Source organism: Ruegeria sp. CDSA246 (genome assembly GCF_059611225.1).
In genome coordinates this window covers 1-113640 of the sequence record NZ_JBXWPD010000001.1, presented here as the reverse complement: position 1 = coordinate 113640, position 113640 = coordinate 1, and the positions used below count along the sequence as shown (strand labels likewise).

Here is a 113640-nt window from a genome sequence, read left to right as displayed (position 1 = left end):
TTGAGATCAAATTGATCAAACAACGTCTTGATCTGGCGTTTGCCCGCGCTGACCGGGCCGTCGGGGCCTCGTGTTTTTGCGCGCAGGCAGCAATGAAGGCCGCAGAATGACCCGTGCACTGCTATTGTCTTTGTTGATTTGCGGCCCAGCCCTGGCTGACCGCCAGTCTTTTCCGCCGGTCGATGAAGCAGACCGCGATCCTACCCTCGTGGCCTTTCGGGAGAGTTTGTTGGCGAGCGTGGCCGCACGTGATACCGACACCGTTATCGCAGCTGCTTGCCCGGACATCTACCTCAGCCATGGCGGAAGCGGTGGGCCCGGGGAATTCCTTGAATACCTCGGCCCGGAAAACAGCTCTCTAGAAGACCAGATCCGCCAAGCCTATTGGAGCGATCTGGAAACCACCCTGTCCCAACCGGGCTATTTCGACGACGAGGGCGAGTTTTGGATGCCGCATCAATGGCAGATCACTTTGCCTGCCTCATTGGACCCTTACGTGGCCTACTTTGTGACCGGAGAGGACGTGACCCTTCGGCAAGCTGCCGAACCAGGATCCCCAGCGCTGAGCCTTATCAGCTACGAGATCGTCATCGTCCCGAACTATCGCGACGGTGCCGACTATCAACCGGTGATGCTGACTGACGGCACGCGGGGATTCATGCACGGCGACTTTCTATGGCCCATGACAGGTCACCGCGCCGCGCTTGTGAAATCGGACGCGGGCGAATGGCAATTGTGCACTTTCGTCAGCGGAGACTAGGCTTTCGCCTTTTTCTTCTTCGCTGCCATGACCTTTTCCGCCAGATCGCGGGCGATGGCAAATGCGCCTTTGATCTTGTCGCTGTCCTTCTTCCAATCGCGTCTGACGACGATCTTGTTGTCCTTGACCTTGGCCAAACCGCGCTGGTTCTGAATGAACTCTACCAAACCCTCCGGCGAGGCGAACTTGTCGTTGTGAAACTGGATTGTCGCGCCCTTCGGCCCGCCATCCAGTTTTGCAATCCCTGCGCGTTTGCACATCGCCTTGATGCGCACGACCAGCATCAGGGTGTTTACCTCTTTCGGCAGCGTGCCGAACCGGTCGATCAGTTCTGCGGCAAAACCTTCCAGCTCGACCTTGGTCGAAAGCGACGACAAGCGACGATAAAGCCCAAGGCGCACATCCAGATCGGGCACGTAATCTTCGGGGATCAGAACCGGCACGCCCAGATTGATCTGTGGCGCCCATTGATCGTCGGCTTCAGACAGCCCTTCCATCTCACCGGCTTTGATCTTGGCAATCGCCTCTTCCAGCATCGACTGGTAAAGTTCATAGCCGACGTCGCGCATCTGGCCGGACTGTTCCTCGCCCAGCAAGTTGCCCGCACCACGAATGTCCAGATCCTGCGATGCCAGCGTGAACCCGGCCCCCAGAGTATCCAGCGAGCCCAAAACCCGCAGGCGCTTTTCGGCTGTCGCCGTCAATTTCTGACGCGGCTTGGTGGTCAGGTACGCATAGGCACGGGTTTTGGAGCGACCCACCCGGCCTCGGATCTGATACAGCTGCGCCAGCCCGAACATATCTGCCCGGTGCACGACCATCGTGTTGGCGGTTGGAATATCCAGCCCGCTTTCCACAATCGTGGTCGCCAGAAGCACGTCGTACTTGCCGTCATAAAAGGCGTTCATCCGGTCGTCGAGTTCACCCGCCGCCATTTGCCCATGCGCCACCATATAAGTCAGCTCGGGCAGTTGTTCCTTTAGGAATTCTTCGATCTCTGGCAGGTCCGAGATGCGGGGAACAACGTAGAAGCTCTGCCCGCCTCGATAGTGTTCGCGCAGCAGGGCTTCGCGTATGGTCACGGCGTCGAATTCGCTGACATACGTGCGAATGGCAAGACGATCGATAGGCGGCGTGCCGATAATCGACAGGTCGCGCACGCCGGTCAGCGACAGCTGCAGCGTCCGTGGGATCGGCGTGGCGGTCAAGGTCAGCACGTGAATGTCTGAACGCAGCTGTTTCAGGCGTTCCTTGTGGCCGACGCCAAAATGCTGTTCTTCGTCGATGATCAACAGGCCCAGATTGTTGAACCGGATACCCTTGGCCAGCAACGCATGGGTGCCGATCACGATGTCGACGGTCCCGCGCGCCATACCATCACGGGTCTGCTGTGCATCTTTCGCGGACACAAACCGCGACAGCTGCCGCACTTCCAGCGGAAAGCCCCGGAACCGTTCCTTGAAACTGGCCGCGTGCTGACGCGCCAGCAATGTGGTCGGCGCAATCACGGCCACCTGAACACCGGACATCGCGGCGACAAAGGCCGCGCGCATGGCAACCTCGGTTTTGCCAAAGCCCACGTCACCACAGATCAACCGATCCATCGGTGCGCCGGAATGGATGTCCTCCATCACCTCGGAAATCGCGCGCAGCTGGTCGTCGGTTTCCTGATATGGAAAGCGGGCGCTGAACTCCTCCCACGCGTGGGGCGGTGGATCCATGACCGGAGCTTTGCGCAAAGCGCGTTCAGCGGCGATACGGATCAGCTTGTCCGCCATCTCGCGGATGCGTTCTTTCAGCTTGGCTTTCTTAGCCTGCCAAGCACCTCCACCCAAGCGGTCCAGCAGACCTTCGTCATGGCCGTATTTCGACAGCAGCTCGATGTTCTCAACCGGCAGATACAGCTTGGACTGTTCTGCATATTCCAACAGCAGGCATTCATGCGCGGCACCGGCGGCCGTGACCACCTCCATCCCCATGTACCGCCCGATCCCGTGGTCGACGTGAACCACCAGATCGCCTGGGCTGAGCGACTGGGCTTCGGTCAGGAAATTCTCGGCCTTGCGGCGCTTCTTGGGCTGGCGGATGAGGCGGTCACCCAGCACGTCCTGTTCAGCGATCACGGTCAGACCGGGGGTTTCAAACCCGTGCTCAAGCGCCCAGACAGCCAGATGCAATCCGCGTTTGCCGATCCGGGTGCCATTGGTGACAGGGACGGCTTCGGCCAGGCCCTCATCCTCGATCAACCCTGTTAGGCGCTCTCGTGCCCCTTCAGAATATGACGCAATCAAGACGGGCCCCTTGGCCATCTTGTCGGTGATATGGCTTGCCAAAGCACCAAACAGGCTGATGTTTTCCTGCTGCCGCTCTGGCGCGAAATTGCGTCCGATCCGCCCACCTGCATCGATCACACCGGGACCGCTGGCCTGAGGCAGCGGGCTGAACTGCATCACCCGCCTGTCCGCGACCGCCTGCTCCCATGCGGCATCGTCCAGATAGAGCAATCCAGGTGGTGTTGGCTTATACACCGTATCCATGCGCGAACGGTTTTCCAGTGCCAGACGCCGCGTTTCATACTGATCGGCAATTGTATCCCAGCGTGCCAGCCGCGTGGGTGTCACCTGATCATCCACGGTGATCGTCGCATCCGGCAGATAATCGAACAGGGTTTCCAGCTTTTCGTGGAAGAACGGTAGCCAGTGTTCGATGCCCTGATGCTTGCGGCCCGCGCTGATCGCCTCGTACAGCGGATCATCGGTGCCCGCGGCACCAAATTCGATGCGATAGTTTTGGCGGAACCGCGTTATGGCGGCGTCATCCAGAATGACCTCGGACACCGGGGCCAATTCGACAACATCCAGCTTTTCGGTCGTGCGTTGCGAGACCGGATCGAACCGGCGCGCGCCGTCCAGCACGTCTCCGAACAGATCCAAACGTACGGGACCGGATTCGCCCGGAGGGAAAATGTCGATGATTCCGCCACGAACCGCATAGTCGCCCGGCTCCATCACCGTCGGACTTTGCGTGAACCCCATGCGTACAAGGAAGTTCCGCAGCGCCGTTTCGTCGACGCGGTGATTCACGCGAGCGGTAAAGGCCGCCTCGCGCAGCACATCCCGCGCAGGCACCCGCTGGGTCGCGGCATTGAGTGTGGTCAGCAGGACAAACCGATCCGGCATCTGATGTACTAATGCCGCCAATGTCGCCACACGCGCCGCCGCAATGTCGGCGTTGGGTGACACCCGGTCATATGGCAGGCAGTCCCACCCCGGGAACACAAAGACCGGCATATCGGGGGCAAAGAAGGCCAGTGCGGCCCGCATTGCCTCCATCCGTTTGTCATCACGCGCGACGTGGCAGACCGGCCCGCCAACGCGCGCGATCTCATTCAGAACAAGCTGTGCGTCAAACCCTTCGGGAGCGCCGCCAACCGTCACATGGTTCGGAGCTGTCATCGCTTTGCCTTTCTGGTTTTCATCCCCCGAGAACGCCGATCGAGACGTTCTGGTACATACCCCAAAGTGACGTGATGACAATTGAGATCATGCCAATGATCTGGGTGTAAATCCTGCAGCGTACAAGGATCTTTGACACGCTTCCGAGCACCGGCTCGATGCCTTGCAACTTGCGCGCGGCGCGAATGTTGATCAGCATCACCAAACTCACGGGGAACAGCAACAAAAACACGGCCTGTGCAAATTCAACGCCATAGTAGAAACCCAACATCGCAAGCCCGGTAAAAAAGAAACAGCATAAAGCAAGAATAACCAGGCCTGACATATCAACGATGTAAAGCAGCCTGTTCCCATTGATCCGAACGATATCCAGCAGGTCCTGCTCGGACTGTCCGCCAACACGACGGGCACGTACAAGCAGATCGTAGGGAACCCCCATCGCCCAGTGGCTGGCCGACGACCAGAGCACCGCCAGCACGATCCAGTACCACAGATTCGAAAAGCTGCGCATGTCGATGAGTTCGAAAATCGAAGAGTGCAAATCCACGCATCAGCCCTTTGTTCATTGTCCTTGAGGCGTTCTTCGCGCAGGCGCGTCCAATGTTACCCTTGAGACCATCGGGAATTCATGCCACCCAATGCACGATTATTCAAGGAGAGCGCGACATGAAACCGACCATCGCCCCCTACCCCCTTACGCGATTTCGCCGGGCGCGCCAATCCGGCGCCATTCGTGGGTTGGTGCGAGAAAACGCGCTGACGACAGATGATCTGATCTGGCCGGTTTTTGTGCGCGATGGTGAAGGCATTGAAGAACCCGTACCTTCGATGCCCGGCGTTGTGCGGCGCTCGGTCGATCTGATCGCAAAGGCCGCAGTCGAGGCGCAGGCTATGGGCATCCCGGCGATCTGCATCTTTCCCTACACCGATCCCAATCTAAAAACCGAAGATTGCGCCGAGGCGTGGAACCCCGACAACCTGTCAAACCGGGCCATTCGGGCAATCAAATCTGCAGCCCCTGATATTGCCGTGATGACCGACGTGGCGTTGGATCCCTATAACATCAATGGCCATGACGGCTATGTCGTGGATGGCGAGATCGTGAACGATCAGACCGTCGAGGCGCTGGTCAAAATGACACTGGCGCAGGCTGAGGCCGGGGCCGACATCATTGGACCCTCAGACATGATGGATGGCCGCATCGGCGCAATGCGCCGCGCGCTTGAGGGTGCCGGGCACCACAACGTGATGATCCTCAGCTATGCCGCTAAATATGCCAGCGCATTCTACGGCCCCTTCCGCGATGCAGTGGGCGCGTCCGGTGCGCTGACCGGAGACAAGAAGACCTACCAGATGGACCCGGCCAATTCGAACGAGGCCCTGCGCCTGACCGAACGTGACCTGACAGAAGGCGCAGACATGGTGATGATCAAACCAGGCATGCCCTATCTGGATATCTGTCGCCGCGTGAAAGACACGTTTGGCGCGCCAACCTATGCCTATCAGGTGTCCGGTGAATACGCCATGATACAGGCAGCTGCGCAGAACAGCTGGATTGATGGTGAGAAGGTCATGCTGGAAAGCCTGCTGGCCTTCAAACGTGCAGGCTGCGATGGAATCCTGACCTACTTTGCACCGCAGGTCGCACGCATCCTTCAGGGCTAAAACCCCGGACGGTCGCGACTTTTCGCCGATTGTGAACGCTGTTGGACCAGCTTTCCCGTGACACACGGACGCAATCGGCGTATTCTTGCACACAAGATCGGGAACACCCGACACTTCAGGCAGTTTATACAGAGAAAAAAACATGAGCAGTTCCAACTCTCCCCGACTAAACCGTCGTGGCTTTGCGCTTGGCATGGCCGGGCTCACACTGACCGCAGCATGCGGAAACGGTGTAGGCAATTCCAATGCGGCCCAGATCGACGCCCGTGTGAACGTGACGTTGAACGAAATGTTCAGCAAGTACCCCAACACCGTCGAGATCGCCAACAAAGCCGACGGCATGCTGGTGATGCCCCTGATCACCGAGGCCGGGTTCATCTTTGGCGGTGCCTATGGCCAGGGCGCGCTGCGCATTAACGGTGCAACGGTCGACTACTACTCGGCCATATCCGGCAGTGCTGGTCTGCAGATCGGCGCGCAACAATATGCGCATGTCCTGTTCTTCATGACGCAGGACGCGCTGGATGACTTCCGCCGTTCCAGCGGTTGGACCGCAGGGGCGGATATCGGCTATGTCGTCGATGCCACCGGTGACTCGCTCTCGACCGACACAACCCAATTGCGTAAGCCAGTGTTGGCCGCCGTTTTCGGACAGGCTGGTCTGAAATTCGGCGCGACCGTCGAAGGCACCAAGTACACGCGCATCATCCCCTGATACAGAATACCACCCCCCCCTTTGCCACGAACCCCGCCACATGTTCAAAACCATATGGCGGGGTTATTCATCTCAACATGTTAACTCAACGTTCGCGCGGCGTTCCTCTTTCGGTTGCCCGGTCCTTCCAGTAGGGTTCAGCCAATAATTTCTTATGGGGATATGGGGCGTTCATGGGTCTTGTCTTTCGCTGGCTGGTACGGATTGCTACGGGCCTGATCCTGTTGGCCGTTGCGGCTGTGGGCCTTGTCTACTTTCTGGCCAGCCAGTCCCTGCCGGATTATGATCAGACCGTCGAAGTCAACGGGCTGCGCGCCCCGGTCGAGATCGTGCGCGACACCGCCAATGTTCCGCATATTCTGGCCGAAAGCGACCCGGACGTGTTCTTTGGCCTAGGCTATGCCCATGCGCAGGATCGCCTGTGGCAGATGACCGTGATGCGTCGCACGGCGCAGGGCCGTTTATCCGAAGTGTTTGGCAAGCGCACTGTCCCCATCGACAAGCTCTTGCGCCGTTTTGACTTGTACAGCCTGGCCCACCGCTCGGTCGAAGTGCAGGACGATTACACCAAAGCTGCACTGCGCGCTTATTCTGCCGGCGTCAATGCCCGGCTGGATGAGATCAATGAGAACGCATTGGGTCGCGGCGCGCCCGAGATGTTTCTGTTCAACGCATCTGTTTCGCCGTGGCAGCCCGGCGACAGCATTGCGATTATCAAACTGATGAGCCTGCAACTGTCTGGCCATTTGAAAGATGAGGTCCTGCGCGCTCGCACTTCCCTGATGCTGAACGATCCTCAGCGGCTTGCCGATATCCTGCCAGACGTACCGGGCGCGGGCATCGCAGCGCTGCCGGAATATGCGTCTTTGTTCCCAGAACTACCGCGCTATGCCGAAGGCACGCCGATGCCAGACTCGCCGCTGTCACCATTCCCTAAACGCGGCTTGGCCGGGGCGTCGAACGCGTGGTCCGCCGCGCCTTCGCGTTCGGCGATCGGGGGGACCCTGCTGGCCAACGACCCCCATCTGGGCCTGACCGCACCCGGCATTTGGTACCTGGCACGGCTTGAGCTTGCCAAAGGCGGTGTCATCGGTGCGACCATTCCGGGCGTTCCCGCGATCATGACGGGCCGCAGTGACCGGCTGGGCTGGGGTCTGACGTCGTCTTACCTGGACGATCAGGATGTTCACATCGAACAACTGAACCCGGAAAACTCAGAAGAATACCTGTCGCCCGAAGGTTATAAACAGTTCCGCTCGCGCCCCTCAATCATCGAGATTAAAGATGAAGCCCCAATCACACTGACCCTGCGCTGGACCGAGAACGGACCCGTCTTGCCCGGCAGCCACTACGATCTGGAAACGATCACCCCGCCCGGGCACGTTGCCTCATTGGCCTGGACCGCGCTCAGCCCGCGCGACACGTCGATGACGGCTTCGATGGCTTTAATGAATTCAGACAATGTCCGCGAAGCCATCGATGTGGCCGAGCTGTTCATTGCGCCGTCGCAAAATCTGTCGCTGGTCGACAAGGAAACGATTGGCATGAAGCTGATCGGCGCAATGCCTGGCCGGGATCTTCGCAACCAAAGCCGCGGCCGTATCCCAACGCCCGGTTGGTTGGCCGAGAACCTGTGGCAAGGCCGCTTGCCTTATGCAAACAACCCCGAATTCGTGACACCAGCAGGCGGGATTCTGGGCAATACAAACAACAAGATCATCGACCGCCCTTTCCCCAACCATGTTTCGTATGAATGGGGCGATACGCAGCGCGTGCACCGTTGGGAACGCCTGATGCAATCGCGCGAGGTTCACACCCGCGACAGCTTTATCGAAGCGCAACTTGATACCGTCAGCTTTACCGCCCGTTCGCTTCTGCCGCTAATCGGCGCCGATCTTTGGTTTACCGGAGCATCCGCCCCCGAGGGCACACCGGAACGCCAGCGTCAGGTTGCGCTGGCCCTGCTGGCCGAGTGGAACGGTGAGATGAACGAGCACCTGCCTGAACCGCTGATCTATGCCGCATGGTTGCGTGCGCTGCAAATCCGACTGATCTCGGACGAGCTGGGGCCGCTGGCGGCCGAATACAAACATGTTGAACCGCTGTTTATCGAACGGGTCTACCGCGATATCGACGGCGCCTCGGTCTGGTGCGACGTGCGCCAGAGCGCGCCGGTAGAAACATGCACTGACATGGCGCGGTTGGCGCTGGATGATGCGCTGATCTGGATCAGCGAGAAATACGGTGGTTCGCTGGAATCGCTGCGCTGGGGAGATGCCCATCAGGCCACGCATGACCACCCGGTTCTGGGCACGGTTCCCGTTCTGCGGTTCTTCGTCAACATCCGCCAATCCACCAGCGGCGGCGACAACACCCTGCTGCGCGGGCGGACATCGGGCGAAGGGCCCAACCCTTTCCAAAACGTCCACGGCGCGGGATATCGCGGTGTCTATGATTTTGCCGATCCCAACAGCTCGGTATTTATCACGGCAACGGGTCAGTCGGGGCATTTCCTGTCGCGCTACTACGACGATCAGGCCCAGCTTTGGCGGCGAGGTGAGTATATCCCCATGTCACTGGACATGGATCTGGCCCGCGCGGCAGCGGTCGGCGTAACCAACCTGACCCCGCGCTGATTTCACTGCTTCGGCAGGACCTTGCCCCTTTTGCAAGCTGCCGTGGACGCGCGCAGGTGTTTTCGCCTACGATCTGCAAGCCGACAATTCGGGACCTTGGGGGTACAGATGGCCAGTTTTCGGGATATGTTGAACAATCTCGCACGCGATTACGCAATCGCGTGGAGCTCAGGCGACCCAAATGCGGTTGCCAGCTTTTTTGCCCCCGACGGGCAGATCACGATCAACCGGGGTGAACCAATTGTCGGCCGTGCCGCCGTCGCAGACATGGCGCGCGGATTCTACGCCGACTTCCCGGATCTGGAAGTGCGCTGCGACATGCTGCGATGGGCCGGATCACACGCGATTTTTGTCTGGACACTGGAAGGTCATCATTCCGAGACCGGCAACCACGTGGTCACACGTGGTTGGGAAGAATGGGAGCTGACCGAAGACAACGAAGTCCAATCTTCGCTTTTCTGGTTCGATGCAGACGACTATCAGCGCCAGATAGACGGGCAGTAGCGGACGCCCCGCCTAAACGCGCGTGATCTGATAGTCGCGCGGAATGCCTTCTGTCACCTTGAACCAGGTCGAGGCTTTGGTTCGCGCCTGATGGGCGTCAAAGGCCGCTTGGTTTTCAAAAATTTCGTGTACGTTGAACCGACCGGGAATATCCGCGTCTTCTGTGACGTCGAATGTGATGCAACCCGGTTCGGCCCGAGTCAGGGCGATGTGGTCCGGCAACGCCTCCCGCACCTGTGTGACACGGTCGGCAGGCACCGAAATATGACCACGCAGAACCACCTTAACTTTTGCCATCGTGACCTCGCTTATCGATCAAAGCGCGGCGAACTGCGCCGCCTGCTTGTCGGTCCACAATACGGTGATCTGAAATCCGTCATCCGTCTGCTCTTCGGATTGAACGACATCCTGACGGAACAGCCACGCACGCTTGTTGCCTTCGGCAAATGCCAGCGTCAGAACCATCTCGTGCCGAACCCCCTGCAAATTAACCGCGATCTCGGCCAACAAAGGTTCGATGCCTTCGCCCGTCACAGCAGAAATGGCAAAGATCGACGGGTCGCGGTCGGCCCGGGCAAACGTGGCCTCGCGCTCATCTTCGTTCAACAGGTCGATCTTGTTCCAGACCTCAAGCCGGGGCCGTTCGTCATCAACGCCCAACGAGGTCAAAATGGTCTCGACATCCCGGGCTTGCGCCTCGGTGTCTTCATGGCTGATGTCGCGCACATGCACGACGATATCTGCGCCCAGAACCTCTTCGAGTGTGGCGCGGAAGGCCGCGACCAGTTCGGTCGGCAAGTTCGAAATGAACCCCACCGTGTCCGACAGAATCACCTCGGGACCATCGGGCAGCTCAACCCGCCTCATCGTGGGGTCCAGAGTTGCGAACAGCATGTCCTTGGCCATCACCTCGGCACCGGTCAGGCGATTGAACAAAGTTGATTTGCCGGCGTTCGTATAGCCCACCAACGCAACAATCGGATACGGCACCTTGGCTCGCGCAGCACGGTGCAATGTCCGGGTCTTGATCACCTTCTGTAATTGACGGCGCAGTCGCACAAGCTGATCGTCAATCGCCCTTCGGTCAGCCTCGATCTGGGTTTCACCGGGACCACCGACAAACCCCAACCCGCCCCGCTGACGTTCAAGGTGGGTCCAGGCGCGCACCAGACGCGTACGCTGATAGCTGAGCGCGGCCATCTCGACCTGCAGCACACCTTCACGAGTACGGGCGCGGTCGCTGAAAATCTCCAAAATCAACCCGGTCCGGTCGAGAATTTTGACCTTCCACGCTTTTTCCAGATTGCGTTGCTGAACGGGGGTAACCGGCCCGTCGATCAGAACCAGCTCGACCTCGGCGTCATGAAATCGTTCGCCCAATTCTTCGATCTTGCCGGTCCCGAACAAAAGCCCCGGCTGGGCACGCGGCAGGCGCACAATATCGGACCCGATCACATCCAGATCGGGCAAAGCGGCAGCCAGCGCCACCGCCTCTTCCAGCGCCGGTCCAGGAACACGGCGCTGTTCATCTGATTTGATTTCCGGATGCAGCACCCAAGCCCGGGTGCGCGTCCTGTCATGTTCCATCAAGAGGCGTCTTCGCCCTCATACAGGTTGATCGGCTGCGACGGCATGATCGTAGAAATTGCGTGTTTATAGACCAGCTGCGACTGTCCGTCGCGGCGCAACAATACGCAGAAATTGTCGAACCAGGTGATGACACCCTGCAATTTCACACCGTTGATCAGGAAAATTGTGACCGGGACCTTTGCTTTCCGTACATTATTCAGGAACGCGTCCTGCAGATTCTGTCTGTCCGAAGCCATATTATTATAATCTCGCCATTGTTCTTGCTACGCGCTGCGGACCAACGCGCTCCCTCTGGCAGAGTATGGAGTGTCGTTAACCGATATTCCAGATGAAAAATAAGGTGTCGGCAAAGGTGAGGATTCTTAGTCTCGCCAGAGGGTTGGCGTAATCAGCGCAATGATCGCCAATGTTTCCAGTCGCCCGATCACCATAGCCGCACACATGGTCAGCTTTGCGCCCCAGGGCAAATCGACCAGACGGATGGGAACATCGGTGGCCAGTTCGATCAGCGGCCCGGTGGTGCTGAGTGCCGCGACGCTGAGGACCATCGCCTGTTCAAACCCCGACCCCATCGCGGCCAGCAGCAGATTGAACAGTGCTGCGGTCAGGGCGAACATCATCAGGAATATCCAGGCGATAAAGGCTCCGTCGCTTTGAATGCGACGGTTACCGCCGCCAATGCCACTAACGGATGAGGGATAGATCAACCGATCAATCTCGCGCGCGCCATTGAGGTACAGGGCAAAGACCCGCAACAGTTTGACCCCACCCGCCGTTGTGGCCACCCCACCTCCGATCAGGGCGAGACCCATCAGGATCAGTCCGGGGGTGCCAAGGCCGGACAATTGCTGGGCATCATTCCAGTTTGCGCTTTCGAAACCGGCTGTGGTCAGGAAAGACAACGCCGTAAAGATCATGCCCCAAATCACGCTGAGTGCCTGAAGCGGTTCCAGCTGATTGCCGATTTCCAGAACGCCGGCCCAGACGCGCGCGAACAACAGTGCCGCGACGACAACCACAATCATCAAGCCAATCCGGAATTCGGGGTCTTGGTCCAGCCGGGAATAACCTGTGGTCGCCGTATCGGTCGAAAACGTCAGCCGCGACAAAGCGAAGAACAGGAACAGAAACAGGATCGCCTCGCCCGTTATGCCTGCCTGCGCCCCCTCCAGCCCGCCGACCGGAGATATCCCCGACGTGGCCATGGTTGACATGGCGTGACACACGGCAGTCAAACCGTTTTCGCCAGCGATCAGTAGCAATATCCAAATGGTTGAGGTCAGACCGGTATAGACTGGTGTCAAGGTCCGGGTCACACGGATCAGACGGCCGCGGGGGTCGACCTCTTCGCTTTGTGCGACGCCCGACACCGGGCGACCGGGCTGGCCGCGCGCCGTAATCTCGAACCCGCCCAGCGACAAGGGCGCCAGAATTGCAGCGGCAGCAATCCACATCAGCAAGCCGCCCATCCAGCCGACCAAAGCACGCCACAGGTGTAGAGGTGCGGTCAGGCGATCCGGGTCCGGAAACAGATCTGCACCGGTGGTGGTCACAGCACTGACCATATCAAAATACGCATTCAAAAAGGTGGTGTTGCCCAAGGCATCATGCAGCGGAATCGCCAGAAACAGCGGCAGAACGGTAAAACACCCCAGCAACACGGCCAGTTGCCCAAGCGTCCCACGTCGCGGCACCCGATTTGATGCTGCCACAGCGATCGTGGATACCACGAACAGTCCCAGAAGGCCGGAATAGAAAAAGGATCGCGACGTGTCGTGATCATCCAAGGCCAGCGCGTAAATCGCTGGAATCCACATCGACAACGCAGCGATTCCCGAGATCAACAGAAACAGCGGCAATCGCTGTATCAAAGTGATCTGTTGTCTCAGAGCGCGCGCCATCAGAAGAAATCAATTGAAACCTGCATCAGGCGCTCGACCTCGGGCACGTCCTTGGCCATCGCAAAGATTGCCACCACGTCCTTTTCGTCGATCCGCAGGCTGCCTGTCGGGCGCAAAAGCTCATCGCCTTTTCGTACAGCACCCACCAGAACGCCTTCGGGAAAATCGATATCCCGCAGCTTCTGTCCTGCCATGGGCGAGGTCGACAGCACCTCGGCCTCGATCACTTCCGCCTCGGCATCCCCGATAGAATACACCTGCCGCACCCGCCCGTGGCGAATATGGCGCAGGATCGAGCTGACAGTGGTTGCACGCGGGTTGATATAGGCGTCGATCCCCAGTGGGCCCATCAGGGCAACCATGCTGGGATCATTGATCAAGGCAATTGCCAAGGCACAACCTTCGGCCTTGGCCCGCACCGCAGCCAGCATGTTGGCACGGTCGTCATCGGTGACCGCCAACATCGCGTCGGCGCGCTCGATCCCGGCCTCGCGCAACAAAGCGGCATCCAGCCCGTCGCCATTCAGGACAATCGTCCGTTCCAGTGTTTCGGCGGCTATTTCAGCGCTTTGGCGATCACGCTCGATCACCTTGGCGCGCACGCGGCTTTCACGCTCTTCCAACGTCCGGGCCACTTCCAACCCGACATTGCCGCCACCAACGATCACGACGCGGTCCTGCTTTTTGTGGGTCTTGCCGAAAACCTCCATTGTGCGGTCCACGTCTTTGACATTGGTAAAGACATAGCATTCGTCGCCGACAAATAGCTGATCTTCGGATTCAGGCGCAAACAGCGTTCCATCCCGCCGAACACCGACAACGATTGAGCTGAGCGTCGAAAACAGGTCCGTGAGCTGCCGCAATGGCGTGTTCACGATGGGGCAATCTTCGTCAATACGGATGCCCAACAGCTGCGCCTGCCCATCCATGAACATCTCAGTATCAAAGGCGGACGGGGCCGAAAGGCGGCGCATGGCAGCAGCTGCGACTTCGCGTTCAGGGCTGATCACGACGTCGATGGGCAAGTGGTCACGACGGAACAGATCCGAATGGATCGCCTGCAAATACGATTTAGCCCGCAACCGCGCGATCTTGCGCTGGATGGAAAAGATCGAATGCGCCATCTGGCAGGTGACCATATTCACCTCGTCCGAATGGGTCGCCGCGATGATCATATCGGCATCCCGCGCGCCTGCGCGTTCCAGCACGTCAGGATAGCTGGCAAATCCGGCAATCCCCTGAACATCCAGCGTTTCCGTCGCCCGGCGCACCAGATCGGGATTGTTGTCCACCACCGTTACATCATTCAGTTCGCCCGACAAGTGCCGTGCGATCTGCCAGCCGACCTGACCGGCACCGCATATGATGACCTTCATGTTTCTGGCCCTTCTGCCTGAAATCCTTGAATGACAGATGCCCCCAAAGCGGTCAATTGAATTGTCATTCGGGCGAAGCTGGGGCAAGATAACCCTATGAAATCAGTGCTTCACTTACTAATTCCTCTGACCGTCCTGTCCGCATGCAGCGGCCCACTTTCGCTGTACTACCGCGAAGGTGAAAGCGTGTCGCGCGCGCAGTCCGAGACCACGCAATGTCAGGTTAAGGCGGTAAATGACGTTCCCGTGGCTAATCAGGTGCGGCAAAGCCCGCCCACATACTGGCCGGGACGCACTTATTGCGACAACCGGGGGCACTGCTATCGCTCGCCTGGTTGGTGGGAACCCGGGCGCGTGTATACGGTCGACGTGAATGCCGGTCTGCGCAATCAGGTCGAGGCCCAATGCATGGCCAAAAAAGGCTTTCGTCCGATCAGCCTGCCACCCTGCAAACAGAGCGTAAAGTCTCAGGTTCCACCTGCGCGCACAACGAAACTGCCGCCGCTGGGAACCCAATCCTGCTATGTGAAATTCGACGACGGCTCGTTTCAGATCATCACCCCGGGTCAGGCAGGGTAAAGCCCCGGCGGATTACTCCGCCGGTTCTGGTTCGTCGATCTGCGCCACCCGCGCCCCGGATTTGTTCGAGGTCACAACACCAAGCGATTTCAGCTTGCGGTGCAGCGCGCTGCGTTCCATGCCCACAAAGCTGGCAGTTCGGCTGATATTGCCACCGAAACGGTTGATCTGGGTCAGCAGGTACTCACGTTCGAACGCCTCGCGCGCTTCCCGCAGCGGCAGCGTTGCCAGCGCACCGGACAAAACCACGCGGCCCGAGTCGTCGGTTTTCTCTTCTTCGGTTGGCAATTCGCGGGCTTCGATCGGGCCTGTTCCATCGCCCAGGATCAGGACACGCTCGATCAGGTTCTTCAGCTGACGCACATTGCCGGGCCAGGTCATGGTCTGCAACAATGCCACCGCCTCTTCCGAGATTTCGCGAATCGGTAAGCCTTGGGTTTCGTTACACATTTCGATGAAATGCTGCGCCAGAACCGGAATATCCTCGCGACGGTCCTCCATCGAAGGCACGGCGATCGGCACAACGTTCAGGCGGTGATACAGCTCTTCGCGGAACCGGTCAGCTTCGATTTCGGCATCAAGATCGCGATTTGTCGACGAGATGACCCTCAGATCCACTCGCACCTTGTCAGACCCGCCTACCCGCTGGAATTGCTGGTCGACCAGAACCCGCAGAATCTTGGATTGCGTCCCTAAGGGCATGTCGGCCACTTCGTCAAAGTAGATCACGCCTCCGTGGGCCTCTTCCAGCAAGCCGGATTCGATCCCGCGTTCCGTTGACTCGCGCCCGAATAGCACCTCTTCGACGCGCTCAGGTTCGACCCCTGCGCAGTTAACGATGACGAAAGGGGCGTTGGCGCGGTTGGAATGGGCATGGATATAACGCGCGGCAATCTCTTTGCCTGACCCGGCTGGCCCGCTCAACATCACGCGGCCGTTCGACTTGGTAACCTTGTCCAGCTGGCTCTGCATCGCCCGGAACGAGGCCGATTTGCCGATCATGTCCGAGTTTGTGACCTCGCGGCGCTTGAGCGAGGCATTCTCGCGGCGCAAGCGCGAGGTCTCCATGGCGCGGCGGATCACGACCATCAACTGGTCTATGTTGAACGGCTTTTCGATAAAGTCGTAAGCGCCCTGCTTGATCGCCGCCACAGCAATTTCGATATTTCCGTGACCGGAAATGATCACCACCGGCACGTCAGGGTTGTCGCGTTTCACCGACTTCAGGATATCGATCCCGTCCATGCGGCTGTCTTTCAGCCAGATATCAAGGATCAACAGACCCGGCGGCTCAGAATTGATCGACGACATACACTCGTCCGAGTTTGCCGCCAGCCGGGTGGAATAGCCTTCGTCCTCCAGAATGTCGGACACCAGTTCGCGAATATCGCGTTCGTCATCTACGATCAGAATGTCGCTCATCTTTGGCCTGCTTTCAGTTTGTTAGTATGAATTGCCTGCTTTTGTGGCGCTGCGGTCTGGGAAATATTGCCCCCTGGCAAACGGATCACGGCCATCGCACCGAAATGGTCCTGTCCGTCGAAAACGGGCGCGTCTTCCAAAGTCAGCGCTCCGCCATGTTCTTCTATGATTTTCTTGACGATGGGCAGGCCCAGCCCCGTGCCTTCGTCGCGCGTGGTGACATAGGGTTCAAATAACCGCGCCCGATCTTCGGGCAACCCAATGCCATTGTCCGCTATTGTAATGATCGTACCCGTATCATCGTTGGAGATGTCCACTTTGATCTGTGGCTTCAAATTTTCTGGCGGGCCTTTTTTCTTAAGTGTTTCAATGGCCTCACCCGCGTTCTTTATCAAGTTCGTCAACGCCTGGTTCAACATCGTCGCATCGACATCTGCCAGGATGGGGTTGTCTGGCAACGTCGCGTCGATCTGAACGTCCGGCTGTCCGGCTTGCTGCAACAACACGGCTTCGCGCACCAAGTTAACAACGTCTTCCTCACGCCGAACCGGTTCGGGCATCCGCGCGAATTTCGAAAACTCGTCCACGATCCGCCGCAGATCGTTGGTCTGCCGCACGATCACATCGGTCATGGATTCAAGGCTGTCACAATCCTCTTCGTTCAGTTTGCGCGAGAATTTGCGCTTGATCCGTTCCGCGCTGAGCTGGATCGGCGTTAGCGGGTTCTTGATCTCATGGGCAATACGGCGGGCCACATCGCCCCAGGCCGCCATGCGCTGTGCACTGACCAGATCGGTCACGTCATCAAAGGCCACCACGTAGCCTTCCAAACCGCCATCCTCACCGCGCCGGATCGCCATGCGCACGAGCAAGTTTTCCAACCGCCCCTTGCGCGTGACCTTAACCTCACCCTGTACGGCCTCTTGACCGCTGGCTTTCAGATTTTCGAACAAGGGAAGGAATTCGGGAACTGCGATGCCGATAGCCAATTGTTCTTCACCGCGCGACCAGTCCAGAAGACGCTCGGCCGAGCGGTTTACGAATGTGACACATCCATCCGAATCGACGCCGACTACACCGGACGTCACCGAGCTCAGTACAGAATCGAACAGGCGGCGGCGGCGTTCAATTTGACGCGTGTTTTCCAACAACGTTTCGCGTTGGCCTTTTAGTTGCCGCGTCATCTGATTGAAATAACGACCTAACATGGCGATTTCGTCATCGCTGGCTTCTTCGATGACCTGAACGCTCAGATCCCCGGCACCGACCCTTTGTGCGGCGGTTGTCAGACGGCCAACCGGGCGCGACAGGCGTTCGGCGAACCACATCCCCAAAGACATCGCGGCAAGGATCAGGATAACCGCAAAGCCCAGGTACAGGAGCCCGAACTCAAAAAGAACCCGGCCCCTTTCACTTTCAAGCTGTTGGTAGAATTGAACCGTTTCCTTGGTGTCATCCAGCAATTTCAGCAGTTCGCCATCCACCTCGCGGCTAACATAGAGATACCGGTCCAGATAAGCCTGCAACGGCACCAGCGCGCGGAATTCGTTGTTTTGCCAATCGGCAATGATCAGAAGGCCACTGTCGGTTGCTTCAACCATCTGCTCCGGTGTCGGCGGTTCATAATTGAACAGGTAGGACCTGTCGCCACGAGATTTGATTTCGCCACCGCCATCAATGACATAGGCCTCGCGCAAGCCCCGTTGAATCTGCGATTGTCCCTGTGCCAGAACCTCGCGCAATTCGGCATCCGAGATGTAAAAGTCCAGCGTTCGCGCATTGTCGAGGAACCGAGAAAGAACGATGGCGTCCTGTGTCAGGCCGCTGCGGTGCTCAAGCTCATAGGCCTCTGCGGCGGACAGGGATGATCCGACAACCTGACGGACCCGATCCGAAAACCATCCCTCAAGCCCGATATTTACCGTCAGGCCGGCAAAGATCGCGACGGTCACTGTCGGCACCAGGGCCAGCAAGGTGAACGCACCGATCAGCCGCAGGTGCAGACGAGATCCGGCAGATTTTGCACGGCGTGCAGCAATCAGACTGAACACCTGCCCCAGAACAAGTGCTGCAACGACCAGCACATAGACCAGATCGGCCAGCAGAATCAGCCGCAGCGTAGGCGCTGCCGAACCCAAATCAAACGGACCGATGACCAGATACGTGGCCAACGCCAGAATTGGCCCCAGAAGGACCAGCCCCAAGGTGCTAAAATTGCGCAGCTTTCGGGATTTCCGCCACCGATCAATCGATAGGATCAGCCCGCTCTGTGCTCGGGTTGCCACCGTCTGCCCTCATCCTGATGTGCCGCTTGCGCGACGTACCGCCATATCTCGTGGTCGTTGCCGGGCTTGTACCCGGATGCCACGCTTTGTGTGGCGATATTACATCAGTTTGCGTCGGCGTGTCACCTGAATATCGAGATCGGTGATTTTTTTGCGCAGCGTATTCCTGTTGATCCCCAGCAAATCCGCACATTTCGCCTGATTTCCGCCGGTTGCGTCCAGTGCCTGCTCGATCAAGGGGCCCTCAACCTCGCGCAGGATGCGCTGATACAGGCCCGGAGGTGGCAACAAATTGCCGTGCAGATCGAAATAGCGACGCAAATGACGGGCCACAGAGGCCGAGAGTTTCTCCCTTTCGCCGTCACCAAGAATCGGTTCCGCTTCGGGCTGACTGCCCAAAACCATCTCAACCTCGGCTTTCGATATTTCTTCGGCCCGGCTGGTCAGGCTTAAACGTCGGATCGCGTTTTCCAACTGTCGTACATTACCGGGCCAGGAATACCTTCGGATCAGTTCTACGGCCTCGGAGCTGAGCCAGCGCTTTGTGCCATGCTCCCGTTCTTCGCGGGCAAGGAAGTGGTCAACCAGCAGGGTGATATCGTCCACCCGCTCGCGCAGCGCTGGCACGTGGATCGTCGCACCGCACAGTCGATAATACAGATCCTGACGCACCCGCCCGCTTTCCATCGCTTCGGTCAGGTCCGATTGGCTGGTCGCCATAAAACGCGGAAGATGATCGCCGGGCGTGTCCATCATCCGGACAATACGTGCCTGGACCTCATCTTCGATATCAGCGATCTCGTCGATCAACAGGGTGCCGCCCCGTACCCTGGCCATAATGCGCGCAGGTCCCTCGAGGTCACGCAGATCACCAGCGGTCGCAGTGACGAAGGGCAGCGTGCGCCGGTCCGAAAAATCATGAATAGCTCGCGCTATCAAGGACTTGCCGGTGCCACTTTCACCGGAAATCATGACAGAAAGATCGGTATTCATCACACGTGCCACAAGGCGATACAGCGCCTGCATCCCCGGAGTGCGCCCGACCAGCGGCAGCTCCTCAGGACGGTCTTCGGCAGGTACGACCGCATCCGCCTGCACGCGTTGCTTTTGCTCCAAGGCCCGTGCGGTCCGCTTCATCAGGTCTGGCAGATCAAAGGGTTTGGGCAGATAGTCATATGCATCCGCCTCGGCCGCTTGAATGGCGGTCATAATCGTGTTCTGCGCCGAGATCACGATGACCGGCAGCCCCGGACGATCCTGCGCGATTTTTGGCAACATCTCCAGCCCGTTGCCATCCGGCATAACCACGTCCGAGATTACAACGTCTCCTTTGCCCTCGCCGACCCAGCGCATCAGGGTGGTCAGCGAGGATGTCGCATGAACCTTGCACCCGGCCCGCGTCAGGGCCTGAGTCAGTACGGTTCGGATTGTGCGATCGTCATCTGCGACCAGTACTGTGCCATCCATCAGGTGCTCTCCTTACTATCTCTGCCCGGTTGTCCATCTCAGGTCGCGTCGCGCGGTGCGCGCCTGAGCGACAGTCGGAATACGGTGTGTCCCGGAACCGACTCAGCCAAGATCCAGCCGTCGTGGTCCGAGATGATTTTGCTGACCAGCGCCAGCCCAAGACCGGTGCCGTTTTCCCTGCCCGACACAAACGGATCGAATATGTCGCTGCGGATCTTGTCCGGTAGCCCCGGGCCGTCATCGATGATTTCAATCTGCAGGGGCAAAGAATGCCCCGAACCGTCGCTGCGGCGCAGGCGGAAGGAATGTTCGAAATACGTCCGCAGGCGGATTGTCCCGCCTTTGGGGGACGCCTCGGATGCATTTTTGAGCAGGTTCAGCACCACCTGCAAAAGTTGATCCGGGTCACCATAGGCCAGCGGCAACGAGGGGTCGTAATCCTCGATAATCGTCATATGCGCGCCAAAGCCCAACAGCGCTGAGCGCCGCGCACGGTCCAGAACGTCGTGGATATTGACTGGTTTGAAATCTGGCTGGGTCAGGTTCCCAAATTGCTCGACTTGCTCTAACAGCTTCACTATTCGGCGGCTTTCAGCAACGATAAGATCTGTAAGTTCAAGGTCTTGCTGACTGATATTCATGCTCAGAAGCTGCGCAGCCCCGGTGATCCCCGCCAATGGGTTCTTGATTTCATGTGCCAGCATTTCCGCCATGCCAATCGCCGATTGCGCCGCAGATTTTACCGTGTTGCCCCGTGTCATCCGCCCCGCCAGTTCGCGTGGGGACATGGTCATGATCATCGACCCCGGATGCCCAAGCAGCGGCGCAATTTGCAAAGCGCATTGCAGCGGCGCCCGATTGCCTGACCCCACATCCACATCGTTCACGAAAAGCGGTGTGCCCTGTTGGCGTGCGCGCAAAAACGCTTCTTCCAGTGGGGCATCCACGGCGATCTGGTCCCAGACCGGGTGACCGATGACTGCATTGCGGGACGCATTCAGGAACCCCTCCCCGGCGGAATTCACATCTGTGATCCGGTCATCGGCATCAATGATGAAAGCCGGAACCGGCAGCGAGGTCCAGATGTTTTGGTCCGAGGTCATGCTGCGGCCTCTGCGTCGCTGTGCAGGGCATCGCCCAACAGACGCAGCACCTCGGTGGTATCCCGCGAGGTCAAAACCGCACGTCGCAAGGTTGCCGGGGTCGCGGCCTCATCCATGTACCAGCCGAGATGTTTTCGTGCCACGCGCAGCCCCAGATCGGTGCCGTAAAAGTCCAGCATCGCCTCATAATGACCGCGCACCATGTCGATCAGGTCGCCATTGGCGGGGATGACCGGCGCCGGCGCGCCATACAAGTCGTGGCACATCTGGGCCAGCAGCCATGGCTTACCCTGCGCCCCTCGCCCGACCATCACACCGTCGGCGCCTGACTGATCCAAAGCAGTGCGTGCCGCGTCAGAATTCACGATATCCCCGTTCGCGATGACGGGGATCGAGACCGACTCTTTCACCGCTCGGATCGCTTGCCAGTCCGCGCGTCCCTTGTAGAACTGGCACCGCGTACGCCCGTGGATTGTGACCAGTTGGATGCCCGCACCTTGTGCCCGGCGCGCCACATCCGGTGCGTTCAGCAGGTTGTCGTCCCAACCCAGACGAGTTTTCAGAGTGACCGGAATGTCGACAGCCTCGACCACGGCCTCAATCAGCGTCAGCGCGTGGTCTGGCGTCTTAAGCAGCGCCGAACCGGAATAGCCATTCGTCACCTTCTTTGCCGGGCAGCCCATATTGATATCGATCACCCGCGCCCCGCGATCGGCCACCTGACGCGCAGCCTCGGCCATCCAATGCGCCTCGCGCCCGGCAAGTTGAACAGCGGTGTTTTCAACGTCAGCAGACAGCTCGGCCCGTTCCCGCACGCCCGGTTTGGCCTGCACCATTTCCTGACTAGCGACCATTTCGCTGACGACCATGCCCGCGCCAAAGCGCATCACCAGATCGCGGAACGGTCGATCGGTGATCCCGGCCATCGGGGCCAGCATGACCGGCGGATTTAAGGTTTTGTCGGCGAGGTGCAGGGTCAACGTGCTTAATCCTTGGGCAGTTGCGACTTAGATATCGAATTCCGCGCATATGAACAACAAAACGGCAGGAAACAAGCTTGCAAAATCACCATTTGCCTATTTTTTAAGCAACTCGACGCGGGTGATTGCCTCTACATTCACCGCAGCTTAAACACTGCGCTCAAATCATCGGAGAATTCGCCCAATGACCACCGCCGCCATCATCGTCGCCGCAGGACGCGGATTGCGCGCCGGAGGCGGCATTCCCAAGCAATGGCGACCATTGGCCGGACGCAGAGTTGCAGACTGGACCATCGACCGCTTTCGCCATCAGGTCGATCATATTGTTCTGGTGCTGTCCGAGGATGATAAGACCGCTTGGGACGAGTTTTTAGGCTCTGATCTGCTGCTGGCAAAAGGTGGCAGCGATCGTGCCGGGTCGGTACGGAACGGGCTGGATGTATTGGATGGGATGGGGATCGAACATGTCCTGATTCACGACGTCGCTCGCCCCTGCGTGAGCAGCCAGACCATTACAGGCGTCCTGACCGCCCTGACCAAGCATGAGGCTGCAGCGCCCGGTCTGTCCGTTACAGATGCGCTTTGGACCGGTGACGAAGCCGTCGTTACGGGTACGCAGGACCGGACGGGTCTTTTCGCAGCCCAGACCCCACAGGGTTTTCGCTATGACGCGATTGTCGCGGCGCACGCGGCCCATTCTGGCGGCGCGGCGGACGATGTCGAGGTCGCCCGCGCCGCTGGCATGAACGTCGTGATCGTGCCAGGCGATGCCGATAACATCAAAATCACAAGACCCGAGGATTTTGCCCGGGCGGAACGCGTATTGGGGACAGACATGGATGTGAGACTGGGCAACGGCTATGACGTGCATCGCTTTGGCGACGGGGATCACGTGATCCTGTGCGGCGTCAAAATTCCGCATGACCGGGGGCTACAGGGCCATTCGGATGCGGATGTCGGCATGCATGCGGTTACTGATGCAATCTATGGCGCGCTGGCGCAGGGCGATATTGGCCAGCACTTTCCACCCTCGGACCCCCAATGGAAAGGCGCGGCAAGCGAGATATTCCTCCGCCACGCGGTCGAGTTGTCGGTCCAGATGGGTTACAGTATTTCAAATGTCGATTGCACGCTGGTCTGCGAATACCCCAAGATCGGTCCGCACGCGCCCGCGATGCGTGAAGAAATGGCGAGTATCATGGGGTTGCGCGCCGATCAGATCTCGGTCAAGGCGACCACGTCCGAACGTCTGGGCTTTACCGGACGCAGCGAAGGCATCGCCTCGCTGGCCACAGCTTGTCTGGTGAAGTCATGAACGCCGCGCGCCTGATCGGGACCGTTTGCGGCGTCGGATATCTACGCCCTGCACCCGGAACATGGGGATCTCTGGCCGCCTTGCCCCTGGCTTGGGTCCTTCATACGCTGGGCGGCTTTCCATTGCTGGTCCTCGCCACTGTCGCTGTTTTCGTCGGCGGCCTGTGGGCCACCAAAGTGATGACTGCTGGTCAGGAAGATCACGACCCGTCTGAAATCGTCATCGACGAAGTTGCCGGGCAGTTCATCGCGCTTTGGGCCATTTCCTACCCATCCTGGGCGCATGGAATCGATATCACAGCCCTTTGGCCCGGCTGGATCGCAGGTTTCCTTCTGTTTCGCCTGTTCGACATCACGAAACTCGGCCCGGTGGGTTGGGCGGATCGCAAAGGTGACGCGATGGGTGTGATGCTGGACGATGTGATCGCCGGCGTCTTTGCCGGGATCGGCGTTCTGGTTCTTGCCGGCATCTCGCACGGTGTTCTGGGCCTATGAGTGTCGCCGCTTTGCTTGACCGCGCCAAGGCGCAAGGCGTGATGATCGCGACAGCCGAAAGCTGTACCGGCGGCATGGTCGCTGCTGCGCTGACGGATATCCCGGGCAGCTCGGCCGTGGTGGATCGCGGGTTTGTCACCTACACCAATGACGCCAAGCAGCAGATGCTGGGCGTAAATGCCCAGACTCTGGAAACCCATGGGGCTGTGTCCGAAGAAGTCGCGCTGGAGATGGCAGAAGGTGCATTGAAGAACTCGCAAGCCCAACTGACCGTTTCGATCACCGGCATCGCAGGCCCCGGCGGATCTGAATTCAAGCCCGAAGGCCGTGTTTGCTTTGGGCTCGCTACCGACGGGCAGAAGACAAAGACCGAAACGGTCGAATTCGGAGCTTTGGGACGTGATAAGGTCCGCATTGCGGCCCGCGATCATGCCCTGAACCTGCTGTCGCATGGCGTTTCGTTGTTCGCCCAAAAATAAAGCACTCTGTACCTTTTGACGCCCATTTAATCATCGGTTGATAAAAGGCCCTTAAAACAGGCACCCAAAACCGCCTCTGCCTCTTTTTTCCCCGCCTTCTCTCCGCTTCAACGCCAGCCACGCAAGCTGAAGACGCCACAGAGGAGACCGGCTGATGAACGGAGCCGATACCGCCTGGATCATAGTTGCAACTGCACTGGTCCTATTCATGACATTGCCGGGCCTCGCCCTGTTCTATGGCGGTCTCGTCCGCGCCCGCAACGTGCTGAGCGTTTTCATGCACTGCTTCAGCATCGCCTGTTTGATGAGCATCCTGTGGTTGGTCGCCGGATACTCGATCGCATTTGGTGACGGCGGGTCGGGTCTGTGGGGCGGTCTCGGCAAAGCCTTCCTGAACGGAGTTGACGTCGACAGCCTGTCGGGCACCCTGCCCGAGGTACTGTTCTTTGCCTTCCAGATGACATTCGCAATCATCACCCCCGCCCTGATCATCGGCGCATATGTCGAGCGTGTGGGTTACGGGTTTGTCATGATCTTCTCAGGCCTGTGGATGCTGCTGTGCTACGCACCCGTCGTTCACTGGATCTGGGGTGGTGGCATTCTGACCGATGGCGGCATTCTGGGCGAGATCGGCGTGCGTGACTTTGCCGGTGGCATCGTGGTGCACGAAACCGCAGGTCTGGCCGCGCTGATCATCGCCGTGGCGCTTGGCCCGCGCCGCAACCGCACGACCCCGCCGCACAATCCGGGCTATGTCATGATCGGTGCTGCGATGCTGTGGGTTGGCTGGTTTGGCTTCAACGGCGGTTCACAATTGGCGGCAGATGGCGGTGCCGCAATGGCGATAACTGTTACGCATATCTCGGCTGCAACCGCATCGCTGACGTGGGCGCTGTATGAACGCATCAAATACGGCAAAGCCTCGATGGTGGGCCTGGTTACAGGTACCATTGCGGGTCTGGCCTCGATCACTCCGGCCTCAGGCTATGTCGATCCGGTTCAGGCGCTGATCATCGGTGCCGTAGCAGGTGTGCTGTGTCAGGAGGCCGTAAATATCATCCGTAACAAGCTGAACATCGACGACACTCTGGACGTGTTCGCGGTACACGGCGTAGGTGGCATCTTTGGTACCATCATGATCGCAGTGTTCGGCCTGGGTGCCTGGACCGCGCAGTTGGGCGGGCTGGTCATCGTGGGTGTCTTTACGGCAGTTGTCACATTTGTGTTGATCAAGGTGGTTGCGCTGATCACCCCGCTTCGCGTAGATGCAGAAACCGAGACAAACGGGCTCGATCTTTCGGTACACGGCGAGCGTGCCTATGACATGAGCAGCTAAGCCCACCTTGGCTGCCTCTTGCCCGCAAGGGCCAAAGCGGGCCTCTTCTTGAGGTCCGCTTTTCTTTTGCTTGCACCCTCTCGACTCTGGGCCGCGGGACGGGCTATCAGCCCGCAATGCCATTCAGCCCAGAGGTACCGTTATGATCCCCAGTTCATTCCCCGACAGCACCGAAATCGCTCGCCTTACCGCACGGATGTTGCTGGAGATCAAAGCCGTCCATTTCAATTCGCGTGAGCCGTTCACACTGGCCAGCGGCTTGCCCAGCCCAACCTATATCGACTGCCGCAAGCTGATCTCGTACCCGCGCATTCGGTCGACCCTGATGGATTTCCTGACCGTCACCGTGATGCGGGATGCCGGGTTTGAGGCATTCGACAATATCGCCGGCGGTGAGACCGCGGGCATCCCCTTCGCTGCCATGGTGGCTGAGCGTATGGCGCTGCCGATGACCTACGTGCGCAAAAAGCCAAAGGGTTATGGCCGCAACGCTCGTATCGAAGGCGCGATGAGCGAAGGAGAGCGCGTGCTGCTGGTCGAGGATCTGACCACCGATGGCGGGTCCAAGCTGTCCTTCGTGGATGCGATCCGCGAAACAGGTGCCACTTGCGGGCACACGGCGGTCATCTTCTACTATGGCATCTTTCCCGAGACTGAAAAAACGTTGGGCGACCACGGCATCCAACTGCATCACCTTTGCACATGGTGGGATGTTCTGGCCGAGGCCAAAGCGCAGAAAGCCTTTGATCAGGAAACACTTGACGGTGTCGAAGCCTTCCTGAAAGACCCGCGTGGCTGGCAGGAAGCAAATAAATCCACGTAAACCTCTTGTGGACAGATTGGGGATAAGCCCGGAAGAATCGGGCGACCGGCCACGATATCTGGTGACTTTTTCCCCAAATCCTACATAATAAGCTACGCATACACAGGTATCCAAACTGTCAGGAAAGTTATCCCAAGGCTTTATCCATAGTTAGCCACAGGTATTTCCAGATAGCCGACACGCCGAAATAGCGTGTAGAAAGCGCCGCAGGGCAGCGGGGACAAAATGAACGAGATCAGCAGCATCGAGCAGGCAGCAGCTCGGATTCAGAACGCCGAAACCATGCCGCATTCCATTGAGGCCGAACAGCAGCTTCTGGGTGCGATCCTGACCAATAACGATCTTTATGATCGGGTCGCCTCGATCATCGGGGCCGAGCATTTCTATGACCCGGTTCACTCTCGGATTTATGAGGTCGCCTCGACCCGGATAGCTAAGAATGCGCTGGCCTCGCCCGTGACGCTGAAATCCTTCATGGCCGAGGATGAGGGCCTGCAGGAACTGGGTGGCCCGGCCTATCTGGTCAAACTGGCGGGCGCATCGATCAGCGCCTTTGCGGTGCATGACTATGCCCAGATGATTTATGATCTGGCAATTCGGCGCGAGCTGATCCGGCTGGGTCGGGATATCTCGGACAAGGCGGCGCGGGTTGATGTCTCAAGCGAGCCGAAAGAACAAATCGTCGAGGCCGAGCAACAGCTTTATCAGTTATCCGAGCAGGGCCAGACCGAACAGGGATTTCAATCCTTCCTCAAGGCGGTCACAGAAGCCGTCAACGTCACCAACGAAGCGTACCAGCGCGGTGGTGGCATGGCAGGGATTTCCACCGGTCTGGCCGACTTGGACAAACAACTGGGTGGATTGCACCCGTCTGACCTGATCATTCTTGCCGGTCGTCCGTCGATGGGGAAAACCTCTTTGGCGACCAACGTGGCATTCAATGTGGCCAAGGCGTACAAACGTGGGCTGAAACCAGACGGCTCAGAGGGCGCGATTGACGGCGGTGTCGTTGGCTTTTTCTCATTGGAAATGAGTGCGGAACAGCTGGCCGGCCGGGTTCTGGCCGAAGCCTCCGAAATCTCATCCCATAAGATCCGCCAGGGTGACATGACCGAGTCCGAGTTCCGCCGCTTTGTCGACGCGGCCAAGGAACTGGAAGCCTGCCCGCTTTTCATTGACGACACGCCCGCCCTGCCGATTTCGCAGTTGGCGGCTCGGGCACGCCGTTTGAAACGGACACATGGTTTGGACCTGCTCGTTATCGACTACCTGCAGCTGTGCAGGGGAATGGCCGAAAACCGCGTCAACGAAATTGCCGAAATTTCGATGGGCATGAAAGCCATCGCCAAGGAATTGCAAATTCCGGTGATCGCCCTGTCCCAGCTTTCGCGTCAGGTTGAAAACCGCGACGACAAGCGCCCACAACTGTCCGACTTGCGGGAATCAGGCTCGATCGAACAGGACGCCGACGTGGTGATGTTCGTATACCGTGAGGAGTACTACAAGGAACGCGAAAAGCCCGGCGATCACGAACTTGAAAAGATGGAAGAGTGGAAGCAGGCCATGGAGCGTCTGCACGGCAAGGCCGAAGTCATTGTAGGTAAGCAGCGCCACGGTCCCATCGGCACGGTTGACCTCTCGTTCGAGGCGCAGTTCACCCGTTTTGGAAATCTGGTCAAACCGTGGCAACAGGACGGACAGATTGAGGGGTATTAATCCTCACCACAGCTCGGGTTTGTTGAATGCACTGACACATTGAGATGGCCCCTTGAACGGCGCCATCTCAGCCCCTGTCAACGATTGCCCCAACCACCCGTGCGGATGGCTTAACGGCAGAGGAGCTTGGGCGACTTTTTCTGAAATCGGAAAAAACCCGGTTTTGCCGTAGTAGTTCGGATCGCCGTAAGTCACCACAAAATCCACTTTGTCACGGCGCAGCTCGTCCAACCCAAACGCGATCAGTCGCTGCCCTATCCCCGCTTTCTGGCGATCCGTACGCACGGCAACCGGCGACATCAGGAACACCTGTCGCGGATCTTGGTCAAAGAGCAGCCGCGAAAACAGGATGCAACCCAGCACTTGGGGGCCATCATGGGCAATGGCGGCGTGCAGGTCATCTCTGTCCGTCGTCTCCAACAAATCGCTGACCAGCGCACTGATCACTGCTCCCTCTTCTTTACTCTCAGATGCCGTGAATACGTCGCGAAACAGTTCAGGCAGTTCGGTCGCATACGCATTGTAGTCCCAGGTTATTTTCAGCATGGAATTCCTCTCACTTCATCGTCCGGCTCTGAGTAAACGATTTACTTATACAACGTTCGTTGAATACGTGGCGGATACAATGTCGATGCAACTGTAATACTCCTAAAAGTCAGGCAAACCGCCATTGTCCCTGCGATAGCAGCTAGAAGCCGCCCAGCACTCGCAAAATCTCCTCAAGAATTGCTGTTTACCCCCTTGACCTGCCGCAATCCAATGTCATGAACACTCCATGGGTACCGCACACTTAACGATCAATCTTCATGCGCTCGCCAGCAATTGGCGGGCATTGGACGCAAAAACAAAAGTCGAAACCGGAGCAGTTGTCAAAGCTGATGCTTATGGGCTTGGAGCTGGGCCAGTGTCTGCGACCCTGGCTGAAGAAGGGGTTCGCCAATTTTTTGTCGCCGCCGCCGAAGAAGGCGCCGCTGTGCGCGACGCGGTAGGCCCCAAGCCGCAGATTTTCGTGTTCTCTGGTTTCATGGAAGGGGACAATGGGCTACATTATGCAGATAATCTGATCCCTTTGATCAATTCGCCGGAACAGTATAAGAGGCTCCGGCAGGCAATGCCGGATCGCCCTTTTGGGGTCCAATTGAACAGTGGCATGAACCGCCTTGGGCTTGAGCCCGCAGACTGGGCTGAACTGCGGCCCGAGATGGAGGCCAATAACCCGGTGGTAGTTATGTCACATCTGGCCTGCGCGGATGAGCCTGATAACCCGATGAACCAACAGCAGTTGAAATCCTTCCGCGAGATGACAGATGGCGTGACTGCCCCCCGTTCTCTGGCTGCTACGGGTGGTACGATGTTGGGGTCCGAGTTCCACTTTGACTTCTGCCGCCCCGGCATCGGCCTGTACGGCGGCATGCCCTTTGCCGACGCGAAACCCGTTGTCGCGATCGACCTGCCTGTTATCCAAGTCCGCCCTGTCGACGTCGGTGAAACGGTCGGATACGGCAACAGCTGGATTGCGCGTCGTCCCTCTCGCATTGCAACCGTTGCCGCCGGTTACGCTGATGGATTGCACCGCGCCATCGGTGGTGGGATCGACGTGTTTTTTGGCAACCAGCCCTGCCCCGTTGTTGGACGCATCTCGATGGATCTGATCACGGTCGACGTCACCGATCTGCCCGAAGATCCCGAACGCCTGCGCATCCTGAACGGACATCAAACAGTCGACGACTTGGCCGAAGCCGCCGGCACCATCGGCTATGAAATCCTGACGTCGCTGGGCGCGCGTTATTCCCGGGGATACGTGGAATGAACCCTTTGGCCGTGCTGGGTGGGTTGGGCCGTGCTGTCCTGTCCATGCTTGCCAATTTTGGCAAGGTGGGAATTTTTGCGCTGGACGCGATCTCACACATCTTTCGGCCACCCTATTACCCGCGCGAATTTGCCGTTGCCCTGATGAATGTGGGCTGGCTGTCACTGCCGGTTGTTGGCCTGACCGCAATCTTCACTGGTGGTGCGCTGGCCTTGCAAATCTATGCGGGCGGCGCGCGTTTTAACGCCGAGGCCGTGGTACCCCAGATCGTTGCCATCGGCATGGTGCGCGAGCTTGGGCCGGTGCTGGTTGGCCTGATGATCGCCGCGCGCGTAACCTCATCCATTGCAGCAGAAATCGCTACGATGAAAGTGACCGAGCAGATTGACGCGCTGGTCACCCTGTCGACCCACCCGATGAAATACCTAACCGCGCCGCGGGTTCTGGCCGCACTCATCACCGTGCCCTTACTGGTCGGTATCGGTGATATCATCGGCATCGCAGGCGGCTATGTGGTTGCGACCCAAAATCTGGGCTTCAACGCAGCGACGTACCTGCAAAACACGGTCAATTTTCTTGAAACCAAAGACATCGTGTCATCGCTGGTCAAAGGCGCAGCCTTTGGCCTGATCGCAGCCATCATGGGCTGTTACTACGGCATGAACTCGGGCCGGGGTGCGCAAGGCGTTGGCCGAGCGACCAAGTCATCGGTCGAATCCGCCGCGATCATGATCCTGGCCGCCAACTTCATTCTCACAGGAGTGTTCTTCTCGGTATGATCAGGATGGAGAACGTAGCAAAAGCCTTTGGCGACAATCAGGTTCTGCAAAGCATGAGCCTTGAGATCCCCAAGGGCACCTCGATGGTCATCATCGGTGGTTCGGGCACCGGCAAGTCCGTGGCGCTGAAGTGCATTCTGGGCCTGATCAAACCCGATAGCGGGATGATCTACGTAAACGGTAAGGACGCTGCAAAAGGTGACCGCGATAAATTCCTGGCCCGCTTCGGGATGCTGTTTCAGGGCGCGGCGCTGTTCGATTCCCTGCCCGTCTGGCAAAACGTTTCCTTCCGTCTGCTGCGCGGTCCGTTGAAACGCCCAGCCGAGTACGCGCGTGAGATCGCCATCGAAAAACTGCGCCGCGTGGGCCTGAAATCCGACGTCGCGGACCGCTTCCCCTCCGAACTGTCGGGCGGGATGCAAAAACGCGTGGGCCTAGCCCGCGCCATCGCCGCCGAGCCCGAGATCATTTTCTTCGACGAGCCCACCACAGGGTTGGACCCGATCATGTCCGGCGTCATCAACGACCTGATCCGCGAGATCGTGACCGAGATGGGCGCCACCGCGATGACCATCACCCACGACATGAGCTCGGTCCGTGCGATTGCCGACAACGTTGCCATGCTGCACGGAGGCATCATCCAATGGACCGGCCCGGTTGGACAGATGGACGCCTCGGGTGATCCTTACGTGGAGCAGTTTATCAGCGGGAGTGCCGAGGGGCCGATTGAGGCGGTACGTTAATTTTTTGGAGAAGCAATGGATCCTTTTGAGCAATTAGAAACTGCCATAAATAACGTTAAAAGGCTGAATAAAGGTGACTTGTCCCCTTCCAACAATTACGAATACGCGCAATCGATCGCTGGGGACTTGTTCGAATTCTACGGGCAAATTGTTCAACTAGCAAAATTATGTGGGCAACCAGTTCAAACATTGGACCCTTCCAACTCAGAAGACCTAGAGAGGGCTTGCAATATAGTTTTGAACCAAATTCAACGGATGGAATTGGCGTTTCGGTTGAGAAAAGGTGCGGCGAGCGTTGCGATAGAACATGAGAACCACTTAGTCAGGCTATCAAAAGAACAAGTGAAGGAAATCGAAGGCCACATAAATGAAGCTCGGCAGAAGATTCGCTCTTCCGATGTGTTTGAAGACAAACACAAGCGAAGGCTATTGAACCGACTTGAAAAGCTTCAAGCCGAAATAAACAAAAAGATCAGCGATTTGGACGTGATGCTGGCAGGAGTTACTGAAGTTACTGCGGTAGCTGGTCAAAGCGCAAAAAACTTAAACCCTGTTGTTGATTTGTTTAAAAAGATCTTCATCGTTGCAGAAGGTGAATCAGGCGAACCACTTGGACTTCCCGCACCCCCAAGGCAGATTGAAGACAAGTCTGGAGACCCAGAATCCTAAAGATCGCCACCCTCTCACTCCTGATCCTCTACCCCATCGCATGGTTCGCCCCACTGATGCGCGCGGGTCTGCTGCCGATCTTTGGCCTCAGCGAAATCAGCGTCATCACCGGCCTGCAATCCTTGTGGAAATCGGATGTCTTCCTGGCGCTGATCGTCACCATCTTCGCCCTCTTCGCACCCTACATCAAAACCATCGGCACAGCGCTTATTCAATGGGACCTGTTGGACCCGCGCGTACAACCTGCGCTCAACCTACTCGGGAAACTCGCCATGGCGGACATCTTCCTGATCGCGCTCTATATCACGCTGGCGAAGGGAATCTCCTACGCGACCATCGAAACTGCATGGGGTCTTTACCTGTTCACAGCGTGCATTCTGGCCTCACTCGCACTGGGCCACATTACCGAAATGACACGCGGATCACGAAATTCTCAGACGTAATTGATTGAAAACGCTTATCTGGGTATCATCTTTATATTTCGAGCAGAAAATTTTGTAGTTTCGGTCCTGAGCGGATCATTCTGTGTGCGTTAGATGTCCCCGCTTTGGGCTGGTGTGTTCCGGTTTCAAAAGGAGTTCGTCTAAGATGACTGCCCTCCACAACATCACATTGCAATTTCAGAATGCCTTTTTAAGATTGACTTTTTTCCTCATATGCACTGCGGCCCTGTTCTCGGTCGGCGTGTGTTTCCTGTCTGCTTTGGGGGTGCTGCCCTGGCTATCCATGCAAGCCGGTTTCGGCACAGGTCCAGCTGTCGACGCAGGTATGTATGTCCAGATAGGCCTGACGGTGCTGATTCTCATGTTGGCGTTTTATCTTCCCGCAAACGCCCGGATGATGGCGCTTGAAACGTCACATCGTAAGTTCTCATTGAACATGCATGACGTGGCTCAGGCTTATCACTTGGCCCATTCAGCAGATCGCGGCGAAACGTTTCTGCTGTCCTCAGAATTCGACGCGGTCAAGGAAAGGATGGCCTTCCTGCGCCACCACCCCGACCTGCAATCGCTTGAACCCGAAATCCTGGAGCTGGCCGCACAAATGAGCCAAATCAGCCAAGAGCTGGCAGAAACCTATGGCGATGCCCGCGTCAGCCGCGCCCGCACGTTCCTGCAGCAACGTCAGGAAGAGATCGAAACGTTCCAGAAGCGGATCGAAGAAGCACAGGTCATCCAGCATGAGCTGCGCCAATGGACTCACGATATCGAGATGGAAGAATCCATTGCCAAATCGCAGCTGGCACGTTTGCGGGACGAACTGTTTGAATTGCTGCCCGAATTGTCGGCACAGCTTCAATCGCCCGTGGACGACCGCGATCCCAAGAAATCGAGCGTCATAGCGATGTCGCCGCCCCGCGCCGCCGAATAGGCGCGACAGTGCCCGCCGGGAACGATGGCCCATCGGGCCTGAGGACGCGGCGCGCCACCGACGGAGATGAAAGCCCTACAAGGGCTTGAAGAACCGCCCGCGCTCGGGCACCAAGGCCGAATGGCAAAGACAACTTTCTCCTGCTCGGCCTGTGGCGCAACGCATTCCCGGTGGTCCGGGCGGTGCGACGGCTGCGGTGAATGGAACACAATCACGCAAGACGTGCCTCTTTCGGCTGGCCCTGCAAAGAAATCCCTCGGCGGCAAACGTGGCCAGTCCATTACACTCACGGACCTGTCGACCGAGGAAACACCGCCGCCGCGCACCTTGTGCGGCGTAGAAGAACTGGACCGCGTTTTGGGTGGCGGTCTGGTCCCGGCCTCGGCCCTGCTGGTTGGGGGCGACCCGGGGATTGGCAAGTCGACGTTGCTGTTGCAGGCCGCAGCGCGGTTTGCACGTGCGGGCGTCAAGACCATCTACGTATCTGGCGAAGAAGCCAGCGCTCAGGTGCGCATGCGCGCGCGCCGGCTGGGGCTAGAGGATGCACCGGTCCAACTGGCCGCCGAAACCAATCTGCGGAACATACTGACGACGCTTGAGGCTGAGAAACCCGGTCTGGCCATCATCGACTCGATTCAGACCATGTGGGCCGACAATGTGGACAGCGCACCGGGCTCGGTGTCACAAGTCCGGGCCGCGGCGCATGAATTGACCACCTTTGCGAAACGACACGGTGTTTCAATCATCATGGTCGGCCACGTCACCAAAGAAGGCCAAATTGCGGGTCCCCGCGTCGTCGAACATATGGTGGACACCGTCCTTTATTTCGAAGGCGAGCGCGGCCATCAGTTCCGCATCCTACGGGCGGTCAAGAACCGCTTTGGCCCTGCGGACGAGATCGGCGTGTTTGAAATGACTGGCAAAGGGCTGGCACAGGTGACCAACCCATCGGCCTTGTTCCTGTCCGAACGCGGCACGCCCAGCCCCGGATCGGCAGTCTTTGCCGGGATCGAAGGCACACGCCCCGTTTTAGTTGAATTACAAGCGCTTGTAGCCCCGTCCCCGCATTCACAACCGCGCCGGACCGTTGTCGGTTGGGACAGTGGAAGGTTGGCAATGATCCTCGCCGTGCTCGAAGCACGCTGCGGCATCCCTTTTGCGGGTCTCGATGTGTACCTCAACGTCGCCGGCGGATTGAAAATCGGTGAACCCGCCGCAGATCTGGCCGTTGCAGCAGCCCTGTTGAGTGCCCGAGAAGACACAGCCCTGCCCGCAGATACCGTTGTTTTCGGAGAAATCTCGTTATCTGGGGCACTTAGACCGGCCCCACAGACCGAAAACAGGTTGAAAGAAGCCCAAAAACTTGGTTTCACATCGGCAATCGCTCCGGCGGGCGGCAAAACCGGTACTGTGGCAGGTCTGACACTCACCCGACCCTCTGATTTGGTTGGGTTTGTTGGCGAAACCTTCGGAGCAGGTTAAGGTCGCCCCCTGAGGGGCAGAAAAAGAACAGGCGAGGGCCATGGAAGGTTTTACAATAATTGACGGGGTCGTTGCCCTGATCATCGTCGTTTCAGGCATTCTTGCCTATTCGCGCGGCTTCTTACGTGAGGTTCTGGCCATCGCAGGCTGGGTCGCAGCCGCAGTGCTGGCCTTTATTTTCGCGCCCCAAGCGGTGCCACTGGTCAAAGAGATTCCGGTTGTTGGGGATTTCCTGCGCGACAGCTGCGAATTGTCCGTCATCACCGGCTTTGCTGCGGTATTCGCAGTTGCACTTATTATTGTCAGCATCTTTACGCCCCTGTTTTCGTCGATCGTCCAGCGATCTGCGTTGGGCGGTCTGGATCAGGCACTCGGTTTCTTCTTCGGCATCGCCCGCGGCATCCTGTTGGTTGCCATCGCGTTCTTTGTCTATGACACTGTGATGACGGGTCAGTCCTATACGATCGTTGACGAAAGCCGCTCGGCCAAAGTGTTCGAACAGTTCAGCGATAAGATCGAAGAACAGAACCCCGAAGCGGCCCTTGGCTGGGTCACCCGCCAATATGAAGAACTGGTCGCCAGCTGTGCGGAAGGTTCCGCACCGGCCGAGGATCTGACAGCCCCCACGACTACGGAATAAAGTTTCCCTTGCTGTGGGCATGGCCTTTGAACAAATGCTGCAGATCATCGAACGGTGGTCTGCAGCGATCATATTTACGAGCGGTCAATGGCAGTATTGAGCCCAACGCATCGCATACAACAATCTCCACCAATGTCCGCCGCTGTTTCTGGGCAGTCAATTCGTAGGATCTACTCCGGACGCGCCGTCGAATGAAGGTCACGATATACAGGCGAGCCTGTTTCCCCGGGGTCCTATGGAAGGGTGTTTTCATGAGACACGCAGTGATCGTAACGGGTCTTCCAGCAAGTGGAAAAACGACAGTCGCTCGTGAAATCTCTAAACCCTTGGGCTTTGAGTTTCTAGACAAAGACGATTTCCTCGAAGACCTATACGAGCGTGAGAGTGTCTCTTCATGGAACCATCGAAAAAGCCTCAGCAGGCAAAGCGATGACGCATTCCAAAAAGCAGCTAAAAAGTCAGGTTCCGCCGTCCTCGTGTCACATTGGCGGCCGCTACGAAGTACCGCAGATAGCGGAACGCCGTCGGATTGGTTAGTTGAGGAATACGATTCATTGGTTGAGGTGTGTTGCTTGTGCTCCCCAGAAGAGGCCCTCAGGCGATTTTTGTCGAGAACGAGACATCCAGGACACCTAGATAAGCAACGTGACACCAAAGAACTGGCAAAGCGCTTAGATTCTTGGACCAATCGCTTTCCTCTTCGAATGGGCACGTTGTTAGAAGTTCGAACTGACGCTGAAGTGAACTTTGAGAGGTTGATGGTGGATGTTCGAAAGTCGTTGTCATCTGGTGGATAGCAGCCATCCGCGCTGCCACAGCGAAAGTAAGAAAATCCGCCGACCACAAACTGAACCACCGCAGGCGTCCCAACGAATTTGGGAACAGATCGTCGACATCAAATGATGACGACAGCAATACCGAACAAGCTGCAATACTTGTCCTGATGAACTGGAATGTAGCCGGGAATTTTCCAGATCGCATTCGGGCTCAGACGAACCCTTCGCCTGCACAAACCGTGCATCTAATCGTCTTTAAACCGAAACAGCCGTCGCAGCGATTGAAAATCGGCTTCCCGTGAATGTCGCGGCTTTTGATAACCTCCCCCGATCCATTACAGATCTGACAGGGTGCCCGCCCCATGCCCCTGCATCGGTGACACCGGCGCTTTACCGGTTCTTCTTTTTTGTTTCCTTGTTTGTGCTGCCACATGCCGGGTATCCGATCGAACCTGTATCATTGCCGAAAACTCACTATGTCGACCATGACACCACATGCCCGCGGCCGCTGTCACCTTTTCAATTTGTTTTTGGCAGAATCCGCATGCGTCAAATCGCGAATGTGATCCTTTGATGACACAGGCGCGCTTAGGCATTATGTGAGTGGCGAACTGACATGGAATCGGAGCTGCCGATCTTGCTGTATCTGTTTTCTTACGCGCTTACCGTTGCGACGCTGGCGTGTGCGCGCCGCCAATCGGCCGGGCGACAATGCGTACAGATACCGCTGTCCAGACGGTCCGACCCGCACACCTAATCAACATAAACACGTCATGGAAATTGGAGCCCGTATATGTGTGGCATTTTAGGGATCGCAAGCAGGACACATGATGTCTTTGCGGAAATCTATGACGGGCTGCTGATGTTGCAGCACCGGGGTCAGGATGCCTCGGGGATCGTGACCTATACCGGTGAATTCTTCCGAGAGAAGAAAGCCAACGGGTTGGTCAAAGACGTCTTTAACGCCTGCGACGCCGAGACCCTGCTGGGACAGGTCGGTATGGGGCATGTGCGCTACCCTACGGCCGGATCGCTTAGCGCGGCTGAGGCACAGCCGTTCTTCGTCAACGCGCCCTATGGCATCTATCTGGTCCATAACGGCAACATCACCAACACCGCCGAGCAGCGCGAGAAAGTCACCGCCAAATACAGTCGTCATCTGCGCACCACGTCGGATTCAGAGATTATGCTGAATGTGCTGGCCGACAAAGTGGCCGACGCAATCAAGGTCAATGGCAATGCCGAACCGATCCGCAACATCTTTGCCGGTGTGAAGATGACAATGGAACGCGTTCAGGGTGCCTATTCAGTGATCTGTCTGGTGGCCGGTGTTGGCATGCTGGCGTTTCGCGATCCCTACGGCATTCGACCGCTGTCGGTTGCCAAGCGCGATGTGGATGGAGACGGCGACGACTATGCCTTTGCGTCCGAAGACGTGGCATTCGGCATCAACGGATTTGAAAAGCTGCGCGATGTGAAACCGGGTGAGGCCATCCTGATTGACCTCGACGGCAACATGCACACTTTTCAGGCGGTTGAAGGTCAACTGACCCCCTGTATCTTCGAATACGTCTATCTGGCCCGTCCGGATTCGCTGTTAGATGGTGTTTCGGTCTACAAAACCCAGATGCGTATGGGCCAGACTCTGGCGCGCCAGATTGAGGCTGCAGGCCTAGAGATCGACCGCATCATTCCTGTGCCGGACAGCGCGCGCCCTGTGGCGCTTGAGGTCGCGAAAGCCACGGGCATTCCTTACCGTGAGGGACTGGTCAAGAACCGCTATGTAGGCCGCACATTCATCATGCCCGGTCAGGAAGAGCGTCAGAAATCCGTACGCCGCAAGCTGAACGCGGTTCCGCTGGAGTTCAAAGGTCACAACGTATTGCTGATCGACGATTCCATCGTGCGCGGCAACACGATCAAAAAGATCGTTCAAATGTGCCGTGAAGCCGGGGCCAAGAAGGTGTTCATCGCCAGCGCCTCGCCACCGGTGAAGTTTCCCAACGTTTATGGCATCGACATGCCCACCAAGCACGAGTTGATCGCAAACGGTAAGAACATTGAGGATATCCGGCAGGAGTTGGGCGCAGACGCCTTGTTCTATCAGGACCTCGATGACCTGATTTGGTCAGCCAAGGAAGGCAACCCGGATATCGAATCCTTCGATTGCTCGTGCTTTGACGGAAATTACATTACCGGCAGCGTCAGCGAAGACTATCTGGACAGCCTCGAAAACAGCAGCCGGGTCAGCAAGAAAAAGCAGGACATGCAGGTGCCCGGCGGGTCCTGGAATGCGGCCAAACTGGCGTCCGGCTAAGGACATATCAGCGAATCAGATTGCAGTGATGGCCCGTTTCGCAATTGCGATGCGGGCCTTTTCACGTATGGGCTGCGCCTGATCGGTCGGTTTTCGCGCACAACTTTTCGATGAAGAAACCGCAATTGCAGGGGCTTCGGCGGCGCAGCAATTCAGCTGCGCTATCGCGCAATCCCCGCCCCTTTAGTTCCGGTCCTTCGTTTGATAGCGCATCTGCCGAACCACTCATAAAACAAGGGGTCAGGCCAACGCGGCCGGGCCGGAAATCATGTCAAACGCCAACGTCAAAAGCGCGGCCACACAGACAGGCGCGTTGAAGAAGAACGCAGTCGCTGTCCTGGGCATCTTTGGCCCAAAAGCTGACATGCGTGCATTGGTACGCCTGTCGTCAGGTCGGGTCAAAGAGGTCAAACCCGGCAGTCGGGTGTCCTCGGGCACTGTGATAGCCATTGATGACGAAGGCGTCATGCTGCGACAAAGCGGCCAGACCAAGCGGATCGTCATCCCCGGAAGTTAATCTGTCTTGACGCCCTGCGCGCATGGGTTCAAACCGCCCTTATGACCGATCAGACTAAAATTGCCCTCATCACCGGGGCCTCGCGCGGTTTGGGTGCTGCCCTGGCCGAAGCTCTGGCACCCGAGTATCACATCGTCGCCGTCGCCCGCACCACTGGTGGGCTGGAAGAGTTGGACGACCGGATCAAAGCCAAGGGTGGTGCCGCCACGCTTGCGCCGATGGACATCGCGGATCCGAACGCCATGGCGACGCTGTGCCGGGGCATTCATGACCGATGGGGCAAAGTTGATCTGTGGATGCACACTGCAGTCCACACTTCGGCCCTGACGCCTGCGCATTTCGTGGACCCCAAGGAATGGACGAAGGCGGTCAACATCAACGCAACAGCCACGTCGGTTCTGATCCCTTATATCGCGCCCCTGTTGGGCGACAGCGGCCATGCGGTGTTTTTCGACGATCCCAAGGCCGGTGAAAAATTCTATGGCATCTATGGTGCAACCAAGGCTGCGCAACTGGCGCTTGCCCGTAGCTGGGCGGTGGAAACAGAACGTACAGGACCACGCGTTTCGATCGTGGAACCCGCACCGATGCCGACGGCCGTACGCGCCAGGTTCCATCCCGGCGAAGACCGCAATGCGTTGATAAACCCGGCGGATGAGGCTGCCAGAATTTTGGCATTGTTGTAGGAATAGCCCTTTAGGCCATGCCTCCAGTGGGGATATTTTGGCCAGATGTAGCGGGCGGTCTACGCGATATGTACGCCGTTGCGCCCAGCCAGATCGACAAAGAACTGCCATGCCACGCGACCCGAGCGTCCGCCCCGGGTGGCTTGCCATTCGATGGCCTCGGCGCGCAGGATATCGGCGTCGACGCTTACACCATGAGCCGCGCAATACCGGTCGATCATCGCAAGGTATTCATCCTGATCGCAGGGATGGAAGCCCAGCCACAGGCCGAACCGGTCAGAGAGCGAGACTTTTTCCTCGACCGCCTCTGACGGATTGATCGCGCTGGAGCGTTCGTTTTCGATCATGTCCCGCGGCATCAGGTGACGGCGGTTCGAGGTCGCGTAGAAGACAACGTTTTCGGGGCGGCCCTCGATGCCTCCGTCCAGCACCGCCTTGAGTGATTTGTAATGCTGATCATCGTGGCTGAACGACAGGTCATCGCAGAACAGAATGAACCGGTGCGGAGCGGCGCGCAGATGGTTGAGAAGGCGCGCGACCGAGCCCATGTCTTCACGCTGGAGTTCGACTAGTTTGAGGTCAGGAAATTCCGCCTGCAACGTACCGTGGACAGCTTTGACGAGGCTGGACTTGCCCATGCCCCGCGCACCCCACAACAGCGCGTTGTTGGCCTTGTACCCGGCCGCAAAGCGGCGCGTGTTGTCCAGCAACGTATCGCGTGAGCGGTTGATACCCACCAGCAGGTCCAGATCGACACGGTTGACCTGTTTGACCGGCTCAAGCTGGTCCGGCTCGACTTGCCAGACAAAAGCCGGGGCTGCCGCGAAGTCAGGCGCGGCCAAAGGCGCCGGTGCCATGCGTTCCAAGGCGTCAGCGATACGGTTCAGGGCTTGGTCGTTCATAGGCGCCTCCGGTCGGTTTTGCTGGTTTCAAACCATGTTCCGCCGGGCGCAACAAGAGCCGCGCGCAAAAAAGGCGCGCCCTGACGGACGCGCCTGATTGTTATCGATCATCAGGATTACTTGCCTTCTTCTTCCTGAATAATCTCTTCATCCGCTTCTTCTTCATCGTCGTAGTAGCCGTCAGCGCGCAGTTGTTCCTCGCGCTTTTTCTCGACGCGTGCGACCAGGAAGATCGAAATCTCGTACAGCCCATAGACAACCACGAACAGGATGACCTGAGTGATCACGTCAGGCGGTGTCACCAGTGCGGCCAGAACCAGAATGGCGACCACCGCGTACTTACGCACGGCCCCCAGACCTTCAGCAGTTACCAGCCCGGCTTTGCCCATCAGCGTCAGTAGAACGGGCAGTTGGAAGCAAAGGCCAAAAGCCACAATGAACTTGATGGTCAGGTTCAGGTATTCCTGTGCCGAGCCCTGGAACACGACGCTCAGCGGCGCAGTAGCAGTTCCGTCAACTACTGCTTCGCCTTCTGCTCCGAATTGCTGGAAGCCAAGGAAGAAGTCGTAAGCCAGCGGCGTGACCACGTAAAACGCAAAGCTTGCCCCCAGCAGGAACATGAATGGCGATGCCAGCATGAACGGCAGGAAAGCGTTCTTTTCCGACCGGTACAGGCCCGGTGCAACGAACCGCCACATCTGCATCCCTATATAGGGGAATGCCAGAATGAACCCGCCCAGAAGTGAGACCTTAATGGCGACAAAGAACCCTTCCTGTGGAGAGATGAAAATCAGTCCGCAATCCTGTCCGCGTTCTGCCAGCACCTCGCACAGTGGGTTTGTGAGGAAGTTGAACAGCGGCGTGGCAACGGTGAAGCAAATTATCATCCCGATCAGGAACGCCACGACGCAGTGAATCAACCGCGTGCGCAGTTCTGCCAGATGCTCGATCAATGGGGCCGAGCTGTCTTCGATCTCGTCGGTATTGCTCATGTCTTGCTTTCAGTATTCAGCGCGGCTTCGGCCTCTTCAGCCTTGGCTAGCGCATCCGCAGCTTCTTTGGCCTTACGCTCGGCAGCGGCACGTGCGGTCGAGGCCTGGATCTTCTTGGCCTGCTCTGCACGTTCAGCAGCCAGTTTACCGGTTTCGCTGTCGGGGTCGAACTTAGTCGGGTCCATGCTCTTGGCCATTTCCTGCGCAGCTTCTTTCACGCCGTCCATGGCGGTGTTCACAGGATTGGTGGCCGCATTCAGACCCTTCTTGATCTCGTTCACGCCCGCCTGATCAGCTGCTTCGTTCATGGCGCTGCTAAATTCGCGCGCCATGCCACGAGCCTTGCCAACCCAGCGGCCAACGTTACGGAACAGCACCGGCAGGTCCTTTGGCCCCACAACGATCAGGGCAACAATGCCGATGACCAGAAGCTCGGTCCAGCCCAGATCAAACATCTGCGCTTAGGCCTTGTCTTTGTCGGTCTCGGGGGTGACGTCTTTGGCCACCTCGGACGCGTCCTGCTCCAGCTCGTCCGCACCTTCTTTGACGCCCTTCTTGAACGAGGTGATGCCTTTGCCCACTTCGCCCATCAACGAGCTGATTTTGCCGCGGCCAAACAGCACCAGCACCACAACGGCAATCAGCAGAAGACCGGGAAGTCCGATATTGTTAAGCATGTCTCTTCTCCTTTGAAGTCGGCGCAGGCGCGCCGGGAATGTGATCTGGCACTGTGTTTACGCCCGGGCGGTCCATCGCAAAAGCGTGTCGGCCCGGTTCTGTGCCCAAAAATGAACGGATCAGGCAGTTTTTGAGGACTCGCAATTCTCAACTGACAGGTTTATGTCAGTTGAGAGCACGTAGAACGGCCCTGTCTCATCAAAACAGGAGCATGACGTGACACAAATCGCAGAAACCGTAACCTTCAAACTCGCGGCCGATGTAACAAAGGAGGATTTCGTGAACATCATGAAAGGCACCGAATCCTTTGTTCGGAACGCAGATGGATTTGTCTTTCGGCGCCTCAGCGCAGGGGATGACGGGCTTTGGACCGACACCGTCATCTGGGCAGACATGGATTGCGCTCAATCCGCCGCCGCAGCCTTTCCCAAACAGGACTTCGCCCCCGCGGTGATGGCCGCAATCGCTCCAGACACGGTCACCATGCGCCACGATGCAATCCATTGGACCATCGGAGCGTCATGACACACAGGACATCCCATGCGCCGCAGTGACCGGCTGTTCGATATCATCCAGATCCTGCGCGACGGTAAACTGCACCGCGCGCAAGACATCGCGGACCGGCTTGAGGTGTCGGTCCGCACGATCTATCGCGACATGGATACGCTGGTTGCCTCGGGCGTCCCGGTCGAGGGCGAACGCGGCGTGGGATACATGGTGCGCGAGCAGATCACCCTGCCCCCGCTGAACCTGACCCCTGCCGAGCTTGAGGCGTTGAACCTCGGCATGGCCATCGTGGCGGAAGCCGCAGACCCCGACCTCAAGGCCGCAGCCACGTCGCTGGCCGACAAGATCGATGCCGTGTTGCCCACGCAGGTCGTGGCCGAGGCTGACAGTTGGAAATTTGCGGTCTATCCCTTTGCCGATGCAGCCCGTGGGCTGGCGCATATGGCCCCGATCCGCGCCGCCATCAAATCGCGGCAAAAGTTACGACTGTCTTACCGCCGGATCGACGGCGTTCTGACCGATCGGGTCATACGCCCCCTGCACATGGAATACTGGGGGCGCGTCTGGACGCTGACGGCGTGGTGCGAGCTACGCCAGGGGTTCCGCGTTTTCCGCATCGACCTGGTCGAAGCAATCTCGCCCCTGCCCGAGGTCTTCGCAGACGAGCCCGGCAAGCGCCTAAGCGATTATGATCCGCACGCCTAAAGGGTTTCGTCTTTTCTCAAATACTCTGGCCGAAGGCATGGCCAGTGTAGGCCATGACCCTCACCGCAGATAGGGTTCCGGATCGACGGATTCGAACCCTTTGCGCACTTCAAAATGCACATAAGCATTGTCGCCACCGCGCAAGGACGCGATCTTTTGGCCGCGCTTGACGCGAGCGCCTTTTTTCACGGTGATGTTTTCGACATTCGCGTAGACGGTCAGCAGGTCGCTGTTGTGTTTGACCACAATGATCGGCACTTGATCTGCGTCGGCCGTGATTGCGGCGACGGTGCCCGCAGCGGCAGCGTTAACCGGGCTACCAGGCGAGGCCGCGATGTCGATGCCTTCGTTCGAGCCTTTTTTATAGGTGCGGATGATCGTTCCGGTGACCGGCAGGCCAAGCGCAGAGTTGCTTTGCGTCGTGGGCGCTTCGGCGGTCACGTCAGGTGCGGGTTCGGCGGGCTTGATGACTTCATCCGGCAAAGGTTGCGTCGCGCTGGGCGGCGTCGGTGTCGGCGATCCCTGCCCAGGTTGGGTGATCGTAGTCGCAGGGACTGTTGTCACGGCGGCCGCCTCCTGACGGGGCGCAGGCTGGTTCTTGATAGGAATCAGCAGAAACTGTCCTTCGCGCACGGTAAAGTCAGACCCCAGCCCGTTCCACTCTGCCAGAGCGTCGACCGGCACGTTATACAGGCGCGCGATCGTATACGCGGTTTCGCCGCGTTTGACCTTGTGGCGTATGGGCTCAGGTCCCACCGGCGCAGGGGCTGGTGCAGGCGCGGCGGTTGGTTGTGCCGGTTCCAGCGTCGATGTGCGCACCGACCCATCCGCCGGAGCTGCGTCAATCGCAGTGCCTGCAATTGTCGCGATATCGACAGAGCTGGCCGTGCTGACGGTACGGGGCAAGGCCACCACTTCGCCATCACGCAGCTGGTCCGCAGCTTGCAATCCGTTAAAACGCGCGACTTCCGCTGCCGGTAATCCGACCCGGGCAGCGACATCGCCAACCGTGTCGCCCCGGCGCGCAACGGCCACTTGATAATTGGGATAGGTGATCACGCCACGCGCATCCGGTGCCGGCCGGTTGGCAGTGGCTGCCTGCGCCGCATCGGCCGTGGAAAAACCACCGACATTGCCGCGCAGATCATAATCTATGGGGCCTTCGCATCCCGCGAGGAACGCCAAAGACGCAACACCTGCTGCGACTGCTGATTTGGAAACTGCTCTCATTTTACTGTCCTCACCGCCTGCCCCTGTTGTCCGGGGTTCCAGCGCTTATCGCGAAATATTTCCTTACGCTCCGTCTTTGCCAAGCCCTTCTAGCAGGGGCACGAACCGAACGGGCAACAATTCATCATAGTCCAGGCCGGTCTCAGTGCGTCTGACCCGGATCAGGGTCTGAACCGCATCCGACTGTCCCACCGGCAAAACCATGATACCGCCGATTTTGAGCTGCGCCAAGAGCGGCCCGGGCGGGTCCTCAGCGGCGGCGGTCACAATGATACGATCAAACGGGGCTTGTTCCGACAAACCGAACGATCCGTCAGACAGCATCGCCGTCACATTGGTCATTCCCAATTCTCGAAACAGCTCGCCGGTTTCGCGCACCAGACGTTTATGACGTTCGACCGTATAGACCCGGCGCGCCAGCTTGGACAGAACCGCCGCCTGATAGCCCGAGCCTGTACCAACCTCCAGCACCGTATCACGGGGGCGCACATCCAGCGCCTGGGTCATCAGCCCCACCACCGAAGGCTGGCTGATCGTCTGGCCACAGGCGATCGGCAGCGGTGTATCCTCATAAGCGCGCTCGGCGAACAGACCCTTGACGAAACGGCCCCGATCGACCTGTTCCATAGCAGCTAGAACGCGCGCATCCGTTACCCCGCGCGACCGCAGGGCAAAGAGGAACTGCATGGTTGTTTCTGGATCAAGTCCGCTCATTCGATCGACTTCAGTTGTTTCAGAACGTCATGGGCCGTCAGATCCGCACGCATCGGTGTGACCGAGATGTAGCCCCCAAGGTTAACCGCCGCATCGGTTCCGGGTGCTGTCGGATTGTGCTGATAGCCGCCCTTGATCCACAGGAACCGCCGGCCCGAGGGCGAGCTGTGTGGTTCGACCGAGAAGTTGGTATCCTGGCGAAAGCCCTGCGGCGCGATGCGCGTCCCCAGAACCTCATCCGCCGGCACAGGTGGGAAATTCACGTTGTAAAACAGCCGGTAATCGACTTGCTCTTCAGGCGTTGCTTTCAGAATTCGCCGCACGAGGTCGGCCCCGTAACGCTTTGCAGCCTCAAAAGGATCATCCAGACCAAGATTGCGCGGTCCGAAATACTGCGACAAGGCAATCGCAGGAATACCCTGCAGGGCGGCTTCCATCGCTCCTCCTACCGTGCCGGAATACAGCGTGTTCTCGGCCGAGTTATTACCCCGGTTCACACCGGACAATACCAGATCGGGCGGTGTGTCTTTCATGACGTCGTGCAGCCCGGCCAACACACAGTCAGCGGGTGAGCCTTCGGCGGCAAAGCGGCGCTCGCCCAGCTTGGCGACCATCATCGGGTGGGTATAACTGATGCAGTGGCCCACACCCGATTGTTCGAATGCAGGCGCTACGACCCAAACCTCGCCATCCGGGCCTGCCAGATCGGCGGCAATCGCCTCAAGTGCGATCAGCCCCGGGGCATTGATCCCGTCATCATTGGTCAGAAGTATACGCATAAGCCCCATCCACCCGGCGTTTTGCCCTTGATAGACCCGCCCCCGCGTCGCGGCAAGCAACGCGCGCGTCCAATCTGATGCTTTCGCGCACCACTTGGCGCTAAACTGTGGCTTTCCAGCCTAAACCGGGAAAACGAAACACCTGTCACGGCGGATGGTCAGCCACATGACCCGTCCCGGGCTGGGAACAAAGACATTGGGCACCGTCGCCCTCAGGATCGAGCCATCATGGTCCATCCGAAATTCAACAAGGCTTTCGTTGCCCAAAAACCGTGCCCGCTCGACCACGCCCCGCGCGGCAACGCCGTCGGTCGGTGTCGGCAGCGGCCCCTTGCCGTTACGGTCAAAGTCCAGCCGCACGTGCTGCGGGCGGAATACGATCTCGACATCTGTATTGTCCGGAACGCCGGGTGCCAGAAATTGCCCGAATGGCGTTTCGGCCAAGGCCCCATTCACTTTGGATTGCAAAACATTGATATCACTAAAAAACGCCACCGCCGCCTTGTCCGCCGGGCGGGTAAAGACGTTGTAGGGCGCGCCTTGTTGGACGACTTTACCGCGCCGCATCAGGGCGATTTCATCCGCCATGCGCATCGCTTCTTCCGGCTCATGCGTGACAAGAACAACAGCGGCATCCTCTTCCTTGAGGATCGCAAGCGTTTCATCCCGAATGCCGTCCCGCAACCGGTTGTCGAGGCCCGAGAAAGGCTCGTCCATCAGCATGATCCGCGGACGCGGGGCCAATGCGCGGGCCAACGCCACACGTTGCTGCTCGCCACCTGACAAATGATGTGGGTAGTCGTCGACGAAACGCATCAGGTCGACTTTGCGCAGCAGCGCTTCGACGCGGGCGCGTTTTTCGTCCCTATGCCCCTTCAGGCCAAAGGCCACATTGTCGGCAACGCTGAGATGCGGAAACAGGGCAAAGTCCTGAAACATCAGCCCTATTTCGCGCCGCTCGGGCGGTACACGAAACACCGTGTCACAGATCAGCTTGCCATCGACGTAGATTTCACCGGATTCCTGCATCTCGACGCCCGCGATCATGCGCAGCGTCGTGGACTTGCCGCAGCCCGAAGGCCCCAACAAACAGGTCACCTGCCCCGCCCGCACCGTCAGTGAGACGTTATCCACAACGACCCGCCCCTCATACCGGGCGATCAGATTTCGGATTTCCAGTCGAGGAGGAGTAGCGTTTTCTGTCACCGATGGGCCCCGTTGCCTTTCCCGATCAATTCCATCGGGCTTAGGCGGGGATAACAACCCCGCCCCTCAGGTGCAAGAGATCAGCAACAGACGCCGGATGGGGCCTCGCCCGTGGCTTCAAACGGGCTTTCACCACCGCAGCCTTCGAATATCCCGTAGTGGGTCGAGAAATCACCGATGAACTCAAAATGCCGCGCGAAACGCGTGTCTTTCAACATCATCCACGTGTTGCCGCAGACAGGAAAAACCTTACCCGCCTCGATCGCGTGGTGATCATCTAGCTCGAACAGATGCGGGGCATTCGGGATGGTGCCCTTGTAGATCACGGCCTGGCCGTAATCCTCGCAGTCTGGTTCCAACTCGGGCAGCTTGAACAGACGGTAGGTGGCAGACAGGAATTTAAGAGGCGCGACACGCTCTTCGAGTACAGCGTTTTCGATGGTCAGCGGACGATGCGTGACCCGGCGCGGATCACCAAAGCCTGCCTTGCGCGACATCGACAGGAACTCGTTCCAATACAGGGCACCGGACAGGCATTCACCGTACAAAACCTCATCCTCGGCCATCTCTTTAGGCACTCGGCGGTCGGCGTAGACGTCCGAGAAATACATCTCGCCCCCGTCTTTCAGCAACCGATGCGCACCACGCAAAACCGCCTCTTTATCGGTGGCCAGATTGATCACGCAGTTCGAGACGATGATGTCAAAAGAACCGGGTTCCAGGTCAAGCTCGTCCAGCTTTTCGATATAGCCATGGTGGAATTCCACATTGCTGGCAGAATGCCCAAAGGCTTGCGTGTGATAGTCCTGATGCGCCCGCGCGACGTCCAGCTGTTCCGGTGTCATATCCACACCCACAACGCGCCCCTTTTCACCTACCATTGCGGACAAGGCATAAACATCACGTCCCGCACCACAGCCGAGATCCAGAATGCTCATTCCCTCAAGGTCGTGCGGAGCGATCAGACCGCAGCCATAGTAGCGCGTCAGAACTTCGTCATGAATTGTCGACAGGATCTTTTTGACATGATCCGGCATGTCATCAGGCGTACAACACGCGTTTGTCTGCAAGTCCGAGCTGCCCTGCAAGACTTCGCCATAGTAATTCTGCACTGACTCATGCTTCATCGCGGTTATCCTTCTGTCTGATGGCTGCATAGCAGCTAAAGCAGCGCGGGGCTTGGCGCAATCCGGGCCTTTAGAATCTGACGAAAGCGTGAGGGCGTGTAGGGGTTATGCCAGCAGTTCGAAATCAACGCCCGCGCGCAGTTTGCCGTTCACCTGTATCTCAAGCCGATGCGCACCAGGGATAAGTTTGAACGTGGTGGCGTCACCTTTGAGCTTGTGCTTTTTGGTCAGGGTAAGAGCACCATCTGCCAACGCGGACTGTTTCAGCTTGTGCACTTTGGCTGAGGTTTTACCCCCAGGCCTTTGAAAATGAACAATGTAATCGACCAGAACCGGTTGTTTTCCATTGCCATTCAGCACGACATCAAACTCCAGCGCTCCACCGATCTGCGCGTCACCCTTGATGGTAACATCGGCCGAAACTTCAGCATCAGGATCAAAGCCCAGCATCTTCATGGCGCGCGGATGGCCTGCTTTCACAAGCCCACGCAAGGTGTGCGAGGTCATCCAGCCCATCTCGGCCTGATCCTGCCGCCCGTTCCCGCCCCAATCCTGCAACCGGTCCAAAACCAGATCGGGGTCTTTTTTGGTTATGTCATTCAGATGGTTGGCAACCGACCGAGTGACATAGCGCGTTCCATCGGCATGCAGCCGATCCAGTAAAGGCAGCGGATCGGTCAGGTCCAGCCCCACCGCCTGCCCCCAAGGCAAACGCGGTCTTGTGCCTTCGCTGACCAGTCGACGCACGTGATAGCTGTCATGCGCGCACCATTCCTGCATCCGCGCCAGCACCTGTTCCTGATGGGTATTGAGGAACGGCCTTATGGCCCATTCCATTGAAAACCTTTGGGTCAGTTCCTCGAGCACATCCAATGACTGCTCAGGATGATCCATCCCCACGGCAACAACCCAGTCACCCAGCGGTGCAAAGATGAAATCACCAAAATCGTCATCCGTTTTGCCGGGATCCAATGGTGGCGGCAAGGCGCGCAGCAGCGTAGGTGCGATCTGAGGCAAGTCGCCCGGCACCGCCTGTTGCAGACATTCGGCGATCCAGGCCATCCTCTCTTTCAGCTCCAGATCCAGCAGACGCGACATGACCTGCGCCTCAAACGCCTCGGCATCAAAGGACGGGTCCGCGCCCGCGAAAAGCCCCGCCAAATAGCGGGTCTTTTCGACATTAAACAGTTGATCTTTAAGCGAGAAGTTTTGTGCCATGATCACATCGTCAGATTAGTGGCGCCACCATCTAGCAGTATGTTCTGCCCGACAATGAAACCGGCATTCTGCGAACACAGGAACGCACAGGCTGCACCAAATTCTTCACGCGTTCCATACCGTCGCGCCGGGATGGTTGCCGCGCGTTCAGCGCGCGCCTCGTCCATCGAAATTCCTTTTTGCGCAGCCACGCCACCATCCAACGAGTCCGCCCGGTCGGTGGCATGAATGCCCGGCAGCAAGTTATTGATCGTTACCCCTTTCGGCGCCACTTGACGCGCAGTTCCCGCGACATACCCCGTCAAACCGGTACGTGCCGCGTTCGACAGACCCAGTGCGGGGATCGGCGCGCGCACAGATTGCGAGGTGATATTCACCACCCGGCCCCAGCCTTTGTCCATCATCCCAGGCAACAAAGCCTTCATGAACGCAATCGGCGTCAGCATGTTGGTGTCCAGCGCCTTGATGAAATCATCGCGATCCCAGTCCGACCACAAACCCGGGGGCGGGCCTCCGGCATTTGTCACGAGGATATCAACACCCTGCGCGGCTTCGATTACCTGCACCTGTCCTTCAGTCGAAGTCACATCGCAGGCGATAGTCTGAACCTGTACGCCATGTTCAGCGCGAATGCGGTCAGCCGATGCCTCCAAAGCCTCAGTCCCCCGCGCGTTCATCACCAGATCAACACCCGCGGCGGCCAGCGACTCGGCACAACCCAGACCCAAACCTTTGCTACTGGCGCAGACCAGCGCACGTTTACCTTTGATACCAAGATCCATCTGATCCTCCCTGTATTTGCCGCACATCTAGCACCAGCCTTTCAGGGAAGACCAGCAATGGACCTTTGATCAATAAAAGAACTCTTCACGCACAATCTTGCCATCCGCGACGTGGTAAATGGCGACTTCGCGCATATCAAAGCTGTCACCGCTTTCCTTCACTGTGCCCTTTACTTCGAAAATTACGGCAAAGCGGTCCTCACCATGCACAAATGGATCACTTACCGAAGTTTTTGTCACATCATGTGCACCTTCCCACCATTCTTGTTTGCCACGGATCGCGTCGCGGCCGGCGACTTCGCGCCCCATGCCCGAGTAATCCACGGCTTCGACGGAGACGGCATCGTCCGCATAGAGCTTATCCAAATTCGCTTTGGCCCGGCCTTCTCGGCAACCAGCGACCAGTTCGTTTGCGATTTCTTTTAAATTCATCACACCTCTCCATAATTTGTTCACTATATGTTCTTTTTGCCACCGTCAGGCGATTCTGAACACCCCCTTTGTCTTGCTTCGGCAGAATTCCCCGCATATACGCGCGTTCATGCTTGATACCGCCACCAACCAACCCGTTTTGCCGCCCGAGATCGCCCGGCGCCGGACATTCGCCATCATCTCGCACCCGGATGCGGGCAAAACGACGCTGACTGAAAAGTTCCTGTTGTACGGGGGCGCCATTCAAATGGCAGGTCAGGTGCGCGCCAAGGGTGAGGCAAGACGAACACGCTCGGACTTCATGCAAATGGAGAAGGACCGCGGTATCTCGGTTTCCGCATCGGCGATGTCCTTTGACTATGACACTTTCAGATTCAATCTGGTGGATACGCCCGGCCACAGTGATTTCTCGGAAGACACCTATCGCACGCTGACCGCTGTGGACGCCGCCGTGATGGTGATAGACGGCGCGAAAGGTGTGGAAAGCCAGACGCAGAAATTGTTCGAGGTCTGCCGCCTGCGTGACCTTCCGATCCTGACCTTCTGTAACAAGATGGACCGCGAAAGCCGCGATACGTTCGAGATCATCGACGAAATTCAGGAAATGCTGGCGATCGACGTTACCCCTGCCGCATGGCCTATCGGCGTAGGTCGCGATTTCATCGGCTGCTACGACATGCTGCGCGACCGGCTGGAACTGATGGACCGCGCCGATCGTAACAAAGTGGCCGAAAGTATCGAAATCAACGGGTTGGATGACCCGAAACTGGCCGAACACGTGCCCGAGCACCTGTTGGAAAAGTTCCTGGAAGAGGTTGAGATGGCGCGCGAGCTGCTGCCCGCCATGGACCCGCAGGCGGTGCTTGAGGGGCATATGACCCCGATCTGGTTCGGCTCGGCGATCAACTCGTTCGGTGTGAAGGAACTGATGGAAGGCATTGGTGCCTACGGCCCCCAGCCGCAGATCCAGTCTGCCGAACCGCGTCAGATTGCACCCGACGAAAAGAAAGTCGCGGGTTTTGTCTTCAAGGTTCAAGCCAATATGGACCCAAAGCACCGCGACCGCGTGGCGTTTGTTCGTATGGCATCGGGCCATTTCAAGCGTGGCATGAAGCTGACCCATGTGCGGTCGAAAAAACCGATGGCAATTTCGAACCCTGTGCTGTTCCTCGCATCGGACCGGGAACTGGCCGAAGAGGCTTGGGCTGGTGATATCATCGGCATCCCCAACCACGGCCAATTGCGCATCGGCGACACGCTGACCGAAGGCGAAGCGATCCGGGTTACTGGCATCCCCTCATTCGCGCCTGAACTGCTGCAGACCGTGCGGCCCGGCGACCCGATGAAAGCCAAACATTTGGAAAAGGCGCTGATGCAATTTGCCGAGGAAGGCGCGGCCAAGGTGTTCAAACCCTCAATCGGATCGGGCTTTATCGTTGGCGTCGTTGGCGCGCTGCAATTTGAAGTGCTCGCCAGCCGTATCGAGATGGAATACGGCCTGCCCGTTCGGTTCGAAGCATCTCAGTTCACCTCGGCCCGCTGGGTCAGCGGTGACAAGGCCGAGGTCGAAAAGTTCGTCAACGCCAACAAGCAGCACATCGCTCACGATCATGATGGCGACATCGTCTATCTGACGCGTCTTCAGTGGGACATCGACCGGGTCATCCGCGACTATCCCGAACTGAACCTGACGGCCACGAAAGAAATGATGGTGTGATGCGTCAGGCTGATTGCACAGGCAACATGGCCTGTGCAATTTTACCCGCATGAATGACGACTTCCAGACGCCCACAGGCGCACTACACGGGTTCGGTGCCCAGAAAAAACTTTTTGAATTCAGCGTGGAATCGCCCGATCCTGATTCCTGCATTGCGCGTGAATATGGCGTCACACAACAGGTCTGGGCATGACGACCTGGGGCATCGTTTCAATGGTTCGCGGATCGACCCGCGACATACTCAGGTTCGCGGCCCATCACCTCGACCTAGGTGCGGATTATCTGTACATCTACCTGGACGAACCCAACCGTGAGGCGCACCGGGCCCTCAGGAAACACCCGAAAATCAGAGCCCGAATCTGCGACGATGCTTTTTGGGAGAAACGCAAACGCGACCGACCGGAACGCCATCAGGTTCGTCAGACGCTGCATGCCACATTCGCCTATCGCAACACCGATCTGGACTGGCTGGCCCATATCGACGTGGACGAGTTCCTGTGGTCTTCAAAACCCATCCGGGAGCAGTTGCAATCCGTCCCCGCCGACATCCCCGCCGTCCGCGTCCGGCCAATGGAGGCAATGGCAAGCGGCGAGGATCTGTTCAAGGCGCATATCCCAAGCGGCCCGGACCGCTCAGCCATGGTACAGTCCATCTATCCCAACTATGGCGGCTTTGTACTCGGCGGGTTCATCAGCCACGTTCAGGGTAAGCTGTTCGTCCGCACAGGCATGGAAAAGCTGAACTTTCGCATCCACAACCTGTTTCAAAACAAAAAACTTCTGCCCTGCAAATTCGAAATTCCGGGGTTAGAGCTGTGTCATCGCCACGCCCCTGACTGGGACCACTGGGCCGCGCACTATCAGTTCCGGATGGCGCGTGGGTCCTATCAACCCGGCATGTCCCCGAACGTTCCGCGCGAACTGGGCGGTCTGAACAAGAATGAGTTGTTCAACTGGATCGAGACAGAACAGGGCCAGGACGGCTTGCGCGCGTTCTTTGACGAAATTAGCGGTGCCGATCCCGGCGTACGCGCTCGTCTCGAAGAATATGGGTTGATCCGGCACAGACCGCTGGATCTGGACGCGAAGGTTGCGAAACACTTCCCCGGAAGCTGCTGAATTGTTGCGGAAAACCAGCAGTGGGCGCTAGCGACGTCAGGTTAAAACCTCTTCATTTGACCCTGCCTCATGATTTTGTTATGTCCGCGCAAAGCCGAAATGTGCCTGACAGCGCATGGCCATCCGGGCCCGGCATTCCATTGACGCGCGGGCCAGGTCTAGTGTCCGCATGAACCGGACATACATGACAAAATTCAACGAACTGAACCTGAACCCGAAGGTCCTCAAAGCCATTGAGGAAGCCGGATACGAAACGCCCACGCCAATTCAGGAAGGCGCGATTCCCGCTGCCCTTGAAGGTCGGGATGTTCTGGGCATTGCTCAGACCGGTACCGGCAAGACGGCCAGCTTTACGCTGCCAATGATCACCTTGCTGGCCCGTGGGCGCGCCCGTGCACGGATGCCGCGCTCGCTGGTGCTGTGCCCGACGCGGGAACTGGCCGCGCAGGTGGCTGAGAATTTCGACACGTACGCCAAACATCTAAAACTGACCAAAGCGCTGTTGATTGGCGGCGTCAGCTTTAAAGAGCAGGACGCGTTGATCGACCGGGGCGTGGACGTTCTGATCGCCACACCGGGTCGCCTGCTGGACCATTTCGAACGCGGCAAGCTGTTGTTGACCGGCGTTCAGATCATGGTTGTAGATGAAGCAGACAGAATGCTCGACATGGGATTCATCCCCGATATCGAACGCATCTTCTCGCTGACACCGTTCACGCGCCAAACCCTGTTCTTCTCGGCCACTATGGCACCCGAGATTGAACGTATCACCGACACGTTCCTGTCCGCGCCCACCCGCGTCGAGGTCGCCCGTCAGGCCACCGCGTCCGAGACCATCGAACAGGGTGTTGTCATGTTCAAAGGCGGTCGCCGCGATCGCGAAGCCAGTGCCAAGCGCAAGGTTCTGCGTGCGCTGATCGATGCCGAAGGTGAAAAATGCACCAACGCAATCATCTTCTGCAATCGCAAAACCGATGTAGATATCTGCGCGAAGTCGTTGAAAAAATACGGATATGACGCTGCAGCGATCCACGGTGATCTGGACCAATCACAGCGGATGAAAACCCTTGATGGTTTCCGCGACGGTTCCTTGCGCCTGCTGGTCGCCTCAGACGTGGCCGCGCGCGGTCTTGATGTGCCGTCGGTGAGCCATGTGTTCAATTTCGACGTTCCTGGACACCCGGAAGATTACGTTCACCGCATTGGCCGTACAGGTCGCGCCGGACGCGATGGCAAAGCAATTACAATCTGTTCAGGACGAGATGAAAAAGCCCTGGCCGCAATTGAAAAGCTGATCCAAAAAGAAATTCCCAGGCTCGACAACCCGGTTCAGTCCGAAGAACCCAAAGTCAAAGAAGAAGCGCCGAAGCCTGAACGGAAAGCCAAACCGACTGACGCCAAGAAAAGCGAAAGCAGGAAGAGCGACCGCAAGAAGGACAAAGAACCCAAAGGCCGTGGCCGCAGAGACGACAAAGGCCCTGCTGTTGTCGGCATGGGCGATCACATGCCCAGCTTCATCGCCCTCAGCTTTGACGAGCGCCGCGCAGGCTAAATCGTAAGTACCAGTGCCAGTATCGAGGCACCAAGCAAGGTCATCCCGGCGATTTCGCGCCGGGTGATTTTTTCGCGGAAAAACAAGATCGAGGCGAACAGGCTGAAGATCAGTTCAACCTGGCCCAGTGCTTTGACATAGGCCGCGTTTTGCAGCGTGAAGGCAAAAAACCAGCAGAACGAACCGCACAGGCTGGTGAGGCCGACGAAAACGCCGGTTCGACGTGTGTCCCAAACTGCGCGCAACTCAGCCCGGTCGCGCCATAACAACCACAATCCCATGCTCAGGAATTGGTACGACACGACCACAGCCAATGTGATCAGCGCCCGATACCACGGGTCAATGTCTCCCAACTCCAAAGATGCTCCGCGATAACTGACGGATGAGAAGGCGAACAGAATGCCAGAACCCAACCCAAGGCGCGATGCCCGGTTGGTGAGATGTGCCCACCAAACCCCTTCCCCGCCTGGATTTTTCGACAGCAGCAGGACGGCTATCAGTCCCAGAATTATTGCAAACAATGCGCCCGAGGACACCTGATCACCCAAGACAAGAAATCCGACGATGGCAGTCTGGATGACCTCGGTCTTCTTGAATGTAATGCCGACGGCGAAATTACGCTGTTTGAACAGGGCCACCACGCAAATGGTCGCCAATATCTGCGTTGTCCCGCCGATCACTGCAAACAGCCAGAATCTTCCGGTCAGGACTGGCAGGCTGTAACCGGTTACCTTCATTGCCACGACCAACACGAGAACGGCCAAAGGCATGGAATAGGCAAATCGGGCAAAAGTCGCACCGGCAGCCGTAAGCTTCACGGTGCTCAGCGATTTTTGCAGCATGAACCGCACGGTCTGAAATGCCGCGGCGGCGATGGTGACGGGAATCCACAAACTCATGAATTCCCTTGTGTCGGCAAATCAGCCCTTTGGCCAGAGCGGATGCGCCACCGGATCCTTCGCGCGCCAAAGGTACGAGCGGAAGATCTGGCCGTAGGACCGATAGACATAGGCCTCGTTCGTTGACTGATACCGATCTCTTCCAGCCCGATACAGAGCGGGCAATCGGTACCACGGCGCACCGGGATTCATGTGATGTACGACGTGCAGGTTGTTGTTTAGAAACAAGAAAGCCAATAGTCCGCGATCTTCAACTATGACGGTACGCGCACCCGAGTCTTCATGCGCCCTGTGTTCAAGAAACGTCCGGATCTTGACCAAACCCAACCCAATGTAAGCTGACAGAACAAAGGCCCACAGCGGCATTGGCGATTGCGCGACTATCCACAAAACCACAGCGGCTCCGATCAGGTGCAGCCCCCAGGCCAGTAATATGTCTTTGTCTCCGCGTTTAGCGCCGCGCAGCTCATCCCGAATGAAGGTGAATTGACCAATCGCCGGGCCCAGCACCATGCGTCCAAGCAGCGTGTTATTCGCTCTCAGCAGTCGCTTTTGCCAGCCTTTGAGCGTATTCCAAACCTTCGGGTCCAGATAGTTCGACTCAGGGTCGTCATACGGATCAGTCAGGGTCGAATCCCTGTGATGCGCCAGATGCAGATCGCGGAACCGGTTATATGGGATGAACAAAGTCAACGGCAGCGCCAACAATGCCTCGTTCAACCAACGGGTGCGAAAAGGATGTCCATGCAGCGCCTCATGTGTCAGCGATGAGTGCAACGCCGCGACCAATCCCATTGCGGGAATGGCCAGCCAAACCGGGAACATAAAGATCACAGCAAGCCAAGCTGCGTAGCATGCGATTATAAGGGCAAAGGTGCCCCACTCGGGACCTGGCCGCTCAGACATTTCGGCCCCATGTGATGCCTGCCCAGACGCGCTCGTAGATCACGTACATCGTCAGGCCGATGCCCGTGTTCACAATCGCCAACGTCCCGCCAACTGCAGCAGAGCCTGTCGCGATAAGACCCACCAGCGTCATCATGACCAGGCCCATCGCATTCCACACCACAGCCTTCACGACCGATCTTCGTCGCGTTTCCATTCCGTCACCCATATTATTGTTATGTTTAAGAATTACGGATCGTGGCCGAGTTGAAAATTCTGAATATGATTAACAAAACTCATCACTTATGATATAAATCACCATATGACGGATAAATTAGACAAACGAGATCGCGCTGCGCAGTTTCGCCAACGCCTTGCCCGCGCGATGGAAGAACGTGACATCAGCCAAAGCGCGCTTGCCCGGGATATCGGTGTCGACCGATCGACCATATCCCAACTTTTGACTGGCGAAGGTGCGCGCCTGCCGAACGCGCATGTCGTTGGCAGCTGCGCCACAGCGCTTGGTGTTTCGGCTGACTGGCTGCTGAGCTTATCGGATCGGCCAGAAAGCGCTGCAGAGCTACTGGCGCTTTCTCTGAGTATGACCAAGGCGCCCCGCGCGCTGGTCGATGAGCGCATCTTTGAATGGCACAAAGAGGCGGCTGGCTACAAGGTTCGCTATGTGCCCGCCACCCTGCCCGACATGTTGAAAACCCGCGCCGTGCTGGAATGGGAATACGCCCCGCATTTGGGACGCACAGCAGATCAGGCCATCGGCGCGTCGGCAGACAGGCTGACTTGGATGCGCAGTGCGCAATCAGATTATGAAATCGCCATGCCACTGTATGAGATCGACAGCTTTGCCCGCGCGACCGGATACTACGAAGGCCTGTGCCCAAAGATCAGGATGGATCAGATCGACCACTTGTTGGAGCTGAGCGACCAGCTTTATCCCCGCATGCGCATCTATCTGTTTGATGCCAAACGCCTCTATTCTGCGCCGGTCACGATTTTTGGCCCGCTGCTGTGTGTGTTCTACGCGGGCAGTCACTATATGGCCTTTCGGGACCGCGACAGAATCGAAGTTTTTTCCCGTCATTTCGATACGTTGGTGCGAGAAGCGGATGTGACGGCGCGGGACTTCCCCGATCATCTCAGGCAGCTACGATCAACGATTTCCGCCTGATAACGGCCTCATAGATGCGTAAGCGACCAAGGTGTGATATCGTCACTTGGCGCGAACTTTCGAGCGATCCGATCACAGACGGAGGACCATAGGAATGGACGCACTAAAAACCGCTCAATACGCACGGGCGCTTTATTCCGCCCACGGAGATCAGGCCGAGGCCGAGGCCGCGCAGAAGATGCGCGAATGCAAAGACGCCGGGAACATGCAGCAAGCCCGCGACTGGCAGGCAGTTCGCCAGAGCATCCGCCAGATTCGCGGACCCAATCAGGCTTAAACTTTGGGGTCGGGGTTGACGGTGTGCCCATCGACCGCAATCACCTGCCCCGACACCAACCGCGCCGCATCTGATGCAAGGAACACGGCCATATTGGCGATGTCGTGCCCTTCGACGAAGCGACCCATTGAAGTGCCCGAGGCATAACCCTCATAGACCTGATCGCGTGTCATGCCCTTGGCATCGGCCTCGCGCTGCAGGACGCCTTCCATCCGCGGACCCTCAACCGAGCCAGGGCAAATGACATTGCACCGCACTCCGTGTGCGCCCAGCTCCATCGCCAGAGTTTTGGCCAGCCCGATCATCCCCCATTTCGCCGCCGCATAGGGCGCGCGATTGGGATAACCGTATTGTCCCGCAGTCGAAGACGTTATGACCACCGCGCCGCTGCCTTGTCGTTTCAGGATTGGAGACGCGTATTTGGCGCACAAAAAGGCCCCTTCCAGGTTCACCGAAAGACACATGCGCCAATCGTCCAATGCAACGTCTTCAACCAAAGCGGTTGGTCCCGCGATTCCTGCGTTTGCGCACAGGGTATCCAAACCACCCCATTCCGCCTCGATGTCATTGAACATGGTGGCCACGGCATCCTCATCCGCGACGTTCGCCTCGGACCGCTGCCAATGGGCCGGACAATCAGACAGGGCATTCGGGTCAACATCAGCCACCCAAACCTGCGCACCGGCTGTATCAAAGGCCTCGGCCATGGCGCGGCCAACGCCCGACGCGCCAGCCGTGATCAGAACGCGCCCACTCATGCCGGTTTGCGGATCGCCGCACCCGCACCTTCCGGATAAGGCAAGCTTGCCTGAGCTTCAGCGATCCGGGCCATAGCCGCTTCGATTTCGACAGAAGGTGCGCTCGGGCGACGGGTTTCCAGACTGACATGCAGCAGGAAGCTTTCGCCTGTGGCCAAAAGCTTGTCGCCTTCATACATGGAATGGAACACGTGCAGCTTCTTGCCCTGCCCCAATAGCATCTGCGTGCGCACTTCGATCTTTGCACCTGCGTGGACTTCGTCGATATAACGGATATGGTTTTCTGCGGTGAAGTAACTGCCGCCCGAGGCGATGTAATCCGCATCACACCCCATGATCTCCATGAACCGGTCGGTCGCCGCGGCGAAGGCCTCAAGGTAACGCGCCTCGTTCATGTGACCGTTATAGTCGGTCCAGTCCAACGGCACTGCGCGCGACAAGGTCAGAATTGGCTGGCTCAGATCGGCCTGATCCATCGTCGGAAGTGCGCCCGGTTTCAGCGCCGCGTCATGCTGGTTCAGAACAGTACCGGCCCCATAGTTCTGCGCCTTGAGCGCCCGCATCATACCAACGAGGTTATTGTCGCGGATGCGCTCTAGTTCGCGGATCGAGTGCATGCCCGATTGCGCGTCAGACTGATCCGCGATCATGTCGACCAGCTCATCAGTGAATTCGGGCACATCCATCAGCTTGGTCCAAGGCCATTGCAACGCCGGGCCGAACTGCGCCATGAAGTGCCTCATCCCCGCCTCACCACCGGCTACACGATAGGTTTCGAACAGACCCATCTGTGCCCAGCGAATGCCAAAGCCCATGCGAATTGCATCGTCGATTTCTTCGGTTGTCGCGATACCGTCTTTGACCAGCCACAGCGCCTCGCGCCAGACGGCTTCGAGGAACCGGTCAGCAATATGCGCGTCGATCTCTTTTTTGACATGCAGAGGGAAGAAGCCCACCGATTTCAACAGGTCCTTCGCGCGGTCGACCATTTCGGGCGGGTTCTTGTCGGTCGGCACCAATTCGATCAGCGGCAGCAGATACACCGGGTTGAACGGGTGCGTCACAACAATCTGTTCTGGGCGCAGCGCTCCTTCCTGCAGCTCGGACGGTTTGAACCCGCTGGTTGACGACCCGATGATCGCCTCCGGATCGCAGGCACCCTGCAAGCTTTTGTAAACCTTCAGCTTCAGATCCAGCCGTTCGGGCACGCTTTCCTGAATCCAGGTGGCGCCTTGCACGGCGTCAGTCAGATCGTCGTGGAAGGTAAGTGCCCCCTCAGACGGCAAAAGCACATCACTCAACCCCGGCAGAGACCGGCGCGCATTGTCGAGCACCTCACCAATCTTGCGCTCGGCCTCCGGGTCCGGATCGAACACACGGACATCCCAACCGTTAAGCAAGAACCGCGCGGCCCACCCGCCGCCGATGACACCACCACCGATGATAGCTGCTATTTTTGTCATTAGTTTCACCAATTGTCTGGCAGTTTGATTTCTGCACCATCTATGGGCCAGCCATTCTCATCATAGCCGACGCAAAGTTTGGGGTTTGCGTTTCGGTCTGCGCGATAGTCACCTGCAATGTTCTCGCAAGTCTCGTTCAGGGCGTGAGCGCCATCAAACTCGACATCTGCCGCTTGAATCGTAGATGTCGAGCAAGCTGCCACGGTCACAAAGAGACCTGAAACCAAAACACGACTCACTTAGGCGCTCGTTTGACCAGCCCCAACTTCTCACGCACTTCCTGCGCGCCGATCACCCGCGCACCCATGTTTGAGACGATGGTGTTCGCCCGCTCAACCAACTGCCAGTTTTCGGCCAGAACGCCCTTATCCAGCCACAGGTTGTCTTCAAGCCCAACGCGCACATTACCGCCCGCCAGCACCGAAGCTGACGCGTATGCCATCTGGTTCCGTCCCAGCGCAAATGCGCTGAATGTCCAGTCATCAGGCACGTTGTTCACCATAGCCATGAAGGTATTCAGATCATCGGGTGCACCCCACGGCACGCCCATGCACAGTTGAACCAGTGCCGGGCTGTCCAGAACGCCGTCCTTCACCAGCTGCTTTGCGTACCACAAGTGACCGGTGTCAAAGGCTTCGATCTCGGGCTTCACGCCCAGATGCGTCATCATCCGGCCCATCGCCTGCAGCATACCGGGCGTGTTGGTCATGACATAGTCGGCCTCGGCAAAATTCATGGTGCCGCAATCCAGAGTACAGATTTCGGGCAGGCATTCAGCCACATGTTCGACCCGAGCCGCCGCGCCGATCATGTCCGTGCCATCTTCGTTCAGCGGCAGCGGAGATTCAGTCGGGCCAAAAATCATGTCGCCGCCCATCCCGGCGGTGAGGTTCAGCACAACGTCGACCTCGGCTTCACGAATGCGATCAGTCACCTCGCGGTACAGATCCAAACGACGGCTGGGTGCACCGGTTTCCGGATCGCGCACGTGGCAATGCACGATGGCCGCCCCGGCCTTGGCCGCGGCGATCGCACTTTCGGCGATTTGCTTTGGCGAACGCGGCACATGCGGGCTGCGATCCTGTGTTCCGCCCGAGCCGGTGACAGCGCAGGTGATGAAGACTTCGCGGTTCATTTCCAGTGGCATGGTGTTTTCCCCAACTTATACCCGGTTTTGACCTAAGTTATCCTCAGGCTTCTCCCCGGATTCCGATTTGCGTTCATCCCCGACTCTGGCGCAGCTTTATGGAAACAACTTGCCAGAATGCGAATCGAACTTGATGAAATCCGCAAAAAACATATTGCAGCCCGAACATCGCGCCCTGAAAACGGCCGTGCTGGTTCTGGATGAGTGCAACACGCTCAGCTTTGCCTCGGCCGTTGATCCGATGCGCGCCGCCAACCGTCTGGCGGACCGCCCGGCCTTTGACTGGGATTATGTGACTGCCACGGCGGAACCGGCGATGCTGACCAGTGCCCTAAATGTTCCGGGCACACCGCTGGCGCGGCTGCAGGGCTGCGACCTGATGATCGTCATCGCGGGATTCCAACTGGCCCGTCACGCCACACCCAGCCTGCTCGCCGGTCTGCGCCGCATTGCAGGCACCGGGGCCACCATGGCCGGCATTGATGGCGGCCCCTGGCTATTGGCCGAAGCCGGCCTGCTCAACGGCCACTCCGCCACTACGCACTGGGAAGACCTAAACAATTTCGCGACCCGCTTCCCCGAGGTCGATGTGCGCCCCGACCGGTTCACTGTTTCCGGCAACCGCCTGACCTCTGGTGGCGCAATCCCGGCGGTTGAGATGATGCTGCACATCATCGCCGCGCGCCACGGCGCAGGTTTTGCTGCCCGCGTGTCCGGCCTGTTCCTATACGAGGGCGCACCCGACCCGTCCAAGCCACAAAGCCGCACAGGTGCACCGCATCGCCATACCGCTCTGACAGCAAAGGCGAATTCGCTCATGGAAAGGTCTCTTGAGGACCCGCTTCCCCTGACCGACATCGCCGACACCTTGGGCACCAGCCCGCGTACTCTGCAACAACAGTTCCGTCTGCGCCTGAACACAACGCCGCAGGATCACTATCTGCAACTGCGCCTGGCCGAAGCCCGGCGCCTTGTTGCCGACACTGACATGCCATTGATGGACGTGGCACTCGCCACAGGCTTTGCCTCACAATCCAGCTTTGCCCGTGCCTTCCGCACCGCCCACGGTCTGTCGGCCAGAGACCTCCGTCAGGATCGGATCCAGCCCACACATCACTGACCGGATCCGCTTCATCTGGCTAAAAATATCCCGGGGGAGGCGCGCAAAGCGTGGCGGGGGCAGAGCCCCCTAGAACGGCATCGGATGTGCGCGATGCGCGGCACTGATATCCGCCAGGACATCATCCGCCAACACCACCTCCGTGTCCGCCAGAATATGGGCCAGCTGCGCAACCGTGGTCGCTCCGAAAATGGCAGACATCATGAACGGGCGCGTTTGGCACCATGCCAGCGCCATATGCACCGGGTCCAGTCCGTGCCGCTGCGCGATCTCCACATAAGCATCGACCGCACCAAACACACGCTCGTACTTTCGCCCGCCCATGGTCGGAACCAGATCCATGCGCGAACCCTTAGGCACCGCTCCGCCCTGATATTTGCCCGTCAGAAACCCTGCCGCCAACGGAGAAAACGCCATCAGGCCGACATCCTCGTGCACGCTTAGCTCGGCCATATCGGTATCGAAGTGGCGGCACAGCAGAGAATATTCATTCTGGACCGAAGCGACCCGGGGCGCGCCCATCTGTTCGGCCAGCCGCAGCCATTGCGCGGTGCCCCACGCGCTTTCATTCGACAGGCCGAATGCGCGGATATTGCCCTTGTCGACCTGCTGCTGCAGCGCGGTTAGGCATTCCTGCATATTCTCCAACACCTCGTCGGTGTTGTGACCGGATGGGGCATAATTCCAGTTCTGCCGGAACATGTAGCTGCCGCGATTGGGCCAGTGAAACTGATACAGATCGATGCATTCCGTTTGCAACCGACGCAGAGACCCTTCGATCGCTTCGGGAATCGTTTGCGCAGAAATTGGTGCCCCGTCGCGGGCATGGGAGAAACCTGCACCAGAATGCTTGGTCGCCAGAATATACTCCGCCCGCCGCGCGGGGTTCGCCGCGTTCCAGTTGCCCAGGATTTCTTCGGTCCGCCCCACAGTCTCTTTCAAGACCGGGTTCACCGGGTACATCTCAGCCGCGTCAACGAAATTGATCCCAGCCTCCAGCGCCATGTCGATCTGGGTATGTGCATCCGCCTCAGACGTCTGCGTGCCAAATGTCATGGTGCCAAGGCACAGATCTGTCACTTCAATACCAGTGCGCCCCAATGGGTTCTTTTTCATCTCAAAATCCTTCCGCTCGCAACGTCGCGCACCCTAAAGCAGAGAATTGTCAGAGCAAGGGTGCAGGCGATCAATTCCGGTGCAACAAGGGGTTGGGCTTATGCAAGCCTCTCTGCAAAAAGCGGAGTTAAGCCAAACGCAACGCACGGCGTTTCTGACCCCTGTGATACGGGCATCCATGCCGATTCCAGCGAATGCGCTTTCATTTCAAAGTTTTGGTCCGCCATGCGAACCAATGCTTCCGGTCACTGCGGCTGCGCCAATGTCGGCTTTAGGTTGCTCGTGGGATTCCGCTGAAATGAGAGTTCCAAACCTCTCGTCGAACCTCATCTCTGGCCTCGTATGCCGCTATTGCTTCGTCTAGATCATCTGGTTCAAGCGCACCCTCACCCCTGGCGATCCGCGTGACTTGCATCGTGTACCATGCAGTCACACCGCCTTCCGGAGGGTTTTTGAAACGCGGGAATTGCGGCTCGTCGCGTTGATCGGAAAGCCAAAATGACGGCAATTCTGGATCAACGACCAATGCGCGGGCCAATCCAACGAGATCGGCTTTGCCTTCCGCAATGGCGCTTTTGGCCTGTGCAAGCGTCTTGAAACCGCCCGTCACCATAAGGGGGATACTTGTTTTCGCACGCGCACGTTCAGCAAAATCAAGAAAATAGGCGCCGGAACCCGCACGATCTGATGATGACGCAGCACCCGGAAAATATGTGCCACCGCTGACATCAATCAGATCAATTGTTGTTTTGTCTAATGCCGCAATGACCTCAAGGGATTCATCTTCAGCAAAGCCGCCTTCAAGTTGATCTGTCGCGTTCAACTTGATGCCCACAGGGAAATCCGGGCCAACGGCATCGCGCACGGCGCTGATCACTTCCAGCAGCAGTCTCATCCGGTTTTGCAAAGAACCGCCATAGGCATCTTCGCGTTTGTTGAATAGCGGAGACAGAAACTGGTTGAGCAAGAATCCATGGGCCGCATGCAACTCAACGCCACCGAACCCAAGCCGCTTGGCAAGGTTTGCCGTGCGTGCAAATTCGGCCGGCAGCGCGCGGATCTCATCCAAGGACAGCGCGCCGCATTTCAGACCGGGCAATTCAAGTATACTCGGCCCCTTCGGCGAGCTGATCGGAGCATCCGCCATCGCACCTGCATGTCCAAGTTGCGGCCACAAATGAGCGTCGTTGGTTGCCCCTGCCTGTGCAAGTTTTCTTAGAAATGCGAAATCGGATTGATCGTTCAAAACCAAATTGCCGGGCTTCTCTGCGAAATGAGGTGTGCCTTGCACTTCGCCGATGATCGACAGGGCGAGGCCGCCAGTTGCCCAACGCTCATAGAGCTTGATTTGATCATCACTTGGATTGCCTTTGCCGTCACCAAGCGAGTCAGACATCGCCGATTTAGCAATTCGGTTTTTAAGAGTTACGCCGCAGGGAAGAATTAGCGGCTGGTGCAAGAGAGACTGGGTTATATTGGACATTTGGTTCCTCAAACTTTTGCCTTAACAATAGAAAGCAGTCATTTTTGCCTTGCACCGCATTCGGCAATTTGGGCTTCAATCCGGTCATTGAGGCATTTCTGATCGCACATCTTTGCGCGATGACCACCACGCCTTCCGGAAATCGGCTCGGGCTCTAAGCCTCAGCTTTCTTTTCCCAGTGCCCGGATTCTTCGGACCAGTATTGGGCGGAACATCCCGCACCGGTCAAAGCCTTCCACTGCCCGCGCGCGTGTTGAACGGCCTCTGCGTCATTGCCATCGAACAGGATACATACGCGGTCCAGTTTCTTGATCTCATCGGGGTCGACCGCCGCGCCATCTACCGCCATGACACAAGACGGGTCATTGGCAGCCTGCGCCTCAGTCGTCAGCAGGATCGGCTGCGCGGCATCGTGCGGACCGCCTGCGCGGCCATGTGGCAGGAACCCTTCCTCGGGCCCCTGCCACAGCTTTTCGTCCAGCCAGTCCATCCGCGCGGGATCGCTGCCTCGCACGGCAATCTTCCACCCGGCCTGCCGTGCCTTGTCCAGCAGCACCGGCAAGGTATGCTCCAACGGCTGGCGGGTCAGGTGATAGAAATAGACGGCCCCCATCGGCTTACTCGAAATTGTCCTGAACGAAACGGCTCAACGCGCGTACGCCCCAGCCGGTTGCGCCCTTCGGGGCGTAGGATGTCTCGGACGAGACCGAAGCCACACCGGCGATATCCAGGTGAATCCACGGCATGTCTTCCTTGACGAACCGCTGCAGGAACTGCGCCGCAGTGATCGAACCCGCCGGGCGTCCGCCCACGTTCTTCATATCGGCAATGCGCGACTTCAGCTGCTTGTCATAGGCTTCGCCCAACGGCATGCGCCATGCGCCTTCATCCTCGGCCCCCGCCGCCTTCAGGAAGGCATTGCAGAACGTGTCATTGTTCGAGAAGACACCCGCATTCTCATGCCCCAGTCCGATGATGACCGCTCCGGTCAGGGTGGCCAGATCGACCATTCCCACAGGCTTAAACCGCTCTTGCGCGTACCACATCACGTCGCACAGAACCAAACGGCCCTCGGCATCGGTGTTGATGATCTCGACCGTGTCGCCCTTCATGGATTTGACCACATCGCCCGGACGGGTGGCGTTGCCTGAAGGCATGTTCTCAACCAATCCGACCAGACCGACCACATTGGCCTTGGCCTTGCGTTTGGCCAGCGCGCGCATGGTGCCTGCCACTACGCCAGCGCCGCCCATGTCCATGGTCATATCTTCCATGCCACCCGCAGGTTTCAGCGAAATACCACCGGTGTCGAACACCACGCCCTTCCCGACCAATGCCAGCGGCGCGTCATCTTTGTCGCCGCCATTCCATTGCATCACCACAACCTTCGAAGGGCTGTCCGACCCCTGCCCGACGCTTAGCAGCGTACGCATGCCCAGCTCGGCCAGTTTGTCTTCTTCCAGCACTTCGACCTCAAGCCCCAGTGCCTTCATCTCGTCCAGACGGTCGGCGAATTCCGCGGTGGTCAGGATATTCGCAGGCTCATTGGTCAAATCGCGGGTCATGCGGACACCGTCGGCAACCGCGTAGAGCGGTGCAAACGCAGCCTCGATCTCATCCGCCTTCTGGTGGGTTATGATGACTGAACCGGCCTCATCAGATTCCTTAGTCTTGTGCGCATCAAAATCATAGCTGCGCAGCGCGATGCCCATGGCCAGATCCTCGGCCTTGACCTGATTGCCTGACATCACCAGCAAGTCCTTGCTGCCCGCCAGCTTGGCCAGCACAGCACCTGCCTTGCGGGCCTCGGCGGGTTCGGGGCGGCGCGGCAGAACCAGAACGTCCAGCGCCTCGGCTGCCATGCCGGATGGCCACGCCATCGAGATCACGTCACCGGTTTTCACTTTTTCGAACCGCTCGCTTTCGACCAACCGTGCCACAGCCCCGCGGGTCAGACGGTTGGCGCGGCGGGCGGCAGGGTTCATTTTGCCGTCGGACGGGATGATAATGGCCACGCGCCCTTCGGCCTGCGCCATCGCATCCATGTCGGGGTCCTGGAAACGGATCGGTACAAGACTGCTCATTGCGAACTCCTCAAAATCAGTTCCCCAAGACCTAGCCCGCGCCGCGCGGCTTGACCAGATAGCAGTTTTCCCCGGCCCGCATTTGGACTACAGTCCCGGAAAAAATCCGACAGGCTCGGGGGAGAAGGTTTTGGCAAGACAGAGCAGGCATAGGCCGTCGCGCACAATTGCGTGCAGCGGTGATTCTGGTCTGCACCCGACCAAAGGCTGTTTGTGCGTCTTTTCGGCAGGAGTTCCTTCGTGATCCTCGACCGCTACTTCGCCCGCCGATTCATTCAAAGTTTCCTGGTCATCGGCAGCATTTTCCTGACACTGATGATTCTGATCGACCTGATCGAACAGGTGCGCCGCTTTGACGATGCAAACCTGTCCTTCGGTCAGCTGTTGCAATTGACGTTGCTGAATACGCCTGCCGCGATCAGCGAAATGCTGCCGCTGCTGGTCATCCTGTCCACGATCGCGTTGTTTATCGGTCTGGCCCGCAGTTCGGAACTGGTTGTCACCCGTGCCACTGGCCGTTCAGGCATCCGCGCCCTGTTGGCCCCTGTGGTGATCGCCCTGATCATCGGCGCACTGGCGGTTGGCATGCTGAATCCCATCGCAGCCGCCACGTCGGAAGAGTACAAGCAGCTCGCCGAATCCTACAAAAACAACGGCGGATCAACGCTGTCGATCAGTGCAGATGGTCTTTGGTTGCGGCAGGGTTCGGCCAATGGCCAATCCGTGATCCACGCCCAGGACACAACTAACGGCGACAGGTTCACCCTTAATCAGGTGACAATCATTACTTTTGCCCCGGATGGCACACCGACCCAGCAGATCGTAGCCGACCAGGCGGATCTGGAGAACGGTACGTGGGTCCTGACCAATGCCAAGATCTGGGCGCTGGAAGGCGGTGCGAATCCAGAAACCCACGCCACTGAACACGCGCGGCTTGAGGTTCCCACATCGCTGACACGCCAACGGATTCTGGACACGCTTGGCGATCAGGATTCCGTATCGGTCTATGACCTGCCGGAACTGATCCGCGACCTGCGCGAAGCCGGGTTTTCGACCAAGCAATATGAGGTCTGGTTGCAGGTCCAACTGGCCCGCCCCTTGTTTCTGATGTCGATGGTTCTGATCGGTGCGGCCTTCACCATGCGCCACGTGCGATTTGGCGGCACCGGGATCGCAGTTTTAACCGCCGTCCTGCTGGGATTTGGTATCTACTTCATTCGCAACTTTGCCCAAATTCTGGGGGAAAACGGTCAATTGCCTATCTTAGTCGCGGCCTGGGCCCCGCCCTTCGCAGCCATTCTTCTGTCCCTCGGCCTTTTGCTGCATGCGGAGGACGGCTGATGCGGCTTATTGCCAGTTTGTTTCTGTCCGGTGCAGTCGCACTGACCATGCCCGTGGGCGCATTCGCGCAATCTCAACCCGCTGCTGGTGCCGCACAGGGTGCCACGCAAGAAGATCAGCCTGCCCTGCTGGTGGCCGACCGGATCTTTATCACGCCCGAGCGTAATCTGGTGGCCGAAGGGAATGTCGAAGCCTTTCAGGGCGACACCAAGGTCACGGCCACGCGCATCACTTATGACCGCGAAACCGGCAATCTGTCGCTGGAAGGCCCGGTCCGCATCGATCAGGGCGGCGAAACCACGTTGCTCGCTGATTCCGCCGAACTGGATGACGGAATCATGAACGGTCTGCTGATCGGTGCCCGCATGGTGTTCGATCAGCAGGTTCAGATCGCCTCGGTCCAGGCTGCGCGCGCTGGGGGGCGTTACACACAGTTCAGCAAGGTCTCCGCCACGTCCTGCCATGTCTGCGCCAATGGCAAACCGCCGCTATGGCAAATCCGCGCCCGCAAAGTCACGCATGACCAGTTGGAACGCCAACTGTATTTCGAAGGAGCACAGTTCCGGATACTGGATTTCCCGGTTTTCTACTTCCCCTATCTGCGCTTGCCCGACCCGACACTGGACCGCGCAACAGGATTCCTTGTCCCGTCGATTCGCACCACATCGCAGCTGGGAACCGGCGTGCAGGTGCCGTATTTCTTTAAGCTTGGCGACCACAGGGACCTGACGCTGACCCCCTATATCTCGGGAAAAACAAGAACACTGGGCTATCGCTATCGCCAGGCATTCAAACGCGGACGGATTGAGCTGAACGGTGCTTTCACCCGCGACGACCTGCAGAAGAACGAGGATCGGGGCTATCTCTTTGCCAACGGTTATTTCTTCCTGAACAACGACTTCCGCCTTTTGTTTGATGTGAAGACAACCTCGGACAACGCTTATCTCGCGGATTATGGCCTGCCCGATTTTGACCGGTTGCGCAGCGAAATCGCGCTTGAGCGGATTAAACGCGATACCGCCTTCCGCACCAGTTTCATCCATTACAAATCCCTGCGAGACAGCGAAAATGAGGAAGTGATCCCATCGCGGATCTTCGACCTGTATTTTCAGAAACGCTACTTCCCAACCTCTGTCGGCGGTGAAGTTCGCTTGGGCTTTGTGGCCCACAATCACACACGCACCAGCGATCAGGATATCGTTGGCCGCGATGTCGCGCGTGCCACGTTCGATGCGGACTGGATGCGCAGCTGGATTTTCGCATCGGGCCTCAGGGCTGATGCCCGGTTCGGGACATCGGTGGATATCTTTGACATCCGAGATGACAGCCAGTTTCCTGACCAGGTGACCCGCGCGGCCCCCCGCGCCGCACTCACACTGCGTTATCCGATGACCCGTCGGGAAAAGTCAGGCGCCACGCAGGTGCTTGAACCCATCGCGCAAGTCGGTTGGACGAACGTGACAGATCAGGACGTTCCCAATGACGAAAGCACCTTTCAGGAATTCGACCAGGGGAACCTGTTGTCCCTGTCACGCTTTCCGGCCCCGGATCGCCGCGAAGATGGCGCGACGGCGGTGTTCGGGGTCAACTGGGCGCGCTATGGCGTAAATGGCTGGCGCGCGCTTGCCACTGTCGGACAGGTCTTCCGCTCGACTGCTGACCCAAACTTCAACCTGACGTCGGGCCTACAGGGTACCGCCTCCGACGTGTTGTTGGCCGGTCAGTTGCAAACCGCCAATGGCTGGTCTTTGGCGGGTCGCGGCCTGTTGAATGGTGATTTCAGCTTTGCCAAGGCCGAGGTGCGCGCAGGCTGGAACAAGCCAAATGTCGGCCTAACCGGCAGTTATGTGTGGCAGGAAAAGGATCCGGCAGAAAATGCGAATGACGAGATATCCGAAATCTGGATGAATGGCCGCTACCTTGTTGACCAGAACTGGTTGACGCAGGCCTATGCGCGCTATGACCTCAGCGAATCCGAACCGATCCGTTATGGGCTGGGCGTTACCTACCAGAATGAGTGTGTAAAAGTTAACATGACCGTTAGCAGGCGATTTACCTCATCATCAAGTATTGAGCCTTCGACAGAATTCGGGTTTACCGTAGCCCTGACAGGTTACTCCGTTGAGGGTGGCGGCCAACAGTACAAGAGAAGATGCAGTTGATTTCAGGTTTCTCGCGATTCATTCGTTCCGGTTGGCTAAAACCGGTTGCACCGGCACTGGCTGCCGCTTTGCTGGCCCTGTCCACTGGTCACAGCCAGGCTCAGAGCCTGTTTTCACCTGCGATCAAGGTGAATCAGGACATTGTCACCTGGTACGAACTTCAGCAACGCCAGCAATTCCTGACCGTTCTGGGTGCCCCTGGCGCAACCGAGGACGAAGTCCGCGACGCGTTGATCGACGAACGACTGCGCAAGCAGGCCATGCGCGACGCAGGAATCGAGGTTGCACCAGAAGACATTCAGGTGGGCATTGATGAATTTGCAGCCCGTGGTCGCCTTTCGACCGACGAATTCCTGCAATTGCTGGGCGAAGCCGGCGTTTCCCCCGAAACCGTACGGGATTTCGTCGCTGATCAGCTTTCGTGGCGCGATTACGTCAGTTCGCGCTTTCTGTCCCAAGCCAGGCCGAGCGACGACGAGATTAACCGGGCTTTAGGACAGGCCGGGAGCGGCGGGCTTCAGGTTCTGTTGTCGGAAATAATCATTCCGGTCACTCCGCAGACCCTTGCACAAGCCGAATTGCTGGCCGAAGAGATTGCTCAGGTTGAAGGTTTCGATGCGTTTTCTTCTGCTGCCACGCAGTATTCAGCTGCTGGCACACGCGATGACGGCGGGCGTTTGGAATGGCTGAACCTGACCGACTTGCCCCCTGCCCTGCAACCTGTGATTCTGGGTCTCAAATCAGGCGACATCACGCAGCCTTTGTCGTTGCCCAATGCCATCGCCCTGTTCCAGCTGCGCGGCTTGCGCGAAGTCAGCACCAGCGCGCCGCGATACTCCAAGATCGACTACGCAATTTACAACATGGCCGGCGGTCGTAGTGCCGAAACTCTGGCCAGCGCTGCCCAGCTGCGCGAACAGATCGATACCTGCGACGACCTCTATGGCATCGCCAAGGATCAACCTGCCGCTGTACTGCAACGTGTCGAAGCCAGCCCCTCCGAGATCCCGCGCGACGTAGCGCTTGAGCTGTCCAAGCTGGACCTGAACGAAGTTTCGACGACGCTGACGGGGAACAATGGCCAGACTCTGAAGTTCCTGATGCTGTGCACACGCACATTGGACCGGGGCGAAGACACCACGCGCGTGGATGTGGCCAACGCCCTGACGCAACAGCGTCTGCAGGCCTTTGCCGAAAGTCTGGTTGAACAGCTCCGCGCCGACGCGACGATTATCGAGCAATGACCGCGCCCATCGCGCTAAGCTGTGGCGATCCTGCTGGCGTTGGACCTGAAATCGCCGCCAAGGCATGGTCTGAACTGCGCGCGAGCTGCCCGTTTTTCTATATCGGGGATGCGGCACATCTGCCCGCAGGCACGCCCACGCAGCGGATCAGCGATCCGGCGCAGGCCAATGAAATCAGCGCCAGTGCCCTGCCTGTTCTGCAATTGAGCTTTCCCGCCACAAACACAGCAGGCCAACCAGATCCGTCCAATGCGCCCAGTGTGATCGACGCCATCGAAACCGGTGTTTCTCTGGTGCAATCCGGCGCGGCGTCGGCGCTGTGCACTGCACCGATCCACAAAAAAGCCCTGATCGACGGGGCCGGGTTCGCCTATCCCGGCCATACCGAATTTCTCGCCGCTCTAGCCGGGCGCAAGCGTGTCGTTATGATGCTCGCCAGCGATCAGCTTCGCGTGGTGCCCGCAACGATCCACATCCCGCTGTCGCGCGTCCCGTCTGAGCTTACCCCCGATCTGCTGCGCGAAACCATCGCCATTACCGCTGAAGGCCTGCGCAGACAGTTTGGTATCCCCCATCCCCACATCGCCATTGCAGGCCTCAACCCGCATGCGGGCGAAGGCGGTAAAATGGGGCATGAAGAACTGGACTGGATCGCCCCTCTGATATCTGATTTGCCGGGCGATACCTGCACGGTTACCGGCCCACACCCGGCGGACACGATGTTCCACGCCGCCGCCCGCGCCCGATATGACGCCGCAATTGCCATGTATCACGATCAGGCACTGATCCCGATCAAGACACTCGACTTCGACTGTGGCGTGAACGTGACCCTCGGCCTGCCCTTCATTCGCACCTCGCCCGATCACGGCACCGCATTGGATATCGCCGGACAGGGCATAGCAAACCCCACCAGTCTGATCGAGGCACTGAAACTGGCCCAACGGATGGCACAAAGCGCTTGATCCTTCACCTGGCTGAAAATATCCCCGCCGGAGGCAAAAAATCACTGGCGTTCCCCCCCGGACACGCGCCACGGTAATCGGATCATGAGTTCAATCGACACCCTTCCCCCTCTGCGCGAGGTTATCGCAACACATCAACTCTCGGCGCGTAAATCGCTGGGGCAGAACTTTCTACTGGACCTCAACCTGACAGCCAAGATCGCGCGGCAGGCAGGGGATCTGACGGAATGCGACGTGCTGGAAATCGGCCCCGGCCCCGGTGGTCTGACCCGCGGTCTGTTGTCCGAAGGTGCGCGCAAGGTCGTCGCGGTCGAAAAAGACACCCGCTGTATCGCTGCCCTGAACGACATCGCTGCTGCTTACCCGGGTCGTCTTGAGGTCATCAACGGCGACGCACTGGAAATCGACCCGCTGGCGCATCTGACCCCACCTATCCGCATTGCCGCAAACCTGCCGTATAACGTTGGCACCGAATTACTGGTGCGCTGGCTGACCCCACCCGAATGGCCGCCGTTCTGGCAAAGTCTGACGCTGATGTTCCAACGCGAAGTCGCCGAACGCATCGTTGCCCAACCCGGGGGCAAAGCCTATGGCCGACTTGCGATCCTTGCCCAATGGCGGGCCGAGGCGCGCATCGCTATGTCCCTGCCGCCCGGGGCTTTTACGCCTCCGCCAAAGGTCTCAAGCGCTGTTGTGCATCTAACGGCCCTGCCCGAACCGCGCTACCCGGCAGATGCCCGGGTTTTGTCGCGCGTCGTGGCCGCAGCCTTCAACCAGCGCCGCAAGATGCTGCGCGCATCGCTAAAAGGCGTGGCGCCGGATATCGAGGACCGCCTGCTCGCGGCTGGTATCCAACCCACAGAGCGCGCCGAACAAGTCCCGCTCGAAGCGTTCTGTGCGCTGGCCCGGGAAGTTCAAAAAAGCTAATGCGCAAAGAAAAAGCCCCGGAGTGAACTCCGGGGCTTTTTGAACTCTATGGCAGAAATTACTCAGCCGCTTCCGGTGCATCACCGTTGCTTGTCGGTGCGTCCTCTGCCCCCTCTGGCGCGGGCTTTGGCTTACGCGTACGCGGGCGACGCGGTGCTTTTTCTTTTTTCGCCGGTGCTTCGGCGGCCGCAGCGGCATCCTTGCTTTCCGGGGTCTCGACCAAACCGGATTCCGGGGTGGCTGCCTCGGGTGTAAAATCCATCACGTCCGGTTGCGGCGCTTCGGCCGGGTCCGACTGACGGGCAGCAGCTTCGCGTTCCTGGCGCTCGGCGCGTTCGCGATCCCGCTCGGCCTGACGCTCACGGTTCTGGCGATCTTGCTCTTCGCGGCGCGCTTCCATTTCGCGCTGTGCCTCACTCAACAGGCGCAGATAGTGTTCTGCGTGCTGCTGAAAGTTCTCGGCGGCCACACGGTCATTGGACAGTTGGGCGTCGCGCGTCAACTGATTGTATTTGTCGATAATCTGCTGGGGCGTACCACGCACCTTGCCTTCGGGACCCGAGCTGTCAAAAACCCGGTTGACGACATTGCCCCCAGAAGGACGGTTGCGGTTATTCTTGACCCGAGAGCGGGATTTGGAAGATCTCATTTACTTTACGTCAGCCTTGTCATTCGCTGTCGATCATCTCGCATCCTGCACTGCTCAAAAGCTTAGCTGTGACGCGATGTCGACTATTTTGGGCTTGGCGTCCGGGGCCCGCTGAACCAGCGTCAGCCCTCCGACTGGAGTTGAGTAAACACGTCCTGTGCGTACAGACAAGGGGGTTGTCCCAAAAATCGCAGCTTTTTTACATTAATCGGCGTATTTCGGCCTCAGGTTGCCGCTTTAATGCGGCATTTTGGCAAAAACGACGCGATCGCGGCCGTCCAGATCGGGAATGATCCTTGTGGCTGTCAAACCCGCCGACTCGAACAAAGCCGCGACGCTTTGCCCCTGCGTTGGCCCGATTTCCACCAGCAGACGACCGCCGGGCAATAGAAAGTCCGGCGCACCCGCGGCGATGCGGCGATAGGCACCCAGCCCGTCCCCTTCGTCCGTCAGCGCCATGCGCGGTTCATGCACGCGCACTTCTGGCGAAAGGTCGGCCATTTCTTGCAGTGAAATGTAGGGGGGGTTCGAAACGATCAGATCAAACTGGCCGTCAATATTCTGAAACCAGTCCGATTGCAGAATTTCCACCCGGCTCTGTACCTGATGCTGCACTGCATTTGCGCTGGCCTGCAGACAGGCGGCCTCGCTCAGGTCCGCGCCCACGCCCGAAGCGCTGGCCCGTTCGGCCAGCAACGTGATCAGGATACAACCTGATCCGACCCCCAGATCCAGAACATGATCGAACGGTTCGCTGAGCGCGGCTTCGATCAGCGCTTCGGTTTCCGGCCGTGGGTCCAGCACATCGCGACTGACACGGAACCGTCGGCCATAAAACTCACGCTCGCCCAACAGATGCGACACCGGAACACGCACCGCACGCAGCGAGATCAACTGATCATAACGCTCTGCAACCTCAGGAGACAGCTCTTCGGGCGCAATCAGAGTGACCCGGCTGGCTTCGATCCGCGCCGCATGGGCAAGCAGAACGCGCGCATCCCGCGCCGGGTCAGCCACGCCAGCCGCCCGTAATCGCGCTGTAGCCGCGACCATCGCCTGTGCTGCTGTCAGTGCGGCGATCATTGCGCCATATCGGCCAGCAGCCGCGCCTGATCGTCGGCAGTCAACGCGTCGATCACCTCATCCAAATCGCCCTGCATCACCTGATCCAGCTTATAAAGCGTCAGATTGATGCGGTGATCGGTCATGCGCCCCTGCGGGAAATTGTAGGTTCTGATCCGCTCGGATCGATCCCCCGACCCCACCTGGCTGGCCCGATCGGCCGACCGTTCACTGTCGATCCGCTGACGTTCCTGATCATACAGCCGGGTCTTGAGCACCTGCATCGCAATCTCGCGGTTGCGGTGCTGCGATTTCTCCGAGCTTGTTACAACTATCCCCGTCGGCAGGTGGGTAATCCGAACCGCCGAGTCCGTTGTGTTCACGTGCTGCCCCCCCGCACCTGAACTGCGCATAGTGTCGATGCGGATATCATTGGCGTCGATCTGGATGTCCACATCCTCGGCCTCGGGCAAAACCGCGACCGTTGCAGCCGAAGTATGAATGCGCCCACCGCTTTCGGTTTCCGGCACGCGCTGTACCCGGTGCACACCGGATTCGTACTTCATCCGGGCAAACACGTTCTCGCCCTTGATATGGGCCACGACCTCCTTGATCCCGCCCAGATCCGAAGCCTGTTCTTCGATAATCTCAAACTTCCATCCACGCGCCTCGGAATAGCGCTGGTACATGCGCAGAAGGTCCCCGGCGAACAATGCGGCCTCATCTCCGCCAGTTCCGGGACGAATCTCCAGCATCGCCGGACGCGCATCCGCCGCATCACGCGGCAACAGCGCAAGCTGCAAGGCGTGTTCGGATTCGGGGATGCGGGTCTTCAACGCGGGAATTTCTTCTTCCGCCAATTCTTTCATGTCGGGGTCGGCCAGCATCGCCTCGGCCTCGGCCAGATCGGCCACCAACTGACGCCATGCCATGATCTGATCCACAACCGGTTTGAGGTCGGAATATTCTTTGGCCAAGGCCGCAATATCCCCACCCGAGGCACCATCTGCCATGGCCGCTTCGAGGTACTGGAATCGCTGGGTTATCTGTTCAAGTCGTTCTTCGGGGATCATCCGGGCGGTGTCTATCAATCCGGCCCTTTGGTCAAGGCCCCTCACTATGCTAGGCTAATGCACATGAAACGGTTGATACTTGGTTTTACACTGCTCGTAACGCCCGCCCTGGCCGACGTGGTCGGCCCCGGCGGCAAGGTTCAGGACTGCTATTGCACCGACAAATCCGGAACCCGCGTCGAACTGGGCGAGATGATCTGCCTCCAGGTCGATGGCCGCATGTTCATGGCGCAATGCCAGATGTCTCTGAACGTACCGATGTGGCGCGAGGTTCAGGAGGGGTGCTTGTCCTCAGGGCTGCAACAGAGCAAGCCACTCATCAACACGAGCGCGATTTACCCCAAAATCTGACCGGCCAAACCTGAGACGAGCATAGATGCGAAGCGTGTCTCCGTCCTGTTGCACTGTCGTGTAGTCCGGAAAGCCGATCACTTTCGTACGCGTGATGTAAGTAATCATTCCTTCATCAACAGACCCGGCCAGCACTGATGTTCGGTCTGAAACACGTGCGAACGCATTCAGCCGCAGCAAGCCATCCGGCCCCGTTTCGACCACGCGGACAACACCTCCATCAAGATCACGGTCTTGATCGCCGACCGGCGCAATATGCCATTTCTCCGGGTCTGAGGGGGCAAGCCGAATGTATACCCCGAATAGAACCAGCAGGCCAACGATTACCCAAACCATCATCTTTTTGTCCAAGGTTATTCCGCCAGTCTACAGGTCGAGCCCTCATCTTTGTTGGGCAAGGTGACAAACGCTCACGGTTGAATAAACTACAACACAAACACGCGCGCTAGGGCTAAAGGAATTCTTCATGGAGATCGTAATCTGGATTTTTGAGGAACTTGCATGGGTCGCTATCCCGTTTGTATTTTTCATGCTTTACATGCACTTCTCGAAAAATAGAAGTTCTCAGGATCGTAGCCCCTCAAATAGCAATTCGGAATACTACAGCTCTGGTATAGACCCTGATTGCAAATAGGTAGATCACACTAATTACCTGCCCCTAGCGCGACGTCACGCCTGGCAGGATGCACAGCAGCTCAAACAACAGATTGGCCGCTGTGAGCGCCGTATTTCCTGACGGATCGTATGGCGGCGACACCTCGACCAGATCGCATCCGACCACGTTCACGCCTGCCAGCGCATGGATCAGCTGCAGGGCTTGCGGCGTGGTCAGCCCACCGATTTCCGGTGTTCCGGTGCCGGGGGCATATGCTGGGTCCAGGCTGTCGATGTCATAGGTGATATATACCGGGTGGTCGCCGATCGTTTTGCGGATTTGTGAGCCGATCTCGGTCAGGTTCTGCTGCCACAGCTCCCACGCCGGGAATTGGCGAAAGCCCCAGTCCTGCGCCTCGGTAAAGTCGCTGGCCGCGTAACCCGAACCGCGAATGCCGATCTGAAAGGTTTTATCCGGGACGATCAGATTTTCTTCGTAGGCACGGCGGAAGACAGTGCCGTGCGTTTCACGCTCGCCAAACATCTCTTCATTCACGTCCGCATGAGCATCCACATGCACCAGGGCGACCGGCCCGTGCTTGGCCGCAATGGCGCGCAAAATCGGCAACGTGATCGAATGATCGCCGCCCATCGCAACGGGGATCACCGCCTGATCGAGAATTGAATCGTAGCTTTCCTTGATGATCTTCAGGCTGTCGGCCAGCGAGAACGTATTGATCGCCAGATCCCCGATATCCGCGATCTGCAGGCTGTCGAACGGAGCGGCCGAATTGGCCATGTTATAGGGCCGGATCATCGCACTTTCGCTGCGGATCTGTTTCGGTCCAAACCGCGTACCGGACCGCCAAGAAGTGCCGATGTCCATCGGGATACCCAGCACGGCCACATCCAGACCCGCCAGCGAGTCTACCTGCGGCAACCGCATGAATGTGTTCGGCCCCGAAAACCGCGCCAGATCATTGCCACTGATCGGTTGGTTAAAGTCTGTCATGCCCGTATTTCTCCCGTCCGGCTTTTGGTTAATCAAATACCGGAAAGATGGCTAACCAAAGGTTAATCCTGCACCAGCTTGTTCCACCCCAGCAGGCAAATGATCTGAGTCGCCACATGAGCACCTGCAATGGCCGTGGCACCTGACGTGTCGTAGGGCGGCGACACTTCGACCACGTCCCCGCCTTTGATGTTAATCCCGGCAATGTCGCGCAGGATGATCTGCGCCTGAATGGAACTCAGTCCGCCCCAAACGGGCGTGCCGGTGCCGGGGGCAAAGGCCGGGTCCAGGCCGTCGATGTCAAAGCTCAGATAGACCGGGCTGTCGCCCAAAATACCTTTGATCTTTTTCGCCACGGCGGCGGGGCCGGATTCGTAGACTTCGCGCGCGTCGATGATGTTGACGCCCAGAGTATCCTCGTTGGTCGTGCGGATACCAACCTGAACCGAGCGTTTCGGGTCCACGATGCCGGATTTCACCGCCTTGTAGAACATCGTCCCGTGATCCACGCGGGACATGTCGTCATCGGCCCAAGTGTCGGTATGCGCATCGAATTGCAGCAGAGACATCGGTCCGTATTTCTCGGCATAGGCCTTGAGGATCGGGAAGCTGATATAGTGGTCCCCGCCTAACGTGACCGAAGACACATCAGCGGTCAAAATAGTGCGGATGTGGTCGGTCAGTGTGTCGGGAAAGGCCGGGATATTGGCATAATCATAGGCCATGTCGCCATAATCCACGATCGCCAGCTCGCTGAGCGCATCGAACGGCCAGCCGTAGGGCGCATCCGGCGATTGCAGCGCGCTGGCCTCACGGATGGCACGGGGGCCAAGTCGGGTGCCGGGTCGGTTCGTCACCGCCTGATCAAAGGGCACCCCTGTGACGGCGATATCCACGCCTTTCAAGTCCTTGGTATAGAGACGGCGCAGGAACGAAGTCGCGCCGCCAAAGGTATTCTCGTAGGACAACCCCTTGAGATCAGGATTGGTAAATGCCTCATCAACCTGATTTTTTGCGTCTTCCAGTGCCATGTCTTCCCCCCGTCAGCCCAGCGGCTGCGCCTTTTCGACGATCCGTGCAAAGAACGAAGCGCCAACCGGCGCGATCTCGTCGTTGAAATTGTATTTCGGATGGTGCAGCCCGGCGCTCTCGCCCTGCCCCAAAAACAGATAGGCGCCGGGGCGCGATTGCAGCATGTACGAGAAATCCTCGGCCCCCATTTCGCGGCCCATGTTGCCCACCACACGCTCGGCCCCGGACACGTCGCGGGCCACCTCGGCGGCAAATCCGGCCTTTTCGCCATCGTTGATCGTGGCCGGGTAGTTCTTCTCGTAATCCAGCCGCGCCTCGACTCCGTATGAGGTCGCCTGCCCCTGTACGATTTGCTCCATACGCTCGATCACCATCTGCTGAACGTTTGGATCGAAGGTTCGGACAGTGCCGTTGATGAAAGCCGTATCGGGGATCACGTTGTTCACTGTCCCGGTGTGAATCTGTGTCACCGAGACAACCAGATCGTCGAGCGCATAATGGTTGCGACTGACGATGGTTTGAATCGCCTGCGCGATGCCACAGGCCGCCATTACCGGATCTCTGGTTTCATGTGGCATGGCGCCATGGCCGCCAACGCCTTGAATATGTATCTCAAACGTATCCACAGCCGCCATGATCGGCCCCGGAGTGGTGTGAAACGCGCCAACGGGCAGGTTTGGCGCATTGTGCAGCGCATAGACCTGAGAGATGTCGAACCGGTCCATGATGCCTTCTTCGACCATCACGCCCGCACCGCCGCCTTCCTCTTCGGCAGGCTGAAAGATCAGCGCCACGCGGCCACGAAAGTTCCGTGTCTCGGCCAGATAGCGCGCAGCACCCAGCAACATCGTGGTATGCCCGTCATGGCCGCAGGCGTGCATCTTGCCCGGCTTGGTCGAGGCGTACTCGACCCCCGTCTCTTCAGGGATCGGCAGCGCGTCCATGTCAGCACGCAGACCGATCGTCGGCCCGTCACCCCGCCCGTTAATGATCGCGACGATCCCGGTCTTGGCAATACCTTCGTGCAGCTCGTCCACTCCGAATTCGCGCAGACGGTCCGCTACGAACGCTGCCGTTTCATGGCATTCGAACTCCAACTCGGGGATCGAATGCAAGTGTTTGCGCCATGCGGCCATATCGGCTGAGTAATCGGCAATTCGGTTGACGACGGGCATCTGGGGTGGACTCCTGATCGGGACTGCGGAATGGATGCATCTGACACCGGAACGAAAGGGTTCGCAATGGCCGAAAATCCTCTGATCCACGACAGCGATGCAGGTATCGAGCGCCTGTTGGAAATCATGCGCCGTCTGCGTGACCCGCAAACGGGCTGCCCGTGGGATATCGAACAGGATTTTGCCACCATCGCCCCCTACACGATCGAAGAGGCCTATGAGGTCGCCGATGCCATCGAGCGCGAAGCCTATGATGAGCTGAAAGGCGAGCTGGGCGATTTGCTATTCCAGTCGGTTTTTCACGCACAAATGGCCGAGGAAGCCGGGCATTTCACCTTTCAGGACGTGGTGCAGACCATGTCGGACAAGATGGTCGACCGTCACCCGCATGTATTTGGCGATGAATCCCGCGATAAATCAGCGGACCAGCAGACCGTGGATTGGGAAACCATCAAGGCGGCTGAGCGCGCCGGCAAGGAACAGAAAGGGACGCTGGACGGTGTCGCGGCCAACCTGCCTGCCCTGTTGCGCGCGCACAAACTGCAGAAACGCGCGGCCCGCGTGGGGTTTGACTGGCCTGATGCCAACCATGTGCTGGCCAAGATCACGGAAGAGGCTGCAGAGCTGGAGGAAGCGCGCAATGCTAAGGACGCAGACGCGCTGGAGGATGAATTCGGCGATCTTCTGTTCGTGATGGTCAATCTGGGCCGTCATCTGGGCATCGAACCCGAGGCCGCCCTGCGCCGCACCAATGCCAAGTTTACCCGCCGGTTCGAGCAAGTAGAAGCGCGGCTGGCTGCGCGCGGTAAAACACCATCTCAAAGCGATCTCGAAGAAATGGATGCGCTGTGGGACGAGGTCAAAATTGAAGAGCACCGCGCCAATGGCAAACTCCCGCCGGTAGGTGCGACGACCGAGGTCTGAAACCGCTGGACAAGCGTGGTGACACTTGCGAGTGTCCGCGCTTCAATACCCCGGAGGCAAAGCATGGCACCGCGCAAGATCATCATCGACACCGATCCCGGGCAGGACGACGCAGTCGCCATCTTGCTGGCATTGGCAAGCCCGGAAGAGATTGATGTTCTGGGCATTACCGCCGTTGCCGGGAACGTGCCACTGGAACTGACGGCTAAGAATGCGCGGATCGTCTGTGAACTGGCCGGCCACTCGCATATCCCTGTTTATGCCGGGTGTGACCGCCCGCTAAACCGCCCTCTGGTCACCGCGGAACATGTGCACGGCAAGACCGGCCTCGACGGTCCCGTCCTGCCAGATCCGGAAATGCCGCTGGCTGACGGGCACGCGGTCGACTTCATCATCGACACCCTGCGCGCACATGAGCCTGGAACCGTCACACTTTGCCCGCTTGGCCCGCTGACGAATATCGCATCCGCCTTTCAAAAAGCGCCTGATATTGTTGATCGGGTCCAGGAAATCGTTCTGATGGGCGGTGCGTATTTTGAGGTCGGCAACATCACCCCAGCGGCGGAATTCAACATCTACGTCGATCCCGAAGCTGCTGATATTGTGTTTAAATCCGGCGTTCATGTCGTCGTTATGCCGCTAGACGTGACCCACGATGCGCTGGTCACGAAGCACCGCAATGACGCCTTCCGCGCGCTCGACAGTAAAGTCGGTCATGCCGTGGCCGAGATGACGGATTTCTTCGAACGTTTCGATATAGAGAAATACGGCTCGGAAGGCGCGCCGCTGCACGACCCGTGCGTGACCGCCTATCTGATCCGGCCGGAGCTGTTCACGGGCCGGCACATCAACGTACAGATCGAAACGCAGTCCGAACTGACGATGGGTATGACCGTCGCCGATTGGTGGCGCGTGACCGACCATCCGCCCAATGCGATGTTCATGGGAGAAGTCGACGCTGACGGTTTCTTTGCGCTGCTGACCGAACGGCTGGCCCGGCTATGAGCGCTGCACTTCGCCTCGCGCGCCCCGAAGATCTGGACCGCCTGATGGGCCTGGTGACCGCGTTCCACACCGAAGCCGGGATCGCGCAGGACATGGACCAGACCCGCAATGCGCTGACCCCCTTGCTAGAGGGTATTCCCCACGGTTGCGTCTACCTGATCGGTCCAGGACGTGCGCCGCTGGGCTATGCCATCTTGACGTTCGGCTGGTCGGTCGAGTTCGGCGGCATGGACGGATTCATAGACGAAATCTACATCCGCCCGGCCGTGCGCGGCCGTGGCATCGCCACCGAAGTTCTGCTTGACCTGCCCAAAGCCCTGGCCGAAGCTGGCCTGACCGCCCTTCACCTGGAAGTCGATCGCACGAACGAGGCTGCGCATAAGCTTTACTTGCGCACCGGCTTCAAACCGCGCGATCGCTATGTCTTGATGAGCCGAAAGCTCTAAATCGGTCAGATACTTACGGGCGTCGCCGCCCGTCCCCCCGTGAAGGCCCTACCGGGCTTCACCGCGATACATGTATGACGGCGTTTCCATACCCAGAACCGGGTCACTTGCGGACACCGCCTCCCCGGTGATCGGATAAGTGCCAGGCCCTGCACAGGCCGCCAAAAATACAGTGCTGATCACTGAAGCTACGAGAAGGATTTTCGAACCAGTCATGTCGTTTCCCTTTCTGTAATGCAGGCACATTACGAGACACCGGGATCGGACAAATAGGTAAAAGTTCACACAAAATTGAATTTATGTAGGTGTATTTCTAACAAGTTTGATTTTTACAAGCGATAACAACGCGTAAGACTTTGAAAAAAAATCACTCAATTTGCGAGTTTTCTGCCTGAGCACCGGGCAAAGGCATCTCAAAAAACAACAACGTGTCTTTCGCGATCTCCGGAATCTCGGAATATGCGTCGCGCAGTTGGAAGCCCATCGACAGGTATAGACGCGTTGCCGATTCCAATGGTTTGCCCGTGTCCATGCGAATGCAGTCAAACCCCTGTTCACGGCACTGTTCAATCAAGGACATCATAACCGCATACCCTGCCCCCGTCCCTCGGGCGGCGTCATTTACAAACACCCGTTTTATTTCGGCAATGCCCGGCCCGATTGTCCGGAACATTCCGCACCCGACGGCATGTCCATCCTTTAGTACCAGCCGCACACCACCGCCCGGTGGGGCGTGTTCGACTTCGATCTCGTCCATCAGCCGGGCATAAACGTCGCGGGGATAAAAGGTCTTTACGACGCGCACGGACTTGGCGTCCAACGTCAGCAGGAAGTCGCGATATTCCCAACACAAACGCCGAACCTCATCAAAGTGGTCCGGCGTTTCAGCTTCGATAACTTTAAGCAAAACACGATCCTCGAAAAACACGAGGATCAGTCTAGCATTATTGACCTCAGTTGCGAAGGATCGACGCGCCTGCGTATTCCGCAACTTCACCCAGCGATTCCTCGATGCGGATCAGCTGGTTGTACTTGGCCAACCGGTCCGACCGCGCCAGCGAGCCGGTTTTGATCTGACCGCAATTGGTCGCAACCGCCAGATCGGCAATGGTCGCATCCTCGGTTTCGCCCGAGCGGTGCGACATCACGTTGGTATACCGTGCACGGTGCGCCATATCGACGGCACGAAGTGTTTCAGTCAGCGATCCGATCTGGTTCACCTTGACCAGCATCGAGTTGGCACAGCCGCGCTTGATCCCTTCGGCCAGACGCACGGGGTTGGTCACGAACAAGTCGTCGCCCACCAGCTGCACCTTGTCGCCAATCATGTCGGTCAGAGCTTTCCAGCCGTCCCAGTCATCTTCGGACATGCCATCTTCGATGGAAATGATCGGGTAGTCATTGACCAAAGCCGCCAGGTAAGCCGCATTCTCGTCCGAGCTCAGAGAGATCCCCTCGCCCGCCAGCACGTATTTGCCGTCTTTGAAGTATTCGGTTGCGGCACAATCCAGCGCAAGGTGGATTTCCTCGCCCGGTTTGTAGCCCGCTTTTTCGATGGACTTCAGGATGAAATCCAGCGCCTCACGGGTGGACGCAATGTTCGGGGCAAACCCACCTTCGTCACCGATACCAGTGTTCAGACCAGCGGCGGACAGTTCTTTCTTCAGCGTGTGGAACACTTCCGAGCCCATGCGCACGGCTTCACGGATATTCGCGGCCGAGGTCGGCATGATCATGAATTCCTGAATGTCGATCGGGTTGTCGGCATGTTCGCCGCCGTTGATGATGTTCATCATCGGTACCGGCAAGACGCGGGCCGACGTACCGCCGACGTAGCGATATAGAGGTTGCGTGGTGAAATCTGCCGCAGCCTTGGCTGTGGCCAGCGAGACGCCCAGAATGGCGTTTGCGCCCAGACGGCTCTTGTTCTCGGTCCCGTCCAGTTCGATCATCGCACCGTCGATGGCCACCTGTTCGGTCGCGTCATAGCCGACCAGTTCTTCGGCGATCTCACCGTTCACAGCGGCGACAGCTTCAAGCACACCCTTGCCCATATAGCGGGATTTATCACCGTCACGCTTTTCCACCGCCTCATACGCACCGGTTGACGCACCCGAAGGCACAGCAGCACGGCCCATGGTGCCGTCTTCCAGAATCACGTCCACTTCGACGGTTGGGTTGCCCCGGCTGTCCAGGATTTCGCGTGCGTGGATGTCGATGATGGTGCTCATGAGGCCCGTCCCTATGGCTGCATTTGGTTGCATGCCTCATAACATTACCGGGCCAAAAGTAAACCAGCGATGTTATCGCTAACGGGCATATTCATGGGCGTTTAGGGCTAACAGCCACGTGTTTGCGCCAACGTGCGACGATCCGTCAGGCTGCAACCACCATGTCACGCGCCAACCTGCGTTCGCGAACAAAGGTGTACATGCCAGAGCCGAGGATCAACGCGGCACCGGCCACAGTCATCAAATCAGGCCGTTCGCCAAACATCAACATCCCTGCCGCGATGGAAAACACGAGCCGGCTGTACCGGAAAGGTGTCAGGGCCGAGGCCTCACCGATCCGCATGGCCGTCACGATGCCGTAATATCCCAGGACGCCAAAGCCGATTGCCCCCAGATACGGACCAATCTGGGCGTTCTGCAGCGGGACAATGGGCTGAGCCAAAAATACCATCAGAACCACCCCGGCAAGGGCAACGGCGATATACGCCTGCATGGCAACAACGGACGAGGCCACACGGACGTCCAGCTTGCGTGTGATCAGATCACGTGCGGCGATCGCAATAACGGTCGCCACCACGAACAGCGACTCGGGCTGGAACCCCTCCAGACCCGGACGAATAATCATCAGGACACCGATAAAGCCGATCCCGATGGCGCTCCAACGTCGCCAACCGACTTGCTCGCCCAGAAATAGCGCGGCGCCCATGGTCACGGCCAGCGGCATGGCCTGAAATACGGCGGCAACCGTAGACAACTCGACCAGAGACAGCGCAGTGACAAAGGTCAGGGCACCAACCGCTTCTGTCGCTGCCCGCGCCAGCGGCAGGCCTTGCCACGCCACCGGATCTAGGATGCGTTTGCGCGTGGTCAACGACATCGCGACGAATACCAGTCCACATACCAACCCCAATGCGATCATGATCTGGCCCGTAGGGACAGTGACCGACAGATGCTTGATGAACATGTCCTCAAGCGCGAAGGCCGCCATCGATCCGATGATCAGCAAGATGCCGTGTACGTTGTTCATACGCGTGTCCGTTGAAATGGCGCGGGAAATTCCGCGACCTTAAGTCAGCAAAACCGTAACATCGGCGACGCCGCAAGCGATATTGCGACATGTTTCATGAATTGCCGTGCGGCAACCAATCGCGTTTCGTGATGAATCAGTCTTGTTCCAGCGGCACGCCGTACAGTTCCAGCCGGTGCCCTTTCAGCTTGTACCCAAGCTTGGCTGCGATCTTTTCCTGCAGGGCCTCGATCTCGGGGTCGACAAATTCGATCACTTCCCCCGACTGCATGTCGATCAGGTGGTCGTGGTGGTCTCTCTCGGCATCTTCATAGCGGGCGCGCCCATCACCGAATTCCAACCGCTCCAGAATCCCTGCCTCTTCGAACAGCTTTACGGTGCGATAGACCGTGGCAATCGAGATACCCGAATCCACTTTTGAGGCGCGCGCATACAGCTCTTCTACATCCGGATGGTCATCGCTTTGCTGCAACACCTGAGCAATCGTGCGGCGCTGACCCGTCATGCGCAAACCTTTGGCTTCGCAGCGGGCGATGATCGTGTCGGACATAGTGACCCTCAGAGTAGTTCGGGTTTCTGTCTTAATACGTCTGCGCCGCTGGCGCCACAGGGGAATTGCGCCTAAGCAACCCGGCGAAGATCAGCCCATATCGGCAGGTGATCTGATGCGATATGCGCAGGCCGCGCTTTGTGGACGCCATGCACCACGGCCTCAAGCCCAGCGCCCAGCGCGATCCGATCCAGTGCGCCCAGAGGCTGTGCAGCGGGGAAACTGGGAACCGGGGGTAAAAATCGCATGTCGGGTGCAAGATGATCGAGCACTGGCTGGCGCGACCACTCGTTGAAATCTCCGGCCCATACGGTAGGCATCTGATCCAGATCCTCATCGCAGCGCCGGAGCTGGTGAATCTGCTGCCGCCGAGAAGCGGGCAGAAGGCCCAGATGCATCCCCATCACCCGAAGCGGCCCGATCTGGGTATCGAACTCTACCCGCACGGCACCGCGGGGTTCCAACCCAGGCAAATCATGGTGACCGGTCTTGCGCACGTCGATTTTGTCTCCGCGCCAGATGACGGCGTTGCCGTGCCAGCCCAAGCTGCCTGCGCCCCCCAGATCGACAATCTGCCAACCGGCTTCATCCAACATGAAATGCGGTAAGGCCGCGGGTCGCGGCGGCAGCCTTTTGTCGGCCTCTTGCAGCACCACAATATCAGCCTGCATGCCTTCAATGACCTGCATGATGCGCTGCGGTTGGCGGCGAAAATCCAAGCCCACGCATTTCTGGATGTTATAGCTTGCAATCCGCAGGGTTGAACGAGGCGACATAGGGTTCCGATCAAATGGTCGACTCCCAAAGTGCCATGCTGGTTGTGGGGTGCAACCCCAGTCTTTCTAAGGTCGATAAATTAACGCTGATTATCCTGACCATTTGCCCGAAAATTCGGCAGATCGCGAGATCAGGAATGCTGCGCTTGATCAACGGGGTGCCGATACTCTATCCCCGTGGAACGCGTCCAATTGAGGCCTGAAGTGGTTTCCAGCAACACACTCTCGAACAACCGCACCTGGGCAAGCATCGTTCTGGTGATCGGTGGCATGATGTGGGGTCTCTATTGGATCCCCGTTCGGTTACTCTTTGACCTGGGCCTGACCGGGCCCTGGCCGGGTATTGCGATGTATAGCGTTGCGCTGCTGGGGCTGGTTCCCTTCATCTGGAAAGAGAGAGGGACGCTGGCCCTGCAATGGCGCGATCTGGTGTTCAGCGGAATGTTCACCGGCGCGGCCTTCAGTCTTTATTCCATCAGCCTTGTCTATACGGATGTGGTGCGGTCGATCCTTTTGTTCTACCTCACACCGATCTGGGGCACGATTCTGGGCCGCGTGTTCCTGGGCGAACGCCTGAGTCTGGGGCGGCTTGCAGGTCTTACTTGCGGAGTCGGTGGCCTGTTCGTCGTGTTAGGCGACTCAGGCGGTGTTCCGCTACCCCAAAACAGCGGCGACTGGATGGCGTTGGCCTCTGGCATGTGCTGGGCGCTGGGTACGTTGGGGCTGTACCGAACCAGCACGATCTCAGCCTCGGGTCAGGTCTTTGCCTTTGTCGCAGGCGCGCTGATCCTTTCTCTGGTCAGCCTCACGGTCCTGCCCGAACCTGTGTTGCCGACAATTGTGCAGGCGGATCTTCTTTGGACCCTTCAGTTCGTACTGCTGTCGGCCTTCTACACCTTGCCCATGGTGTTCATGACAATCTGGCCCGCAACCAAACTGTCCCCTGCCCGCGTTGGCATCCTGCTTATGAGCGAGGTGGTCGTTGGCCTGGCCTCGGCCGCCGCGTTCTCGGGCGAGCCGTTCGGGTTGCGCGAGCTTTTAGGCGCCATCCTGATTGTCAGTGCCGCAGTGCTAGAAATCATACGGGACTAGGCAACGAACCGCTTTGACCTTCAAAGCTACTGTTGGCCTATCCCTTTCGAGTGTTTATCTGTTGCCGAGTTTGTTGCCCTATCAGGACGTTACCAGATGTCGACGCCAAACGCGGAACGTAGAAAACAGCTTGAGGGGCGCGCGCTCATCATTGCCATGGGCGGCAACCTTTTCATGGGCGCGGCGGGTATACTGGCCGGGATCCTGTCGAACTCCAACGCGATCATGATGGACGGCCTGTATTCGCTGGTCGGCTTTGGATCGGCATTCCTTGGTCGCCGTATTAGCCTGAAGATTGATGCAGGCCCCGACAAACGCCGCCCCTTTGGCTATGCAGCGGATGAGGCGATCTTTTCCACCTTCCGCTCTCTGTCTCTGTTAGGACTGGTGCTGTTCGCCATCTCGAACGCGACTAAAAACATCTACAGCTACTACAACGGCATGATGCCTGAACCGCTGATATTTGGGCCGATGTTCATCTACTTCGCTGCCATCGGCCTTACCTGCGTGCTGTTATGGGCGTTTCACTATTTCACTTGGCGGCAGACCGGGAAGGCCAGTGCAATCCTACGGCTGGAATCCAAGGCAGCGCTGTTCGATGGTCTGTTCACGGCCGCCGCAGCAATTGGCCTTGGAGCAATCTACTTGTTCCGGGATGGGGCCCTATCGGCGATCGCACCCGTCGGCGACTCAATCATCGTATTGTTCCTGTGCGTTCTGGCCATCGGATCATACCTACGCGACTTCCGTGGTGGGTTGGGTGAGCTGGCAAACGCCACCGCAAGCCCCGAACTTCTTGCTGCTGCGCGTCGTGCCTTGCGCCCGGCAATCGCAGAGGACGGTGGCGCATTGCGGGATATGTCCGTAACCAAGCAAGGTCGGACCATTTTGATCACCGTCTATTACAACCCTCTGCGCGCGATCACCGCCGACGAGGTCGACACGCTTAACCTGCGCATGGTCCGCGATGCGCGCAAGGCAATCGACGGGGCGGATGTCTACCTGATGATCTCGCAATATGCGCGGCGCTGGCCGGATGAGATCAATCCCTGTCGTGATGAGGCCTGAGCGGTCGAACCTCAGGTTCCACAGAACGTGGCGTGCACCACTTCGCTGTCGGTCGGCGGACGCTTCAGATCATCCGCATTAGGCTGTTCCTCATAAGGCCGCGCCAACACAGTGTTCAGCCTTTGGAACGGCGCATAGTCGCCCTGAACGGCAGACTGGATCATCTGCTCAACACGGTGATTGCGCGGAATGAACGCCGGGTTTGCGGCGGACACTACGGCGGATGGGTCCTGCTCACGCCCCAGACGCGCGTTCCACCCTTCGGACCAGGTGTCGTACGCCGTGGGATCGGTGAACTGATCACGTGCGCCATCATCGCCCAGCGCACGGAAGGTGTTGGTAAAATCCGCCTGATTCTGCGCCATGCGTGTCAGCAGGTCCGAGATCAGCTCCAGATCGCCCTCTTCCTCGGTCACCAAACCGATCTTGGCGCGGAACCGCTTCAACCAGTGCTCCTGCAGTTGCGCAGGCATGGCGTGTACGATCTCGGTCGCCTCTTCAACGGCAGCGTCCTTGTCTTCCATCTGCTGAATCAGTGCCGTCGCCAGTTGTGCCACGTTCCAAACGGCAATGTCGGGCTGGTTGGAAAAAGCATAGCGCCCCATCCGGTCAATCGAGCTGTAGACCGTGTTCGGATGATAGCTGTCCATAAAGGCGCAAGGTCCATAGTCGATGGTCTCGCCCGCGATTGAGCAATTGTCGGTGTTCATCACCCCATGGATAAAGCCAACACTCATCCATGCCGCGATCAGCCGCGATTGCGCCTCCACCACCGCGCGCAGCAGGCCCATCGGGCCATCCGCGTCAGGATAGTGGCGGTCTATTGCGTATTCCGTCAGGCGGCGCAGGCTGTCCAGTTGGCCACGCGCGGCGAAAACCTGAAATGTCCCGACCCGCAGATGACTTTTCGCCACACGGGTCAGAACCGCACCGGGCATCGGCCCCTCGCGCAGCACAATCTCTCCAGTCTCAACCGCCGCCAGCGCGCGGGTCGTCGGGATGCCAAGCGCATGCATTGCCTCGGACACCACGTATTCTCGCAGCACAGGCCCCAACCATGCGCGGCCATCCCCCTGACGGCTGAACGGTGTCGGTCCTGACCCTTTGAGCTGAATATCCCGACGAAGACCATCTGCCCCGATCGTTTCGCCCAGCAGTACGGCGCGGCCGTCCCCAAGCTGCGGATTATAGTTGCCGAACTGATGTCCCGAATAAAGCTGCGCAATCGGCTCTGCGCCTTCGGGCAGCGTGTTGCCAGCGAAGGCTTCAGCCATCTCCTCTACCTCCCCCGGTGTGACCTTCAATACCATCGCCAATTCCGAGTTGAATGCGATCAGGCGTGGGGCACGCACAGGTATAGGTGCCTGCCGCGCATAAAAGCTGTTGGGAAGGCGAGCGTAGCTGTTGTCAAACGGGATCGTCAGGGTCATGCGGCAAACATATTCCTTGCGGACACGAATACCATAGCGGATCGCACCTTCCCGTGCATAATCATCGCAAAAGACAAGAGGCCCCATGACCGCGCAAGAGATCATCGACCACCTGAAACTGGAACAACACCCCGAGGGTGGCTGGTTTCGCGAAACCTGGCGCGCGGATAACGCGGGCCGCGCCACCGGCACCTGCATCTATTTCCTGCTGGCCGCTGGTGAAAGCAGCCACTGGCACCGCGTGGACGCGACCGAAATCTGGCTCTACCACGCTGGCGCTCCGCTGATCCTATCGCTGAGCGCTACGGATGACGGTCCAGCCACCGATCACATCCTGGGCCCCGACCTGTCACAAGGCGCACCGCAACTGATCGTGCCCGAAAACCACTGGCAGGCGGCGCGCACCACCGGAGACTATACTTTGGTCAGTTGCACTGTTTCACCCGGGTTCCAGTTTGACGGGTTCGAACTGGCCGAGCCAGGGTTCGACATCGCGCGCGGATGATGCATGGATCACCGCGCCCTCATAGCGTCGCTGCCACCCGAGGCCAAAGATCAGCTACAACGGCGCTCGGACGCAGCAGGTCTGCGGCATCTGCTGGGGTATCTGGTGTTACTGTCCCTCACTAGCGCGGGTATCGCCTGGCAGGTCCCTCTCTGGCCGCTTCTGATCCTACCACAGGGTGTCTTGATGGTGTTTCTGTTCACGCTCAGCCATGAATGCACCCATAAGACCCCATTCAAGACCGGCTGGCTGAACGACGCTGTGGGGCATCTTGTTTCAGTCCCGATCGCCCTGCCCTTTACGTGGTTTCGGTATTTTCACCTTGCGCACCACAAATGGACGAACCACCCTAAGAAAGACCCCGAGCTTGGCGGTAAGCCACGACCGCAGGACCGGCTGAGCCTGCTGACCTACCTGTCTGGCTGGCCTTACTGGAAAGGCATGGCACTTGTCCTGTTCCAAAACGCCTTTGGTCGCATCGACGCCCCGTACCTACCTGCGCGCCAACACACCGCCATGCGGGCTGAGGCACGTCTGCTGTTGATACTCTACGCGGCCGCAGCCCTAAGCCTGCTCCTGTCGCCGCTGCTCTTCTGGCTTTGGATTTTACCGGTTCTGCTGGGGCAGCCATTCCTGCGCCTCTATCTACTGGCGGAACACGGCCTGTGTCCGCCAGTCGCCAACATGCTCGAGAACTCGCGCACCACGTTCACCAACCGGATCGTGCGTTTTGTGGCCTGGAATATGCCCTTCCACGCAGAGCACCACGCATTTCCGAATGTGCCGTTCCATCAGTTGCCCGCGTTGCATCATTGGACACGGGAACATCTGAGATCGACTTCGGACGGATACTCGGAGTTTACGATTGATTATGTACGCAGTGTTAAGCGGCAATCATTCAGCTAGTTGGTTACGAATTGGCTGCTTTGAGCCCATTTTGCCGATTGCTGCAATGTGCACGAATGACCGCTGAACAGGTGCAGGCAAGGACCCAGCATTCGCTTATCAACTAAATGCAATGCTTGATGGATTACTACGGTGTCCCCAAATGCCGAATACTTGGCGAAAATAATCAAACTGGCGGCTGATTAAACATAGCTCCGAATCCAATTTGAAATAGATTTAACCTAACATCGGAGACGCAATCATGACTGATACAGATACAATTTTCTTTGGCTATCATGCTGATCCATCGCGCTCCAGCTCATTGCAGGCTGCTGCCTACACCGAGCGCAAGTGGTTTGACGCAGACCTTTGCGCCATCCTCTCCAAAACTTGGCAATGGGTATGTCATGTTGAGAAAACACGTGAGCCGGGATCTTATGTAACAGTGGATATTGCCGGCCAACCCATTGCCGTTGTGCGTGACAAAGAGGGTAAGCTTCGTGCCTTTTATAATGTCTGCAAACACCGTGCGCATGAATTGCTGTCGGGCGAAGGCAATACAACGCGGATCATGTGCCCCTATCATGCTTGGGTCTATAAACTTGACGGGCAATTGGCCCGCGCACCACATACCGAAAACCTCGAAGATTTCAGGAAAGACGAGATTTGTCTCGATGCAGTGCAGGTCGAGGAATTTTGCGGCTTTGTTTTCGTCAATTTGGATCCGATGGCAGCTTCTTTGTCAGAACAATCCGGCAACTTGGAAACCGAAGTGCGCCATTGGGCACCGGATGTGGATCAACTCACTTTTGGCCATCGTCTGACCTATGACATCAAATCCAACTGGAAGAACGTCGTGGACAACTTCCTAGAGTGCTATCACTGTCCTACAGCGCACAAAGATTTTTGTGACCTCGTGGATATGGATACCTACAAGGTTACGACCTACGGCATTTACTCCAGCCATATGGCTGACGCGGGCACAAGTCCGAATTCCGCATATGACGTGTCGAATGCCACCGTGAAAACCCATGCGGTTTGGTGGCTCTATCCGACGACCTGCCTGATGCGGTATCCGGGGCGATCAAGCATGATCGTGTTGAACATCATCCCCGTTGGGCCAGATCGGACGCTTGAAACTTACGACTTCTTCCTTGAGACGCCGGAACCCGACGCGATGGAGTTGGACGCAATTCGTTATCTGGATGAAGTTCTTCAGGTCGAAGATATCAGCCTTGTCGAAAGTGTGCAGCGCGGGATGAACACACCTGCGTTCACCCAAGGTCGGATCGTCAATGACCCGGATGGTTCCGGCAAGTCCGAGCACGCCGTACATCACTTCCATGGCCTAGTCCTGGATGCTTACGCAAAAGGTGCTGCGTGACACGGCCAAACATCCTTGTGATCATGGCGGACCAATTGGCACCACACTTCACTGGGGCATACGGGCACAAGGTTGCCAAGACACCCCACCTTGATGCGTTAGCCGCACGCGGCATGCGCTTTGATGCGGCTTACTGCAATTCTCCACTCTGTGCACCTTCACGGTTTGCCTTTATGTCGGGCCAGCACATCAGCCGCATTGCAGCTTACGACAATGCATCCGAGTTCAGAGCCTCGGTGCCAACATTTGCGCATTACCTTAAATCGCTAGGCTACCGGACCTGTCTTTCAGGCAAGATGCATTTCGTTGGCCCAGATCAGATGCATGGGTTCGAAGACAGGGTAACAACCGATATCTACCCCGCAGATTTCGCATGGACCCCGGATTGGGAAGCGCCTGATGAGCGGATCGATAAGTGGTATCATAACATGCAAACCGTCAAGGAAAGCGGTTTGGCCCATGCGACCTTCCAGATCGACTATGACAATGAAGTTGGCTTTGCCGCCAATCGCTGGCTCTTCGATGTTGCCCGAGACAAAGCACGTGGGAACGATGCGCCCTTTGCGATGGTGGTAAGCTTCATTCACCCGCATGATCCTTACGTTGCGAGGCCCGAATGGTGGAATCTCTATTTGGACGATGAGATCGACATGCCGTCCTTTACACCCGCGACAGAGGATCAGGACCCGTTCTCGCGTCGATTGATGGATGGGATCGAAGCATCATATGTGCCGCTCAGCGACGAAGAAATCCGTCGCGCGCGTCATGCTTATCTGGCCAATGTCAGCTACTTCGACAGCAAGATCGGGGAGCTGATTCAGACCCTCGAAGAGACGGGCGAGTTGGACAATACCATAGTGTTTGTAACTGCGGATCACGGCGACATGCTGGGAGAACGTGGGCTGTGGTATAAAATGAATTTCTTTGAACACTCTGCGCGCGTTCCACTGGTCATGGCCGGGCCGGGCGTTGCAGTGGGGACAACGCAGAATGCAGTGTCGCTGGTCGATTTGCTGCCGACCTTTATCGATATTGGCGGCGGTAACGAGACAATGATCGGAGAACCGATCGACGGCCGCAGTCTAATGCCTTTGGCCCGTGGCGAATACGACCCAGTTGATGAAGCCATCGGTGAGTATTGTGCCGAGATGACGGGCTATCCCGTAATCATGATCCGGCGCGGCCCTTTAAAATACATTTATTGCGACAGCGATCCGCCGCAGCTCTACGATCTAAACGCCGACCCGCTGGAAACAAAAAATGTTGCCACAGACCCTGACTATGCTGACCCGGCAGCCCGCTTTGCAGCCGAAGTCGCGGAACGGTGGGACGGTAGTGAAATGCGAAAAAAGATTATCGCCACGCAGAGATCACGCCGCGCGTTACATGCCGCGATGGAAGCAGGTGCCAGCGAGTCATGGGATTACAACCCACCATCTGATGCAAGTCAGCAGTATGTCCGCAACAACTTGGATTGGACGGTGGCCGCTAGTCGCTACCGCTATCCGCCTTTGAAGGATTGAAGCCAATGATGCTGAACGGAAAAATTGCCCTTGTGACCGGCGCGCGCGGTGGCATCGGGCGTGCAATTGTCGCGCGGTTCCTAAAAGAAGGGGCAACAGTATTTGCCGCAGACCTCACACCGGAAGGATCGTTAGACCAGCACGACGAAGATGGCAGTCATTTTGTTAAGCTGGATGTGACTCAAGAGGCAGACTCGGTTGCGGCGATGGATCATGTGCGCGCCACACACGGAAAGTTGGACATCCTAGTAAACGCGGCCGGGATCGAGATCGAAAAAACCGTTGAAGAGACCACGCTGGAGGAATGGAACCAAAGCTTTGCCGTGAATTCTACAGGCACGTTCCTGACCTCGAAATACGCCATCCCATTGATGCGCGAAGCGGCGAAGACAGGGAATAGCGCAAGCCTCATCAATTTTGGCTCCTACGATGGGTTCATCGCTGATCCGGGCCTTGCGGCCTATTGCGCAACCAAAGGTGCAGTACACGCTTTGACCCGCGCAATGGCTTGCGATCATGGCCCCGAAGGTATCCGCGTAAACGCCATCTGCCCCGGCTATATCGATACCCCAATGCTGCAGAGCTTCTTCAACGGAGATGGATCTGGTGGCGCCGGCGGCAATATTGAAACGCTGCAACAGGCCGTGCGCGATGTTCATCCGACGCGCACCTACGGGACGCCACAGGACATTGCAAACCTGGTTAACTGGCTTGCTTCCGACGAAGCACGGTATGCCTCTGGCCAGTTGTGGGTTCTGGACGGGGGGCTGTCTGCACAAGTGCAGCAGATGAAGCTCTGATGCCCAAATCCGTCATCATCACCTGCGCACCCACAGGAGGCATCCATACGCCGTCGATGTCACCACATCTGCCGATTACGCCTGCCGAGATCGCGACAGCAAGTATTGAAGCGGCACAAGCCGGCGCGTCGATCATTCACTTGCACGCACGGCATCCAGAGACCGGCAAACCCGACCCCCGACCCGAGCTATTTCAGCAGTTCCTGCCTGTGATCAAACAGTCCACTGATGTGGTGATGAATGTCTCTACCGGCGGCGGTTTGGGTATGTCGATGGATGAGCGCCTGCTGGCCGCAACTTCGACTAGCCCAGAGATGGCATCTCTCAACATGGGTTCTATGAACTTTGGCATCTTTCCGATGCTGCAGAAATACACCGAGTTTCAGCACGAATGGGAACAGCCATTCCTGGAGATGACAGAGGACTTCATCTTTCCCAACACCTTCAAAACAATTCGTTACGCCATTGAAAAACTTGGTGGTGATCATGGCACCAAGTTCGAGTTCGAATGCTATGATCTTGGCCATCTCTACAACGTCAAATGGTTCGTGGATCAAGGCCTGATCAAACCGCCTTTTTTCATTCAGATGGTGTTCGGCATCTTGGGTGGAGTTGGCGCGGATGCAGACCATCTAACCCACATGCACAACACAGCGGACAAGCTGTTCGGGGCAGAGAACTACGAATGGTCTGTCCTTGCCGCTGGCCGTCACCAAATGCCTTTTGCAACCCAAAGCGCATTGCGCGGCGGAAACCTTCGGGTGGGTCTCGAAGACAGCCTGTTCATCGGCAAAGGTGAGTTGGCCAGATCTAACGCGGAGCAGGTCACGCGCATCCGATCAATTATTGAAAACCTTGGCCTAACGGTCGCGACCCCAGCTGAGGCGCGCGTGCGGCTTGCACTTAAGGGCGGCGATCAGGTTGGGTTCTAAGGAGACGCATATGCAGACCAAAATGTTGATCAACGGTGAAATGGTGGAAGGTACCGGAGAAGCCTTGCACATCCTGAACCCTGCAACAGGCGAGACTATAGGCGAAGTAAAAGAGGCCAGCGATGCACAGATCGAGGCGGCCGTGCGCGGCTCGACAGAGGTATTTGAAGCTTTTTCAACCTCGCCCCCTGCAGAACGAGCCGCGATGTTGCTTCACATAGCTGATGTTATCGAGGCGAACAGCCAGGAGTTGGCAGAACTTGAAAGCCTGGATGTGGGAAAGCCTTGGCCATCCGCTCATGATGACGAGATGCCGCTGACGATTGATGTCTTTCGCTTTTTCGCTGGTGCTGCGCGAACCATGATGGGATCTGCTGCTGGCGAATATGTTGCGGGTCATACCTCGATGATCCGGCGTGATCCAATTGGTCCCGTAGCGGCCATAGCGCCTTGGAACTATCCGCTGATGATGGCGTCCTGGAAGATTGCCGCACCAATTGCGGCAGGATGTTCCATTGTGTTGAAACCTTCCGAGATCACGCCGCTATCTACTTTGCGACTTGCAGAATTGTTACAAGATGTTCTGCCAAAAGGCGTGCTAAACGTGATTCATGGTCGCGGGCTCGGCGTGGGAAATACCCTGATGAACAGCCCGCAGATGGAAGGGATCAGTGTTACGGGCTCTCCGGCGACAGGCATGGCTGCAATGCGGGCTGCTTCCCAGAAAATTAAACGCGTTCATCTGGAATTGGGCGGCAAGGCGCCGGTCATTGTCTTTGATGATGCTGATCTCGATGCTGTGGCCGAGACGATCCGATATGGCAGCTACTTCAATGCCGGTCAGGACTGCGCACAGCCTTGCCGCGTGATGGTTGCAGACAGTATTTACGACAAACTTGTGGCTGCGATTGCCGATCAAGTTGGCCAGATCCAGACTGGTGCACCGAAAGCTGAAGGAACGGAAATGGGCCCGCTTGTCTCTGCGGCACAGCGGGATCGTGTGGCTGGTTTTGTCGATCGCGCACGCTGCAGCTCTGAAATCGTTTCCGGTGGGGCGTCTGGCGAAGAAGACGGCTTTTTCTACCAGCCGACAGTCATCGCTGACGTGGACAATACTGCGGAGATAGCTTGCAACGAGGTGTTTGGACCTGTTGTAACAGTCTCCCGTTTTTCTGACGCAGAAGAGGCGTTGAAGATTGCCAACAACGGGCCTTACGGGTTGGCCTCATCGGTCTGGACACGAGATGTTGGACGCGCGATGCAAATGACATCCAAGCTGCGCTATGGGTTTACGTGGGTAAACACGCATGGGGTCGCGACACCCGAGATGCCATGGGCCGCTATGAAGGGGTCCGGTACGGGTAGCGATATGTCGGTCTATGCGCTGGATGCTTACACCGCAGTCCGTCACGTTATGGTGGCACACTGATGCGGTTGGCTGGAAAATGTGCCTTTGTCACAGGCGGCAAGCAGGGCATTGGGCGGGGCATCGTTGAGGCGTTCGTGGCTGAAGGGGCCGCTGTCACTACCTGCGGGCGTGGCCCTCAACCCGATGATCTGCCGGAAAACGTAATTTGGTACACGCTGGATGTGTCCGAAGCCGACGCGGTTGCAGAGATCGCTAGGACAGTCTGTGGGACTGATATCCTTGTAAACAACGCCGGTGTTCAGGTCGAAAAAACAGTGACCGAAAGCACAGACGCGGATTGGGACTTAGTGATGGGCGTAAATGCGCGAGGCGTTTTTAACTGTTGTCGCGCCTTCATTCCAGAAATGTCGCAAGGTGGCTCGATCATCAACATCGGGTCGATCTCGGGCAATGCCGCGGACCCATCGATGGCGCTCTACAATGCGTCAAAGGCGTTTGTGCATGGGCTGACACGCTCTATCGCAGTGGACCACGGACCAGCGGTGCGCTGCAATGCGATCTGCCCGGGGTGGATTGAAACGGGCATGCTGGACGCAGCGTTCGACCTCGCTCATGACCCGGAAAAAGCTAAATCCGACGCGCTGGCTCGCCACGCGGTCAAACGCTTTGGCAAACCTGCCGATATTGCAGCGATGGCTGTGTGGCTGGCCTCTGACGACTCGTCTTTTGCAACCGGCCAGTTGTTCACGGTGGACGGTGGCCTGACGGCGGCCTCCCCCCTTAATCCGGGACTCTTATGATGTCAGAAATTGAAAGAACCGCCATTCTTGGAGCCGGTGTCATCGGGGCAAGCTGGGCAGCTTTGTTTCTCGCCTCGGGCCGTAGCGTGACGGTCTTTGACCCCGATCCGAATACCGAAGCATCCGTTCGCTCTTATATCGAAAAAGCCTGGCCGGCATTGGACGAATTGAATCTCACAGATAGGGCCACACCTGACGCTATCACTTTCGTTTCAACCGCCGAGGCGGCTGTCCAGGGCGCACAATTCGTTCAGGAGAACGTGCCAGAAAGACTGCCAATTAAGCATTCGACCTATGCCGGGATTGAGCCAGAGTTGAACCCTAACGCAATAGTTTCAAGCTCAACTTCCGGCCTGACGCTCGAAGCTTTGCAAGAGGGATGGCGCGATCCTAGCAAATTGATCCTAGGTCATCCATTTAACCCACCGCATCTCATCCCACTGGTCGAATTGACCGTCAACGATTCCACCGGTTCAGATGTTTTGGACCGCACAGAAGCTTTCTACAAAGACATTGGTAAAATCACGATCCGGATCAAGAAAGGCATGCCAGGGCATGTCGCGAACCGTTTGCAAGCCGCAGTTTGGCGCGAGGCCGTTCATATGGCGGTCGAAGGTGTCGCCAGTGTCGAAGACATCGATAAAGCGATGTGGGCTGGTCCGGGACTCCGATGGGCCGCGATGGGTCCCACAACGCTTTTTCACTTGGGTGCAGGCAATGGTGGCCTGCAGGCCTTCTGTGACCATTTCAAAGACACATTCAATGGCTGGTGGGACGACCTGGGCGACCCTCGTCTTGATGAGGATGTCATCAATAAACTGGTCGACGGCATAAAGGATCAAACACAGGGGCAAAGTACCGAAGAGTTATCAGCGCAACGCGACAAGATGCTTACGGCGATGCAAAAAGCTACCCAACACCTTCGGACTTGATGTCAGGCTTGAACATTGGCCAAGCGCGAAACTCGAACGGGGTGCGGCCTTCAATGCGATCCGCACTGGGGGTCAATCCAAATCGTTTGCGGTATGCCCGGCTGAAATGAACCTGTCCATTAAACCCTGATGCTTCCGCAATCTCGCTGAACTTAAGCTCAGTTTGCGTCACTAATCCGCGCGCGCGATCAAGGCGTATGTCGCGGTAATACTCGATCGGTGACTTATGGACATATTGCTGAAACAATCGGCTAAGTTGCCGTTGCGAAATCTTCAACCTCGCTGATATTTCAGGGATCGACAAAGTGGCTTCCAAGTGCGCCTCCATCAAATCGATCGCGTCCCTTACCACTCCAGAGGTGACGTACCCCAGCGGCTCTACGTCTTTGGGGTTCTGTGATTGGCCTTCTCCGCGCACATTGTGATGAAAAAGGTATCGAGCAGATGCATTGGCGATACTCTCACCAGCGACAGAATGTATAAACCGCAATCCCAGATCTGTTGCTGCAGAACCCCCGCAACAAGTGAAAATCTTTCCATCCATAACAATCATGTTCTCCGACACGGTGGTGTCATGGGCCGTTTCGGCAAAGGCGTCGATGTGTTCATAGTGAACCGTTGCGGTCTTTCCTTTGAGTAGTCCAGCCGTCGCAAGAACAATTGCGCCGGTATCCAAACCACCGAGGATTGCTCCACTCGATTCCCATTTCTGTAGGGCTACCTTGAACTGAGGTGTCCCGTGACGCTCAGGTGTCCAACTTGTACTCACCAGAACCATCCAAGGCTTGCGCGCCACCACCTCCGCCAATGGGGCAGTGTCAACGACCAAGCCGCTGCTGGTTTCAATTGGACCACCAGGGTCTGAGACATAGGTCCAAGAAAATCGAGCCGAACCTGTCAGGTAATTTGCTACTCTGAATGGATCCACGAAAGACGTTGTCGCCGAAACATTAAAATGCGAACTCACCAAAACAACTATGTCTAGCTTGCGATCTAATGGCTGCGTCATGACCGATTTTGTAAAACAGCGTCCAAAATTGTCAATTATGTTTCGGAATTACGCAAAAAACACCAGTGTACTGAGCCAAACACTGCCTAAGTGCGAAGGCTAGGCCGAGGGGATCAGATCTCAATCAGTTTCTGAAGCTAGAATGCCGACATTCGCTTCACCGCAGCGAAGGCCCACTTTGAGCCCAGAGCAGTTTTTTGAAAGTCAAAACAAACGTCTGAATGATCATCCCTCGGGCTATGGCGATTTATGTTAAGCTTTACAGAAACCAGCAGAGACATAACAGTTCTAAGGAATAGAGATGGAACGCAAATTGGCGGCCATACTGGCCACGGATGTTGTTGGTTTCGCGGGGCTGGTTTCGCGCGACGAGAGCGGAACATTGGCCGAGTTGGTACGTCTGGAACGTGAAATCATCCGCATGCAAGTTGAGGCGAACCGAGGCCGTGTTTTCAAGTCTACTGGCGACGGATTCTTGGCTGAGTTCTCAAGCGTTATTGAGGCGGTCAACTGTGCAATTGGCATTCAAAAAGCGTCTGCGCTCGAAGCCCGTCAGTCGAACACGGAAAATGCACTCATCTTGCGTATCGGGGTCTCTCTTGGTGATGTCGTTGTACATGGGGCAGATATATTGGGAGATGGTGTTAATATTGCCGCTCGGCTCGAAGCAATGGCCGAGCCAGGAGGAATAGCGGTCTCCGGCGAAGTGATGGCGCAAATAAATGGTAAGGTAGACATTCCACTTGCGGATTGCGGGCACAAAAAACTGAAAAGCACGGATACTTCAGTCCATGTTTACATGACCCAGTCAAAGCACGGTGAAGAAGGCGGGTTTCTGGATTTCGACAAGGATGAATTGGCAAAGACTATGGTAAAGGGCGGCTGCATTTGTGGAGCCGTCCGGTACGAAGTCAATGCACCAGCGATCAGTACAGGGTATTGCCATTGCAGCTGCTGTAGAAAATTCTCTGGGTCAGCGGTCAATGCGTGGACGGCTTTTCCCGTTTCTGCTGTTCGATTTCTTGATGAAGAGCCCGTGTATTTCGCGACTACGCCAATAGCCAAACGGGGCTTCTGCGCCAAATGCGGAGCAAGCCTGACCTACCAACTCGTTCAGCCGAGGGAAACGGCTTACTTGGTTATGCACACTTCGAGCCTCGATAACCCAGAAAACTTCGCTCCATCGGTCCACTCCGGGATAGAAAGCAAAATGCCTTGGTTCGACATTTTGGATGACTTGCCTCGTACACGGTCAGCAGATTCCAAGGTATTATTGGAGGCATGGTCAAGTGTCGGCTTACCTGACCCGGAAACTTGGGGGCCTCTGGCCAAACCGCCTGAAGTTTTCTAGAACCCGCGCGATGTCGGCTTTGTCCGCGTCTTGCCTGTTCATGCGACGCGCAGCGAATGTCGATCCATACCAAACCGGCCCTTGGTGCAGATCGCGGTGAAGGTGTCAGGAGAGCCCAATCTGTCTTATGCTGTGGAACAGCCGAATGTCCGCATTTCTCTCAGGAAACCATCACGGCACGCACCATCGCAATGACCTTAAGCCAACGTGGAATAAACCTCGGCAACTCGCTGAAAGGTCCAAAAGCAGGCGATAGCCGCACATCCACCGGCTAAGCCCACTCGTAAGGACATCCACAAACTGGAGTTCACGCGCCGACACATTATTAAGGCAGGCCAGAGCGCAAGAATAATGGCGACCTGGCCAAGCTCGACGCCAAGATTGAAAGCAAGCAAGCTCTGCCAGATGTTTGGGGATGTAACCTGCAAAATCTTGTGCAACACAAAGCTAAACCCAAGCCCGTGCAAGAGGCCAATCAGCGTTGTCAGAAGCACCATCGTGACTTCAGAGCGCGCATTGTCCTTAAAACCCACAAACGCTGCGACGGCTGCAAATATGATAGAAAGCGCGATCCCAGTTTCGACGGCAGGAACAAACCACGCGCCCGATGGCACAAACCCGAAGAACCCCAGAGACAGCGTCACGCTATGCCCAATGGTAAAACCGGTTGCACGCAGCAATAGCGCCCTGAGTGTCTGCGCTCCAATGACCAAACACACAACAAAAAGAACATGATCCAATCCTTCGAGGATATGTCGTATACCTTCCCAGACAAAACTCAGGAATCCTCCATACCCCTCTTGCTGAACCACCAATGGTTCAGTCATCAGGCCCCGAGATCGGAATATCTGCGGTGTGTCCGAAGCGTAATCGAGAATGAGGTTGGCCGTTTGGTCCTGATCCGGCAAGCCGGGGTCCAGCACGTTGGCAATGCTGTACGATTGGACCGGGCCGTCCGTGTCATAATGCAGGACGAGATCGACAATTGTGTCACCAACAAAAAGCGGTGGCGTTAGGGCCGTTTCGCTGTCCTCGGCCTGTTGAGCTTCGGCCAAAGTTGCAAATCCGGGCTCATTTCCAATTCGATGCAAGCGAACGGACTTAACTGTTCCTCTTATGCGCTGATTGTCGACCAACAGATGCAACCCACCTTCGGCGAATTGCCCCAGACCGTTGGGATCGCTCATGACAGCCTGCAAGTCGACAAAGTGGACCAACTGACCGTCGCTCATGGCATTAGTCGTGAATGGTGCAGCTATCGGCAAGGCATCACCTTCCTGATCACCGACCTTGTCTGCAACCAGATAAGGCATGGGCGTACGGATGTAGACGCGCAGACCGTCTTCGGAATGCTCGACATGCGAAATTCGAACGTTGAGGTTAAGCAAAAAATGTGCCGAGGCTGACAGCGTTAGTGACAAGAACACACCGACAAACAAAGCGCCGAAAGCAAAAACCTTTGGTCTTAAACACTTACGCATTTGGATCGCGAGCCTCGATTACAGTTAATCCATCCAGCTTCCATTGCCCTGACTCAGGTATGACCTCCGCCAGCACCCGAAATGTAACGGCGCGTATGTGGGCGTGCCCCCAATGACCGCCTTGTGCTTTCACTGTCCATTTGGTCAGGGCACTAAATCCTCCCGGCGAGTGGGTTGGGTTAATGCGCTCCAATTTCAGGTCGCTGATATCAGTAACCGTAGCAAGACTGCCTCCTGGCGTTCGGATCGCGAGACCACGTTCAACCTCTGTTGCGATGTCACCTAGAGACGCTTCCGTTACAATGTGCGCCAGCTCTGCCTTTCTTGCGGCCGGCGAAATTTCCAGACTCACCGTGCTCAAGTTCTCGACCATTGAGCGCAGTATATCTTCCGCAGCCTGCAGCTCAGGGGGCTCAGACTTCTTCCAAGGCAAGTCCGGCAAATATCCCGAAAATGCGACGGTTGCCGATGTTGCGGCAATCATGGTTGCGCAACTGGCGCGCTTTGCAACTTTGCCCCTGCACATGAGGAAGAAACCAAGTGAGACGGCACTGATAACTCCGGTGATTAAAGCGATTGCCGGGTTCTGCTGTATCTGCTGCTCGACTGGAACCTGAGTGACAGATGCTTTTTCGTATTGGAGCAAGTGGTTCTGCCACTGAAACTGAGGGTCCACTGGTGTCACAGCTCCAAAGAACGGCCCGGCGATATCGTTTGAAATGGTCGCGACGCGGGTAATTTCCTCGTCAAACATATCCCATGTGACTGTCACCTGTTCGGGAAGTTCTGCCGATGAGAAAGACAGGATAGCTCCGATAAACGCATTGTTCACGGACACTTCCTTTCCAGGCTCGACAACCTGAAAACCTTGCGATGTTAGCTCCAGGAGCTTTGCTGTTGCGTTTGACGGTTGCACTGATTTGCCATCAATTGTCACCGGGTTACGAGAAGCCAGGAAGGGCGCTGCCTGGTTTACGATCAAGGCGCTAAGTTGTGGCGAAAGTGTCTGCCCTACGTCGAAAGTTTCACCGATCCAAGGCGCCAGTTCACGCAAGCGGATCAGCGTCTCATGCCGAACTTCACGAGGTTCGATATAAAGAAATGTTGAAGTTCCGTCCTGGGCTTTTCGATTCAGGCTTTCTGCGGAAAATCGGGTTTCCCAAGGGTCAGGCCAGGAAATCTTTAACTCTGCCTGCTTTGACAAGAAGCTGAAATCCGTGACCGGAACCTCTCGGTCAAAAACCTGCATCCCGATAGTCGCCAGTGGTACACCATCCCACGATGGAGGCACTATAGTCAGCTCCTTGGGAACTGAGTTTTGAAACGGAAAGAACACTTCGACGAACAGGACACGCGGATCTTTTGGCGGGCTGGGAACAATTTGACCCGAGAATGGGTCGCGCTGACCTGCAAGCGGCGAGGCCCGGTCGATGCGCGTTCGGTATTCTAACTTTCTGATTTCAGCGTTTAGCGGCTGTTTGTCCCTTCCAACAATCGACAGCGCCCGACTTACAGCCTGCGTAGAACCCTGATTGAAATCTTGTTCAGCCTCCGGCTCCCCCCCGACGAAATCTGATGACCAACCAATTGGCAACATATCAGCAAACAACGGAATATCTTCGACGTAGATCTCAAGGTCGACGTAGACCCCATCATCTTTGACATGAAGGACAGCGATATTGGGGGCGACTTCTGATCCGTTAGTCAGAACGACATCCGCCGAAACGGCCTGTGCAACTGAAGCCATCAGGCTCAGCATCAGGAATAGTCGGTACAGATACTGCCAAATCGGAATTTTGTTCACCCCTGAACGTTAATTATCCGGCATTGGCGGTGGTGTGTAACCCTCCCATTTTCCCGCTTTGACTTTGTCGGACGGCTCTTTTTCTTTTGAACGCGGGGCATTGATGTACTCGTCGCTTACAGTTGGTGGCAACGCATAGTCATCAACACTTGCTTCCCGAACAACGATCTGGTCCTTGGTGACGTTGATAACCTGTAGATCCCGTGCGAGCGTGAGTGGCCCATCGTAAGTCGAACGGACGCCTTCCAAAATCGCCTGATAATTTTCGGGTGAAAGAACAGAGTGATACCCGAGGGCCATGCGCGGTTCGACGGCGGACATAACTTTGCCAAAAGCCGCAGGTTCGGAATGAACGCGCGTGGCTACGTAGGTTGCCTGCTTCATGTCCCAACCGTAGTATGGGGCCAACGCATCAGGTGGAAGAAACGCCTCGTGAGAAGCGATGTCCGCCCCTTTGGCATATTCGACATACCATTTGTTTGGGTAAGTATCGCCACCAAAGACGTACTTCAGCCCATTCCATTCCAGTGAGTAGCTCACGGAACCATCAAGGCTGTGGATCGCAGGCCAGGAACGGATTGTGACGTCGTTCTCCTGATAAACGATCTCGTTTTCCTGCATGTAATCGAACTCAGTGACTTCAAGCTTGGCGCCGTCATCCGGTAGCGCGCCCGTACGCGTGGCCAAGTCCCAAGCATAGGCTTTTGACATGCCTTCCACATAGGCTTTGGTCCCAAGCTCGTCCTCTGACCCAGATGGACCGAAGACGCGAAGCGGAGTATATCTGCCCGAAAGCCACCCCCCAACATGAAGACCCATGAAGTCTCCAACGTGGTCGACATGCAAATGACTGAAGAAGACCTTGTCGATTTTTGCAAAATCCGGTCGCAACGAAAACAAGTTTCCCGTTGCACCCGTTCCCACGTCAAACAGAAAGACGTCCCCATTCCCAAGTTCTACATAAAACGAAATAGATACGGCCGCCTTGGTTTGGTTTGGCATCCCCGTGCCCAATGCCGTGATACGCATCTCATCCTCGCCGAGGATTTCAGTGTTGGGAAAGTAAGACGCGGGATATACGTCGTTTTCGATTGCAGTGGCACTCCGACCCGTTGGCAACGCGTTTTGCGCCGTGGCTGTGCCAGCCAGTGTCACGCCTAAGGCCATCAATGTGCCGGCTGCGGTTTTCATTAAGTTATTCATTGATCCCCCCTTTTCAAAGCGAAGCCTCTTAAGAGAACACGAATTCGTGAACCTCTCGCTCACCATAGACATCTCTACGGTAGATCCATAGACTACTCTATGTCAAATAAAGAATGCTGTAATCTGAATGTCAGAATCTATAACTCGAAACTCACCCAAAAACGCCGCGACCAAAGAAGACTGGATATTGCTGGCCTACAAAGTACTCAATGAGGGCGGCGTTTCCGCGATAAAGGTCGTGCCAATGGCAAAGCGACTGAACCTGACAAGCGGCAGCTTTTACTGGCATTTCAAAAACGTCAGTGAGCTTTTGGATGAGGTCCTCAGATATTGGGAGCAAGAACTGACTGACAAAGTGATCGCAAAGGCAAAGACATTTGGCGGCCCCCCGGAAGACCGCATTCTTCTTCTTATGAAAAAAGTCATTGAAGAGGACGCCGCCTTGCCGGATCACGCTGTCTCAGTGTGGGCGAATACTGATGAGAAGGTGAAAGAATCGTATCAAAGAACCATCGGCAAACGGTTCCAATTCGCCGCCTGGATGTTTGAACAGGCCGGGTTCTCGAAAGAGGAAGCGAAAGCGCGTGGAAGATTGATGGTTACTTCGCTAATGGGAGACTCTTCGACCGGTCTGAAAGCGCAAGGCGATTGGGAAAAGGTTATAGAGAGGGAACATGCAATTCTTGTCGGAAAGAAGAAGACAGAATAAGTATATCGCCCGGCATTGTTAGTTTGCTCGAAACGGACCGCCAGTTTTTAAGTGCCCTGTAGGAAGAGCACACGCAACAGTGCCAGAAGCCGACGTTCAGTCTGTGACCATCAAGGACCGCTTCGTCCGCGAAAGCAGAAACCGGGCAATTAGCTTTTAACCCACCGCCCCATTACGCAACCGAACTCACAACCCCACCGCCGACCAGCGCCTTCACACCTGTCGTCCCCGGACACGACGTCGGCAGCCTGCGGGCGACGCGTGCCGCCAAATAGGCGAAGGCCTGCGCCTCAAGCATATCTCCGTCCAGACCCACGGCCTCGACTGGTTCGACCGGGCAGTCCAATGCAACGCGCAGCATCTCCATCAATACAGGGTTGTGTCTACCGCCCCCGGTGACCAACAGACGCGAGGGTGGTTTGGGGCAATGTTCCATCCCCTGCACCACGCCCGCGGCACACATGCCGGTCAGCGTGGCCACCGCGTCTGCATCGCTGAGCTCTTGCACCAGTTTGATCATCTCGGAAAAGTCGTTCCGGTCCAGTGATTTTGGCGGCATGCGTGTAAAGTAAGGCTCGGACAAAAACAGCTCGAGTGCGCCCATCTCGACGGTTCCGCCGCGCGCGACGGCTCCGTCGCGATCCATCGGCAGGCCCAGACGCGTCTGCATCAGATCGTCGACCGGTGCATTCGCGGGACCGGTGTCGAAAGCCAGCAACGCGCCGGGGGCTTCGGGGCCATCGTAACTGGGGTCCACATACGTCAGGTTCCCGACACCACCGAGGTTCAGAAAGCACAGCGGCTGGGTTGCCTCGATCCACTTGGCGCAGGCAAAGTGAAAGAACGGCGCCAACGGGGCGCCTTCGCCGCCCATCGCCACATCGTCGCTGCGAAAATCCCAGACGACTGGCACCCCCAATGCCTGAGCCAGCCCTTTCCCGTCGCCCACCTGCAACGTCCCGCGCCCACTTGGTTCATGCGCAAGAGTTTGGCCGTGCACACCGATCAGATCGACCTCATCAAATTCAGACAGCGCCTCGGCATGGGCCAGGGTAACAAGCTCTGCCGCGGCATCCACGTCAGGCCCGTGCCATTGCCCTAAAGCGGCGCGCAATACCGCGCGCTCGTGATCGGAGTAGGCACGATACCCACTTGGACCAAATCCCAAAATCCGGTGCCCGTCCGTTTCGACGACCGCAGCATCCACCCCATCCATCGAAGTGCCGGACATCGCGCCCAAAACCCTGATCGCACCTGTTCGTTTGATGGCCCGCCCCACTTTAATCTCTCCTGCCGAATTCTGTTTGTACCGTCATGGTTGATCGGCACAGCCCGTTTAACCTGCCCCTACCGCTGAAGCCAAGGCAAGCCAGATCACACGAGTGTCGCGCTTTTTCCCGACAATTTGGTATAAGGAACACAAATCGGTTTTGGGTGCATATGTCAGACACATACTCACAGAAACAACCATCCGAAAGCCGGAACTATTTCCTGATCTTCTGGTCCGGGGCTCTGGCCACGATCGGAGGGCAGTTGATCAACCCAAATCTGGTGCTGCCCTTCCTGTATCTGGCTCTGGGCGCGCCAACGTTTTTTGCAGGAATGCTTCTGCCCTTTGTCACCGGATCGCGCCTGATTGCCGAGATCTTTGTCTCGCCCTTCATCAATCGGGCGACCCGCGCCAAGCTTGCCGTTTACGCACCGAACCTGTTGACGGCCGTGGTATTGGCGGCGGTGGCCCTGTTTTCAACAAAACTGCCCAGCGTGATGATCGTGCTGCTGTTCCTGACTACTGCGATGGTGCTGGGTTTGTGTCAAGGGATCACCAGCCTTGGAACCAGCCAGATCTACGGCATCTCTGTCCCCGAAGCGAAACGGAACAGGATGGTGTTTGCGCAAGCCACCATCTCGGGCATTTTGGCCATCATCGTCGTTCTGGTCACGCGCGACCTGCTGTCCGGGGATCAACCGATGCAGCGTCACATCGTCGTCTTGTGGTGCGGCGTGATTGCCATGTTCGCCGCAGGTGTTGCCTTTGCAGGGGTGCGATTGCTTGAGGATGAACAACGCGCCCCTTTGCCGGAGCCGAAGAAAAAACCCAAGCCCCTGGCCGAGTTGGCGACCGGATTCAAAACCGGCATGGCCTATCCCTGGTATCGCAAGTTTCTTTCGGCCCGACTGATCTTTGTGTCGGTCGAGCTGGCGATGCCCTTCTACACAATCCATGCTGCGACGCTGCATATGGGGACCAAGCATTCGCTCAGCTATTTTGTCATAGGGGCCAGCCTTGGAATGGTGATCGGCTCGCTTTTGTGGGGATGGCTCAGCGATCGTGTCTCGGTCAAACCTGTGATGTGGCTGGGGTGCATGATCGCCGCAATCTCGGCCCTGATGGCGCTTGGCTTTACGTTCTTCGGCTACGCTCAGAACGTCTGGGTCTACACGCTGGTGATCCTGCTGCTATCGTTGGGCGGGAATGGGGTGATCTACGGGCGCTACCTGTATCTCATTCAGATGAGCGTTGAAAAAGAGCGCCCCTACCTGGTTGCACTAGGGGATGTCAGCGCTGGCCTCGTTGGAATTGTTTTTGCTGCGATCCTTGGCGCAGTCGCACATCTGCATGATCCGATCACGCCGATTGTTGTCCTTGTGGTGTTGAACATTATCGCAATGCTCTATGCCTTCCGCTTGCCCCCGGTCAAAAGCTGACACAGCCCGCGTTTTCTTGGAAATGGTGGCTTTTCCTTGCCTGACGCGCCGCCTATACAGTGCCCCGCAACATAAACCCAAAGGGCACGATATGACCTACCACCCCAAATCGGATTTCATCGCCACGATGATCGAGCGCGGCTTTCTCGCCGACTGCACCGATTATCAGGGCCTTGACGAAGCGCTGATCAGTGGGTGCAAACCGGCCTATATCGGCTTTGATGCGACGGCCAAGTCGTTGCATGTGGGCAGCCTGATCCAGATCATGATGCTTCGGTGGTTCCAGAAAACCGGTCACCAGCCAATCACCCTTATGGGCGGCGGCACCACCAAGGTGGGAGACCCGTCGTTCCGCGCGGATGAACGCCCCCTGCTGGGTCCCGAACAGATCGACGAAAACATTGCGGGCATCAAAAAGGTGTTCTCGGCCTATATCGATTATGACAGCGATGCCGAAAACAAGGCGCTGATGCTGAACAATGCCGAATGGCTTGATGGCCTGAACTACCTCGATTTCCTACGCGATATCGGGCGGCATTTCTCGGTCAACCGGATGCTGGCGTTTGAATCGGTGAAATCACGGTTGGACCGCGAGCAATCGTTGAGCTTCCTTGAATTCAACTACATGATCCTGCAGGCCTATGACTTCCTTGAGCTGAACCGCCGCTATGGCTGCGTTCTACAGATGGGTGGAAGTGACCAGTGGGGCAACATCGTCAACGGTATCGACCTGACGCGTCGGGTGCTGGATCACGAGATCTACGGCCTGACGTCGCCCCTGCTGACCACCAGCGACGGCAAGAAGATGGGCAAGTCGCAGGACGGTGCGGTCTGGCTGAACGCAGAAATGCGCTCGCCTTACGAATTCTGGCAGTTCTGGAGGAATACGACTGACGCGGATGTCGGCCGTTTCCTGAAGCTTTACACCGAAATGCCGGTGGATGAGTGTGATCGGTTGGGCGCGCTGCAAGGGTCCGAGATCAACGAGGCCAAGATCCGCCTCGCCAACGAAGTCACCGCCCTGCTGCACGGAACCGAGGCTGCAGCCAACGCAGAGGCCACGGCCCGTGAAGTGTTCGAAAAAGGCGGTGTTGGGGACGATCTTCCGACCCTGACCCTCAGCGCGGATGAACTGGGTGACGGGATGTCCATCGTACAGGTCATCGTGAAATCGGGTCTGGCAAAGTCCGGTAAAGAGGCCAAACGGCTGATCGCGGAAAACGGTGCCAAGCTGGATGACGCTCCGTTGACGGATGCCGGGTTGATGATCGACGCGGGTGCTCTGTCGTCACCAATCAAGCTGAGCGCAGGTAAGAAGCGCCACGCGTTGGTTCAGCTGGGCTAGCGAGCCATTCACCATGAAGTAGACGAAACGGCCACCCTTTGCGGTGGCCGTTTTTTGTTTTAGGTATCGGCTAAGCTTAGGGATGCCCTTGCAAGAACCGCGTCACCTTTCATCATCGTGGGCATTGTTACCCTGGCCCGGGCTATTGCCTTCCGGCCCGTTGCCTCCACCGTTGTTCCCTTTACTGCCGCCCTTACCGCCACCTTTACCTTTGCCGCCTTTGCCGCCACCTTTACCGTCGCCGCCCTTGCCGCCACCTTTACCGTCACCGCCTTTGCCGCCACCTTTACCGTCGCC

At 57.6% G+C, this 113640-nt stretch carries 114 protein-coding genes (1 of these 114 only partly in view); 58 read left to right on the top strand and 56 right to left on the bottom strand.

Annotation, left to right across the window (positions count from 1 at the left end):
• Together AC2FI9_RS00570 and AC2FI9_RS00565 are read left to right on the top strand one after the other, a co-directional pair.
• On the top strand, positions 1-110 hold the 3' end of the coding sequence (locus tag AC2FI9_RS00570) for a tetratricopeptide repeat protein (protein ID WP_496764624.1). Its footprint begins 1555 nt before the window's first position; only the last 110 of its 1665 coding nucleotides appear in the window; its start codon lies beyond the left edge, outside the window; it ends in the stop codon at positions 108-110.
• Positions 107-760: an SH3 domain-containing protein gene (locus AC2FI9_RS00565; protein ID WP_496764622.1), complete on the top strand. Its 654-nt coding sequence runs from the start codon at positions 107-109 to the stop codon at positions 758-760. The genes AC2FI9_RS00570 and AC2FI9_RS00565 overlap by 4 nt, the downstream gene beginning before the upstream one ends.
• Here the strand turns inward: AC2FI9_RS00565 and mfd are convergent.
• Together mfd and AC2FI9_RS00555 are read right to left on the bottom strand one after the other, a co-directional pair.
• Positions 757-4215 (bottom strand): transcription-repair coupling factor, encoded by a 3459-nt coding sequence (mfd, locus tag AC2FI9_RS00560; RefSeq protein ID WP_496764619.1) that lies wholly within the window; start codon positions 4213-4215, stop codon positions 757-759. The two genes, AC2FI9_RS00565 and mfd, sit on opposite strands and share 4 nt — an antisense overlap.
• A gap of 19 nt (positions 4216-4234) precedes the next feature.
• Positions 4235-4762, bottom strand: a complete 528-nt coding sequence (locus tag AC2FI9_RS00555) for a component of SufBCD complex (RefSeq protein ID WP_496723037.1) — start codon at positions 4760-4762, stop codon at positions 4235-4237.
• A 119-nt stretch (positions 4763-4881) separates the two neighbouring features.
• Here AC2FI9_RS00555 and hemB point away from each other — a divergent pair, with 119 nt between their 5' ends.
• The 4 genes from hemB (at position 4882) to AC2FI9_RS00535 (ending at position 9735) form a co-directional block, all read left to right on the top strand.
• Complete coding sequence (hemB, locus tag AC2FI9_RS00550; RefSeq protein ID WP_496764617.1) at positions 4882-5880, top strand: porphobilinogen synthase; 999 nt, start codon at positions 4882-4884, stop codon at positions 5878-5880.
• A 142-nt stretch (positions 5881-6022) separates the two neighbouring features.
• Positions 6023-6595: a lipid-binding SYLF domain-containing protein gene (locus AC2FI9_RS00545; RefSeq protein WP_496764615.1), complete on the top strand. Its 573-nt coding sequence runs from the start codon at positions 6023-6025 to the stop codon at positions 6593-6595.
• 173 nt (positions 6596-6768) lie between these two features.
• Entirely contained in the window at positions 6769-9231 is a 2463-nt protein-coding gene (locus AC2FI9_RS00540; protein ID WP_496764613.1) for a penicillin acylase family protein, read from the top strand.
• Between the two features lie 108 nt (positions 9232-9339).
• Positions 9340-9735, top strand: a complete 396-nt coding sequence (locus tag AC2FI9_RS00535) for an SgcJ/EcaC family oxidoreductase (RefSeq protein ID WP_496738465.1) — start codon at positions 9340-9342, stop codon at positions 9733-9735.
• 12 nt (positions 9736-9747) lie between these two features.
• Here AC2FI9_RS00535 and AC2FI9_RS00530 read toward each other — a convergent pair whose 3' ends face one another.
• The 5 genes from AC2FI9_RS00530 to trkA all read right to left on the bottom strand — a co-directional run bounded on the left by AC2FI9_RS00530 (position 9748) and on the right by trkA (position 14602).
• Positions 9748-10032 carry a putative quinol monooxygenase gene (locus AC2FI9_RS00530; RefSeq protein WP_496705367.1) on the bottom strand — a complete coding sequence of 95 codons (285 nt, stop codon included), beginning with the start codon at positions 10030-10032 and terminating at the stop codon, positions 9748-9750.
• A gap of 18 nt (positions 10033-10050) precedes the next feature.
• Complete coding sequence (gene hflX / locus AC2FI9_RS00525; RefSeq protein ID WP_496764609.1) at positions 10051-11322, bottom strand: GTPase HflX; 1272 nt, start codon at positions 11320-11322, stop codon at positions 10051-10053.
• Complete coding sequence (hfq, locus tag AC2FI9_RS00520) at positions 11322-11561, bottom strand: RNA chaperone Hfq (protein ID WP_005982826.1); 240 nt, start codon at positions 11559-11561, stop codon at positions 11322-11324. The genes hflX and hfq overlap by 1 nt, the downstream gene beginning before the upstream one ends.
• Positions 11562-11687: 126 nt before the next feature.
• Positions 11688-13226 carry a TrkH family potassium uptake protein gene (locus AC2FI9_RS00515; RefSeq protein ID WP_496723048.1) on the bottom strand — a complete coding sequence of 513 codons (1539 nt, stop codon included), beginning with the start codon at positions 13224-13226 and terminating at the stop codon, positions 11688-11690.
• Positions 13226-14602 carry a Trk system potassium transporter TrkA gene (gene trkA, locus AC2FI9_RS00510; protein WP_109311769.1) on the bottom strand — a complete coding sequence of 459 codons (1377 nt, stop codon included), beginning with the start codon at positions 14600-14602 and terminating at the stop codon, positions 13226-13228. The genes AC2FI9_RS00515 and trkA overlap by 1 nt, the downstream gene beginning before the upstream one ends.
• A 96-nt stretch (positions 14603-14698) precedes the next feature.
• On the opposite strand from trkA, the gene AC2FI9_RS00505 reads away from it, so the two are divergent.
• Complete coding sequence (locus AC2FI9_RS00505) at positions 14699-15181, top strand: hypothetical protein (protein WP_496721695.1); 483 nt, start codon at positions 14699-14701, stop codon at positions 15179-15181.
• Between the two features lie 12 nt (positions 15182-15193).
• On the opposite strand, the gene ntrX is transcribed toward AC2FI9_RS00505, so the two are convergent.
• The 5 genes from ntrX to dusB form a co-directional block, all read right to left on the bottom strand.
• On the bottom strand, positions 15194-16603 hold the full coding sequence (gene ntrX, locus AC2FI9_RS00500) for a nitrogen assimilation response regulator NtrX (RefSeq protein ID WP_496738462.1): 1410 nt from the start codon (positions 16601-16603) through the stop codon (positions 15194-15196).
• Positions 16600-18888, bottom strand: coding sequence for a sensor histidine kinase NtrY-like (locus AC2FI9_RS00495; protein WP_496764606.1), 2289 nt, complete (start codon positions 18886-18888; stop codon positions 16600-16602). The genes ntrX and AC2FI9_RS00495 overlap by 4 nt, the downstream gene beginning before the upstream one ends.
• A 99-nt stretch (positions 18889-18987) precedes the next feature.
• Positions 18988-20355: a response regulator gene (locus AC2FI9_RS00490; protein WP_496764604.1), complete on the bottom strand. Its 1368-nt coding sequence runs from the start codon at positions 20353-20355 to the stop codon at positions 18988-18990.
• A 38-nt stretch (positions 20356-20393) separates the two neighbouring features.
• Positions 20394-21458 carry a two-component system sensor histidine kinase NtrB gene (locus AC2FI9_RS00485; protein WP_496764601.1) on the bottom strand — a complete coding sequence of 355 codons (1065 nt, stop codon included), beginning with the start codon at positions 21456-21458 and terminating at the stop codon, positions 20394-20396.
• Positions 21455-22438 (bottom strand): tRNA dihydrouridine synthase DusB, encoded by a 984-nt coding sequence (gene dusB, locus AC2FI9_RS00480; RefSeq protein ID WP_496764599.1) that lies wholly within the window; start codon positions 22436-22438, stop codon positions 21455-21457. The genes AC2FI9_RS00485 and dusB overlap by 4 nt, the downstream gene beginning before the upstream one ends.
• A 184-nt stretch (positions 22439-22622) precedes the next feature.
• Between dusB and AC2FI9_RS00475 the strand changes: the two genes are divergently transcribed.
• The 6 genes from AC2FI9_RS00475 to AC2FI9_RS00450 all read left to right on the top strand — a co-directional run bounded on the left by AC2FI9_RS00475 (position 22623) and on the right by AC2FI9_RS00450 (position 28601).
• The gene (locus tag AC2FI9_RS00475) at positions 22623-23753 is read left to right on the top strand and encodes a bifunctional 2-C-methyl-D-erythritol 4-phosphate cytidylyltransferase/2-C-methyl-D-erythritol 2,4-cyclodiphosphate synthase (protein ID WP_496723056.1); all 1131 of its coding nucleotides are present in this window, start codon (positions 22623-22625) and stop codon (positions 23751-23753) included.
• On the top strand, positions 23750-24247 hold the full coding sequence (locus AC2FI9_RS00470) for a phosphatidylglycerophosphatase A family protein (protein WP_108858460.1): 498 nt from the start codon (positions 23750-23752) through the stop codon (positions 24245-24247). Before AC2FI9_RS00475 ends, AC2FI9_RS00470 begins: the two co-directional genes overlap by 4 nt.
• A complete protein-coding gene (locus AC2FI9_RS00465; RefSeq protein ID WP_496764595.1) occupies positions 24244-24726 on the top strand; it encodes a CinA family protein in 483 nt (160 codons plus the stop codon). The genes AC2FI9_RS00470 and AC2FI9_RS00465 overlap by 4 nt, the downstream gene beginning before the upstream one ends.
• 154 nt (positions 24727-24880) lie before the next feature.
• On the top strand, positions 24881-26062 hold the full coding sequence (locus AC2FI9_RS00460; protein WP_496764591.1) for an ammonium transporter: 1182 nt from the start codon (positions 24881-24883) through the stop codon (positions 26060-26062).
• A gap of 142 nt (positions 26063-26204) precedes the next feature.
• Positions 26205-26885, top strand: a complete 681-nt coding sequence (locus AC2FI9_RS00455) for an orotate phosphoribosyltransferase (protein ID WP_108858457.1) — start codon at positions 26205-26207, stop codon at positions 26883-26885.
• A gap of 225 nt (positions 26886-27110) precedes the next feature.
• Positions 27111-28601 carry a replicative DNA helicase gene (locus tag AC2FI9_RS00450; RefSeq protein ID WP_496723064.1) on the top strand — a complete coding sequence of 497 codons (1491 nt, stop codon included), beginning with the start codon at positions 27111-27113 and terminating at the stop codon, positions 28599-28601.
• A gap of 3 nt (positions 28602-28604) precedes the next feature.
• Here the strand turns inward: AC2FI9_RS00450 and AC2FI9_RS00445 are convergent, their stop codons facing one another.
• Positions 28605-29147 (bottom strand): GNAT family N-acetyltransferase, encoded by a 543-nt coding sequence (locus tag AC2FI9_RS00445; protein ID WP_496764587.1) that lies wholly within the window; start codon positions 29145-29147, stop codon positions 28605-28607.
• Between the two features lie 229 nt (positions 29148-29376).
• Here AC2FI9_RS00445 and alr point away from each other — a divergent pair, with 229 nt between their 5' ends.
• The 13 genes from alr (at position 29377) to AC2FI9_RS00380 (ending at position 40391) form a co-directional block, all read left to right on the top strand.
• Positions 29377-30411, top strand: coding sequence for an alanine racemase (gene alr / locus AC2FI9_RS00440; protein WP_496764585.1), 1035 nt, complete (start codon positions 29377-29379; stop codon positions 30409-30411).
• Positions 30408-31190, top strand: coding sequence for an MlaE family ABC transporter permease (locus AC2FI9_RS00435; RefSeq protein WP_472723887.1), 783 nt, complete (start codon positions 30408-30410; stop codon positions 31188-31190). Before alr ends, AC2FI9_RS00435 begins: the two co-directional genes overlap by 4 nt.
• Positions 31187-31933 carry an ABC transporter ATP-binding protein gene (locus AC2FI9_RS00430; RefSeq protein WP_496764583.1) on the top strand — a complete coding sequence of 249 codons (747 nt, stop codon included), beginning with the start codon at positions 31187-31189 and terminating at the stop codon, positions 31931-31933. The genes AC2FI9_RS00435 and AC2FI9_RS00430 overlap by 4 nt, the downstream gene beginning before the upstream one ends.
• Before the next feature lie 15 nt (positions 31934-31948).
• A complete protein-coding gene (locus AC2FI9_RS00425; RefSeq protein ID WP_496764581.1) occupies positions 31949-32602 on the top strand; it encodes a hypothetical protein in 654 nt (217 codons plus the stop codon).
• A complete protein-coding gene (locus AC2FI9_RS00420; protein ID WP_496765339.1) occupies positions 32596-33045 on the top strand; it encodes a paraquat-inducible protein A in 450 nt (149 codons plus the stop codon). The genes AC2FI9_RS00425 and AC2FI9_RS00420 overlap by 7 nt, the downstream gene beginning before the upstream one ends.
• Before the next feature lie 145 nt (positions 33046-33190).
• Positions 33191-33973: a DNA repair protein gene (locus AC2FI9_RS00415; RefSeq protein ID WP_496764579.1), complete on the top strand. Its 783-nt coding sequence runs from the start codon at positions 33191-33193 to the stop codon at positions 33971-33973.
• A 120-nt stretch (positions 33974-34093) separates the two neighbouring features.
• Positions 34094-35455, top strand: coding sequence for a DNA repair protein RadA (radA, locus tag AC2FI9_RS00410; protein ID WP_058278214.1), 1362 nt, complete (start codon positions 34094-34096; stop codon positions 35453-35455).
• Between the two features lie 40 nt (positions 35456-35495).
• Complete coding sequence (locus AC2FI9_RS00405) at positions 35496-36095, top strand: CvpA family protein (protein ID WP_496738449.1); 600 nt, start codon at positions 35496-35498, stop codon at positions 36093-36095.
• A gap of 191 nt (positions 36096-36286) precedes the next feature.
• Positions 36287-36892 (top strand): AAA family ATPase, encoded by a 606-nt coding sequence (locus AC2FI9_RS00400; RefSeq protein WP_496764576.1) that lies wholly within the window; start codon positions 36287-36289, stop codon positions 36890-36892.
• A gap of 595 nt (positions 36893-37487) precedes the next feature.
• Positions 37488-37628 (top strand): hypothetical protein, encoded by a 141-nt coding sequence (locus tag AC2FI9_RS00395; RefSeq protein WP_496764573.1) that lies wholly within the window; start codon positions 37488-37490, stop codon positions 37626-37628.
• Between the two features lie 36 nt (positions 37629-37664).
• A complete protein-coding gene (gene purF / locus AC2FI9_RS00390) occupies positions 37665-39188 on the top strand; it encodes an amidophosphoribosyltransferase (RefSeq protein ID WP_496764571.1) in 1524 nt (507 codons plus the stop codon).
• Between the two features lie 268 nt (positions 39189-39456).
• The gene (locus AC2FI9_RS00385) at positions 39457-39705 is read left to right on the top strand and encodes a hypothetical protein (RefSeq protein ID WP_282151357.1); all 249 of its coding nucleotides are present in this window, start codon (positions 39457-39459) and stop codon (positions 39703-39705) included.
• 41 nt (positions 39706-39746) lie between these two features.
• The gene (locus AC2FI9_RS00380) at positions 39747-40391 is read left to right on the top strand and encodes an SDR family NAD(P)-dependent oxidoreductase (protein ID WP_496723088.1); all 645 of its coding nucleotides are present in this window, start codon (positions 39747-39749) and stop codon (positions 40389-40391) included.
• A gap of 59 nt (positions 40392-40450) precedes the next feature.
• On the opposite strand, the gene AC2FI9_RS00375 is transcribed toward AC2FI9_RS00380, so the two are convergent.
• The 4 genes from AC2FI9_RS00375 to AC2FI9_RS00360 all read right to left on the bottom strand — a co-directional run bounded on the left by AC2FI9_RS00375 (position 40451) and on the right by AC2FI9_RS00360 (position 42962).
• Positions 40451-41293 (bottom strand): ATP-binding protein, encoded by an 843-nt coding sequence (locus AC2FI9_RS00375; protein WP_496723090.1) that lies wholly within the window; start codon positions 41291-41293, stop codon positions 40451-40453.
• Positions 41294-41409: 116 nt separating this feature from the next.
• Positions 41410-42285, bottom strand: a complete 876-nt coding sequence (gene tatC / locus AC2FI9_RS00370) for a twin-arginine translocase subunit TatC (protein ID WP_496764567.1) — start codon at positions 42283-42285, stop codon at positions 41410-41412.
• Entirely contained in the window at positions 42282-42740 is a 459-nt protein-coding gene (tatB, locus tag AC2FI9_RS00365; RefSeq protein WP_496723094.1) for a Sec-independent protein translocase protein TatB, read from the bottom strand. The genes tatC and tatB overlap by 4 nt, the downstream gene beginning before the upstream one ends.
• A 6-nt stretch (positions 42741-42746) precedes the next feature.
• On the bottom strand, positions 42747-42962 hold the full coding sequence (locus AC2FI9_RS00360) for a twin-arginine translocase TatA/TatE family subunit (RefSeq protein ID WP_496764565.1): 216 nt from the start codon (positions 42960-42962) through the stop codon (positions 42747-42749).
• A 217-nt stretch (positions 42963-43179) separates the two neighbouring features.
• Between AC2FI9_RS00360 and AC2FI9_RS00355 the strand changes: the two genes are divergently transcribed.
• Both AC2FI9_RS00355 and AC2FI9_RS00350 read left to right on the top strand, forming a co-directional pair.
• Entirely contained in the window at positions 43180-43488 is a 309-nt protein-coding gene (locus AC2FI9_RS00355) for a hypothetical protein (RefSeq protein ID WP_058278112.1), read from the top strand.
• 15 nt (positions 43489-43503) lie between these two features.
• On the top strand, positions 43504-44175 hold the full coding sequence (locus tag AC2FI9_RS00350) for a helix-turn-helix transcriptional regulator (RefSeq protein ID WP_496764563.1): 672 nt from the start codon (positions 43504-43506) through the stop codon (positions 44173-44175).
• 60 nt (positions 44176-44235) lie between these two features.
• Here AC2FI9_RS00350 and AC2FI9_RS00345 read toward each other — a convergent pair whose 3' ends face one another.
• The 8 genes from AC2FI9_RS00345 to AC2FI9_RS00310 form a co-directional block, all read right to left on the bottom strand.
• On the bottom strand, positions 44236-45405 hold the full coding sequence (locus AC2FI9_RS00345) for a peptidoglycan DD-metalloendopeptidase family protein (protein ID WP_496764560.1): 1170 nt from the start codon (positions 45403-45405) through the stop codon (positions 44236-44238).
• 63 nt (positions 45406-45468) lie between these two features.
• Entirely contained in the window at positions 45469-46119 is a 651-nt protein-coding gene (locus AC2FI9_RS00340; protein WP_058271826.1) for a protein-L-isoaspartate(D-aspartate) O-methyltransferase, read from the bottom strand.
• Entirely contained in the window at positions 46116-46898 is a 783-nt protein-coding gene (surE, locus tag AC2FI9_RS00335; RefSeq protein ID WP_496764558.1) for a 5'/3'-nucleotidase SurE, read from the bottom strand. The genes AC2FI9_RS00340 and surE overlap by 4 nt, the downstream gene beginning before the upstream one ends.
• A 120-nt stretch (positions 46899-47018) precedes the next feature.
• Positions 47019-48104, bottom strand: a complete 1086-nt coding sequence (locus AC2FI9_RS00330; protein ID WP_496764556.1) for an ABC transporter ATP-binding protein — start codon at positions 48102-48104, stop codon at positions 47019-47021.
• A gap of 80 nt (positions 48105-48184) precedes the next feature.
• Positions 48185-49231, bottom strand: coding sequence for a methyltransferase domain-containing protein (locus AC2FI9_RS00325; RefSeq protein ID WP_496764553.1), 1047 nt, complete (start codon positions 49229-49231; stop codon positions 48185-48187).
• 105 nt (positions 49232-49336) lie between these two features.
• The gene (locus AC2FI9_RS00320) at positions 49337-50449 is read right to left on the bottom strand and encodes a YhaZ family DNA alkylation repair protein (protein WP_496764549.1); all 1113 of its coding nucleotides are present in this window, start codon (positions 50447-50449) and stop codon (positions 49337-49339) included.
• 2 nt (positions 50450-50451) lie between these two features.
• A complete protein-coding gene (locus AC2FI9_RS00315) occupies positions 50452-51231 on the bottom strand; it encodes an SDR family oxidoreductase (protein ID WP_496764547.1) in 780 nt (259 codons plus the stop codon).
• 69 nt (positions 51232-51300) lie between these two features.
• Positions 51301-51663 (bottom strand): SnoaL-like domain-containing protein, encoded by a 363-nt coding sequence (locus AC2FI9_RS00310; RefSeq protein WP_496723112.1) that lies wholly within the window; start codon positions 51661-51663, stop codon positions 51301-51303.
• A gap of 109 nt (positions 51664-51772) precedes the next feature.
• Between AC2FI9_RS00310 and AC2FI9_RS00305 the strand changes: the two genes are divergently transcribed.
• From AC2FI9_RS00305 to AC2FI9_RS00295, 3 genes are all read left to right on the top strand, one after another.
• On the top strand, positions 51773-53380 hold the full coding sequence (locus tag AC2FI9_RS00305; protein WP_496723114.1) for a peptide chain release factor 3: 1608 nt from the start codon (positions 51773-51775) through the stop codon (positions 53378-53380).
• Between the two features lie 189 nt (positions 53381-53569).
• Positions 53570-54499, top strand: a complete 930-nt coding sequence (locus AC2FI9_RS00300; protein WP_496764545.1) for a glycosyltransferase family 2 protein — start codon at positions 53570-53572, stop codon at positions 54497-54499.
• A gap of 184 nt (positions 54500-54683) precedes the next feature.
• Positions 54684-56051 (top strand): DEAD/DEAH box helicase, encoded by a 1368-nt coding sequence (locus AC2FI9_RS00295; RefSeq protein WP_496764543.1) that lies wholly within the window; start codon positions 54684-54686, stop codon positions 56049-56051.
• Here the strand turns inward: AC2FI9_RS00295 and AC2FI9_RS00290 are convergent.
• Genes AC2FI9_RS00290 through AC2FI9_RS00280 form a run of 3 tightly spaced genes read right to left on the bottom strand, consistent with a single transcriptional unit; the run spans position 56048 to position 58052 of the window.
• A complete protein-coding gene (locus AC2FI9_RS00290; protein ID WP_496764541.1) occupies positions 56048-56950 on the bottom strand; it encodes an EamA family transporter in 903 nt (300 codons plus the stop codon). The two genes, AC2FI9_RS00295 and AC2FI9_RS00290, sit on opposite strands and share 4 nt — an antisense overlap.
• Positions 56951-56971: 21 nt before the next feature.
• Complete coding sequence (locus AC2FI9_RS00285; RefSeq protein ID WP_496738432.1) at positions 56972-57856, bottom strand: fatty acid desaturase; 885 nt, start codon at positions 57854-57856, stop codon at positions 56972-56974.
• Positions 57849-58052, bottom strand: coding sequence for a DUF2061 domain-containing protein (locus tag AC2FI9_RS00280; protein ID WP_058278218.1), 204 nt, complete (start codon positions 58050-58052; stop codon positions 57849-57851). Before AC2FI9_RS00280 ends, AC2FI9_RS00285 begins: the two co-directional genes overlap by 8 nt.
• Positions 58053-58157: 105 nt before the next feature.
• Here AC2FI9_RS00280 and AC2FI9_RS00275 point away from each other — a divergent pair, with 105 nt between their 5' ends.
• Entirely contained in the window at positions 58158-59021 is an 864-nt protein-coding gene (locus AC2FI9_RS00275; protein ID WP_496764538.1) for a helix-turn-helix domain-containing protein, read from the top strand.
• A gap of 94 nt (positions 59022-59115) precedes the next feature.
• Positions 59116-59298 (top strand): hypothetical protein, encoded by a 183-nt coding sequence (locus tag AC2FI9_RS00270; protein WP_496738430.1) that lies wholly within the window; start codon positions 59116-59118, stop codon positions 59296-59298.
• On the opposite strand, the gene AC2FI9_RS00265 is transcribed toward AC2FI9_RS00270, so the two are convergent.
• From AC2FI9_RS00265 to bcoG, 4 genes are read right to left on the bottom strand one after another with little or no spacing between them, the layout of a single operon-like run.
• A complete protein-coding gene (locus AC2FI9_RS00265) occupies positions 59295-60056 on the bottom strand; it encodes an SDR family oxidoreductase (protein ID WP_496764536.1) in 762 nt (253 codons plus the stop codon). The genes AC2FI9_RS00270 and AC2FI9_RS00265 overlap by 4 nt on opposite strands.
• Complete coding sequence (locus tag AC2FI9_RS00260) at positions 60053-61519, bottom strand: carnitine 3-dehydrogenase (protein WP_496764534.1); 1467 nt, start codon at positions 61517-61519, stop codon at positions 60053-60055. Before AC2FI9_RS00260 ends, AC2FI9_RS00265 begins: the two co-directional genes overlap by 4 nt.
• Positions 61520-61524: 5 nt before the next feature.
• Positions 61525-61758, bottom strand: coding sequence for a hypothetical protein (locus AC2FI9_RS00255; protein WP_496764531.1), 234 nt, complete (start codon positions 61756-61758; stop codon positions 61525-61527).
• Entirely contained in the window at positions 61755-62666 is a 912-nt protein-coding gene (gene bcoG, locus AC2FI9_RS00250) for a 3-dehydrocarnitine:acetyl-CoA trimethylamine transferase BcoG (protein ID WP_496764529.1), read from the bottom strand. Before bcoG ends, AC2FI9_RS00255 begins: the two co-directional genes overlap by 4 nt.
• Positions 62667-62799: 133 nt before the next feature.
• Between bcoG and AC2FI9_RS00245 the strand changes: the two genes are divergently transcribed.
• Complete coding sequence (locus tag AC2FI9_RS00245) at positions 62800-63786, top strand: GlxA family transcriptional regulator (protein WP_496764525.1); 987 nt, start codon at positions 62800-62802, stop codon at positions 63784-63786.
• Positions 63787-63855: 69 nt separating this feature from the next.
• On the opposite strand, the gene AC2FI9_RS00240 is transcribed toward AC2FI9_RS00245, so the two are convergent.
• The 4 genes from AC2FI9_RS00240 to AC2FI9_RS00225 all read right to left on the bottom strand — a co-directional run bounded on the left by AC2FI9_RS00240 (position 63856) and on the right by AC2FI9_RS00225 (position 68469).
• Positions 63856-64902: an aldo/keto reductase gene (locus tag AC2FI9_RS00240; RefSeq protein WP_496764523.1), complete on the bottom strand. Its 1047-nt coding sequence runs from the start codon at positions 64900-64902 to the stop codon at positions 63856-63858.
• Positions 64903-65173: 271 nt separating this feature from the next.
• The gene (locus AC2FI9_RS00235; RefSeq protein ID WP_496764520.1) at positions 65174-66385 is read right to left on the bottom strand and encodes an NADH:flavin oxidoreductase/NADH oxidase family protein; all 1212 of its coding nucleotides are present in this window, start codon (positions 66383-66385) and stop codon (positions 65174-65176) included.
• Between the two features lie 154 nt (positions 66386-66539).
• Complete coding sequence (locus tag AC2FI9_RS00230) at positions 66540-66998, bottom strand: DNA polymerase III subunit chi (protein WP_496764518.1); 459 nt, start codon at positions 66996-66998, stop codon at positions 66540-66542.
• A 4-nt stretch (positions 66999-67002) separates the two neighbouring features.
• Positions 67003-68469 (bottom strand): leucyl aminopeptidase, encoded by a 1467-nt coding sequence (locus AC2FI9_RS00225; protein ID WP_496764516.1) that lies wholly within the window; start codon positions 68467-68469, stop codon positions 67003-67005.
• A gap of 240 nt (positions 68470-68709) precedes the next feature.
• Between AC2FI9_RS00225 and lptG the strand changes: the two genes are divergently transcribed.
• From lptG to rsmA, 5 genes are all read left to right on the top strand, one after another.
• A complete protein-coding gene (gene lptG, locus AC2FI9_RS00220; RefSeq protein ID WP_496764514.1) occupies positions 68710-69810 on the top strand; it encodes an LPS export ABC transporter permease LptG in 1101 nt (366 codons plus the stop codon).
• Entirely contained in the window at positions 69810-71972 is a 2163-nt protein-coding gene (locus tag AC2FI9_RS00215) for an LPS-assembly protein LptD (RefSeq protein WP_496764512.1), read from the top strand. The genes lptG and AC2FI9_RS00215 overlap by 1 nt, the downstream gene beginning before the upstream one ends.
• Entirely contained in the window at positions 71963-73216 is a 1254-nt protein-coding gene (locus AC2FI9_RS00210) for a peptidylprolyl isomerase (RefSeq protein ID WP_496723143.1), read from the top strand. Before AC2FI9_RS00215 ends, AC2FI9_RS00210 begins: the two co-directional genes overlap by 10 nt.
• Entirely contained in the window at positions 73213-74178 is a 966-nt protein-coding gene (gene pdxA, locus AC2FI9_RS00205) for a 4-hydroxythreonine-4-phosphate dehydrogenase PdxA (RefSeq protein WP_496764510.1), read from the top strand. The genes AC2FI9_RS00210 and pdxA overlap by 4 nt, the downstream gene beginning before the upstream one ends.
• An 84-nt stretch (positions 74179-74262) precedes the next feature.
• Positions 74263-75105 carry a 16S rRNA (adenine(1518)-N(6)/adenine(1519)-N(6))-dimethyltransferase RsmA gene (gene rsmA / locus AC2FI9_RS00200; RefSeq protein ID WP_113790091.1) on the top strand — a complete coding sequence of 281 codons (843 nt, stop codon included), beginning with the start codon at positions 74263-74265 and terminating at the stop codon, positions 75103-75105.
• A 58-nt stretch (positions 75106-75163) separates the two neighbouring features.
• On the opposite strand, the gene AC2FI9_RS00195 is transcribed toward rsmA, so the two are convergent.
• The 3 genes from AC2FI9_RS00195 to prfA all read right to left on the bottom strand — a co-directional run bounded on the left by AC2FI9_RS00195 (position 75164) and on the right by prfA (position 77889).
• On the bottom strand, positions 75164-75754 hold the full coding sequence (locus AC2FI9_RS00195) for a DUF4167 domain-containing protein (protein WP_496723147.1): 591 nt from the start codon (positions 75752-75754) through the stop codon (positions 75164-75166).
• Between the two features lie 237 nt (positions 75755-75991).
• Complete coding sequence (gene prmC / locus AC2FI9_RS00190; protein ID WP_496764506.1) at positions 75992-76837, bottom strand: peptide chain release factor N(5)-glutamine methyltransferase; 846 nt, start codon at positions 76835-76837, stop codon at positions 75992-75994.
• Positions 76834-77889, bottom strand: a complete 1056-nt coding sequence (gene prfA, locus AC2FI9_RS00185; protein ID WP_058277596.1) for a peptide chain release factor 1 — start codon at positions 77887-77889, stop codon at positions 76834-76836. Before prfA ends, prmC begins: the two co-directional genes overlap by 4 nt.
• A gap of 63 nt (positions 77890-77952) precedes the next feature.
• Here prfA and AC2FI9_RS00180 point away from each other — a divergent pair, with 63 nt between their 5' ends.
• Positions 77953-78240 (top strand): hypothetical protein, encoded by a 288-nt coding sequence (locus AC2FI9_RS00180; protein WP_496764504.1) that lies wholly within the window; start codon positions 77953-77955, stop codon positions 78238-78240.
• Here AC2FI9_RS00180 and AC2FI9_RS00175 read toward each other — a convergent pair.
• The 4 genes from AC2FI9_RS00175 to AC2FI9_RS00160 form a co-directional block, all read right to left on the bottom strand.
• Positions 78181-78579 carry a DUF1499 domain-containing protein gene (locus AC2FI9_RS00175; protein ID WP_496764502.1) on the bottom strand — a complete coding sequence of 133 codons (399 nt, stop codon included), beginning with the start codon at positions 78577-78579 and terminating at the stop codon, positions 78181-78183. The genes AC2FI9_RS00180 and AC2FI9_RS00175 overlap by 60 nt on opposite strands.
• Positions 78580-78898: 319 nt before the next feature.
• Complete coding sequence (gene speB / locus AC2FI9_RS00170) at positions 78899-79846, bottom strand: agmatinase (RefSeq protein ID WP_496764500.1); 948 nt, start codon at positions 79844-79846, stop codon at positions 78899-78901.
• Between the two features lie 62 nt (positions 79847-79908).
• A complete protein-coding gene (speB, locus tag AC2FI9_RS00165) occupies positions 79909-80877 on the bottom strand; it encodes an agmatinase (protein WP_496764497.1) in 969 nt (322 codons plus the stop codon).
• A gap of 12 nt (positions 80878-80889) precedes the next feature.
• Positions 80890-82053, bottom strand: a complete 1164-nt coding sequence (locus AC2FI9_RS00160; RefSeq protein ID WP_496764495.1) for a M20 aminoacylase family protein — start codon at positions 82051-82053, stop codon at positions 80890-80892.
• Positions 82054-82119: 66 nt separating this feature from the next.
• Here AC2FI9_RS00160 and mazG point away from each other — a divergent pair, with 66 nt between their 5' ends.
• From mazG to AC2FI9_RS00145, 3 genes are all read left to right on the top strand, one after another.
• The gene (gene mazG / locus AC2FI9_RS00155) at positions 82120-82977 is read left to right on the top strand and encodes a nucleoside triphosphate pyrophosphohydrolase (RefSeq protein ID WP_496765336.1); all 858 of its coding nucleotides are present in this window, start codon (positions 82120-82122) and stop codon (positions 82975-82977) included.
• Between the two features lie 63 nt (positions 82978-83040).
• Positions 83041-83982 carry a nucleoside hydrolase gene (locus tag AC2FI9_RS00150; RefSeq protein WP_496764493.1) on the top strand — a complete coding sequence of 314 codons (942 nt, stop codon included), beginning with the start codon at positions 83041-83043 and terminating at the stop codon, positions 83980-83982.
• Positions 83979-84428, top strand: coding sequence for a GNAT family N-acetyltransferase (locus AC2FI9_RS00145; protein ID WP_058277590.1), 450 nt, complete (start codon positions 83979-83981; stop codon positions 84426-84428). Before AC2FI9_RS00150 ends, AC2FI9_RS00145 begins: the two co-directional genes overlap by 4 nt.
• Positions 84429-84476: 48 nt before the next feature.
• Here AC2FI9_RS00145 and AC2FI9_RS00140 read toward each other — a convergent pair whose 3' ends face one another.
• The 6 genes from AC2FI9_RS00140 to AC2FI9_RS00115 all read right to left on the bottom strand — a co-directional run bounded on the left by AC2FI9_RS00140 (position 84477) and on the right by AC2FI9_RS00115 (position 89012).
• Complete coding sequence (locus tag AC2FI9_RS00140) at positions 84477-84644, bottom strand: hypothetical protein (protein WP_186437364.1); 168 nt, start codon at positions 84642-84644, stop codon at positions 84477-84479.
• Between the two features lie 151 nt (positions 84645-84795).
• Positions 84796-85335 carry a GNAT family N-acetyltransferase gene (locus tag AC2FI9_RS00135; protein ID WP_496754304.1) on the bottom strand — a complete coding sequence of 180 codons (540 nt, stop codon included), beginning with the start codon at positions 85333-85335 and terminating at the stop codon, positions 84796-84798.
• 46 nt (positions 85336-85381) lie between these two features.
• Positions 85382-86659, bottom strand: a complete 1278-nt coding sequence (gene eno, locus AC2FI9_RS00130) for a phosphopyruvate hydratase (protein WP_058271864.1) — start codon at positions 86657-86659, stop codon at positions 85382-85384.
• Positions 86660-86804: 145 nt separating this feature from the next.
• Complete coding sequence (locus AC2FI9_RS00125; RefSeq protein ID WP_496764491.1) at positions 86805-87686, bottom strand: DMT family transporter; 882 nt, start codon at positions 87684-87686, stop codon at positions 86805-86807.
• 136 nt (positions 87687-87822) lie between these two features.
• Positions 87823-88236, bottom strand: a complete 414-nt coding sequence (locus tag AC2FI9_RS00120) for a Fur family transcriptional regulator (RefSeq protein ID WP_496738406.1) — start codon at positions 88234-88236, stop codon at positions 87823-87825.
• Positions 88237-88307: 71 nt separating this feature from the next.
• Entirely contained in the window at positions 88308-89012 is a 705-nt protein-coding gene (locus AC2FI9_RS00115; protein WP_496764489.1) for an endonuclease/exonuclease/phosphatase family protein, read from the bottom strand.
• 204 nt (positions 89013-89216) lie between these two features.
• Between AC2FI9_RS00115 and AC2FI9_RS00110 the strand changes: the two genes are divergently transcribed.
• Both AC2FI9_RS00110 and AC2FI9_RS00105 read left to right on the top strand, forming a co-directional pair.
• Positions 89217-90104 carry a DMT family transporter gene (locus AC2FI9_RS00110; RefSeq protein WP_496764487.1) on the top strand — a complete coding sequence of 296 codons (888 nt, stop codon included), beginning with the start codon at positions 89217-89219 and terminating at the stop codon, positions 90102-90104.
• A 96-nt stretch (positions 90105-90200) separates the two neighbouring features.
• On the top strand, positions 90201-91172 hold the full coding sequence (locus AC2FI9_RS00105) for a cation efflux transmembrane domain-containing protein (protein ID WP_496764485.1): 972 nt from the start codon (positions 90201-90203) through the stop codon (positions 91170-91172).
• Positions 91173-91183: 11 nt separating this feature from the next.
• Here AC2FI9_RS00105 and AC2FI9_RS00100 read toward each other — a convergent pair whose 3' ends face one another.
• Positions 91184-92602, bottom strand: a complete 1419-nt coding sequence (locus AC2FI9_RS00100) for a protein adenylyltransferase SelO (RefSeq protein ID WP_496765334.1) — start codon at positions 92600-92602, stop codon at positions 91184-91186.
• 85 nt (positions 92603-92687) lie between these two features.
• Between AC2FI9_RS00100 and AC2FI9_RS00095 the strand changes: the two genes are divergently transcribed.
• From AC2FI9_RS00095 to AC2FI9_RS00055, 9 genes are all read left to right on the top strand, one after another.
• Positions 92688-93107: a cupin domain-containing protein gene (locus tag AC2FI9_RS00095; protein WP_496764483.1), complete on the top strand. Its 420-nt coding sequence runs from the start codon at positions 92688-92690 to the stop codon at positions 93105-93107.
• A gap of 3 nt (positions 93108-93110) precedes the next feature.
• Positions 93111-94013: a fatty acid desaturase gene (locus tag AC2FI9_RS00090; protein WP_496764481.1), complete on the top strand. Its 903-nt coding sequence runs from the start codon at positions 93111-93113 to the stop codon at positions 94011-94013.
• Positions 94014-94254: 241 nt separating this feature from the next.
• The gene (locus tag AC2FI9_RS00085; protein ID WP_496764477.1) at positions 94255-95376 is read left to right on the top strand and encodes an aromatic ring-hydroxylating oxygenase subunit alpha; all 1122 of its coding nucleotides are present in this window, start codon (positions 94255-94257) and stop codon (positions 95374-95376) included.
• Positions 95373-96899, top strand: a complete 1527-nt coding sequence (betC, locus tag AC2FI9_RS00080; RefSeq protein WP_496764475.1) for a choline-sulfatase — start codon at positions 95373-95375, stop codon at positions 96897-96899. The genes AC2FI9_RS00085 and betC overlap by 4 nt, the downstream gene beginning before the upstream one ends.
• 5 nt (positions 96900-96904) lie before the next feature.
• The gene (locus tag AC2FI9_RS00075) at positions 96905-97699 is read left to right on the top strand and encodes an SDR family oxidoreductase (RefSeq protein ID WP_109312332.1); all 795 of its coding nucleotides are present in this window, start codon (positions 96905-96907) and stop codon (positions 97697-97699) included.
• Positions 97699-98631, top strand: coding sequence for a 3,5-dioxohexanoate:acetyl-CoA acetone transferase (gene kce, locus AC2FI9_RS00070; RefSeq protein ID WP_480592599.1), 933 nt, complete (start codon positions 97699-97701; stop codon positions 98629-98631). The genes AC2FI9_RS00075 and kce overlap by 1 nt, the downstream gene beginning before the upstream one ends.
• Before the next feature lie 10 nt (positions 98632-98641).
• Entirely contained in the window at positions 98642-100060 is a 1419-nt protein-coding gene (locus AC2FI9_RS00065) for a gamma-aminobutyraldehyde dehydrogenase (RefSeq protein ID WP_496764465.1), read from the top strand.
• Positions 100060-100800 carry an SDR family NAD(P)-dependent oxidoreductase gene (locus AC2FI9_RS00060; protein ID WP_496764463.1) on the top strand — a complete coding sequence of 247 codons (741 nt, stop codon included), beginning with the start codon at positions 100060-100062 and terminating at the stop codon, positions 100798-100800. The genes AC2FI9_RS00065 and AC2FI9_RS00060 overlap by 1 nt, the downstream gene beginning before the upstream one ends.
• A complete protein-coding gene (locus AC2FI9_RS00055) occupies positions 100800-101732 on the top strand; it encodes a 3-hydroxyacyl-CoA dehydrogenase NAD-binding domain-containing protein (protein WP_496764460.1) in 933 nt (310 codons plus the stop codon). Before AC2FI9_RS00060 ends, AC2FI9_RS00055 begins: the two co-directional genes overlap by 1 nt.
• Here the strand turns inward: AC2FI9_RS00055 and AC2FI9_RS00050 are convergent.
• Positions 101710-102741, bottom strand: a complete 1032-nt coding sequence (locus AC2FI9_RS00050; RefSeq protein ID WP_496764458.1) for a GlxA family transcriptional regulator — start codon at positions 102739-102741, stop codon at positions 101710-101712. The genes AC2FI9_RS00055 and AC2FI9_RS00050 overlap by 23 nt on opposite strands.
• A 301-nt stretch (positions 102742-103042) precedes the next feature.
• Between AC2FI9_RS00050 and AC2FI9_RS00045 the strand changes: the two genes are divergently transcribed.
• Positions 103043-104092 (top strand): GFA family protein, encoded by a 1050-nt coding sequence (locus AC2FI9_RS00045; RefSeq protein ID WP_496764456.1) that lies wholly within the window; start codon positions 103043-103045, stop codon positions 104090-104092.
• 197 nt (positions 104093-104289) lie between these two features.
• Here the strand turns inward: AC2FI9_RS00045 and AC2FI9_RS00040 are convergent, their stop codons facing one another.
• From AC2FI9_RS00040 to gntH, 3 genes are read right to left on the bottom strand one after another with little or no spacing between them, the layout of a single operon-like run.
• Positions 104290-105513 carry a HupE/UreJ family protein gene (locus AC2FI9_RS00040; protein ID WP_496723210.1) on the bottom strand — a complete coding sequence of 408 codons (1224 nt, stop codon included), beginning with the start codon at positions 105511-105513 and terminating at the stop codon, positions 104290-104292.
• A gap of 52 nt (positions 105514-105565) precedes the next feature.
• Complete coding sequence (locus tag AC2FI9_RS00035; RefSeq protein ID WP_496764454.1) at positions 105566-107377, bottom strand: hypothetical protein; 1812 nt, start codon at positions 107375-107377, stop codon at positions 105566-105568.
• 9 nt (positions 107378-107386) lie between these two features.
• Complete coding sequence (gntH, locus tag AC2FI9_RS00030; RefSeq protein ID WP_496764452.1) at positions 107387-108580, bottom strand: guanitoxin biosynthesis MBL fold metallo-hydrolase GntH; 1194 nt, start codon at positions 108578-108580, stop codon at positions 107387-107389.
• Between the two features lie 187 nt (positions 108581-108767).
• On the opposite strand from gntH, the gene AC2FI9_RS00025 reads away from it, so the two are divergent.
• Entirely contained in the window at positions 108768-109289 is a 522-nt protein-coding gene (locus tag AC2FI9_RS00025; protein ID WP_496723218.1) for a TetR/AcrR family transcriptional regulator, read from the top strand.
• A 172-nt stretch (positions 109290-109461) separates the two neighbouring features.
• On the opposite strand, the gene AC2FI9_RS00020 is transcribed toward AC2FI9_RS00025, so the two are convergent.
• Entirely contained in the window at positions 109462-110520 is a 1059-nt protein-coding gene (locus tag AC2FI9_RS00020; protein WP_496765332.1) for an anhydro-N-acetylmuramic acid kinase, read from the bottom strand.
• Between the two features lie 209 nt (positions 110521-110729).
• Between AC2FI9_RS00020 and AC2FI9_RS00015 the strand changes: the two genes are divergently transcribed.
• Together AC2FI9_RS00015 and tyrS are read left to right on the top strand one after the other, a co-directional pair.
• Complete coding sequence (locus AC2FI9_RS00015; protein WP_496764451.1) at positions 110730-111998, top strand: MFS transporter; 1269 nt, start codon at positions 110730-110732, stop codon at positions 111996-111998.
• Between the two features lie 91 nt (positions 111999-112089).
• On the top strand, positions 112090-113343 hold the full coding sequence (tyrS, locus tag AC2FI9_RS00010) for a tyrosine--tRNA ligase (protein ID WP_496733569.1): 1254 nt from the start codon (positions 112090-112092) through the stop codon (positions 113341-113343).
• A 102-nt stretch (positions 113344-113445) separates the two neighbouring features.
• On the opposite strand, the gene AC2FI9_RS00005 is transcribed toward tyrS, so the two are convergent.
• A partial coding sequence (locus tag AC2FI9_RS00005; RefSeq protein WP_496764449.1) for a hypothetical protein occupies positions 113446-113640 on the bottom strand: 195 nt, incomplete at its 5' end.

Bases quoted from the DNA above. Each gene is read 5' to 3' on its own strand.
- AC2FI9_RS00425 (WP_496764581.1), top strand. From the start codon at position 31,949: ATGGATCCTTTTGAGCAATTAGAAACTGCCATAAATAACGTTAAAAGG.
- AC2FI9_RS00545 (WP_496764615.1), top strand. From the start codon at position 6,023: ATGAGCAGTTCCAACTCTCCCCGACTAAACCGTCGTGGCTTTGCGCTT.
- AC2FI9_RS00275 (WP_496764538.1), top strand. From the start codon at position 58,158: ATGACGGATAAATTAGACAAACGAGATCGCGCTGCGCAGTTTCGCCAA.
- AC2FI9_RS00290 (WP_496764541.1), bottom strand. From the start codon at position 56,950: ATGAGTTTGTGGATTCCCGTCACCATCGCCGCCGCGGCATTTCAGACC.
- ntrX (WP_496738462.1), bottom strand. From the start codon at position 16,603: ATGAGCGACATTCTGATCGTAGATGACGAACGCGATATTCGCGAACTG.
- AC2FI9_RS00540 (WP_496764613.1), top strand. From the start codon at position 6,769: ATGGGTCTTGTCTTTCGCTGGCTGGTACGGATTGCTACGGGCCTGATC.
- hemB (WP_496764617.1), top strand. From the start codon at position 4,882: ATGAAACCGACCATCGCCCCCTACCCCCTTACGCGATTTCGCCGGGCG.
- AC2FI9_RS00140 (WP_186437364.1), bottom strand. From the start codon at position 84,644: ATGACTGGTTCGAAAATCCTTCTCGTAGCTTCAGTGATCAGCACTGTA.
- hfq (WP_005982826.1), bottom strand. From the start codon at position 11,561: ATGGCTTCGGACAGACAGAATCTGCAGGACGCGTTCCTGAATAATGTA.
- bcoG (WP_496764529.1), bottom strand. From the start codon at position 62,666: ATGCCACTGGAAATGAACCGCGAAGTCTTCATCACCTGCGCTGTCACC.
- purF (WP_496764571.1), top strand. From the start codon at position 37,665: ATGTGTGGCATTTTAGGGATCGCAAGCAGGACACATGATGTCTTTGCG.
- AC2FI9_RS00125 (WP_496764491.1), bottom strand. From the start codon at position 87,686: ATGAACAACGTACACGGCATCTTGCTGATCATCGGATCGATGGCGGCC.
- AC2FI9_RS00515 (WP_496723048.1), bottom strand. From the start codon at position 13,226: ATGGCGCGCGCTCTGAGACAACAGATCACTTTGATACAGCGATTGCCG.
- AC2FI9_RS00435 (WP_472723887.1), top strand. From the start codon at position 30,408: ATGAACCCTTTGGCCGTGCTGGGTGGGTTGGGCCGTGCTGTCCTGTCC.
- AC2FI9_RS00535 (WP_496738465.1), top strand. From the start codon at position 9,340: ATGGCCAGTTTTCGGGATATGTTGAACAATCTCGCACGCGATTACGCA.
- tatB (WP_496723094.1), bottom strand. From the start codon at position 42,740: ATGTTTGATCTGGGCTGGACCGAGCTTCTGGTCATCGGCATTGTTGCC.
- AC2FI9_RS00490 (WP_496764604.1), bottom strand. From the start codon at position 20,355: ATGGATGGCACAGTACTGGTCGCAGATGACGATCGCACAATCCGAACC.
- AC2FI9_RS00565 (WP_496764622.1), top strand. From the start codon at position 107: ATGACCCGTGCACTGCTATTGTCTTTGTTGATTTGCGGCCCAGCCCTG.
- eno (WP_058271864.1), bottom strand. From the start codon at position 86,659: ATGAGCACCATCATCGACATCCACGCACGCGAAATCCTGGACAGCCGG.
- AC2FI9_RS00015 (WP_496764451.1), top strand. From the start codon at position 110,730: ATGTCAGACACATACTCACAGAAACAACCATCCGAAAGCCGGAACTAT.
- AC2FI9_RS00400 (WP_496764576.1), top strand. From the start codon at position 36,287: ATGAAGGTCACGATATACAGGCGAGCCTGTTTCCCCGGGGTCCTATGG.
- AC2FI9_RS00065 (WP_496764465.1), top strand. From the start codon at position 98,642: ATGCAGACCAAAATGTTGATCAACGGTGAAATGGTGGAAGGTACCGGA.
- AC2FI9_RS00210 (WP_496723143.1), top strand. From the start codon at position 71,963: ATGCAGTTGATTTCAGGTTTCTCGCGATTCATTCGTTCCGGTTGGCTA.
- AC2FI9_RS00485 (WP_496764601.1), bottom strand. From the start codon at position 21,458: ATGACCTCGGACCAAAACATCTGGACCTCGCTGCCGGTTCCGGCTTTC.
- AC2FI9_RS00270 (WP_496738430.1), top strand. From the start codon at position 59,116: ATGGACGCACTAAAAACCGCTCAATACGCACGGGCGCTTTATTCCGCC.
- kce (WP_480592599.1), top strand. From the start codon at position 97,699: ATGCCCAAATCCGTCATCATCACCTGCGCACCCACAGGAGGCATCCAT.
- prmC (WP_496764506.1), bottom strand. From the start codon at position 76,837: ATGATCGCCGCACTGACAGCAGCACAGGCGATGGTCGCGGCTACAGCG.
- AC2FI9_RS00100 (WP_496765334.1), bottom strand. From the start codon at position 92,602: ATGACCCTGACGATCCCGTTTGACAACAGCTACGCTCGCCTTCCCAAC.
- AC2FI9_RS00105 (WP_496764485.1), top strand. From the start codon at position 90,201: ATGTCGACGCCAAACGCGGAACGTAGAAAACAGCTTGAGGGGCGCGCG.
- AC2FI9_RS00340 (WP_058271826.1), bottom strand. From the start codon at position 46,119: ATGAGCGGACTTGATCCAGAAACAACCATGCAGTTCCTCTTTGCCCTG.
- AC2FI9_RS00265 (WP_496764536.1), bottom strand. From the start codon at position 60,056: ATGAGTGGGCGCGTTCTGATCACGGCTGGCGCGTCGGGCGTTGGCCGC.
- AC2FI9_RS00215 (WP_496764512.1), top strand. From the start codon at position 69,810: ATGCGGCTTATTGCCAGTTTGTTTCTGTCCGGTGCAGTCGCACTGACC.
- mazG (WP_496765336.1), top strand. From the start codon at position 82,120: ATGGCCGAAAATCCTCTGATCCACGACAGCGATGCAGGTATCGAGCGC.
- trkA (WP_109311769.1), bottom strand. From the start codon at position 14,602: ATGAAGGTCATCATATGCGGTGCCGGTCAGGTCGGCTGGCAGATCGCA.
- AC2FI9_RS00240 (WP_496764523.1), bottom strand. From the start codon at position 64,902: ATGAAAAAGAACCCATTGGGGCGCACTGGTATTGAAGTGACAGATCTG.
- speB (WP_496764500.1), bottom strand. From the start codon at position 79,846: ATGACAGACTTTAACCAACCGATCAGTGGCAATGATCTGGCGCGGTTT.
- AC2FI9_RS00180 (WP_496764504.1), top strand. From the start codon at position 77,953: ATGAAACGGTTGATACTTGGTTTTACACTGCTCGTAACGCCCGCCCTG.
- AC2FI9_RS00095 (WP_496764483.1), top strand. From the start codon at position 92,688: ATGACCGCGCAAGAGATCATCGACCACCTGAAACTGGAACAACACCCC.
- AC2FI9_RS00345 (WP_496764560.1), bottom strand. From the start codon at position 45,405: ATGAGAGCAGTTTCCAAATCAGCAGTCGCAGCAGGTGTTGCGTCTTTG.
- AC2FI9_RS00280 (WP_058278218.1), bottom strand. From the start codon at position 58,052: ATGGAAACGCGACGAAGATCGGTCGTGAAGGCTGTGGTGTGGAATGCG.
- AC2FI9_RS00245 (WP_496764525.1), top strand. From the start codon at position 62,800: ATGAAATCCGCAAAAAACATATTGCAGCCCGAACATCGCGCCCTGAAA.
- AC2FI9_RS00085 (WP_496764477.1), top strand. From the start codon at position 94,255: ATGACTGATACAGATACAATTTTCTTTGGCTATCATGCTGATCCATCG.
- AC2FI9_RS00045 (WP_496764456.1), top strand. From the start codon at position 103,043: ATGGAACGCAAATTGGCGGCCATACTGGCCACGGATGTTGTTGGTTTC.
- AC2FI9_RS00150 (WP_496764493.1), top strand. From the start codon at position 83,041: ATGGCACCGCGCAAGATCATCATCGACACCGATCCCGGGCAGGACGAC.
- AC2FI9_RS00455 (WP_108858457.1), top strand. From the start codon at position 26,205: ATGATCCCCAGTTCATTCCCCGACAGCACCGAAATCGCTCGCCTTACC.
- AC2FI9_RS00145 (WP_058277590.1), top strand. From the start codon at position 83,979: ATGAGCGCTGCACTTCGCCTCGCGCGCCCCGAAGATCTGGACCGCCTG.
- AC2FI9_RS00375 (WP_496723090.1), bottom strand. From the start codon at position 41,293: ATGAACGACCAAGCCCTGAACCGTATCGCTGACGCCTTGGAACGCATG.
- AC2FI9_RS00470 (WP_108858460.1), top strand. From the start codon at position 23,750: ATGAACGCCGCGCGCCTGATCGGGACCGTTTGCGGCGTCGGATATCTA.
- surE (WP_496764558.1), bottom strand. From the start codon at position 46,898: ATGCGTATACTTCTGACCAATGATGACGGGATCAATGCCCCGGGGCTG.
- AC2FI9_RS00325 (WP_496764553.1), bottom strand. From the start codon at position 49,231: ATGAAGCATGAGTCAGTGCAGAATTACTATGGCGAAGTCTTGCAGGGC.
- AC2FI9_RS00305 (WP_496723114.1), top strand. From the start codon at position 51,773: ATGCTTGATACCGCCACCAACCAACCCGTTTTGCCGCCCGAGATCGCC.
- AC2FI9_RS00430 (WP_496764583.1), top strand. From the start codon at position 31,187: ATGATCAGGATGGAGAACGTAGCAAAAGCCTTTGGCGACAATCAGGTT.
- AC2FI9_RS00315 (WP_496764547.1), bottom strand. From the start codon at position 51,231: ATGGATCTTGGTATCAAAGGTAAACGTGCGCTGGTCTGCGCCAGTAGC.
- tatC (WP_496764567.1), bottom strand. From the start codon at position 42,285: ATGAGCAATACCGACGAGATCGAAGACAGCTCGGCCCCATTGATCGAG.
- AC2FI9_RS00465 (WP_496764595.1), top strand. From the start codon at position 24,244: ATGAGTGTCGCCGCTTTGCTTGACCGCGCCAAGGCGCAAGGCGTGATG.
- AC2FI9_RS00450 (WP_496723064.1), top strand. From the start codon at position 27,111: ATGAACGAGATCAGCAGCATCGAGCAGGCAGCAGCTCGGATTCAGAAC.
- AC2FI9_RS00060 (WP_496764463.1), top strand. From the start codon at position 100,060: ATGCGGTTGGCTGGAAAATGTGCCTTTGTCACAGGCGGCAAGCAGGGC.
- AC2FI9_RS00475 (WP_496723056.1), top strand. From the start codon at position 22,623: ATGACCACCGCCGCCATCATCGTCGCCGCAGGACGCGGATTGCGCGCC.
- AC2FI9_RS00050 (WP_496764458.1), bottom strand. From the start codon at position 102,741: ATGACGCAGCCATTAGATCGCAAGCTAGACATAGTTGTTTTGGTGAGT.
- AC2FI9_RS00295 (WP_496764543.1), top strand. From the start codon at position 54,684: ATGACAAAATTCAACGAACTGAACCTGAACCCGAAGGTCCTCAAAGCC.
- AC2FI9_RS00385 (WP_282151357.1), top strand. From the start codon at position 39,457: ATGTCAAACGCCAACGTCAAAAGCGCGGCCACACAGACAGGCGCGTTG.
- AC2FI9_RS00175 (WP_496764502.1), bottom strand. From the start codon at position 78,579: ATGATGGTTTGGGTAATCGTTGGCCTGCTGGTTCTATTCGGGGTATAC.
- AC2FI9_RS00320 (WP_496764549.1), bottom strand. From the start codon at position 50,449: ATGGCACAAAACTTCTCGCTTAAAGATCAACTGTTTAATGTCGAAAAG.
- AC2FI9_RS00360 (WP_496764565.1), bottom strand. From the start codon at position 42,962: ATGCTTAACAATATCGGACTTCCCGGTCTTCTGCTGATTGCCGTTGTG.
- AC2FI9_RS00300 (WP_496764545.1), top strand. From the start codon at position 53,570: ATGACGACCTGGGGCATCGTTTCAATGGTTCGCGGATCGACCCGCGAC.
- AC2FI9_RS00120 (WP_496738406.1), bottom strand. From the start codon at position 88,236: ATGTCCGACACGATCATCGCCCGCTGCGAAGCCAAAGGTTTGCGCATG.
- AC2FI9_RS00115 (WP_496764489.1), bottom strand. From the start codon at position 89,012: ATGTCGCCTCGTTCAACCCTGCGGATTGCAAGCTATAACATCCAGAAA.
- hflX (WP_496764609.1), bottom strand. From the start codon at position 11,322: ATGGAACATGACAGGACGCGCACCCGGGCTTGGGTGCTGCATCCGGAA.
- speB (WP_496764497.1), bottom strand. From the start codon at position 80,877: ATGGCACTGGAAGACGCAAAAAATCAGGTTGATGAGGCATTTACCAAT.
- tyrS (WP_496733569.1), top strand. From the start codon at position 112,090: ATGACCTACCACCCCAAATCGGATTTCATCGCCACGATGATCGAGCGC.
- pdxA (WP_496764510.1), top strand. From the start codon at position 73,213: ATGACCGCGCCCATCGCGCTAAGCTGTGGCGATCCTGCTGGCGTTGGA.
- AC2FI9_RS00505 (WP_496721695.1), top strand. From the start codon at position 14,699: ATGAAATCAGTGCTTCACTTACTAATTCCTCTGACCGTCCTGTCCGCA.
- AC2FI9_RS00445 (WP_496764587.1), bottom strand. From the start codon at position 29,147: ATGCTGAAAATAACCTGGGACTACAATGCGTATGCGACCGAACTGCCT.
- AC2FI9_RS00395 (WP_496764573.1), top strand. From the start codon at position 37,488: ATGGAATCGGAGCTGCCGATCTTGCTGTATCTGTTTTCTTACGCGCTT.
- gntH (WP_496764452.1), bottom strand. From the start codon at position 108,580: ATGAATAACTTAATGAAAACCGCAGCCGGCACATTGATGGCCTTAGGC.
- AC2FI9_RS00075 (WP_109312332.1), top strand. From the start codon at position 96,905: ATGATGCTGAACGGAAAAATTGCCCTTGTGACCGGCGCGCGCGGTGGC.
- AC2FI9_RS00230 (WP_496764518.1), bottom strand. From the start codon at position 66,998: ATGGGGGCCGTCTATTTCTATCACCTGACCCGCCAGCCGTTGGAGCAT.
- AC2FI9_RS00260 (WP_496764534.1), bottom strand. From the start codon at position 61,519: ATGACAAAAATAGCAGCTATCATCGGTGGTGGTGTCATCGGCGGCGGG.
- AC2FI9_RS00225 (WP_496764516.1), bottom strand. From the start codon at position 68,469: ATGAGCAGTCTTGTACCGATCCGTTTCCAGGACCCCGACATGGATGCG.
- AC2FI9_RS00020 (WP_496765332.1), bottom strand. From the start codon at position 110,520: ATGTCCGGCACTTCGATGGATGGGGTGGATGCTGCGGTCGTCGAAACG.
- AC2FI9_RS00285 (WP_496738432.1), bottom strand. From the start codon at position 57,856: ATGTCTGAGCGGCCAGGTCCCGAGTGGGGCACCTTTGCCCTTATAATC.
- AC2FI9_RS00160 (WP_496764495.1), bottom strand. From the start codon at position 82,053: ATGCCCGTCGTCAACCGAATTGCCGATTACTCAGCCGATATGGCCGCA.
- mfd (WP_496764619.1), bottom strand. From the start codon at position 4,215: ATGACAGCTCCGAACCATGTGACGGTTGGCGGCGCTCCCGAAGGGTTT.
- AC2FI9_RS00310 (WP_496723112.1), bottom strand. From the start codon at position 51,663: ATGAATTTAAAAGAAATCGCAAACGAACTGGTCGCTGGTTGCCGAGAA.
- AC2FI9_RS00405 (WP_496738449.1), top strand. From the start codon at position 35,496: ATGGAAGGTTTTACAATAATTGACGGGGTCGTTGCCCTGATCATCGTC.
- AC2FI9_RS00530 (WP_496705367.1), bottom strand. From the start codon at position 10,032: ATGGCAAAAGTTAAGGTGGTTCTGCGTGGTCATATTTCGGTGCCTGCC.
- AC2FI9_RS00350 (WP_496764563.1), top strand. From the start codon at position 43,504: ATGCGCCGCAGTGACCGGCTGTTCGATATCATCCAGATCCTGCGCGAC.
- AC2FI9_RS00415 (WP_496764579.1), top strand. From the start codon at position 33,191: ATGACTGCCCTCCACAACATCACATTGCAATTTCAGAATGCCTTTTTA.
- AC2FI9_RS00235 (WP_496764520.1), bottom strand. From the start codon at position 66,385: ATGTCCAATATAACCCAGTCTCTCTTGCACCAGCCGCTAATTCTTCCC.
- alr (WP_496764585.1), top strand. From the start codon at position 29,377: ATGGGTACCGCACACTTAACGATCAATCTTCATGCGCTCGCCAGCAAT.
- prfA (WP_058277596.1), bottom strand. From the start codon at position 77,889: ATGATCCCCGAAGAACGACTTGAACAGATAACCCAGCGATTCCAGTAC.
- rsmA (WP_113790091.1), top strand. From the start codon at position 74,263: ATGAGTTCAATCGACACCCTTCCCCCTCTGCGCGAGGTTATCGCAACA.
- AC2FI9_RS00090 (WP_496764481.1), top strand. From the start codon at position 93,111: ATGGATCACCGCGCCCTCATAGCGTCGCTGCCACCCGAGGCCAAAGAT.
- AC2FI9_RS00055 (WP_496764460.1), top strand. From the start codon at position 100,800: ATGTCAGAAATTGAAAGAACCGCCATTCTTGGAGCCGGTGTCATCGGG.
- radA (WP_058278214.1), top strand. From the start codon at position 34,094: ATGGCAAAGACAACTTTCTCCTGCTCGGCCTGTGGCGCAACGCATTCC.
- AC2FI9_RS00195 (WP_496723147.1), bottom strand. From the start codon at position 75,754: ATGAGATCTTCCAAATCCCGCTCTCGGGTCAAGAATAACCGCAACCGT.
- AC2FI9_RS00460 (WP_496764591.1), top strand. From the start codon at position 24,881: ATGAACGGAGCCGATACCGCCTGGATCATAGTTGCAACTGCACTGGTC.
- AC2FI9_RS00380 (WP_496723088.1), top strand. From the start codon at position 39,747: ATGACCGATCAGACTAAAATTGCCCTCATCACCGGGGCCTCGCGCGGT.